General features: G+C 71.8%; 99 protein-coding genes and 1 pseudogene (1 of these 100 cut by a window edge). 63 read left to right on the forward strand and 37 right to left on the reverse strand.

Annotated elements, in window-relative coordinates; all coding sequences use genetic code 11:
• Positions 1 to 790, reverse strand: a 790-nt coding sequence (locus ACZ561_RS02875; RefSeq protein ID WP_470988827.1) for an SH3 domain-containing protein, incomplete at its 3' end; no start/stop codon positions are given.
• Positions 791 to 809: 19 nt separating this feature from the next.
• Complete coding sequence (locus ACZ561_RS02880) at positions 810 to 3566, reverse strand: FHA domain-containing protein (protein ID WP_470988830.1); 2757 nt, start codon at positions 3564 to 3566, stop codon at positions 810 to 812.
• Between the two features lie 111 nt (positions 3567 to 3677).
• Here ACZ561_RS02880 and ACZ561_RS02885 point away from each other — a divergent pair, with 111 nt between their 5' ends.
• Positions 3678 to 4367 (forward strand): TetR/AcrR family transcriptional regulator, encoded by a 690-nt coding sequence (locus ACZ561_RS02885; protein ID WP_470988833.1) that lies wholly within the window; start codon positions 3678 to 3680, stop codon positions 4365 to 4367.
• Here ACZ561_RS02885 and ACZ561_RS02890 read toward each other — a convergent pair.
• Positions 4336 to 5142 carry a class II aldolase/adducin family protein gene (locus tag ACZ561_RS02890; protein WP_470988835.1) on the reverse strand — a complete coding sequence of 269 codons (807 nt, stop codon included), beginning with the start codon at positions 5140 to 5142 and terminating at the stop codon, positions 4336 to 4338. The genes ACZ561_RS02885 and ACZ561_RS02890 overlap by 32 nt on opposite strands.
• A 155-nt stretch (positions 5143 to 5297) precedes the next feature.
• Between ACZ561_RS02890 and ACZ561_RS02895 the strand changes: the two genes are divergently transcribed.
• Entirely contained in the window at positions 5298 to 5993 is a 696-nt protein-coding gene (locus ACZ561_RS02895; protein ID WP_470988837.1) for a ThuA domain-containing protein, read from the forward strand.
• A gap of 819 nt (positions 5994 to 6812) precedes the next feature.
• On the forward strand, positions 6813 to 8204 hold the full coding sequence (locus ACZ561_RS02900; RefSeq protein ID WP_470988840.1) for an NADP-dependent succinic semialdehyde dehydrogenase: 1392 nt from the start codon (positions 6813 to 6815) through the stop codon (positions 8202 to 8204).
• A 34-nt stretch (positions 8205 to 8238) separates the two neighbouring features.
• On the opposite strand, the gene ACZ561_RS02905 is transcribed toward ACZ561_RS02900, so the two are convergent.
• Both ACZ561_RS02905 and ACZ561_RS02910 read right to left on the reverse strand, forming a co-directional pair.
• A complete protein-coding gene (locus ACZ561_RS02905) occupies positions 8239 to 9252 on the reverse strand; it encodes a PHP domain-containing protein (RefSeq protein WP_470988842.1) in 1014 nt (337 codons plus the stop codon).
• 9 nt (positions 9253 to 9261) lie between these two features.
• Entirely contained in the window at positions 9262 to 11349 is a 2088-nt protein-coding gene (locus tag ACZ561_RS02910) for a SpoIIE family protein phosphatase (protein WP_470988845.1), read from the reverse strand.
• Positions 11350 to 11439: 90 nt separating this feature from the next.
• On the opposite strand from ACZ561_RS02910, the gene ACZ561_RS02915 reads away from it, so the two are divergent.
• Entirely contained in the window at positions 11440 to 14844 is a 3405-nt protein-coding gene (locus ACZ561_RS02915; protein ID WP_470988848.1) for an ATP-binding protein, read from the forward strand.
• A 41-nt stretch (positions 14845 to 14885) separates the two neighbouring features.
• Here ACZ561_RS02915 and ACZ561_RS02920 read toward each other — a convergent pair whose 3' ends face one another.
• Positions 14886 to 15767 (reverse strand): siderophore-interacting protein, encoded by an 882-nt coding sequence (locus tag ACZ561_RS02920; protein ID WP_470988851.1) that lies wholly within the window; start codon positions 15765 to 15767, stop codon positions 14886 to 14888.
• Positions 15768 to 15931: 164 nt separating this feature from the next.
• Between ACZ561_RS02920 and ACZ561_RS02925 the strand changes: the two genes are divergently transcribed.
• Both ACZ561_RS02925 and ACZ561_RS02930 read left to right on the forward strand, forming a co-directional pair.
• Positions 15932 to 16132: a hypothetical protein gene (locus ACZ561_RS02925; RefSeq protein WP_147981931.1), complete on the forward strand. Its 201-nt coding sequence runs from the start codon at positions 15932 to 15934 to the stop codon at positions 16130 to 16132.
• 211 nt (positions 16133 to 16343) lie between these two features.
• Positions 16344 to 17522, forward strand: a complete 1179-nt coding sequence (locus ACZ561_RS02930; RefSeq protein ID WP_470988853.1) for an acyl-CoA dehydrogenase family protein — start codon at positions 16344 to 16346, stop codon at positions 17520 to 17522.
• Positions 17523 to 17807: 285 nt separating this feature from the next.
• On the opposite strand, the gene ACZ561_RS02935 is transcribed toward ACZ561_RS02930, so the two are convergent.
• From ACZ561_RS02935 to ACZ561_RS02950, 4 genes are all read right to left on the reverse strand, one after another.
• Positions 17808 to 18434, reverse strand: a complete 627-nt coding sequence (locus tag ACZ561_RS02935) for a hypothetical protein (protein ID WP_470988855.1) — start codon at positions 18432 to 18434, stop codon at positions 17808 to 17810.
• 164 nt (positions 18435 to 18598) lie between these two features.
• Entirely contained in the window at positions 18599 to 19837 is a 1239-nt protein-coding gene (locus ACZ561_RS02940) for a cytochrome P450 (RefSeq protein ID WP_470988858.1), read from the reverse strand.
• 53 nt (positions 19838 to 19890) lie between these two features.
• Positions 19891 to 21285 (reverse strand): NAD(P)/FAD-dependent oxidoreductase, encoded by a 1395-nt coding sequence (locus tag ACZ561_RS02945; protein ID WP_470988859.1) that lies wholly within the window; start codon positions 21283 to 21285, stop codon positions 19891 to 19893.
• Positions 21275 to 21556 carry a ferredoxin gene (locus ACZ561_RS02950; RefSeq protein ID WP_470988862.1) on the reverse strand — a complete coding sequence of 94 codons (282 nt, stop codon included), beginning with the start codon at positions 21554 to 21556 and terminating at the stop codon, positions 21275 to 21277. Before ACZ561_RS02950 ends, ACZ561_RS02945 begins: the two co-directional genes overlap by 11 nt.
• Positions 21557 to 21838: 282 nt before the next feature.
• On the opposite strand from ACZ561_RS02950, the gene ACZ561_RS02955 reads away from it, so the two are divergent.
• The 10 genes from ACZ561_RS02955 to ACZ561_RS03000 all read left to right on the forward strand — a co-directional run bounded on the left by ACZ561_RS02955 (position 21839) and on the right by ACZ561_RS03000 (position 34093).
• A complete protein-coding gene (locus ACZ561_RS02955; RefSeq protein WP_470988864.1) occupies positions 21839 to 22906 on the forward strand; it encodes a GNAT family N-acetyltransferase in 1068 nt (355 codons plus the stop codon).
• Between the two features lie 98 nt (positions 22907 to 23004).
• On the forward strand, positions 23005 to 24273 hold the full coding sequence (locus tag ACZ561_RS02960) for a phage baseplate protein (RefSeq protein ID WP_470988867.1): 1269 nt from the start codon (positions 23005 to 23007) through the stop codon (positions 24271 to 24273).
• Between the two features lie 53 nt (positions 24274 to 24326).
• Complete coding sequence (locus ACZ561_RS02965) at positions 24327 to 24779, forward strand: hypothetical protein (protein ID WP_470988870.1); 453 nt, start codon at positions 24327 to 24329, stop codon at positions 24777 to 24779.
• Between the two features lie 40 nt (positions 24780 to 24819).
• A complete protein-coding gene (locus tag ACZ561_RS02970) occupies positions 24820 to 25716 on the forward strand; it encodes an oxygenase MpaB family protein (protein WP_470988873.1) in 897 nt (298 codons plus the stop codon).
• Positions 25698 to 27962 carry a serine/threonine-protein kinase gene (locus ACZ561_RS02975; RefSeq protein ID WP_470988875.1) on the forward strand — a complete coding sequence of 755 codons (2265 nt, stop codon included), beginning with the start codon at positions 25698 to 25700 and terminating at the stop codon, positions 27960 to 27962. The genes ACZ561_RS02970 and ACZ561_RS02975 overlap by 19 nt, the downstream gene beginning before the upstream one ends.
• 42 nt (positions 27963 to 28004) lie before the next feature.
• Complete coding sequence (locus ACZ561_RS02980) at positions 28005 to 29543, forward strand: phytoene desaturase family protein (RefSeq protein WP_470988878.1); 1539 nt, start codon at positions 28005 to 28007, stop codon at positions 29541 to 29543.
• A gap of 176 nt (positions 29544 to 29719) precedes the next feature.
• Entirely contained in the window at positions 29720 to 30754 is a 1035-nt protein-coding gene (tdh, locus tag ACZ561_RS02985) for an L-threonine 3-dehydrogenase (protein WP_470988880.1), read from the forward strand.
• 2 nt (positions 30755 to 30756) lie between these two features.
• Positions 30757 to 31956, forward strand: coding sequence for a glycine C-acetyltransferase (locus tag ACZ561_RS02990; protein WP_470988883.1), 1200 nt, complete (start codon positions 30757 to 30759; stop codon positions 31954 to 31956).
• A 25-nt stretch (positions 31957 to 31981) separates the two neighbouring features.
• A complete protein-coding gene (locus ACZ561_RS02995) occupies positions 31982 to 32890 on the forward strand; it encodes a LysR family transcriptional regulator (protein WP_470988886.1) in 909 nt (302 codons plus the stop codon).
• Positions 32891 to 33184: 294 nt separating this feature from the next.
• Positions 33185 to 34093, forward strand: a complete 909-nt coding sequence (locus ACZ561_RS03000; RefSeq protein ID WP_470988888.1) for a proline iminopeptidase-family hydrolase — start codon at positions 33185 to 33187, stop codon at positions 34091 to 34093.
• A 16-nt stretch (positions 34094 to 34109) separates the two neighbouring features.
• Here ACZ561_RS03000 and ACZ561_RS03005 read toward each other — a convergent pair whose 3' ends face one another.
• Positions 34110 to 35948 carry a serine hydrolase domain-containing protein gene (locus ACZ561_RS03005; RefSeq protein ID WP_470988891.1) on the reverse strand — a complete coding sequence of 613 codons (1839 nt, stop codon included), beginning with the start codon at positions 35946 to 35948 and terminating at the stop codon, positions 34110 to 34112.
• A gap of 170 nt (positions 35949 to 36118) precedes the next feature.
• On the opposite strand from ACZ561_RS03005, the gene ACZ561_RS03010 reads away from it, so the two are divergent.
• From ACZ561_RS03010 to ACZ561_RS03030, 5 genes are all read left to right on the forward strand, one after another.
• The gene (locus ACZ561_RS03010; RefSeq protein ID WP_470988893.1) at positions 36119 to 37225 is read left to right on the forward strand and encodes an NAD(P)H-dependent flavin oxidoreductase; all 1107 of its coding nucleotides are present in this window, start codon (positions 36119 to 36121) and stop codon (positions 37223 to 37225) included.
• Positions 37225 to 38775 carry an acyl-CoA synthetase gene (locus ACZ561_RS03015; RefSeq protein WP_470988895.1) on the forward strand — a complete coding sequence of 517 codons (1551 nt, stop codon included), beginning with the start codon at positions 37225 to 37227 and terminating at the stop codon, positions 38773 to 38775. The genes ACZ561_RS03010 and ACZ561_RS03015 overlap by 1 nt, the downstream gene beginning before the upstream one ends.
• A gap of 70 nt (positions 38776 to 38845) precedes the next feature.
• Positions 38846 to 39871: an aldo/keto reductase gene (locus tag ACZ561_RS03020; RefSeq protein WP_470988897.1), complete on the forward strand. Its 1026-nt coding sequence runs from the start codon at positions 38846 to 38848 to the stop codon at positions 39869 to 39871.
• Between the two features lie 111 nt (positions 39872 to 39982).
• Positions 39983 to 41077 (forward strand): calcium:cation antiporter, encoded by a 1095-nt coding sequence (locus tag ACZ561_RS03025; protein WP_376430414.1) that lies wholly within the window; start codon positions 39983 to 39985, stop codon positions 41075 to 41077.
• Positions 41078 to 41181: 104 nt separating this feature from the next.
• A complete protein-coding gene (locus ACZ561_RS03030) occupies positions 41182 to 42681 on the forward strand; it encodes a fatty acyl-CoA synthetase (protein ID WP_470988899.1) in 1500 nt (499 codons plus the stop codon).
• Positions 42682 to 42761: 80 nt separating this feature from the next.
• Here the strand turns inward: ACZ561_RS03030 and paaK are convergent, their stop codons facing one another.
• The gene (gene paaK, locus ACZ561_RS03035; RefSeq protein WP_470988902.1) at positions 42762 to 44051 is read right to left on the reverse strand and encodes a phenylacetate--CoA ligase PaaK; all 1290 of its coding nucleotides are present in this window, start codon (positions 44049 to 44051) and stop codon (positions 42762 to 42764) included.
• Positions 44052 to 44212: 161 nt separating this feature from the next.
• Between paaK and ACZ561_RS03040 the strand changes: the two genes are divergently transcribed.
• The 4 genes from ACZ561_RS03040 (at position 44213) to ACZ561_RS03055 (ending at position 48393) form a co-directional block, all read left to right on the forward strand.
• A complete protein-coding gene (locus tag ACZ561_RS03040) occupies positions 44213 to 45028 on the forward strand; it encodes a bestrophin-like domain (protein WP_470988904.1) in 816 nt (271 codons plus the stop codon).
• Between the two features lie 158 nt (positions 45029 to 45186).
• Positions 45187 to 46620 carry a family 2B encapsulin nanocompartment shell protein gene (locus ACZ561_RS03045; protein WP_470988906.1) on the forward strand — a complete coding sequence of 478 codons (1434 nt, stop codon included), beginning with the start codon at positions 45187 to 45189 and terminating at the stop codon, positions 46618 to 46620.
• 61 nt (positions 46621 to 46681) lie between these two features.
• Positions 46682 to 47539, forward strand: coding sequence for a geranyl diphosphate 2-C-methyltransferase (locus ACZ561_RS03050; protein ID WP_470988908.1), 858 nt, complete (start codon positions 46682 to 46684; stop codon positions 47537 to 47539).
• A 68-nt stretch (positions 47540 to 47607) separates the two neighbouring features.
• Entirely contained in the window at positions 47608 to 48393 is a 786-nt protein-coding gene (locus ACZ561_RS03055; protein ID WP_470988911.1) for a GNAT family N-acetyltransferase, read from the forward strand.
• 191 nt (positions 48394 to 48584) lie between these two features.
• Here ACZ561_RS03055 and ACZ561_RS03060 read toward each other — a convergent pair whose 3' ends face one another.
• Complete coding sequence (locus ACZ561_RS03060) at positions 48585 to 49391, reverse strand: pentapeptide repeat-containing protein (RefSeq protein ID WP_470988914.1); 807 nt, start codon at positions 49389 to 49391, stop codon at positions 48585 to 48587.
• Between the two features lie 98 nt (positions 49392 to 49489).
• Between ACZ561_RS03060 and ACZ561_RS03065 the strand changes: the two genes are divergently transcribed.
• A complete protein-coding gene (locus ACZ561_RS03065; RefSeq protein ID WP_470988917.1) occupies positions 49490 to 51073 on the forward strand; it encodes an alpha/beta fold hydrolase in 1584 nt (527 codons plus the stop codon).
• Positions 51074 to 51177: 104 nt separating this feature from the next.
• Here ACZ561_RS03065 and ACZ561_RS03070 read toward each other — a convergent pair whose 3' ends face one another.
• Positions 51178 to 52803, reverse strand: a complete 1626-nt coding sequence (locus ACZ561_RS03070) for an acyl-CoA synthetase (protein ID WP_470988919.1) — start codon at positions 52801 to 52803, stop codon at positions 51178 to 51180.
• Positions 52804 to 52981: 178 nt separating this feature from the next.
• On the opposite strand from ACZ561_RS03070, the gene ACZ561_RS03075 reads away from it, so the two are divergent.
• The 9 genes from ACZ561_RS03075 (at position 52982) to ACZ561_RS03115 (ending at position 62532) form a co-directional block, all read left to right on the forward strand.
• On the forward strand, positions 52982 to 53782 hold the full coding sequence (locus ACZ561_RS03075) for a crotonase/enoyl-CoA hydratase family protein (protein WP_470988921.1): 801 nt from the start codon (positions 52982 to 52984) through the stop codon (positions 53780 to 53782).
• 330 nt (positions 53783 to 54112) lie between these two features.
• Positions 54113 to 55075 carry a Zn-ribbon domain-containing OB-fold protein gene (locus tag ACZ561_RS03080; protein WP_470990038.1) on the forward strand — a complete coding sequence of 321 codons (963 nt, stop codon included), beginning with the start codon at positions 54113 to 54115 and terminating at the stop codon, positions 55073 to 55075.
• A complete protein-coding gene (locus tag ACZ561_RS03085) occupies positions 55072 to 56130 on the forward strand; it encodes a thiolase domain-containing protein (protein ID WP_470988924.1) in 1059 nt (352 codons plus the stop codon). The genes ACZ561_RS03080 and ACZ561_RS03085 overlap by 4 nt, the downstream gene beginning before the upstream one ends.
• Positions 56123 to 57289, forward strand: a complete 1167-nt coding sequence (locus ACZ561_RS03090) for a thiolase domain-containing protein (protein ID WP_470988927.1) — start codon at positions 56123 to 56125, stop codon at positions 57287 to 57289. Before ACZ561_RS03085 ends, ACZ561_RS03090 begins: the two co-directional genes overlap by 8 nt.
• Positions 57290 to 57367: 78 nt before the next feature.
• A complete protein-coding gene (locus ACZ561_RS03095) occupies positions 57368 to 57610 on the forward strand; it encodes a DUF397 domain-containing protein (RefSeq protein ID WP_361859653.1) in 243 nt (80 codons plus the stop codon).
• Between the two features lie 48 nt (positions 57611 to 57658).
• Positions 57659 to 58069, forward strand: coding sequence for an ACT domain-containing protein (locus tag ACZ561_RS03100; RefSeq protein WP_470988929.1), 411 nt, complete (start codon positions 57659 to 57661; stop codon positions 58067 to 58069).
• 487 nt (positions 58070 to 58556) lie between these two features.
• Complete coding sequence (locus ACZ561_RS03105) at positions 58557 to 61340, forward strand: ATP-binding protein (RefSeq protein WP_470990041.1); 2784 nt, start codon at positions 58557 to 58559, stop codon at positions 61338 to 61340.
• Positions 61341 to 61649: 309 nt separating this feature from the next.
• On the forward strand, positions 61650 to 62150 hold the full coding sequence (locus ACZ561_RS03110) for a hypothetical protein (protein WP_376430397.1): 501 nt from the start codon (positions 61650 to 61652) through the stop codon (positions 62148 to 62150).
• Positions 62151 to 62166: 16 nt separating this feature from the next.
• Positions 62167 to 62532 (forward strand): RNA-binding S4 domain-containing protein, encoded by a 366-nt coding sequence (locus ACZ561_RS03115; protein ID WP_329124204.1) that lies wholly within the window; start codon positions 62167 to 62169, stop codon positions 62530 to 62532.
• Between the two features lie 29 nt (positions 62533 to 62561).
• On the opposite strand, the gene ACZ561_RS03120 is transcribed toward ACZ561_RS03115, so the two are convergent.
• The 3 genes from ACZ561_RS03120 to ACZ561_RS03130 all read right to left on the reverse strand — a co-directional run bounded on the left by ACZ561_RS03120 (position 62562) and on the right by ACZ561_RS03130 (position 68277).
• The gene (locus tag ACZ561_RS03120; protein ID WP_470988932.1) at positions 62562 to 64751 is read right to left on the reverse strand and encodes a terpene synthase family protein; all 2190 of its coding nucleotides are present in this window, start codon (positions 64749 to 64751) and stop codon (positions 62562 to 62564) included.
• 158 nt (positions 64752 to 64909) lie between these two features.
• Positions 64910 to 66823: an N-acetylmuramoyl-L-alanine amidase gene (locus tag ACZ561_RS03125; protein ID WP_470988935.1), complete on the reverse strand. Its 1914-nt coding sequence runs from the start codon at positions 66821 to 66823 to the stop codon at positions 64910 to 64912.
• Positions 66824 to 67152: 329 nt separating this feature from the next.
• Entirely contained in the window at positions 67153 to 68277 is a 1125-nt protein-coding gene (locus tag ACZ561_RS03130; RefSeq protein ID WP_470988937.1) for an aminoglycoside phosphotransferase family protein, read from the reverse strand.
• Positions 68278 to 68511: 234 nt separating this feature from the next.
• On the opposite strand from ACZ561_RS03130, the gene ACZ561_RS03135 reads away from it, so the two are divergent.
• A complete protein-coding gene (locus ACZ561_RS03135) occupies positions 68512 to 70008 on the forward strand; it encodes a DNA-binding protein NsdB (protein ID WP_470988940.1) in 1497 nt (498 codons plus the stop codon).
• A gap of 187 nt (positions 70009 to 70195) precedes the next feature.
• Here ACZ561_RS03135 and ACZ561_RS03140 read toward each other — a convergent pair whose 3' ends face one another.
• Positions 70196 to 71662 carry a PP2C family protein-serine/threonine phosphatase gene (locus tag ACZ561_RS03140; protein ID WP_470988942.1) on the reverse strand — a complete coding sequence of 489 codons (1467 nt, stop codon included), beginning with the start codon at positions 71660 to 71662 and terminating at the stop codon, positions 70196 to 70198.
• A gap of 198 nt (positions 71663 to 71860) precedes the next feature.
• Here ACZ561_RS03140 and ACZ561_RS03145 point away from each other — a divergent pair, with 198 nt between their 5' ends.
• Both ACZ561_RS03145 and ACZ561_RS03150 read left to right on the forward strand, forming a co-directional pair.
• Positions 71861 to 73561: a hypothetical protein gene (locus tag ACZ561_RS03145; RefSeq protein ID WP_470988945.1), complete on the forward strand. Its 1701-nt coding sequence runs from the start codon at positions 71861 to 71863 to the stop codon at positions 73559 to 73561.
• 13 nt (positions 73562 to 73574) lie between these two features.
• The gene (locus ACZ561_RS03150) at positions 73575 to 74075 is read left to right on the forward strand and encodes a GNAT family N-acetyltransferase (RefSeq protein ID WP_376441252.1); all 501 of its coding nucleotides are present in this window, start codon (positions 73575 to 73577) and stop codon (positions 74073 to 74075) included.
• A 4-nt stretch (positions 74076 to 74079) separates the two neighbouring features.
• Here the strand turns inward: ACZ561_RS03150 and ACZ561_RS03155 are convergent, their stop codons facing one another.
• The 4 genes from ACZ561_RS03155 to ACZ561_RS03170 all read right to left on the reverse strand — a co-directional run bounded on the left by ACZ561_RS03155 (position 74080) and on the right by ACZ561_RS03170 (position 77240).
• Positions 74080 to 74658, reverse strand: a complete 579-nt coding sequence (locus ACZ561_RS03155) for a YdeI/OmpD-associated family protein (RefSeq protein WP_376441249.1) — start codon at positions 74656 to 74658, stop codon at positions 74080 to 74082.
• A 144-nt stretch (positions 74659 to 74802) separates the two neighbouring features.
• Positions 74803 to 76095 carry an ATP-binding protein gene (locus ACZ561_RS03160; protein ID WP_470988949.1) on the reverse strand — a complete coding sequence of 431 codons (1293 nt, stop codon included), beginning with the start codon at positions 76093 to 76095 and terminating at the stop codon, positions 74803 to 74805.
• A 188-nt stretch (positions 76096 to 76283) separates the two neighbouring features.
• Positions 76284 to 76643: a DUF805 domain-containing protein gene (locus ACZ561_RS03165; RefSeq protein WP_470988951.1), complete on the reverse strand. Its 360-nt coding sequence runs from the start codon at positions 76641 to 76643 to the stop codon at positions 76284 to 76286.
• A 210-nt stretch (positions 76644 to 76853) separates the two neighbouring features.
• Positions 76854 to 77240, reverse strand: a complete 387-nt coding sequence (locus tag ACZ561_RS03170; RefSeq protein WP_376441242.1) for an SPW repeat protein — start codon at positions 77238 to 77240, stop codon at positions 76854 to 76856.
• A 568-nt stretch (positions 77241 to 77808) separates the two neighbouring features.
• Between ACZ561_RS03170 and ACZ561_RS03175 the strand changes: the two genes are divergently transcribed.
• The 4 genes from ACZ561_RS03175 to ACZ561_RS03190 all read left to right on the forward strand — a co-directional run bounded on the left by ACZ561_RS03175 (position 77809) and on the right by ACZ561_RS03190 (position 79791).
• Positions 77809 to 78174 (forward strand): cupin domain-containing protein, encoded by a 366-nt coding sequence (locus ACZ561_RS03175; RefSeq protein WP_470988954.1) that lies wholly within the window; start codon positions 77809 to 77811, stop codon positions 78172 to 78174.
• Positions 78175 to 78279: 105 nt separating this feature from the next.
• Positions 78280 to 78795, forward strand: a complete 516-nt coding sequence (locus ACZ561_RS03180) for a DinB family protein (protein ID WP_470988956.1) — start codon at positions 78280 to 78282, stop codon at positions 78793 to 78795.
• A 67-nt stretch (positions 78796 to 78862) separates the two neighbouring features.
• The gene (locus ACZ561_RS03185; protein WP_470988959.1) at positions 78863 to 79393 is read left to right on the forward strand and encodes a GNAT family N-acetyltransferase; all 531 of its coding nucleotides are present in this window, start codon (positions 78863 to 78865) and stop codon (positions 79391 to 79393) included.
• Positions 79390 to 79791: a nuclear transport factor 2 family protein gene (locus ACZ561_RS03190; RefSeq protein WP_470988962.1), complete on the forward strand. Its 402-nt coding sequence runs from the start codon at positions 79390 to 79392 to the stop codon at positions 79789 to 79791. Before ACZ561_RS03185 ends, ACZ561_RS03190 begins: the two co-directional genes overlap by 4 nt.
• A gap of 103 nt (positions 79792 to 79894) precedes the next feature.
• Here ACZ561_RS03190 and ACZ561_RS03195 read toward each other — a convergent pair whose 3' ends face one another.
• Positions 79895 to 80254 carry a hypothetical protein gene (locus ACZ561_RS03195; RefSeq protein WP_470988964.1) on the reverse strand — a complete coding sequence of 120 codons (360 nt, stop codon included), beginning with the start codon at positions 80252 to 80254 and terminating at the stop codon, positions 79895 to 79897.
• 234 nt (positions 80255 to 80488) lie between these two features.
• Here ACZ561_RS03195 and ACZ561_RS03200 point away from each other — a divergent pair, with 234 nt between their 5' ends.
• Positions 80489 to 81943, forward strand: a complete 1455-nt coding sequence (locus ACZ561_RS03200) for a carboxylesterase/lipase family protein (protein ID WP_470988967.1) — start codon at positions 80489 to 80491, stop codon at positions 81941 to 81943.
• 69 nt (positions 81944 to 82012) lie between these two features.
• On the opposite strand, the gene ACZ561_RS03205 is transcribed toward ACZ561_RS03200, so the two are convergent.
• Together ACZ561_RS03205 and ACZ561_RS03210 are read right to left on the reverse strand one after the other, a co-directional pair.
• Positions 82013 to 82576, reverse strand: a complete 564-nt coding sequence (locus ACZ561_RS03205; RefSeq protein WP_470988969.1) for a DJ-1/PfpI/YhbO family deglycase/protease — start codon at positions 82574 to 82576, stop codon at positions 82013 to 82015.
• 90 nt (positions 82577 to 82666) lie between these two features.
• Positions 82667 to 83428: a metallophosphoesterase gene (locus tag ACZ561_RS03210; protein ID WP_470988972.1), complete on the reverse strand. Its 762-nt coding sequence runs from the start codon at positions 83426 to 83428 to the stop codon at positions 82667 to 82669.
• 257 nt (positions 83429 to 83685) lie between these two features.
• Between ACZ561_RS03210 and ACZ561_RS03215 the strand changes: the two genes are divergently transcribed.
• Positions 83686 to 84378, forward strand: a complete 693-nt coding sequence (locus tag ACZ561_RS03215) for an RraA family protein (RefSeq protein ID WP_470988975.1) — start codon at positions 83686 to 83688, stop codon at positions 84376 to 84378.
• 15 nt (positions 84379 to 84393) lie between these two features.
• Here the strand turns inward: ACZ561_RS03215 and ACZ561_RS03220 are convergent, their stop codons facing one another.
• Positions 84394 to 84834 (reverse strand): OsmC family protein, encoded by a 441-nt coding sequence (locus ACZ561_RS03220; RefSeq protein WP_470988978.1) that lies wholly within the window; start codon positions 84832 to 84834, stop codon positions 84394 to 84396.
• Between the two features lie 100 nt (positions 84835 to 84934).
• Positions 84935 to 85684 (reverse strand): type 1 glutamine amidotransferase, encoded by a 750-nt coding sequence (locus ACZ561_RS03225; RefSeq protein WP_470988981.1) that lies wholly within the window; start codon positions 85682 to 85684, stop codon positions 84935 to 84937.
• Positions 85685 to 85847: 163 nt separating this feature from the next.
• On the opposite strand from ACZ561_RS03225, the gene ACZ561_RS03230 reads away from it, so the two are divergent.
• The gene (locus ACZ561_RS03230; protein ID WP_470988983.1) at positions 85848 to 86237 is read left to right on the forward strand and encodes a hypothetical protein; all 390 of its coding nucleotides are present in this window, start codon (positions 85848 to 85850) and stop codon (positions 86235 to 86237) included.
• A 102-nt stretch (positions 86238 to 86339) separates the two neighbouring features.
• Complete coding sequence (locus tag ACZ561_RS03235) at positions 86340 to 87335, forward strand: glutamate ABC transporter substrate-binding protein (protein WP_470988986.1); 996 nt, start codon at positions 86340 to 86342, stop codon at positions 87333 to 87335.
• A 135-nt stretch (positions 87336 to 87470) separates the two neighbouring features.
• On the opposite strand, the gene ACZ561_RS03240 is transcribed toward ACZ561_RS03235, so the two are convergent.
• The 3 genes from ACZ561_RS03240 to ACZ561_RS03250 form a co-directional block, all read right to left on the reverse strand.
• The gene (locus ACZ561_RS03240; RefSeq protein ID WP_470988989.1) at positions 87471 to 88634 is read right to left on the reverse strand and encodes a PQQ-dependent sugar dehydrogenase; all 1164 of its coding nucleotides are present in this window, start codon (positions 88632 to 88634) and stop codon (positions 87471 to 87473) included.
• Between the two features lie 212 nt (positions 88635 to 88846).
• On the reverse strand, positions 88847 to 89668 hold the full coding sequence (locus ACZ561_RS03245) for a class I SAM-dependent methyltransferase (protein ID WP_470988992.1): 822 nt from the start codon (positions 89666 to 89668) through the stop codon (positions 88847 to 88849).
• A gap of 109 nt (positions 89669 to 89777) precedes the next feature.
• Positions 89778 to 90473: an NADPH-dependent F420 reductase gene (locus tag ACZ561_RS03250; protein ID WP_470988995.1), complete on the reverse strand. Its 696-nt coding sequence runs from the start codon at positions 90471 to 90473 to the stop codon at positions 89778 to 89780.
• Positions 90474 to 90637: 164 nt separating this feature from the next.
• On the opposite strand from ACZ561_RS03250, the gene ACZ561_RS03255 reads away from it, so the two are divergent.
• The 9 genes and pseudogenes from ACZ561_RS03255 to ACZ561_RS03295 all read left to right on the forward strand — a co-directional run bounded on the left by ACZ561_RS03255 (position 90638) and on the right by ACZ561_RS03295 (position 100207).
• Entirely contained in the window at positions 90638 to 92992 is a 2355-nt protein-coding gene (locus tag ACZ561_RS03255; protein WP_470988998.1) for a molybdopterin cofactor-binding domain-containing protein, read from the forward strand.
• 14 nt (positions 92993 to 93006) lie between these two features.
• Complete coding sequence (locus tag ACZ561_RS03260) at positions 93007 to 93486, forward strand: (2Fe-2S)-binding protein (RefSeq protein WP_470989001.1); 480 nt, start codon at positions 93007 to 93009, stop codon at positions 93484 to 93486.
• A 35-nt stretch (positions 93487 to 93521) separates the two neighbouring features.
• A complete protein-coding gene (locus ACZ561_RS03265; RefSeq protein ID WP_470989004.1) occupies positions 93522 to 94091 on the forward strand; it encodes a dihydrofolate reductase family protein in 570 nt (189 codons plus the stop codon).
• Positions 94092 to 94228: 137 nt separating this feature from the next.
• Complete coding sequence (locus ACZ561_RS03270; protein ID WP_470989006.1) at positions 94229 to 95503, forward strand: YncE family protein; 1275 nt, start codon at positions 94229 to 94231, stop codon at positions 95501 to 95503.
• Between the two features lie 135 nt (positions 95504 to 95638).
• A pseudogene (locus ACZ561_RS03275) lies at positions 95639 to 95986 on the forward strand (MFS transporter); the annotation flags it as partial.
• Positions 95987 to 96099: 113 nt separating this feature from the next.
• Positions 96100 to 97050: an alpha/beta hydrolase gene (locus ACZ561_RS03280; protein WP_470989009.1), complete on the forward strand. Its 951-nt coding sequence runs from the start codon at positions 96100 to 96102 to the stop codon at positions 97048 to 97050.
• On the forward strand, positions 97043 to 98209 hold the full coding sequence (locus ACZ561_RS03285) for an acyltransferase family protein (protein WP_470989012.1): 1167 nt from the start codon (positions 97043 to 97045) through the stop codon (positions 98207 to 98209). Before ACZ561_RS03280 ends, ACZ561_RS03285 begins: the two co-directional genes overlap by 8 nt.
• 28 nt (positions 98210 to 98237) lie before the next feature.
• Positions 98238 to 99533 (forward strand): sensor histidine kinase, encoded by a 1296-nt coding sequence (locus tag ACZ561_RS03290; protein ID WP_470989015.1) that lies wholly within the window; start codon positions 98238 to 98240, stop codon positions 99531 to 99533.
• Positions 99530 to 100207, forward strand: coding sequence for a response regulator (locus ACZ561_RS03295; protein WP_470989018.1), 678 nt, complete (start codon positions 99530 to 99532; stop codon positions 100205 to 100207). Before ACZ561_RS03290 ends, ACZ561_RS03295 begins: the two co-directional genes overlap by 4 nt.
• A 130-nt stretch (positions 100208 to 100337) precedes the next feature.
• Here the strand turns inward: ACZ561_RS03295 and ACZ561_RS03300 are convergent, their stop codons facing one another.
• The 6 genes from ACZ561_RS03300 to ACZ561_RS03325 form a co-directional block, all read right to left on the reverse strand.
• A complete protein-coding gene (locus tag ACZ561_RS03300; RefSeq protein WP_470989020.1) occupies positions 100338 to 101159 on the reverse strand; it encodes a hypothetical protein in 822 nt (273 codons plus the stop codon).
• Entirely contained in the window at positions 101159 to 102433 is a 1275-nt protein-coding gene (locus tag ACZ561_RS03305) for a VWA domain-containing protein (RefSeq protein WP_470989022.1), read from the reverse strand. The genes ACZ561_RS03300 and ACZ561_RS03305 overlap by 1 nt, the downstream gene beginning before the upstream one ends.
• A 125-nt stretch (positions 102434 to 102558) precedes the next feature.
• Positions 102559 to 103275, reverse strand: a complete 717-nt coding sequence (locus ACZ561_RS03310; protein WP_470989024.1) for a flavodoxin family protein — start codon at positions 103273 to 103275, stop codon at positions 102559 to 102561.
• 168 nt (positions 103276 to 103443) lie between these two features.
• A complete protein-coding gene (locus ACZ561_RS03315) occupies positions 103444 to 104379 on the reverse strand; it encodes an endonuclease/exonuclease/phosphatase family protein (RefSeq protein WP_470989025.1) in 936 nt (311 codons plus the stop codon).
• Between the two features lie 151 nt (positions 104380 to 104530).
• A complete protein-coding gene (locus ACZ561_RS03320) occupies positions 104531 to 105709 on the reverse strand; it encodes a YncE family protein (protein WP_470989027.1) in 1179 nt (392 codons plus the stop codon).
• Positions 105706 to 106329, reverse strand: coding sequence for an ankyrin repeat domain-containing protein (locus tag ACZ561_RS03325; RefSeq protein ID WP_470989030.1), 624 nt, complete (start codon positions 106327 to 106329; stop codon positions 105706 to 105708). Before ACZ561_RS03325 ends, ACZ561_RS03320 begins: the two co-directional genes overlap by 4 nt.
• A gap of 241 nt (positions 106330 to 106570) precedes the next feature.
• Between ACZ561_RS03325 and ACZ561_RS03330 the strand changes: the two genes are divergently transcribed.
• The 3 genes from ACZ561_RS03330 to ACZ561_RS03340 all read left to right on the forward strand — a co-directional run bounded on the left by ACZ561_RS03330 (position 106571) and on the right by ACZ561_RS03340 (position 109330).
• Positions 106571 to 107035: a hypothetical protein gene (locus tag ACZ561_RS03330; protein WP_376441160.1), complete on the forward strand. Its 465-nt coding sequence runs from the start codon at positions 106571 to 106573 to the stop codon at positions 107033 to 107035.
• 154 nt (positions 107036 to 107189) lie between these two features.
• Positions 107190 to 108410 (forward strand): T4 RnlA family RNA ligase, encoded by a 1221-nt coding sequence (locus ACZ561_RS03335; RefSeq protein WP_470989032.1) that lies wholly within the window; start codon positions 107190 to 107192, stop codon positions 108408 to 108410.
• A gap of 2 nt (positions 108411 to 108412) precedes the next feature.
• On the forward strand, positions 108413 to 109330 hold the full coding sequence (locus tag ACZ561_RS03340) for a phosphatase domain-containing protein (RefSeq protein WP_470989035.1): 918 nt from the start codon (positions 108413 to 108415) through the stop codon (positions 109328 to 109330).
• 72 nt (positions 109331 to 109402) lie between these two features.
• On the opposite strand, the gene ACZ561_RS03345 is transcribed toward ACZ561_RS03340, so the two are convergent.
• A complete protein-coding gene (locus tag ACZ561_RS03345; RefSeq protein WP_470989038.1) occupies positions 109403 to 110101 on the reverse strand; it encodes an alpha/beta fold hydrolase in 699 nt (232 codons plus the stop codon).
• 190 nt (positions 110102 to 110291) lie between these two features.
• Here ACZ561_RS03345 and ACZ561_RS03350 point away from each other — a divergent pair, with 190 nt between their 5' ends.
• The 5 genes from ACZ561_RS03350 to ACZ561_RS03370 form a co-directional block, all read left to right on the forward strand.
• Entirely contained in the window at positions 110292 to 111491 is a 1200-nt protein-coding gene (locus tag ACZ561_RS03350; RefSeq protein ID WP_470990044.1) for a serine hydrolase domain-containing protein, read from the forward strand.
• A gap of 75 nt (positions 111492 to 111566) precedes the next feature.
• On the forward strand, positions 111567 to 112322 hold the full coding sequence (locus tag ACZ561_RS03355) for a (Fe-S)-binding protein (protein ID WP_470989041.1): 756 nt from the start codon (positions 111567 to 111569) through the stop codon (positions 112320 to 112322).
• The gene (locus tag ACZ561_RS03360) at positions 112319 to 113803 is read left to right on the forward strand and encodes a lactate utilization protein B (RefSeq protein ID WP_470989043.1); all 1485 of its coding nucleotides are present in this window, start codon (positions 112319 to 112321) and stop codon (positions 113801 to 113803) included. Before ACZ561_RS03355 ends, ACZ561_RS03360 begins: the two co-directional genes overlap by 4 nt.
• Complete coding sequence (locus tag ACZ561_RS03365; RefSeq protein WP_470989045.1) at positions 113800 to 114456, forward strand: LutC/YkgG family protein; 657 nt, start codon at positions 113800 to 113802, stop codon at positions 114454 to 114456. The genes ACZ561_RS03360 and ACZ561_RS03365 overlap by 4 nt, the downstream gene beginning before the upstream one ends.
• Positions 114457 to 114496: 40 nt before the next feature.
• Positions 114497 to 115343, forward strand: the 5' portion of a protein-coding gene (locus ACZ561_RS03370; protein WP_470989048.1) for a CapA family protein. Its footprint extends 266 nt past the window's final position; 847 of the gene's 1113 nt are visible here — the first part of the coding sequence; the start codon lies at positions 114497 to 114499; its stop codon lies beyond the right edge, outside the window.

Below are 115343 nucleotides of genomic sequence, written 5' to 3' on the forward strand. Positions count from 1 at the left end.
CGTCCGGCGGTTTCCGGTGGTCCTCCTCATCCGGCGGGTTCGACGTGTCCATGGCCTGGGTGGGCGGCGGGCCGTCCGGCGGTTTCCGGTGGTCCTCCTCATCCGGCGGGTTCGACGTGTCCATGGCCTGGGTGGGCGGCGGGCCGTCCGGCGGTTTCCGGTGGTCCTCCGCCGTGCCTTGCTCGCCTTCGTCGCTCTCATCGAGCTGCGGCACCACGCGCGTCGGCTGGTGATCGGCGCCGGTCTCCTCGCCCGCGGGTACGGCGGCCGCCGTGGACGGCGCGGACGAGGCGGCGTACGTACTGAGCCCGGTCCCGTCGCAGTACACCCAGCGCTCGTGCTCCCCGTCGTACAGCCACAGCGACTCGCCGTCGACCACCATCCCGACCCGCAGCCCGAACGTGCGCCGCCGGAAGGTGTCCCGGTCCGCCCGGCCCGCCGACAACTCCTCCGCGGCCCGCCGGAAGCGACCCAGCGACTCCTCCGCCCGGGCGATCAGAGGGCGTGGGTCGGCGGTTCTGGCGAGCGGCTTACGGGCCTCCGGCGGGTCTACGGGCACGGAGACGAGGAGCCGGGCGTCGACCCAGGCGGCCCAGCCGTTGGAGCAGAGGATCTGCCCCCAGTCGCCGACCCGCTGCAGGAGCTCCACGGGCAGGAAAGCGTCGAGCGGCACGGTGGGCAGCCCCGGATCGGGGGCTTCCCAGGCGGGCAGCCCTTCGCGCGGCACGACATGCGTCGGCCGGAAGTCCGGTACGTACTCCGGCACCGAGGGAGTGGCCGGGACACCCATGAACCGCCTGCCTCTCTGCTCACTTGCGCATGATCACCGGCTCTTGCCGCCGCAACAGCCGCGCGATGACGAAGCCGAGGACGAGACAGAGCACGACCAGCATCCCCATGTCGAACAGCCAGGCTTCCAGGGTGTGGTCCATGAGCGGATCTGTCGTCTTGTCGCTCGGCGCGGTCGTCCCGATGTCGATGGTCGCGCCCATCGCCGCGAACGCCCACCGCGAGGGCACCAGCCACGCCAGCTGTTCGAGGACCGGTGTCCCGGTGACCTTCAGCAGCGCCCCGCAGAACACCACCTGGACGATGGCGAGGAGGACGAGCAACGGCATGGTCATCTCCTCCTTGCGCACCAGGGCGGAGACGAACAGACCGAGCATCATCGCCGTGAAGGACAGCAGCGCGACCGCGAGCGTGAGTTCCACGAGCGGCGGGAGGAGCACGCCTTTGCCGTCCGGCACGTTCAGGGGCACGCCGATCAGCGCGACCAGGGTCAGGACCACCGCCTGGACGACCGTGATCAGACCGAGCACCACGACCTTCGACATGAGATACGCGGAGCGTGACAGGCCGACGGCTCTCTCCCGTCGGTAGATCGTGCGCTCCTTCACCAGCTCGCGCACCGCGTTGGCGGCACCCGTCAGAACGCCGCCGACACAGAGGATGAGCAGGACGTTCAGCGTCGACTCGGGGTTGAGGCTGCCCTCCGAAAGGGCCCGGGCCATCGCACCCATCACGAACGGTAGGGCGATCATGATGGCCAGGAACATCCGGTCGGCGGCCAGGGCGGCGACGTAGCGGCGCACCAGCGTGCGGAGCTGGGAGCCCCAGCTCTGCGCCTTGGGCGGCGCTCCGATCTCCGGTGCCGCACCGGAAGTCGGCAGGCTCGTCCGGTCCATCGCGTCTGCGATGTACCGCCGGTGGAAGCGGGAGGAACGGTACTGGCCCGCCCAGTCGCGGCCGCGCTCCTTCTCGAAGGCCTCGAACGCCTCCGGCCACTGCGCGAACCCGAAGAACTCCAGTGTGTCGTCCGGCGGCCCGTAGTACGCCACCCGGCCGCCGGGCGCGAGCACGAGCAGCCGGTCGCAGACGTCCAGGCTCAGCACGCTGTGAGTGACGACGATGACCGTACGGCCGTCGTCGGCGAGCCCGCGCAGCATGTGCATCACCGAGCGGTCCATCCCCGGGTCGAGGCCGGAGGTCGGCTCGTCCAGGAAGAGCAGCGACGGCTTCGTGAGCAGCTCCAGGGCCACGCTGACCCGCTTGCGCTGACCGCCGGAGAGACTGTGGATGGGCTGTTCCGCCCGTTCACCGAGGCCGAGTTCACCGATGACCTCGTCGACCCGGGCCCGGCGCTCGTCCGCCGCGGTGTCCTCGGGGAAGCGCAGCTCGGCGGCGTATCCGAGGGCCCGCCGTACGGTGAGCTGGAGGTGCAGGATGTCGTCCTGCGGGACGAGCCCGATGCGCTGGCGCAGCTCCGCGTAGTCCCGGTAGAGGTCCCGCCCGTCGTACAGCACCGTGCCGCGGTCGGCGGGGCGCTGGCCGGTGAGCGCGCCGAGCAGGGTGGACTTGCCGGCGCCGGACGGCCCGACGACGGCGAGGAGACACTTCTGGCCGACGGGGAAGGAGACGTCTTCGAGGAGGGTCTTCCGGCCGCGGTCGACGGTGACCGCCAGATCCTGCACGTCGAGCGAGACCTCGCCGGTGTCGGTGTACTCGACGAGCTGCCCACCGATGAGGCAGAACGCGGAGTGGCCGATGCCGACGATGTCGTCCGGGGTCACACGGGCGCTGTCCACGGGATGGCCGTTGAGGAAGGTGCCGTTGTGACTGCCGAGATCGTGGATCCAGTACGTGCCGTCCGGCTGGGCCAGCAGTTCGGCATGGCGCCGTGAGACCACGAGGTCGTCGACGACCAGATCGTTGTCGGGATCCCGGCCGATGCGCACGGTTCGGGTGGGCAGCGGCCTTACGGAGGTGGGCTGCCGGAAGGTGCCGGTGGCGGCCGGATGGGACACGGAGGAGGGCCGTGGCGGGGTCCGCGGCGGCGCGGGGGCGGGCGGTTCCGGGGTCGGTACGGGGGGAGGCGCGGGCTTCGGCGGCTCGGGGGCCGGTACGGGCGGTGGCGCCGGGGTGGAGGGGCCGGGCTCGTGCGGGGGTGTCGGGGCGGGGGCGGAAGGCGCGGGGGCCGGCGGGGGTGTCGGGGCGGGGGCCGGCGCGGGGGCCGGGGGTATGGGCCGGTGCAGCTGCGTCGCCGCGGAGTCGGGCTCGTGCGGGGGCGCCGGTTCGGTGCCGGGTTCGTGTACGGCCGTGGGCTCGGTGCCGGGTTCGTGTACGGCCGTGGATTCGGTGCCGGGTTCGTGCGGGGACGCCGGTTCGGTGCCGGGTTCGTGTACGGCCGTGGGCTCGGCACCGGGGGCGGGTTTGGGTTCGGCGCCGGGCTCGTGTTCGGCCGGTGGCGCGGTTCCGGAGAGTACGGCGCACGGGCCGTCCCCCGGATGCCCGAACCGTATGACCGTACCCGTGCCGACCTCGCGCACCGCGACACGGTGGCTGTCCGCGTAGGTGCCGTTCGTGCTGCCCTCGTCCTCGAGCGTCCAGTGCCCCGCGACGGCCCGCAGGACCGCGTGGTGCCAGGACGTCCGGTCGTCCACGAGGACGATGTCGCTGGTGGGGTCGCGCCCGATGCGGTAGACCCGGCTCGGACTCAATACGGTCGCGTCCCCATTGATCTCGAGGACGAGCTCGGGTGCGGCAGGCGCGACGGGCCGCTCTCCCATGCGTGAATTTTATCTTCTAGGGCGGATCCGTGCCTGCGAGAGACGCCGGTATCGTGGTCGCCCGGTCGTGGACGAGGGGTGCCCCGATCGTGGACGAAGGAGGGCCCACCCGTGCCGAAAGGTGTCACCAAGCGTCGGCCCCGGACCCGGGCCGCCCTGCTGAAGGCCGCTCTGGAGACCTTCGCGGAGCACGGTTTCCACGCCACCTCGATCGAGCAGATCTGTGAGCGGGCGGGCTACACACGAGGCGCGTACTACTCCAACTTCGCCAGCAAGGAAGAGCTGTTCCTCGCGCTCTTCGACGAGCACAGTGAGCGGACCGTGCGCCGACTGGCGGAGGCGATCGACGCGTTGACCGCCGAGGAGTACACGCTGGAGCGGCTGGCCGAGTTGGCCTCCCGTGTGGAGCCGGACGAGCGGGACTGGTACCTCGTCACCACCGAGTTCACCCTGCACGCCATCCGCGACCCGCAGGCGGCGTGGGTGCTCGCCCGGCACGACGCCCGGCTGCGGGCTGAGATCGCCCGCGGGCTGACGTCCGTACTGCGCCGCGCGGGACGGGAACTCACCGTGGACGCCGACCGGTTCGCCCGGATGCTGATCGCCCTGCGAGAGGGTGGACTCGCGCAGAGCTACGTCGAACCCGCGGAGCTCCGGCCCGGCAGCCTCGAACGGGAGTTCCTCGTGCCGCTGTTGGCGGCGTCGACGCGTGAGATCGCGCCGGGGGACGGGCGTGAGATCGCGCGGGGTGACGCGCCGGAGGCGTCGGTCAGTCGAACAGATCCGGGTCCGAAGCGGTGATCTGATCCCACAGTGGGCGGGCCTGGAACCAGCCGGCGAGGTGGGTGCCGACCTGCCCGCGGGTGATCAGTGCCGTCTCGCGGTCGATGAACTGGGGTGTGCCCGCGGCCATCGCCAACAGCTGGGCCTGGCAGGAGCGTTCCATGGTGATGAACCACCAGACGGCCTCGGCCACGGAGTGCCCGACGGTGAGCAGGCCGTGGTTCTTGAGGATGACCGCCTTGTGCTCGCCGAGCGCCTTCGCGACGCGCTCGCCCTCGTCGAGTTCGTTGACCACGCCCCGGTAGTCGTCGTAGATGCCGTGGTCCTCGAAGAAGGCGCAGGCGTCCTGGGTGATCGGATCCAGGGGGATGCCGAGGCTGGAGAACGCCTTGCCGTGCAGCGAGTGCGAGTGCGCGGCGGCGACCGCGTCGGGGCGGGCGGCGTGGACCTGCGAGTGGATGACGAACGCGGCCCGGTTCACGGGACGGTTGCCGGAGAGCAGGGTGCCGTCCCGGTCCACGAGGATCAGGTCGGAGGCCTTGATCTGACTGAAGCTCATCCCGAACGGGTTGACCCAGAAGGCGTGCGGGTTCTCGGGGTCGCGGACGGTGATGTGCCCGGCGACGCCCTCGGAGAACCCGAACTTCCCGAAGAGCCGGAAGCCGGCGGCGAGTTGCTCCTTGCGGTACCGACGTTCCTCCTCGACGGTGTCGAAGGTGGGCGGCAGGGGGATGGTGACGCCCTCGGGCATGGGGCCTACGGCGGCGGCCAGGGCGGGCGGGAGAGTGCTCATGGGTGCTCCTCACGGCGGGCGGGACCTGGTGCCCGCCAAAAGATACAGAGATGTATCCGATGCGCCAATGGATCGAGCGGAACGGTCTTGCGGGAGCGGGTGGAGGATGGCTACGGTCGCGCGGTGAAAGCGCTTACCCCCAGGGAGCTGACCTCGTGCCGAAGCCGGATGTCCTGATCTACACCCGCACCGCGGGCTTCCGCCACGACTCGATTCCGGCGGGAGCGGCGGCGCTCGTGGAGCTCGCGGGGGCGATGGGGTTCGCGGCCGAGACGACCGAGGACCCGGCGGAGTTCACGGCCGAGAGGCTGGGGCGGTGCGGGGCGGTGGTCTTCCTGTCGACGACCGGTACGGTCCTGACGCCGTCGGGACGGGCCGCTTTCGAGGCGTACGTCCGTGGGGGCGGGGGCTTTCTCGCGATCCATGCGGCGGCCAACGCGGAGCCCGACTGGCCCTTCTACGGGGGCCTCCTCGGCACCCGCTTCGACGGCCACCCGGAGATCCAGCCGGGCGTCGTGTGCGTGGACGCCCACGACCACCCGGGGACGGCGCCGCTGCCGGGGCGGTGGGAGTGGACGGACGAGTGGTACAACTTCACGTCGAACCCGAGGGGGACCGGGGTGCGCGTGCTGGCCCGCGCGGACGAGTCGACGTACCGGGGCGGGACACTGGGCCCGGACCACCCTCTGGTGTGGTGCCGCGAGGCGGACGGGGGCCGGGTCTTCTTCACGGCGCTGGGCCACGCGGAGTCGGCCTACCGGGACGCCACGTTCCGGGCGCACCTGACGGGGGCGCTCCGCTGGGTCGCGGGCGGGGAATCTCCCCCACCCCGCCCCTCCCCGAAACTCTGACGAGACCCCGGCTCCGCCCCGCGACGAGGGCGAGCCGCTCGAGGCCCACCCTCGGGCGCCACCCCCCGACCGGGAGGCCGGAACCCTGCGGCGCCCGGCTGCCCGAGTCCTGCTGCCCCCGCCGAGGTGCTTGAGGCCTGCCGCTCCCGGCCGGGTACTGGAAGCCGCCGGTTGTCTCCGCGCGCATCCCGCCTCCGACGACCGGCCCCCGGGTCCGCCCCGGTCGGGTCGAAGCGGGCCGGTCAGGTCCGCACGTATCCCGCCCCCGGCTAACCGTCCGTGCCGTGCCTCCTGGAACCGTCGCCTCGCCCCGCCGCCGGGTCCACCCCTGGCCGGGTGCTCGGCGCCGGTCGTCTCGGCGCGCACCCGCCCCCCCCGGCGACCCGCTCGTGCCCTTGCCCCGCCGCCGGGTCCGCCCCCCGGCCGGCGTTCGAAGCCGGCGCGACGCCACGGTCGATGCCACGCCCACCCCCGCCCCCCCGGCGACCCGCTCGTGCCCTTGCCCCGCCGCCGGGTCCGCCCCCCGGCCGGCGTTCGAAGCCGGCGCGACGCCGCGGTCGACGCCACGCCCACCCCCGCCCCCCGGCGACCTGCCCGTGCCCTCGCCCCACCCCGCCGGGCCGCGTCTGGGTTCATCCCTCCCTCATCGGGCTTCCATGCTTCCGGCCCCCGGCCCCCGGCCACGTCGGCGATGCCGTCGCCCCCGGCCCCACCCCGCCGGCCGCCCGAGGCCACGTCACTCCCGCGCCCCCTCCCCGATTGCGGGCACGGGTAGGGCGCGGGAGGGTGCCTGTGGGGCGGATGCGTAGAGGAGATGACATGGGTATCGCCACAGTGAACCCCGCGACCGGTGAGACGCTGCGGACCTACGACGCCCACGGGCACGACGAGGTCGAGCGGCGGATCGCCGCCGCGCACGAGACCTTCCGGCAGTACCGCACCACCTCCTTCGCCGAGCGCGCCCGCCTCCTGCGGCGGGCCGCCGACCTGCTCGACGAGGACGCAGAGGACATCGCCCACACGATGACCACCGAGATGGGCAAGCCGATCATCGCCGCCCGCGCAGAGGCCGCCAAGTGCGCCAAGGCCATGCGCTGGTACGCCGATCATGCCGAGGCCCTGCTCGCCGACGAGCAGCCCGCCCAGGCCGACGTCCATGACTCCGGGGCCGACACCGCCCGCGTCCACTACCGCCCCCTCGGCCCCATCCTCGCCGTCATGCCCTGGAACTTCCCGCTCTGGCAGGTCGTCCGGTTCGCCGCGCCCGCCCTCATGGCCGGCAACACCGGGCTCCTCAAGCACGCCTCCAACGTGCCCAGGACCGCCCTCTACCTCGGCGATCTCTTCCGCCGTGCCGGGTTCCCCGAAGGCTGTTTCCAGACCCTCCTCATCGGCTCCTCGGCCGTCGAGGCCGTGCTGCGCGACAGCCGGATCGTCGCCGCCACGCTCACCGGCAGCGAGCCCGCCGGGCGCTCGGTCGCCGCCATCGCGGGCGACGAGGTCAAGAAGACGGTCCTGGAGCTCGGCGGCAGCGACCCGTACATCGTCATGCCCTCCGCCGATCTCCCACGGGCCGTCAAGACCGCCGTCACGGCACGGGTCCAGAACAACGGTCAGTCCTGCATCGCGGCCAAGCGATTCATCATCCACAACGACGTCTACGACGACTTCGCCGAACGGTTCACCGCCGCCATGAACGCGCTGACCGTCGGAGACCCCCTCGACGAATCCACCGACGTCGGCCCCCTCGCCACCGAGCAGGGCCGTACCGACCTCGAGGAGCTGGTCGACGACGCCGTACAGAAGGGCGCGACCGTCCTGTGCGGCGGAGGCCGCCCCGAGAACCGGTCCCGCGGCTGGTTCTACAAGGTCACCGTGCTCACCGGCATCACCCCCCAGATGCGCATCCATCAGGAAGAGGCGTTCGGCCCGGTCGCCACCCTCTACCCGGTGTCCGACATCGAGGAGGCCGTGGCCGTCGCCAACGACTCGCCCTTCGGCCTCAGTTCGAACGTCTGGACCCGCAACGACGAGGACATCGCCTTCTTCGTACGGGACTTGGAGGCCGGCGGCGTCTTCGTCAACGGAATGACCGCATCCCACCCGGCTCTCCCGTTCGGGGGCGTGAAGCGGTCCGGCTACGGCCGCGAACTCTCCGGCCACGGCATCCGTGAGTTCTGCAATGCGACGACGGTCTGGCAGCGCGCCTGACCTGCCGCTGATCCGGAAACCGATACCGGCACAGCTATCGCTCCCGCGTCCAGCGCAGCAGCTCCTCCGCCGACCACGCGTTGATCACCCGCTCCACCGGCACCCCGCACTCCTCCGCCCGCGCGCAGCCGAAGATCTGCCACTCCAGCTGCCCCGGCGCGTGCGCGTCCGTGTCCACGGCGAACCACACCCCGGCCTCCACCGCCTGCCGCAGCAGCCGCCGTGGCGGATCGAGCCGCTCCGGGCGGCTGTTGATCTCCACCGCCGTCCCTGACTCGACGCACGCCGCGAACACCCGGTCCGCGTCGAAGGTCGACTCCGGCCGCAGCCGCCCCCCGCTCACCAGCCGCCCCGTGCAGTGCCCGAGGACGTCCATCAGGGGGTTGCGTACCGCCTTCTCCATCCGCCGCGTCATCGCCGGCGCGTCCATCCGCAGCTTCGAATGCACCGAGCCGACCACCACGTCCAGCCGGTGGAGCAGCTCCGGCTCCTGGTCCAGCGAACCGTCCTCCAGGATGTCGCACTCGATCCCGGTCAGCAGCCGGAACGGCGCCCACTCCTCGTTCAGCCGTGCCACCACGTCCAGTTGCTCACGCAGCCGATCCGGCGAAAGCCCGCGCGCGACCTTCAGGCTCGGTGAGTGGTCCGTCAGGACCGCCCAGTCGTGGCCGATCCGCGCCGCCGTGCGGCCCATGTCCTCGATCGTGCTCCCGCCGTCCGACCACTCGGAGTGCAGATGGCAGTCCCCGCGCAAGGCCGCTCGCAGCGTCTCGCCGCCGCTGACCTCCGGCACGGGGATCTCGGCCTCCAGGCGCTCCAGATACTCCGGAACCCGGCCCTCGAGCGCCTCCCGGATCACCGCCGCCGTCTTCGGTCCGATGCCCTTGACCGACTCGAGCGTGCCGGCCGTCGCCCGCCGCTCCGCCTCGCCGTCAGCCATCGCCGCGACCGCCGCGGAGGCGGTACGGAACGCCCTGACCCGGTACGTCGGTGCCTGGGACCGTTCGAGCAGGAAGGCGATCCGGTCCAGCGCCGCCACGGGATCCATCGCCGCACCTCACCCTCGGCCCGGTGACTCGGCCGCGGCCGGCACCTGCGTCGGGCCGATCTCGCACCACACGGCCTTGCCCTCGCCGCGCGGCTCCACACCCCAACGCGACGCCAGCGCGTCCAGGAGCAGCAGCCCGCGCCCCGAGGTCGCCGCCTCGCCCGGTGTACGCCGACGGGGCCACGCACTCGAACGGTCCTGCACCGAGAGCCGTACCCGCCGCACCGGCTCCGGCAGCACCTCCAGCGTGAGCACCGCGCCACCCTCGGTGTGCAGCAGTACGTTCACCAGCAGCTCGCCCGTCAACAGCTCCGCGTCGTCGGCCAGTTCGGGCATGCTCCAGTCCCGTAGCGCCTGACCCACCGCCGCCCGCGCGTCCGAGAGTCCCTGCGGATCAGCCTGGTGGATGTACTGATGGATGCGCGGCGCCCGTGGCGTCCCCGGGTCCGGGCTGCGCCGCAGCACCAGCAGAGCCACGTCGTCACCCGCGCCCCACCGCTCCCACAGCTGTTCCGACAGATGGTCCGCGAGCGCCTCCGCCTGCGGCGGGCCGCTGCTCATCGCCGCCGACAGAGCCTCCAGGCCCGACTCGATGTCCGAGCCCGGCTGTTCGACCAGGCCGTCCGTGCACAGCACCAGCGTCTCGCCCGGAACCAGGTCGAGCCGCGTCTCCGGGAACTCCTCGTCCCCGAACACGGTCGCCAGGCCGAGAGGAAGCCCGCCGCGGAGCTTCGGCTGTCCGACGCGGCCGTCGGTGTGCCGGATCAGCGGCCCCAGATGCCCGGCGCGCACCGCGCGCACCGCGCCCGTGCCCAGGTCCACCTGGGCGTAGGTGCAGGTGGCGAAGCGGTTCGTGTCGAGCTCGGCGAGGAAGCGCGAGGCCCGGGCCAGCACGGTCGAGGGCGCGTGGCCCTCACCCGCGTACGCCCTGAGCGCGATCCTCAACTGGCCCATGATCGCGGCCGCGTGGGTGTCATGGCCCTGGACGTCGCCGACCACGACCCCGACGCGGCCGCGGGGCAGCGGGATCACGTCGTACCAGTCACCGCCGACCTGCCGCCCGCTCCACGCCGCGTGGTAGCGCACGGCGATCTCCCCGCCGGAGATCGCCGGAATCCGGCGGGGAAGCATCGTCTCCTGCAGTCCGGTGGCGAGCTCTCGTTCCTCGTCGAAGAGGAGGGCGCGCTGGAGGGACTGCGCGACGATCGCGGCGAGGCCGAGCAGCAGGTTGCGTTCGTCGGCGTTGAAGGACGAACGGCGTCGGTAGAACAGAGCCATACCGCCGAGCGAGCGGGCCTGCGCGACCAGGGGCAGATAGCAGGCGGACTTGAACCTCAGCCGATCGATGTACGGAGCGAGTTCCGGGAAGTCCCGGCCGAGCGTGGTGAACGCGGGCACGAACCGGGGCCGCCCGCTCAGCACCGTCTCGGCGAGCGGCAGGCCCCGGTCCAGACGGCGCGAACGGAAGTCGTTCAGGGCGTCCAGGGACTCGCCGCTCAGCGCGATGATGTTGAGCGAGCCGTTCTCCACCAGACCGAGCGCGAGACCGTCCGCGCCGAGCCGGGCGAGCCCGCCCGGGCCCGTCATCGCGGCCGTCACGTCGTCGACCGTCACGGCCCGCGACAGCGCGTGCGTGGTCCGCTCGACGATGCTGGTCTGCACCTCGCGGCGCTTCTCCAGCTCCAGGACGATCTCGGAGTGCGCGACCTCGGTGGTGGTGTCCCGGACGATCCCGACGATCCGGTGGGCCATGCCGTCGGGCGTCCGCAGAATTCGTGCCTGGACATGCGTCCACTGGGGTGTACCGTCCTCGTCCTCCGTCCGGAAGTGCGCGGAGTACGAGGTCTCGCCACTGGTGATCGCCTGGTGGATCACCGTGTCGAGCCGGGCCCGCTCCTCTGGGTCGAGGCGTTGGATCAGCGACGTCGGGCGCCCGTCGAACCCGCCCGATTCCAGCCCGAAGACCAGCAGCCCGGCCTCGTCGACGTCGATGGTGCCCGTGTCGAGGTCCCAGTCGAAGCTGCCGGTCCGATTCATGGCGAGCCGCTCGGTGGGCCCGATCTCGCCAGTGTGCGTGCCCCGGTCGTCATCGGTCATCGTCACCATTGTCGAACCCGCACCCCTTCAACGCCATGGCGGCGACACGCGGCGTACTGGAGTTGTGACCGACCGGGGGAGAATGGGCCGATGATCCTCCGCTATCGCGTCCTCGGCCCGAGCCGTGCCCTCCGGGCCGACGGCGGCCCGGTCGCGCTCAGCGGCGCCCGGCTCCGGGCCCTGCTGGCCGCCCTGGCCGCCACCGGCGGGCGCGAGGTCGCAGTGGCCGAGCTGATCGACCTGATCTGGGAGGACGAGCCGCCCGAGGAGCCCACCGCGGCCCTTCAGGCGCTGGTGGGGCGGCTGCGGCGGGCGCTCGGCAGGGAGGCCGTCGCCTCCACGGCCGGCGGGTACCGGCTCGCCGCCGGACCCGATGACATCGACCTCCATGTGTTCGAGCGGCTGGCCGCCGAGGGGTCCGGCGCACTCGCGGCGGGGGACCCGGCACGAGCCGCCCGGCTCCTCGACGAGGCGCTCGGGCTGTGGAGCGGGCCCGCCCTCGCCGACCTCCCGGGCCGGGACGCCGACCCCCTCGTCGTACGGGCCGACCGACGCCACGCACAGGCCCACCGGGACCGCCTCGCCGCCGACGTGTCCCTGGGGCGGGCGGCGACCGCGCTCGCCCCGCTCGCGGCCCTGGCCGCCGAGCAGCCGCTGGACGAGCCGCTCCAGGCCCTCCGCATCCGGGCCCTGCGAGCAGCGGGCCGGCCCGCCGAGGCACTGCAGGTGTACGCCGAGGTCCGCGCCGTCCTCGCGAACCGCCTCGGCGCGGATCCGGGGCCTGAACTGAGGCAACTGTACGCCGAGTTGCTGGCGGGTGACACCCCCGCGCCGGAACGCCCCCGCGTCCCCGCACGGCTCACGTCCTTCGTCGGGCGCGAGACCGAATTGGACTCCCTCGTCGCCGAGTTGGGGGAACGGCGTCTCGTCACCCTGCTCGGCACCGGCGGGGTCGGCAAGACGCGGCTGGCTCTGGAGGCCGCCGAACGCGGTGCGCCGCGCCGGCAGGAAGGCGTGCGGGTCGCCGAACTCGCCTCCGTACGCTCGGAGTCCGACGTTCCGTCCGCCGTACTCACCGCGCTCGGCGCCCGGGAGACGCAGCTGTGGAGCGGGGCCACGGTCGTCGAGCCGAGCGCGCGGGACACGCTCACCCGGCTCGTGGAGCACTGCGCCTCGCGCCGTCTGCTGCTGGTCCTCGACAACTGCGAGCACGTGGTGGGCGCGGCGGCGGAGCTGGTGGAGCGGCTGCTCGTCCGCTGTCCGGGTGTCACCGTGCTCGCCACGAGCCGTGAGCCGCTGGGGGTGCCCGGAGAGTTCGTACACCTGGTGGAGCCGCTGCCGCCGGACGGCGCGCTGCGGCTGCTGGCGGAGCGCGGGGCGGCCGCGCGGGCCGGCTTCGACCCGGTGGACGACCCCGAGGCGTGCGCGGAGATCTGCCGCCGCCTCGACGGTCTGCCGCTGGCGATCGAGCTGGCGGCGGCGCGTCTGAGGCTGCTCGCCCCGCGTCAGATCGCCGACCGGCTCGACGACCGCTTCCCGTTGCTGACCACCGGGGCCCGGACGGTGCTGCCCCGGCAGCAGACGCTCCGCGCGGTCGTGGACTGGTCCTGGGACCTTCTGGACGGGAGCGAACGGACCGTTCTGCGTCGACTGTCGGTCTTCTCGGGTGGCTGCGACCTGGCGGCGGCGGAAGCGGTCTGCGCGACGGCTGTCGAGAGCGGCGGTGCGGGCCGGGACGGGGCGGCTGTGGCCGGTGCGGGCCGGACCGGAGCGGCTGTGGCCGGTGCAGGCGGGGACGGGGCGGCAGCTGTGGCCGGTGCAGGCGGGGACGTGACCGTGGCCGTGCCGGCCGCTCACGTCCTCGGCCTCCTCGGCGCGCTTGTCGACAAGTCGCTCGTCGTCGCCGTCCCGGCCCACGACGGCGCGGCCATGCGCTACCGCCTCCTCGAGACCGTCGCCGAGTACGCCGCCGAACGTCTCGACGAGAGCGGGGACCGCGTCGCCGCCGAGCGGCGTCACCTCGTCCACTACAGGGAACTCGCCCGCGCCGGAGAAGCCGCGCTCCGGGGGCCCGAACAGGACATGTGGCTGCGTCGTTTCGAGAGCGAGCACGACAACGTGACGGCGGCGCTGCGGACCGCCGTCGACCGCGGCGAGGAGCAGGAGGCGCTCTGCCTCGTCCTGTCCATGAGCTGGTTCTGGCAGCTCCGCGCCCGCCAGGCCGACGCCCGCGCATGGTCCCTGGCGGCGGCCGCCCTCGGCCCCGACCCGTTCGAGTCGCCCGTTCGGCGCGCCGTGCCGTCGGCCGCGCCTTGCACCGACACGCCGCCGCCGTGGAGCGAGGAGCAGCTGTGGGAGGCCCGGCGTGGCTGCCGCATGCTGGTCCTCGCTGCGGAAGGCGGCGATGGCGCGACGGCCATGGAGCGGCCCGAGACCCGCGCCCGGCTGGCCGCCATCGTCTCCGCGTACCACCCCGGCATGCCGCAGAACTGTCGCCAGCCCGGCTTGATGTGGTACTTCGCCCGGCTGATGACCGGCGAGTTCCACAGCCTCGACGACACACTGGCGGCCGTCGTCTCCGCCTGCCGCGCACACGGCGCCCGCTGGGATCTCGCCTTCACCCTCCTCCTGAGGGCCAAGCTCCTCGGCGACCGCCTCGACGACGCCGAGCGGGCGCTCGCGCTCTTCGAGGAGGAGCGGGACCCATGGGCCGTCGCCGAGTCCCTCTGCGCGCGGGGAGAGGCGTACGAGCGGGCAGGCCGTCTCTCCGAGGCAGCCGTCGACTTCGAGCGCGCCGCGCAGGCCTCGGCCCGCCTCGGTGCCCGCTCCCAGGTCCCGGTCTTCACGGCCCGCCTCGCCGCCGTACGACTACGCCTCCCGGCCGCCGACACGACGGCACGGAAGGAGGCCGAACGCCTGCTGGTCGAAGCCGCCGAGGAGACCGGCGCGCCGACCGGCGAGCCCGTCGGCACGGCCCGACTCCTGCTCGCCCAGCACTACGCGCACACCGGGCGCACGGCTCTGGCTCGGGAGCAACTCCATCGCATCGAGGATGAGTTCCCAGGCAGCGCGCCCGATCTGTTCGCCGGTCTGACGGGCGGACTGCGGGGCTGGCTGGACTGTCTCGACGGGGCGTACGACGAGGCCGTCGCGCACCTGGCCGGTGCCGTTCGGGACGTCGAGACCCTCGCGTACCTCGTGGCGCCGTACCTGGTCGTCTGCCAGTTCGTGACGGCGGCCTGGGCGAGGGCGGGGCGGGACTCGCGGGGCGATGCCGAGGACGGTGCCCGGCTCCTGGGCGCGTACGACACGCACCGAGCGGACGCCGGAGGCGCGGGCTTCCGCCCGTTCACGGGACAGACCGAGGCGTCGGTACGGGAGCAGGCGGAGCGTGTGCTCCGGGCGGTCCTGACGCCGGAGGCGTACACACGGAGCTACGAGGAGGGCGGCACGCTGACGGTGAGGGAGGCGGCGGCCCTCGTACGGGGGGCCTGAGCCCCTCGGACCCGGGTGCGGGACTCCCGCAGGCCGGGGCTTCAGTCCCCGGCGCTCCCACCCGCCTCCTCCAACCGCTCCCGGGCCTCCGCCAGGTCCTCCGGCGTGGGCGCGTCGTCCTGGGTGAGGCGGCGGCGCCAGTAGCCGGCGAAGTCGACCGCGCGGCGGTCGTACCCGCGGTCCTCGACCAGGTGTCGCCGCAGCGCCCGTACGGCCCCGGCCTCGCCGCCGAGCCACGCGTACGGTGCGCCGGAGGGGAGCGTGGACTCCCGCACGGCGTCCACGACTGACGCGTTCCCGTGCAGCCAGTGCACGGTCAGGTCGCCCGCCGTCTCCAGCGGCTGCTCCTCCGCCGCGTCGGGGACCTGGACGAAGGCGAGGGCGCGGTGGCCCGGCGGCAGCGCCTCGACGACGGTCGAGAGCGCCGGGAGGGAGCACCCGTCGGCGACCAGCAGTGTCCAGTCCGCCGCCCCGAGGACGACCGGCTTCGCGAAGTACGCCGAGGGCCCGAACATCCCCAGCGTGTCGCCGGGCCGCGCGCGCAGCGCCCAGCGTGTCGCGGGCCCGTACGGGCCACCTTCGCCGGCCTCGCCGTGGACGAAGAAGTCGATGTCCACCGTGGCAGCGGCGGGATCATGGGCCCGAAGGGTGTAGCTCCGCATCCACGGACGCTCGGCCTCCGGAATGTCGCCGTACGCCGCGTACCAGCGCATCACGTCACCGTCCGGGTCCGGCGCGGGCAGCACGGGCTCGGACCGGCCGTACGGCCGGGGAAAGTACAGCTTCACCTGCTGGTCGGGCCCCGCGAGCAGGAGTCCGGAGAGGTCCTCGCCACCGAAGGTGATCCTGATCATGCGCGGGGTGACCCGCCGGACGGCGGCGACCCGGATTCGGCGGAGGGGAAAGTGCTGGGGCTGCGGCATCGAGGGCTCCTGTGTGTCGTGGCTCGGCCCTCCACCCTCGCCGTTCCCGCCGACACGCCGCCGATACGGAACCGACACGGCGGCCGCGCCCGGTCCGGCCCGGATGCGGGACCGGGAGCCGGACACGAGAATGGCCAGTGCCGGAAGAACTAGTAGGAGGCGGCATGAACGCTGAGTCCGACAAGACATCTCCGGGGGAGAGCCCGACGCCCGACCGCCTCTTGCATGCCGGGTCGGAGGGCGAATACACGGCGGAGGACCTGGTCCTCGCCTCAGGTCGTGACGTGAATCCGAAGAGCCTCGCGTGGGCGGAGCGCCGAATGGCGGAGAAGGGACGCGCTTCCCTGGACGAGCTCCTGCCCTGAACCGCGCAGGCAGGCCGTGGTCCCTAGGGTTCCCGGAACCCACCGGACCCCGGCTCGCGCCATCACCGCCTCGGTCCGGCCACTCGGCCGGGCCGGGGCGGTCCGTGCTCGTGGGCCGGGCCTGTCATGGGGCTTCCCCATTTGTGGAACACGTTCTACCGTGGCCGCCGTCGCGCGCACGGTACGAAGGACGCTGCCACGGGAGGCCCCCATGCACCTCGAGTACACCCCCGCCCAGCACCGCCTGCGCGCGGAACTGCGCGCGTACTTCGCCGAGCTCGTCCCCGAGCACGTACACGCCCGGTATGCCGACCCCGCCGCCCAGAAGCGGTTCTACCGCGAGACCGTGCGCAGGCTCGGCACCGACGGCTGGCTCGGGGTGGGGTGGCCGACCGAGTACGGCGGGCGCGGGCTGAGCCCGATGGAGCAGTTCATCTTCTTCGACGAGGCCGCCCAGGCCGGCGTCCCGCTGCCGCTGATGGCCCTGAACACCGTCGGTCCCACGATCATGCAGTTCGGCACCGACGAGCAGAAGGCGTACTTCCTGCCGAAGATCCTGTCCGGCGAGATCGACTTCGCCATCGGCTACAGCGAGCCCGACGCGGGCACCGACCTCGCCGCCCTCAAGACCCGCGCGGTCAGGGACGGCGACGCGTACGTCGTGAACGGGCAGAAGATCTGGACGACCAACGGCGACACCGCCGACTGGGTCTGGCTCGCCGTCCGCACGGACCCCGACGCCCCCGCCCACAAGGGCATCACGATGCTGCTCGTCCCGACGAGCGACCCCGGCTACTCCTGCACGCTCATCAACACCCTCGCCTCGCACGACACCACCGCGAGCTACTACGACAACGTCCGCGTCCCTGTCTCCCACCGCGTGGGCGAGGAGAACAAGGGCTGGCGGCTGATCACCAACCAGCTCAACCACGAGCGCGTGACCCTCGCGGCCCACGGCACGATGGCGATCCGAGCCCTGCACGACGTCCAGCGCTGGGCCTCGGACACCAAGCTCGCCGACGGCCGTCGCGTGATCGACCTCGGCTGGGTGCGCCGCAGCCTCGCCCGTACGCACACCAGGCTCGACGCGATGAAGCTCCTCAACTGGCAGATGGTGAACGCCGTCCAGCAGGGCACCCTCACGCCCCAGGACGCCTCCGCGGTCAAGGTCTACGGCTCCGAGGCCCGCCGCGACGCCTACGCCTGGCTCATGGAGATCGTCGGCGCGGCCGGCGCCCTCAAGGAAGGCTCCGCCGGCACGGTCCTCCACGGCGAACTCGAACGCGGCTACCGCTCCGCCGTCATCTTCACCTTCGGCGGCGGCAACAACGAGATCCAGCGAGAGATCATCTCCTGGATCGGCCTGGGAATGCCCCGCGTCCGACGCTGACACCTTGTGACAGCCGCTACACCGGACGCCTGGACCTGGGATACATCCGCCGCGGGCCCGCCTCTGCCGTCGCCTACTTCGCCGAGGGCGGCTTGTACGGCTGTTTCTGGGGTCTGCCCGACTGAGAGCCCGCTGCTCTCCGTCCTGAGTTCAGAGCGTCCCCGTGTCAGGCCAAGCCCGCGGGTACGGCACGCGCAGCGTCTCGGCCGCCACGGGAGTGTGGTCCGCGGCGGCGTCAAGCCGTCGCTCGCACTGCGAAGTCCCTCAGGATCGTGCTCCGGCGGATCAGACGTGCGGCAGTTCACCGACGGCCGGCCGACTGCCCCCGTAGGAGGCGACCAACGCGTCCGCCACGATCGCCGCGTCCGCGTCGGCCACGTCCGCCGGGTACTCCGGCAGCAAGTCGTCCCAGATGACCATCCACGAACCGTACAGTTGGGCTTGCCCCTCGGGGCGGGCGAAGAACCAGATGTGCAGATGGGCGCCACCGTCTCCGATGCGATACACATGGGCCCGCGCGATGTGCGGCAGTGCTTGTACATGGCGGGAGATGTGAGTGGTGAGCACCCCCAATTCGGCTGCCAGTTCGTCGGGCAGGTCCGCCAGGTCGAAGTGATCGCGTGGATGCAGCATCAGCACCAGCGGCACGCCGACTCCCGTGATCCGGGTGAGCCGCCAACGGTCATTGAGCCAGATGCCTTCGCCCCGGCTACGGCACGCGTCGCAGTCCGACGGGTCCTCGCCGTGTCGCCCAGGTTCGGGCAGCACCGGCGGGCGCAGCGGCGCGACGCGCAGGCCGTCCGGTTCGAACGGACTGATCTCCCACCCCGTCATACGGGACAGCGGGAGCCGTCGCTCACCATCCGCAGCGGTACGTGCGTGGGCGTAGAACTCGTCAGGTCGCAGGGCCATGGCCGAAGACTACTGTCGTTCGACGGCAACCAGTGCGCCGGCATATGGTGCGTCACCACCCGTCGCCTGCAGACGACTTCGCACCGCTCACCTGCGAAGTCCCGCCCGCAGCATGCGGCGATGCCGTCAGGTCCGACCCCCTGGTGGCACGATCCGGTGCCGGTTCAGGGACGTACTCCGTCGATGCCGATGCGCAGATGGCGCGGGCCGCGCAGCACCGCGTTGTGTCGGTACGGCGGTGGGTCCTCCAGCAGTCGCGGGTTGTCGAGGCGGCGGGCCAGCGTGGACAGCGCGAGCTGGGCCTCCAGTCGGGCCAACGGAGCGCCGAAACAGGAGTGGATGCCGCTGCCCAGGCCAAGGTGCTGGATGTCCTTGCGGTCCGGGTCGAAGCGGTCGGGCTCCGAGAAGCGCTCCGGATCCCTGTTCCCCGAGGCGAGCACGAGCCAGATCGTCGAACCCTTCGGAATCGTGACCCCGCGCAGCTCGATGTCCGCGATACAGGTGCGCTGGGGCACCAGTTGCACCGGCGGCTCGTAACGCAGCAGCTCCTCCACGATGTTGACGGCAAGCCCCGGGTCGTCGCGCAGCCTGTCGAGGACGTCCGGGTGGCGGAGCAGCGTGAGCATGCCGTTGGTGATGAGGTTGACCGTCGTCTCGTGGCCCGCGATCAGCAGGAGGACCGCGGTGCTGAGCACCTCCATCGTCGTCATGGGACCGTCGCCGCCCCGGCTCGTCACCAGCTCGGACAGCATGTCCTCGCGAGGCTCCTTGCTGCGCTGCTCGACCAACCCGGCGAGGTACATGCCCAGTTGCAGCCGTGCCTCCTGCGCCTCCTGCCGTCGCTCCGTGTTGTCATCGCCCGCGTCCGGATCGAGAGCGGCCACGATCGGGTCGACCCAGGAACGGAATCGCGGCTCGTCCTCGCGCGGTACCCCGAGCAGCCGGCAGATCACGGTCACGGGAAACGGGTAGGCGAACTGGTCGACCAGGTCGATCTCTCCGGCGTCCCCGAGGCCGTCGACCAGCCCGGAGACGATCTCGGCCAGTTCGTCACGCATGGAGTCGATCCGGTCGGGGCTGTGCGGCGGCCCGAAGGGGCGGTTGGTGATCCGTCGCAGTCGGTCGTGCTCGGGCGGGTCGAGCCGGATGAAGCTCGGCGGCAGCCCCGTCTGCTCCGCACCGCCCATGCCGTCGGCGCTCGGCGCGGCGAGGTTGGCGGCGTCCGAGCTGATCCGTGGGTCGTGGAGCAGCTGGAGGATGTCGTAGTAGGAACTGACGACAAAGGGTCCGCCCTCCTCCTCCTGCAGCACCGGGGTCTCGCGGAGCTTCTCGTAGAGGGGGTAGGGGTTCGGGCGATTGGCGTAATCGGTGATCTGGCGCAGGAGCGGGGTGGCGTGCGTCATGAGGTGTCCTTCTGCGGGGCCCGTGGGGGTGGAGGGGGCGGCAGGGGCGTCGGTCAGCGATGGGCCGGGGTGAAGACCAGTTGCTGGTCGGTCGGCGAGTAGCCGCTCAGGGTCACCGTCGGGCCGTGGGTCGGCAGGGATGGGTCGGGGAACTCGGCCGGGACCGGCTTGCGGCCCTCGGGCCGCCGGTCCACCGTCGGGAAGTCCAGGGGGAAGGGCGCGCCCGTCTCGATCAGCCGCCGATAGAAGTCCAGCCACCGCGAGTTGTCGAAGCTGACGGCCGCGATGACGCGGCCCTGATGGCCGTACACCCCGATGAAGCGCCGCTCGTCCGGTGAGCCCTGGGTGATCATGATCTCGTCGCCCATCGAGGGCACGCCGACCGACTTGATGTTCACCCCGAACTGGGAGGACCAGAAGGAGGGCACCCCCATGTGGGGGCGGCGCTCCGCGCTGACGCTGATCATGTTGTGCGCGGCGATCTCCGCCTGTGCCACGGCGTTGCCCCAGTGCTCCAAGGACAGGAACTGGTAGTTGAACAGGGCATTCGGGGAACGCGCGACGTCACCGGCGGCGTAGATGTCGTCCGTGACGATGCCACGGATGTCGAAGGCCCGGCAGCCCGCGTCGCAGGCGATACCGCGGGGGCCGGCGCCGAGCCCGGAGCCTGCCAGCCACTCGGTGTTACGGATCGCTCCGAGGGAGACGACCACGACGTCCGCCTCGACGACGCTGCCGTCGGAGAGATGGGCCGACCGAACCCGGCCCGCCGCGTCGCCCTCCAGCGCGGTGACCGTGACGCCCGTACGCAGATCCACGCCGCTCTCGCGGTGCATCTCCGCCGCGACCGTGCCGATCACGCCGCCGAGCGCGCCCACCAGCGGAGCGTCGGCGCGCTCCGTCACGGTGACCTCGATACCCCGGTCACGGCAGGCCGAGGCGATCTCCGAACCGGTGAACCCGGCGCCGATGACCAGGACCCGACGGGGTGAGGCCTCCATCCGCCGGTGCAGCCGCACCGCGTCGTCACGGGTCCGCAGCGCGAAGACTCCGTCCAGCTGGGCTTCCGCCTCGACCGGCCAGGGCCGGGCGCGCACGCCGGTCGCGATCAGCAGCCGGTCGTACTCCACCGCGTCCCCGTCCGCCAGGAGCACCCGCTTGGCCGCCATGTCCAGACCGCTCGCGGCGACGCCGAGCCGCCAGGTGGCGTCGATCTCCCGCCGCCGGGGCAGCTCGGTGTGGACCGGCGAGGCCTTGCGCAGCAGGACCGCCTTGGACAGCGGGGGCCGGTCGTACGGCTCGTACGGCTCGTCTCCGATCAGGGTGAGCGAACCGGCGAAGCCCTCGGCTCGCAGGGTCTCCGCCGCCCGCAGCCCCGCCAGCGACGCCCCCACGATCACGATCCGGCCCTCGCGCCTCAGCCACTCGTGGAAATCCTCAACGGACATCGGACGGCTCCTGCCCGGACTGAACGCCCTGAGCGGAGCGAGCGGACCCCCCGGGCTGCCCGGGGGCGTGGTCCGCTTCGCCCAGGCCCTCCGCCATGATGGCCTGCACGGGGCAGGCCGCGACCGCGCGCGCCACCTTCTCCCGGTGCTCGTCCTCGGCATGTGGGTCGTATACGAGGGACTCGTCACCGTGCATCGTGAACACTTCGGGCGCGAGGAAGGCGCACTGCGCGTATCCCTGGCATCTGTTGAGATCGACGACAAGCCTCATCCGTGCTCCGGTCTTCCGCGGCCAGGTCCCAGGAAGCCTGGGTTCGACGGCGGCCTCGGACAGCGGTCATCTCCCCCTGACCAGCATGGGAGCCGCAGCGGGTTCCGCGCCCGCCGAGGGCCGCCGAAGGAGTGGCCCACCGTGCGACGAGCGGTGGGCGCACGGGCCGAGGCCATGCAGCGGTGACGGCTCCACGTCTGCGTCGGGGCCGACAGAACCTGGTCGCTTCGGCGCGCCGCGGCACGGCACACTGTGCGGGTCCATCGCGCGAACGGAGACTCGATGTCCGGCCCGAACGACCCGAACGACCCGAACGACCTGACCGATCCGACCGATCCGGCAGGTACCGACGCCCCGACGCATCCGGAGTACCCGGTCCGGACGAAGCGGCTGAGGCTGCGGCCCGTGCGCAAGGACGACCTCGAAGCCATCCACGCCCACCGCTCGTTGCCCGAGGTCGCGCTCTACCTGCCGCACGAGCCGCACACCCGCGAGGCGACCGCCGAGATGATCGAACGCGTCATGGCGGGGGAGGCGCTCGCCAACCCCGGCGATTGGCTCAACCTGGCCGTGGAGAACGAGGAGGGCCGGGTCGTGGGTGAGGTGCTGCTCCGGCGTGAGCCCGACGAACCGGAAACCGGCCAGGTGGGCTTCGCCTTCCACCCGGACGTACACGGCACCGGCATCCCCTCCGAGGCCGTCGCCGCCGCGCTCGACATCGCCTTCGAATCCTTCGGCTGGCACCGTGTGATCGGGATCTGCGACATCCGTAATCAGGCGTCCGCCGCCCTGATGCGCCGCATAGGCATGCGCCACGAATCCGTCCTCCGCGACAGCACCTTCTTCAAGAACGCCTGGTGCAGCGACTCGGTGTTCGCGGTCCTCGCCCACGAGTGGCGCAGGACCCCGCCTCGTTCCACGGACGAACGGGCCGTCGACACGGCGGTCTCCGTCTTCCTCGCCGCGTTCACCCGCCGCGCCGGCGAGCCGGTCAGCCTGGACGCGGCCAAGGCCGTTCTCGCGCCCGAGGCGGTGATCGAGTACGCGGCGCAGGACGGGCAGGTGACCCGGATGGACGTCGACGAGTTCCTGGTGCCACGTCAGGCCTACCTGAACGGACCCGAGTTGACCGACTTCGAGGAGTTCGAGGTCAGCTTCTCCACCGTCGTCGGCGCGGGACGCGCGCTGCGGTCCTCGCTCTACCACAAGCACGGCATCCGCGACGGCAAGCCCTTCGCCGGATGGGGGCGCCAGCACTTCGAGCTCGCCGCCGACGCATCAGGGGACTGGCGCATCCGGTCCCTCACCTGGACCGACGATCCCGAACAGCGCGACGACGCCCGGGCGTGACCCCGGTCGCGGAAACCCCCGGCCGACGCACAGCCGGTCGCGGGGCTTTGGCACACTGACGCCGATCCGATCTCGGTCACGACAAGGAGCGGCACACGTTGAGCGTCAGCGTCGCAGGACAGATAGACATCGCGGGACCGGTGGGCAAGCTGCTCCACCGGCGCCCGCTCAAGAACGCCACGGTCATGCAGTCGTTCGGCATCGAACCCGTGTCCGGTGACATCTTCGCGCTCCAGCTCATGGAGGGCGCACTTCAGCTCCCCGGCGAGGCCTCGGCGATCAACGGGGCCACACGGTCCGAACGGGGAGACCTGTGCCTCACCCGGCTCTCCCCGTCCGGCTCGATCACCGGGTACATGTACCTGCGTGGCTTCGGACATGGAGTGAACCTCGGTGTGGAGAACCGTAACGGGGACATCTGGCTGTGGACCGAGACGGACTCCACCCCGAACTCGGCGAATCCGCCCGAGGGCTTCGGCAAGGCTGTGACCAGCTTCGAGTTCCGTACCGGCACCGTCCTCGACCACGGCTCCTCGCTGCACACCCCGCCGTACACCCCCGACCCGGCCGCCCGCTTCATCACCCCCACCATCGACCGCAGCGCCAACGAGCTCGTCCTGCGCTTCTCCCTCAACGGCGGCACGCACTACGAGCGGTACGACCTGGCCAAGGCGGCAGCAGGTGACTGGGAGCCCCGCCAGCGGCTCACCCCGGCGCTTCCGGCGGGAACCTTCCAGGGGTTCGCCTCCCACGACGGCGTCCTCTACACCTGGCAGGGCTGGGGGCTGAACAAGGTCGCGTGGCCGGGTGACAACTACCTCACCGCGTTCGAGTGGGCCACCGGCACCATGCTGGACCGGCAACACATCACCGCCGGCCCCGGTCTGGATCACCGCGAGCCCGAGGGCATCACCGTCTCCGTACGCAACAGCGTGCCGCACCTGCACTTCGGCTACGCCTGCGATCCCGGCCCGCGCACCTGCACGATCATGTCGCTCTCCGCAGCGCCCGAGACCGACGGCGTGAAGGTGCTCACCGACTGGCAGCCGATCACGCTCGCCTCGGGAGTCACCGCCGACCAGAACGCCCCCAAGGGGCGGCTCATCAGCATCGCCGGTACGACCACGCTGCAGCTCAGCGGCGGGGTCAAGGGCAGCTTCGACGGCGACACCGTCATCGGCACCCTGCCCGACGCGCTCACCCCGAGCATGCCGATCCGCGCGAACGTGGCGCGGAACAACAACGGAGGCTACTGCGTCGCCCGCGTCGAGGCGGACACCGACCGCCAGCTGCGGCTCTACGGTGGCCGCACCACCAACGTCATCACCTGGGCGCAGCTGGACAGCTTCAGCGCCGTCTGGCGCTGACCTCCCTCGTTCTTCCCCTCGTTCAACTCTTCTGGCCAAGGAGCCGATCCGCCATGTCCAAGACCCCCAACCGCCGCAGCATTCTCGGCGCCGCCCTCGCCGTGCCCGCCGCCGCGGCCGCCGGCAACCTGATCGCCGCCACCCCGGCCGCCGCGGCCGGCGTCGTGGCCGACGCCTGGACCGACCTCGTCCTGGAGCCCGGCGTCACCGCCCAGGCCGGTGCCACCCCGCAGGTCCGCCTGATCACCATCGCCGACACCACGTTCCTCCAGGCGCGCGGCGCGATCACCTGCAACCTGGCCGCCGACGCCAAGATCGCCACCATGCCGGCCGGCCTCAAGCCCACCTGGTACGTGCGTGCCGCGACGACCCGCAACAACAGCCAGGGCATCAACGCCTGCCGCTTCGAGGTCAACACCGCCGGATCCGTAAGCGTCTACGGCGCCAACGCCGGAAACCCCATCACCTGGGTCCAGTTCGACTCGGTCCAGACGATCTGGCGCTGAGCCGGTGCCCCGGGGCCGGCCTCCGCGTAGCCTGAAGCGCATGAGGCAGGACGCCGACCCCGGGCTCTTCGGTCCCGATTCCGTCACCTGGCAGCTGCACGGCGACCCGGTGATGTGGATCGCCGGCGTCCGTGCCCTGTATCTGCAGGCGCTGCACCCTGTCGCCGTGCGCGGCGTGATGATCAACAGCGACTTCAGGAAGGACGCCTGGGGCAGGCTCCTGCGCACGGCGAACTTCGTCGGAACGATCAGCTACGGCACCACCGAAGCCGCCGAGGCGGCAGGCGCCCGCGTGCGGAAGATCCACCGGCTGCTCGGCGTCGACGACCCCGAACTCCTGCTCTGGGTGCACTGCGCCGAGGTCGACTCGTACCTCTCCGTCGTCCGCCGCTCCGGCATCCCCCTCACCGACGCGCAGGCCGACCGCTACATCGACGAACACCGCACGTCCGCCCGGCTCGTCGGGCTCGACCCGCGCGAGGTGCCCGCCACGGCCGACGAGCTCGCCGGCTACTTCGACGCCGTACGGCCGCGGCTCGCCGCCGGGGAGGACGCGCGGACCGTCGACGCGTTCCTGCGCCGCCCCCCGGTCAAACCCGCCCTGCGTCCGGCGCGCGAGATCGTCTGGCGGCGCGTGGCCGCACTCGCCTACGACGCGCTGCCTCCCTACGCCCACGCGCTGTACGGACGGCCCGCACCGCCGCCCGACACCGTCACGTACCGGCTCACCGTGGCGGCCAATCTGCTGCGCTGCATCCCCGCCCGGCTGCGCTGGCGGCTGCCGCCAGGTCACATCTTGAACGCGATGGCCCGTCTGGGCCCCGCCACGCGCCCCGCCCCGTACAAACTCCGCAGCCAGACGGCCATACTGGACGAGCCGGGGAGGGCGCAGCGAATCGACGGGGGCGACAGCACGCGATGGCGGAAACCAGGCTGATCCAGGGCCGGTACCGGCTGCACGACGTGATCGGACGCGGGGGCATGGGCGAGGTGTGGCGTGCCACCGACGAATCGCTCGGGCGGCGCGTCGCGGTCAAGTGCCTCAAGCCGCTGGGACCGCAGCAGGACGCGAACTTCGTGACGGTGCTGCGCGAACGCTTCCGCCGCGAGGCACGCGTCGCCGCCTCGCTCCAGCACCGCGGGGTCACCGTCGTCCACGACTTCGGCGAGTCCGACGGTGTCCTCTTCCTCGTCATGGAGCTCCTGGAGGGCCACAACCTCAGCCAACTCCTGGAGGAGAACAAGCAGCACCCGCTGCCGGTGCCGGACGTCGTCGACATCGCCGAGCAGGTCGCCGACGCCCTCGCCTACACCCACCGGCAGGGGATCGTGCACCGCGACCTCAAGCCGGCCAACATCATGCGGCTCGGCGACGGCGCCGTGAAGATCTGCGACTTCGGGATCGCGCGACTGGGCGCCGACATCGGCTTCACCTCCCGCCTCACCGGCACCGGCATCGCCATGGGCACCCCGCACTACATGTCGCCCGAGCAGATCAGCGGCGGTGAGGTCGACCACCGCAGCGACCTGTACTCGCTGGGATGCGTCCTGTACGAGATCGCCACCGGCGCCCCGCCCTTCGACCTCGACGACGCCTGGGCCGTCCTCGTCGGCCATCGCGACACCCCACCCGAGCCGCTGCGCACGCACCGCGCCGAACTCCCCGACTACCTGGACCGGATCGTTCTCGATCTCCTCGCCAAGACGCCGGAGGGGCGGCCCACCGACGCGACCGACCTGCGTCGTCGGATCGTCTCGGCACGGACCGGACCGCAGCGGATCCCCGCGGAGGTACGGGTGCCGGAGGCGGCCGCGCCCCGACTCCCCTCCTGGGCCGGCCGGATGACCCACGGCCACCGGGCCACGGGCGCCTCCCGCGCGCTGCGGACCGTGCCCTTCGACCCGGCCGCCGGGCTCACGGGGGAGTGGACGAGCGCCTCCCGCGCCCTCCCCGCGCCGGACCGGGGCGTCCCGGGGCCCGTCCCGTCCCTCGAATCGCCCGCGCGGGGCGTCGTGCCGAGGTCCACCCCGTCCCCCGAACTGCTCGCCGTACTCGCCAGCCGGCACAAGGCCGGGCTCAGTCTCGGCCGGCTCGGCCGCTGGGAGGAGGCGGAGGACGTGCACCGGTCCGTCGCCGAGGACCGCGAACGGGTCCTCGGACCCGACCACCCGGAGACCCTCACCAGCCGGTACGAGCTCGGCTTCACGCTCAGTCGGCTCTCCCGCCCCGCCGACGCCCTGCGCGCCTTCGCCCGGGTCGCCGAGGCCCGCGAGCGCGTCCTCGGACCCGACCACGCCGACACCCTGGCCGCCCGCCAGGAGACGGCGTACGTGCTCGGGCGCCTCGGGCGGCATTTCGAGGCGCACCAGGTGTACGCGGCGGTGCTCGCCTCCCGCGAGCGCACCATGGGCCCTGACCACCCCGACACCCTGCGCTGCCGCCACAACCTGGCGTTCAACCTGGGGCGGCTCGGGCGCCTGGACGAGTCGTACCGGATGGCCCGCGAGGTGGCCGAGGCGCGTACCCGGCTGCTCGGCGACGAGCACCCCGACACGCTGGTGACCCGCTACGAAGTGGCGTACACCCTCGGGCAGTTGGAGCGCTGGCCGGAGGCGCTCGCGACGTACCGGGACGTCGCCTCCGCGCGTGGTTCCGTGCTCGGTCCCGACCACCCCGACACCCTCGCGGCCCGCTACGAGGTCGGCATCAGTCTGGGCCGGCTCGGCCGGAGCGCCGAGGCCCTGGAGCTCTACCGCGACCTGGTCGACGCGCGCACCCGTGTGCACGGCCCGGACGACCCCGAGACACTGCGCGCCCGCCATGGTCTCGGCGTCAACCTCGGCCGGCTCTCCCGCTGGGAGGAGGCCGTCGAGGAGGCCCGGGAGGTGTGCGCGATCCGCGAGCGGGTCCTCGGCGCAGATCATCCCGACACGCTCGTCAGCCGCCGCGAGATCGCCGTCGGTCTCGGCTGGCTGGCCGACTGGGCCGCCGCCCTCTCGGTCTACCGCCAGGTCGCCGACGCCCGTGAGCGCGTTCTCGGTGCCGACCATGCCGACACCCTGGCCAGCCGCCATGACGAGGCCCACTGCCTGGAACAGCTCGGCCGCCACGCGGAAGCCGTCGACCTCTACCGGCGCGTCGCCGCACTCCGCCGGACGGACGGAGAGCGGAACACGTCCTAGACGCGGGGTTCCGCGGGCGATCTTCGCGTGTTAGCAAGAGGCATGACCCCACAGCGCTCGTACGACGCCGTCATCGTCGGCGGTGGCCACAACGGACTGGTCGCCGCCGCCTACCTGGCCCGCGCCGGACGCACCGTCCTCGTCCTGGAACGCCTCGGCTCCACCGGTGGCGCGGCCGTCTCCACTCGGCCCTTCGACGGGGTCGACGCCCGGCTCTCCCGGTACTCGTACCTCGTCTCGCTCCTGCCACCGAAGATCGTGCGCGAGCTGGGGCTGAAGTTCGCCGTGCGCAAGCGGTCCATTTCCTCGTACACCCCGAAGGGCGACAGCGGGCTGCTCGTCGGCGGTGGCCCCGACCGCACCCGCGCCTCCTTCGCCGCGCTCACCGGCTCCGACCGGGAGTACGAGGCGTGGCAGGCGTTCTACGGCCGTACGGGACAGGTCGCCGAGCGCGTCTTCCCCACGCTCACGGAGCCGCTGCCGACCCGCGAGGAGTTGCGCGCCCGGGTGGCCGACGAGACCGCCTGGCGGATGCTCTTCGAGCAGCCCATCGGCGTCGGTGTCGAGGAGAACTTCACCGACGACCTCGTCCGCGGTGTCGTCCTCACCGACGCGCTCATCGGCACCTTCGCCGACGCCCACGACCCCTCGCTGCTCCAGAACCGCTGCTTCCTCTACCACGTCATCGGCGGCGGTACGGGCGACTGGGACGTCCCCGTCGGCGGCATGGGAGCACTCACCGACGCCCTCGCGGACGCCGCCCGCGCCGCCGGCGCGGAGATCCGCACCGGTCACGAGGTCACGCGGATCGAGACCGACGGCACCCGCGCCGAGATCACCTACCGCACGGCGGAGGGCGAAGGCGTGGTCGCGGCGGAGCACGCACTGGTGAACGCCTCTCCGCAGGCGCTCGCCGCCCTGCTCGGCGAGACGCCCCCGCCGCCCGCCGAAGGGGCCCAGCTCAAGGTCAACATGCTGCTCACCCGGCTTCCGAAGCTCCGGGACCGGTCCGTCGACCCGCGCGAGGCCTTCGCGGGCACCTTCCACATCGCCGAGGGGTACGGGCAGTTGGCCACGGCGTACGCCGAAGCCGCCGCCGGCCGGCTGCCGAGCGCACCGCCCTCCGAGATCTACTGCCATTCGCTGACCGATCCGAGCATCCTCGGCCCGGAGCTCGCCGAGCGCGGCTACCAGACCCTCACGCTCTTCGGTCTGCACACCCCCGCCCGGCTGTTCGCCGCCGACAACGACACCGCGCGCTCCACGCTCCTCAAGGCGACACTCGCCGAACTCGACGCCGTACTCGACGAGCCGCTCGCCGACTGCCTCGCCGTCGACGCGGAGGGCCGACCCTGTATCGAGGCGAAGACCCCGCTCGACCTCGAACGCGACCTGCGGCTGCCCGGCGGCCACATCTTCCACCGGGACCTCTCCTTCCCCTACGGGGAGGAAGGCACCGGCCGCTGGGGCGTCGAGACCGCGCACGCCAACGTCCTCCTCTGCGGCGCGGGTGCCGTCAGGGGCGGCGGAGTGAGCGGCATCCCCGGCCACAACGCGGCGATGGCGGCGCTGGGACGATGAGAGGGGTCGCCCGGGCCGCCCCCGACTGTGGCGTGAAGCTCACCTGTGGCCGCGCTTAAGAAAACCTCGATGGACCCCGATGCAGGACATACGGAAGATTCTCTTCGAGGATCTTGGGCGCGAACCCGTGCCCGAACCCCGTAGGTCACAGGACACGCACGTCGGGAGCCAAGGCATTGAAGGCGCTGGTCAAGCAGAAGGCGGAGCCGGGACTCTGGCTCACGGACGTACCGGAGCCGGAGATCGGCAGCGGAGACGTACTGATCAAGGTCAAGCGCACCGGAATCTGCGGTACGGACCTCCACATCCGCTCCTGGGACGGCTGGGCGCAGAAGACCATCGCCACGCCGCTGACCCTCGGCCACGAGTTCGTGGGCGAGGTCGTCGAGATCGGCCGTGACGTCGCGGACATCGTGGTCGGCGACCTGGTCAGCGGCGAGGGCCACCTCGTCTGCGGCAAGTGCCGCAACTGCCTGGCCGGCCGCCGCCACCTCTGCCGCGCCACCGTCGGCCTCGGTGTCGGCCGCGACGGCGCGTTCGCCGAGTACGTCGCCCTGCCGGCGTCCAACGTGTGGGTCCACCGCGTCCCCGTCGACCTCGACGTCGCCGCGATCTTCGACCCCTTCGGCAACGCCGTGCACACCGCGCTGTCGTTCCCGCTGGTCGGCGAGGACGTCCTCGTCACCGGCGCGGGCCCGATCGGCATCATGGCGGCGGCGGTCGCCAAGCACGCCGGCGCGCGCAACGTCGTCATCACCGACGTCAGCGAGGAGCGTCTCGCCCTCGCCCGCAAGGCGGGCGTCTCGCTCGCCCTGAACGTCGCCGAGCAGAGCATCGCCGACGGTCAGCGCACGCTGGGCCTCAAGGAGGGCTTCGACGTCGGCCTCGAGATGTCCGGCAACCCGCGCGCCATGCGCGACATGGTCGCGAACATGACCAACGGCGGCAAGATCGCCATGCTGGGCCTGCCCAGCGAGGACTTCTCCGTCGACTGGGCGAAGATCGTCACCTCCATGATCACCATCAAGGGCATCTACGGCCGCGAGATGTTCGAGACCTGGTACGCCATGTCCGTGCTCCTGGAGGGCGGGCTCGACCTCGCCCCGGTGATCACCGGCCGCTACGCGTACACCGACTTCGAGGCCGCCTTCGACGACGCCGCGTCCGGCAAGGGCGGCAAGATCATCCTCGACTGGACCACTGGAGCCTGAACATGTTCGATTCCGTACGCGACGACCTCCGCACCACCCTCGACGAGATCCGCGCCGCCGGACTGCACAAGCCCGAGCGCGTCATCGGCACGCCCCAGTCCGCCACCGTCGCCGTCACCGCCGGGGGACAGCCCGGTGAGGTGCTCAACTTCTGCGCCAACAACTACCTCGGCCTCGCCGACCACCCCGAGGTGATCGCCTCCGCCCACGAGGCGCTCGACCGCTGGGGCTACGGCATGGCGTCCGTCCGCTTCATCTGCGGTACGCAGGAGGTGCACAAGGAGCTGGAGGCGCGACTGTCCTCGTTCCTCGGCCAGGAGGACACGATCCTCTACTCCTCCTGCTTCGACGCCAACGGCGGTGTCTTCGAGACGCTCCTCGGCCCCGAGGACGCCGTCATCTCCGACGCCCTCAACCACGCCTCCATCATCGACGGCATCCGCCTCTCCAAGGCCCGCCGCTTCCGGTACGCCAACCGCGACATGGCCGACCTGGAGCAGCAGCTCAAGGAGGCCACGGAGGGCGGCGCCCGCCGCAAGCTGGTCGTCACCGACGGCGTGTTCTCCATGGACGGCTACGTCGCCCCGCTCGAGGAGATCTGCGACCTCGCCGAGCGCTACGACGCCATGGTCATGGTCGACGACTCGCACGCCGTCGGCTTCGTCGGCCCCGGTGGCCGCGGCACGCCCGAGCTGCACGACGTCATGGACCGCGTCGACATCATCACCGGCACCCTCGGCAAGGCCCTCGGCGGCGCCTCCGGCGGATACGTCGCCGCCCGCGCCGAGATCGTCGCCCTGCTGCGCCAGCGCTCCCGCCCGTACCTGTTCTCGAACACCCTCGCCCCGGTCATCGCCGCCGCCTCCCTCAAGGTCCTCGACCTGCTGGAGTCGGCCGGTGACCTGCGCGACCGGCTGCGCGCCAACACCGAGCTGTTCCGTACCCGGATGACCGCGGAAGGCTTCGACATCCTCCCCGGCGACCACGCCATCGCGCCCGTCATGATCGGCGACGCGTCCGAGGCGGGCCGGATGGCGGAGCTGCTCCTGGAGCGCGGGGTGTACGTGATCGGCTTCTCGTACCCCGTCGTTCCGCAGGGCCAGGCCCGCATCCGCGTCCAGCTCTCGGCGGCCCACTCCACCGAGGACGTGAACCGCGCGGTGGACGCCTTCGTCGACGCCCGCGCAGCCCTGCGGAGCTAGTCGCGCAGCCTGCGACACTAGGGGCATGATCGAAGCGCGGCGGCTGCACATCCTCCGTGCGGTGGCCGACCACCGCACGGTCACGGCGGCTGCCGCCGCGCTCTATCTCACCCCCTCCGCGGTCTCCCAGCAGCTCGCGGCCCTGGAACAGGAGACCGGCCACCGGCTCGTCGAGCGCAACGCCCGCGGGGCGCGGCTCACCCCGGCCGGCGAGATCCTGCTCAGCCACGCCAACGCCGTCCTCGCCCAGCTGGAGCGCGCCGAGTCCGAGCTCGCCGCCTACGGCTCCGGTGAGGCCGGCACGGTCACGGTGGCGGCCTTCGCCACCGGCATCGGCCTGGTCGTCGCGCCGGCGATCACCGGCCTCGCCCGCACCTCGCCCGGCATCCGGGTACGGGTACGGGACGCCGAGGGCGACGAGAGCCTGCTGATGGTCCTGGACCGGCAGGTCGACGTGGCCGTCGCGGTCGAGTACCGGGGTGCGCCCGGCGAGGACGACGCCCGGCTCACCCGCGTGCCGCTGTACGCGGAACCCTTCGACGCCGTCCTGCCCCCGGGACACCCGCTGGCGGCGGGCGACCGGGTCGCGCTCGCCGACCTCGCCAAGGACGCCTGGATCGGGCAGTCCGCCGGCAACCCCTGCCACGACGTGACCGTCCTGGCCTGTGAGTACGCGGGCTTCGCACCGCGCCTCGAGCACTCCTCCGACGACTTCCGGGCCGTGGTCGCCCTCGCCTCCGCGGGGGCGGGCGTGGCGCTCGTACCGCGCTCGGCGCTGAGCGGTATCGCACCCGACGCGGCGGTGATCCGGGCGGTCGACGGCGTCGCCCCCACCCGCCGTGTCTTCGCGGCGGTACGGCGAGGGGCCGAGGACCACCCCCTGATCAGCCCGGTGCTCGACGCCCTGCGCGCAGCCGCGGAACCGGCCGGCTGACCGGCGCACCCGGGCGGCCGCTCACGTCGGGGGCCGACACCACTGGGGCGGCCCGCACGCGTCGGGGGCCGACACCACCGGGGCGGCCCGCACGCGTCGGGGGCCGACACCACCGGGGCGGCCCGCACGCGTCGGGGACCGACGACACCCGGGCGGCCCGCCACGTCGGGGACCGACACCACCGGGGCGGCCCGCACGCGTCGGGGCCGACGCCGGGCGGCGCCCCATCGCGTGGCGCATCCTCCCGGGCCTGCCCATCATGGGAGGGAACGCCGGATCTCCCCAGGAGGCGCCATGGCCGTCACCGAAGGCACCGTGCCGTTCCGCGGCTTCCACACCTGGTACCGGGTCGTCGGCAGGCTGCCCGCTCCTGACGGGAAGCTGCCGCTCCTCGTCGTGCACGGCGGCCCCGGCCTGCCGCACGACTACCTGGAGGATCTCGCGGCGCTCGCCGACGGCGACGGGCGTGCCGTCGTCTTCTACGACCAGCTCGGGTGCGGCAGGTCCCACCAGGCCGAGGATCCGGCCCTCTGGACGCTGGAGACGTTCGTGGCGGAGATCGACGCCCTTCGGAAGGAGCTGGGGCTCGACCGCGTCCATCTGCTCGGCCACTCCTGGGGCACCCAGGTGGCGCTCACGTACATGCTCGGCAAGCCGTCCGGCGTGGCAGGCCTCGTCCTGGCGGGCGTCGTCGCCGACGCACCGTCCTACGCCGCCGAAGCGCGCAGGCTGAAGGACTCCCTGCCCGCCGAGGAGCGCGAGGTCATCGACCGCTGCGAGGCGGAGGGGACGACCGACGACGATGCCTACCTGGGCGCCACCATGGCCTTCTACCAGCGGTGGCTCTGCCGCCTGGACCCCTGGCCCGAACATCTCGTGCGCTCCGTGCTCACCATGCGGGAGGACGTGAACGCGGCGCTGTGGGGCCCGGAGTGGAACGTCACGGGCAGTCTGAAGGACTGGAGCGTCACCGACCGCCTCGGGGAGATCGACCTGCCCGTTCTGGTGACCTCGGGCCGCTTCGACATGGTGACCCCCGACGTGGTCCGTCCCGTGGTGGAGGCTATTCCGGGCGCCGAATGGGCGCTCTTCGAGAAGAGCGCCCACATGGCCTCCGTCGAGGAGCCGGACCACTACCGCCAGGTGGTGGAGGACTTCCTCTCCCGGGTGGAGGGGGTGCGGCCGGAGGCGTCCGAGAGGTGACGGTCCCGCGGGCGGGTCAGTCCGCCGACCTGGTCCAGCCCACGGCCTCGATACGGGACCCGTCGGCCGGCCGCGCCTCGTCGAACACCCGGCGCCCGGAGGGGCCCAGGACCCGTAGACCGTCCACATACACCCCGCGCCCGACGTAGAGCCTGTCCGTCGTGTACCGCCAGCGCAGGCGCACGGCGGCGGACCCCCAGGCCGTCAGGTCGGCGACGGCCTCGTGCCAGACGCGCCCGGACCAGCCGCTCACCGAGCCCGCCGGACGCTCCTGCGGCTGCTGCCCCTTCCGTACGGTGGTGAAAGGCACCGGGCTCCAGGTCGCACCGTCGTCCGTCGACGCCTCCAGGAAGGCGGCGTCCGGGCCCGGTTCGGTGTCCCACCACAGGGCGCACTCCAGTCGGCCCGTGCCGCTGAGCGGAGGCAGCGTCAGCGTGGCGGTCGTCGTGCTCGCCATGCCCGAGAACCATGGGAGTCCCCCCTGCCCATGCGAGGCCGAGAGCTCGGGTGAGGTCCGCCCGCCCGGCGCCCGGACCGGGACCGCGCGGGCCAGGTTGTTCGCCGCGGCGACACGGGGTGCGGAGCCGGAGCGCCAGGTCCTGACGGGGTGGACGGAGTTGCCGAGGACGACGAGGAACGCGTCCGTCGTCGGGTCCAGGACCAGACTCGTGCCCGTGAATCCGGTGTGACCCGCCGTGCGCGGGGTGGCCATCGCGCCCATGTACCAGTGCTGGTAGAGCTCGAAGCCGAGGCCGTGCTCGTCGCCGGGGAAGGCCGTGTTGAAGTCGGTGAACATCAGCTCCACGGACTCGGCGGAGAGGATGCGGGCGTGGCCGTACGCCCCGCCGTTGAGGAGGGTGCGGGCGAGTACGGCGAGGTCCCAGGCGCAGGAGAAGACCCCGGCGTGGCCGGCGATCCCGCCGAGGCTGTACGCGTTCTCGTCATGGACCTCGCCCCACACCATGCCCCGGTCGAGGCCGGACCAGGGGAGCCGGGAGTCCTCCGTCGCCGCGATCTTCGGTTTCCAGGAGAGCGGCGGATTGAAACGTGTGCGGTGCATCCCGAGTGGAGCGGTGATCTCGGTTCGGAGCAGTACATCCAGAGTGTGACCGGTGATCTCCTCCAGGATCAGTTGAAGGGAGATCAGATTCAGATCGGAGTAGAGGTACTTGGTTCCGGGCGGACTCGGCAGGGTCTCGTTCCACAGCAGCCGCAGCTTCCCCTCCCGCGTCGGCTCCTTGTACAGCGGGATCCAGGCCCGGAACCCCGAGGTGTGCGTGAGCAGCTGACGTACCGTGACGTCCTGCTTCCCGCCGCCCCCGAACTCCGGCAGGTACGCGGTGACCTTCGCCTCCAGATCCAGGGCTCCGCGCTCGATCTGCTGCACGGCCAGGATCGAGGTGAACAGCTTCGAGACGGACGCGAGGTCGAAGACGGTGTCCTCCGCCATCGCGATCTGCTGCTCCGCGGGCAGCTCGATCCCGCTGTCCGTCGTCTCGTCGTAGCCCGCGTACCGCACCGCCGTCCCGATCGGCCGGTGCAGCGCGACCGTTCCGCCCCGCCCGGCCAGCAGCACGGCGCCCGCGTACCACGGGTGCTTCGGGGAGGGCCCGAGGAACGCCTCGGCGTCGGCGACAAGCCGGTCGAGGTGGGCGGGCAGCAGCCCGGCCCGCTCGGCGGACCCGTGCCGCAGGGTCGTCCGCCCGCCCCGGGGCGCGGCGGCCGCGGCAGCCCCCGGAATCGAGCCGACCATCACCGCACCTCCCAGGGCGAGAAGCCCGCCGCCGAAAGCCCGGCGGCTGAGTCCCCGGCCCGCCGTGTTCCGAGCCGGAACACCTGCCGATTCCTCCGTCATCCCTACCCTCTCCCACACCTCTGAAAGAATCCTTCGGCCACACGCGCAACGCCTGAAACTTTCTTACCGGGGTGAGGGCGAGTCAAGGAAGCGGGTGACAGGGCAAAGAATCTGACACTGCATCAGAAAATCTCTTCCCTCGGGCGTTCCGCTACGGCATCCTGCCGCCCATGAAGACGGAGCTGAGCCAAAAACTGGGGATCGAGCACGCCATCTTCGGCTTCACGCCCTTCCCCGCGGTGGCCGCCGCCATCACCAGAGCCGGCGGATTCGGCGTCCTCGGCGCGGTGCGCTACACCGCCCCCGACGACCTCGCGCGCGACCTCGACTGGATGCAGGAGCACACCGACGGCCTGCCGTACGGCCTCGACGTCGTCATGCCCGCGAAGAAGGTCGAGGGGGTGAGCGAGGCCGACGTGGAGGCGATGATCCCCGAAGGGCACCGGGAGTTCGTCCGTACGACCCTCGCCAAGCACGGCGTCCCCGAGCTCGCCGAGGGCGAGGCCTCCGGCTGGCGCATCACCGGCTGGATGGAACAGGTCGCCCGCAACCAGCTGGACGTCGCCTTCGACTACCCCATCAAGCTCCTCGCCAACGCCCTCGGCTCGCCGCCCGTCGACGTCGTCCGGCGGGCCCACGACCACGACGTCCTCGTCGCGGCCCTCGCCGGCAGCGCACGGCACGCCCGGCACCACGCCGAGGCCGGCATCGACGTCGTCGTCGCGCAGGGCTACGAGGCAGGCGGCCACACCGGTGAGATCGCCTCCATGGTCCTGACGCCCGAAGTCGTCGACGCCGTCTCCCCGCTGCCCGTCCTCGCCGCGGGCGGCATCGGCAGCGGCGAACAGATCGCCGCCGGGCTCGCGCTCGGCGCCCAGGGCGTCTGGCTCGGCTCCCTCTGGCTCACCACCACCGAGGCCGACATGCACTCCCGTGCCCTGACCGCGAAACTCCTCGCCGCCGGCTCCGGCGACACGGTCCGCTCCCGCGCGCTGACCGGCAAGCCCGCCCGTCAGTTGCGCACCGAGTGGACCGACGCCTGGGACGACCCGGACGGCCCCGGCACCCTTCCGATGCCGCTGCAGGGGCTGCTGGTCGCCGAGGCCGTCTCCCGTATCCAGAAGTACGAGGTCGAGCCGCTGCTCGGCACACCCGTCGGGCAGATCGTCGGCCGGATGAACTCCGAGCGCAGCGTGCAGCAGGTCTTCGACGAGCTCACCAGCGGGTTCGAGAAGGCCATCGACCGCATCAACCGCATCGCCGGACGGAGCCAGTGATGAGCGAGCCGACCAACGGTTTCTGGTCCCAGGCCACCGCCGACCCCTCCCGTACGGTGCTCATCGCGCCGGACGGCGAGGAGTGGACGGCCGGACGGCTCCACGCCGACGTGAACCGGCTGGTCCACGGGCTGCGCGCGGCCGGTCTTGAGCGGGGCGACGTCTTCGCCGTCGTCCTGCCCAACGGGGTCGAGTTCCTCACCGCCTATCTCGCCGCCTCCCAGGCCGGGTTCTATCTCGTCCCCGTCAACCACCACCTCGTCGGGCCGGAGATCGCCTGGATCGTCGCCGACTCGGGCGCCAAGGTGCTCATCGCCCACGAGCGGTTCGGGCCCGCGGCGACCGCCGCCGCCGACGAGGCGGGCCTGCCCGCGACCCACCGCTATGCCGTGGGCTCCGTGCCGGGCTTCCGCCCCTACGCCGAACTCCTCGACGGGCGCCCGGAGTCCGCCCCTGAGGACCGCACCCTCGGCTGGGTCATGAACTACACCTCCGGCACCACAGGCCGACCGCGCGGCATCCGCCGCCCGCTGCCGGGCAAGCTCCCCGAGGAGACGTATCTCGGCGGCTTCCTCGGCATCTTCGGGATCCGGCCCTTCGACGGCAACGTGCACCTCGTCTGCTCGCCGCTCTACCACACGGCCGTTCTGCAGTTCGCCGGCGCCGCCCTGCACATCGGCCACCCGCTCGTCCTCATGGACAAGTGGACCCCCGAGGAGATGCTGCGGCTCATCGACGCGCACGACTGCACCCACACGCACATGGTCCCGACCCAGTTCCACCGGCTGCTCGCGCTGCCCGAGGAGGTACGGAGCCGGTACGACGTCTCGTCCATGCGCCACGCCATCCACGGCGCCGCCCCCTGCCCCGACCACGTCAAGCGGGCGATGATCGACTGGTGGGGGAGCTGTGTGGAGGAGTACTACGCGGCGAGCGAGGGCGGCGGCGCCTTCGCCACCGCCGAGGACTGGCTGAAGAAGCCGGGAACGGTCGGCAAGGCGTGGCCCATCAGCGAGCTCGCCGTCTTCGACGACGACGGCAACCTCCTCCCGCCCGGCGAACTCGGCACCGTCTACATGAAGATGACCACCGGCGGCTTCTCGTACCACAAGGACGAGGCGAAGACCGCGAAGAACCGCATCGGCGACTTCTTCACCGTCGGCGACCTGGGCGTCCTCGACGAGGACGGATACCTCTTCCTCCGTGACCGCAAGATCGACATGATCATCTCGGGCGGCGTCAACATCTACCCCGCCGAGATCGAGTCGGCGCTCCTCACCCACCCCGCCGTCGCCGATGCAGCCGCCTTCGGCATCCCGCACGCAGACTGGGGCGAGCAGGTCAAGGCCGTCGTCGAAGCTGCCGAGGGCCACGAGCCGGGCGAAGCCCTCGCCGCCGACATCCTGGCGCACTGCGAGGAGCGACTCGCCGGCTACAAGCGCCCCAAGTCGGTCGACTTCATCACCACCATGCCCCGCGACCCCAACGGCAAGCTGTACAAGCGCCGGCTGCGCGAACCGTACTGGGAGGGGTACGAGCGCCCGCTCTAGCCGGCCTCCGTCCCGGGTCACGTAGGGTCGAAGTGTCGTGAGTCCCGATCCTGGAAGGCGTGTTCCCGCTGTGCGCTATCGACTCTTCGGCCGTACCGGCCTGCGCGTCTCCGAACTGATGCTGGGTGCCATGACCTTCGGCGAGGAGGCCGGGGCCGGGGTCTCGCCCGAGGAGTCACGCCGGATCGTCGATCTGTACGCCGACGCCGGCGGCAACGCCATCGACACCGCGGTCAACTACCGGGGCGGCGAGAGCGAGACGATCCTCGGCGAGGCTCTCGCCAGCCGCCGTGACCGGTTCGTCCTGGCGACCAAGTACACCGTCACCCGCGACGCCACCGACCCCAACGCCGGCGGCAACCACCGCAAGAACCTCGTCCTCTCCCTGGAGACCAGCCTCAAGCGGCTGCGCACCGACTACATCGACATCTACTGGGTCCACATCTGGGACCAGCACACGCCGATCGAGGAGACGATGAGCGCCCTCGACGCCGCCGTCCGTTCAGGGAAGGTCCTCTACGTCGGCATCTCCGACGCCCCCGCCTGGGTCGTCTCCCGCGCCAACACGCTGGCGGAGTGGCGCGGCTGGCAGCCCTTCGCGGGCCTCCAGGTGCCCTACAGCCTGCTCCAGCGCGACATCGAGCGCGAACTGCTGCCGATGGCGGAGTCGTTCGGTATGAGCGTCACCGCCTGGAGCCCGCTCGCAGGCGGCGTCCTCTCCGGCAAGTACACCCGACCGGGCGGGCCGGGCGCGACCGCGCGGCTCTCCGCCGACTCGCTCTCCGACCGGGACCGCGCCGTGGCGCGCGCCGTGCAGGACGCCGCCGACGACCTGGGTGTGACGCCCTCGCAGGTGGCACTCGCCTGGGTCCGCTCCCGCTCCCGGGCCGTTCTTCCGATCGTCGGCGTCCGCTCGGCGGACCAGCTCAAGGACAACCTCGGCGCACTCGACGTGACGCTGCCCCAGGAGATCGTCGAGCGTCTGGAGGCGGCTACCGACTTCACCCGCGGCTTTCCCCACGACTTCATCGACGGGACCAGCCCGTGGGTGTTCGGCGACAGCTTCCCGAAGCTCGACGGGCGGCAGCTCGGCTGACCGCAAGGCCGCTGCCCGCTCCCCCGCTGCCGTGTGCCGGACGGCCGGGTCGCCCAGCGGCCCCATAGGCCGCACATGGGTGAATGTCTCCTATATGGCAGGATGCAGGGCATGAGTTCGAGCGCGGGACTGACACGGCAGTGGACGACATGGGGACCGGTCGTGGCGGCCGTGGTCCTCGGGCTTGCGTGGGGACGTGGTCTGCCCGGCTTCGTCGTCGGGCTCATCGCCGCCTGTCTGTTCGCCGCCGTCCTGGCCGCCGTCCACCACGCCGAGGTCGTCGCCCACCGCGTCGGCGAGCCCTTCGGCTCGCTCGTCCTCGCCGTCGCCGTCACGGTCATCGAGGTCGGACTGATCGTCACCCTGATGGCGGGCGGCGGCGAGAAGACCTCCACCTACGCCCGGGACACCGTCTTCGCCGCCGTCATGATCACCTGCAACGGCATCGTCGGACTCTCGCTCCTCGTCGGCGCCCTGCGCAATCGCGTCGCCGTCTTCAACGCCGAGGGCTCCGGCGGCGCCGTCGCCACCGTCTGCACCCTCGCGACGATGACCCTGGTCCTGCCGACCTTCACGACCAGCCATGCCGGCCCCGAGTTCTCCGGCGCCCAGCTGGTTTTCGCCGCCGTCGCCTCCATCTGTCTGTACGGAGTGTTCGTGGCCGTCCAGACCTTCCGGCACCGCGACTACTTCCTTCCCGTCGCGCGCCCGGGCCATGAGTCCGAGGACGACCACGCCGATCCGCCGACCGACCGGGAGACCTGGGCGAGCCTCGCCCTCCTCGTTCTGGCGCTCGTCGCCGTCGTGGGACTGGCCAAGATCATCTCGCCCACCATCGAGGACGGTGTCGAGTCGGCCGGTCTGCCCAAGGCCGTCGTCGGTGTGATCATCGCCCTGATGGTGCTGCTCCCCGAGACGCTCGCCGCCGTGCGCGCCGCGCGCCGGGATCGGATGCAGACCAGCCTCAACCTCGCCTACGGCTCCGCGATCGCGAGTATCGGCCTGACCATCCCGGCGATCGCGCTCGCCTCGATCTGGCTGTCCGGGCCCCTGGTCCTGGGCGTCGGGGCGGTCCACATGGTCCTGCTCGTGCTCACCGCCGTCGTGAGCGCCCTGACCGTGGTGCCCGGACGGGCCACCCTGCTCCAGGGCGGCGTCCATCTCTCGATCTTCGCCGCCTTCGTCTTCCTGTCGTTCAGCCCGTGAGGTCGGCCGGCCCCTGAGGTGGCATGCTCCGGGGGCGTGGGCCCAAGGCGCCGGGCCCGCCCCGGTACTTGACCCGCCCCTCCGGGCCCACCGAGGATCCAGCCATGGAACGACTCCTCACCCGGACCGTCGACGGCGTTCTGCGCATGAGCGCGCAGCGCACCCCCGAGCGGATCGCCGTGCGGTACGGCGACCGCTCCTGGACCTACGCGGAGCTGGACGCGGCCGTGACCACCGCGGCCGCCGTGCTGCGGGAGCGGTACGGGCTGGTGGAGCGGGCCCGCGTCGCGACCTACGCCCACAACTCCGACGCCTATCTGATCGCCTTCCTCGCCTGCTCCCGCGCGGACCTGATCCACGTCCCGGTCAACCACCACCTCACCGGCGAGGACCTCGACTACATCCTGCGCCAGTCCGGCAGTTCGCTCGTCCTCGCCGACCCCGCGCTCGCCGACCGGGTCCCTGCCGACCTGACCGTACGGGCGCTGCGGGACACCGAGGACTCGTTCCTCACGGCGCTCGCCGAACCGGACACGTACGACACCGACCGCGACGCGCGCGAGTACGTCCAACTTCTCTACACCTCCGGGACGACCGCGCTGCCCAAGGGCGCCCGGATGACCCACCAGGCCCTGGTCCACGAGTACGCCAGCGCCATCGAGGCGCTCGACCTGCACGAGGACGACAAGCCGGTCCACTCGCTGCCGCTCTATCACTCCGCGCAGATGCACGTCTTCCTTCTGCCCTACCTGGCCGTGGGCGCCGAGAACACCATCGTCGACGGGCCCGATCCGAAGGTGCTCTTCGACCTGATCGAGGCGGGCCGCGCCGACAGCTTCTTCGCGCCGCCGACCGTCTGGATCGGCCTCTCCAACCACCCCGAGTTCGCGAGCCGCGACCTCTCCGCCCTGCGCAAGGCGTACTACGGCGCCTCGATCATGCCCGTGCCGGTCCTGGAGCGGCTGCGCGGCCGACTGCCGGGGCTGCGCTTCTACAACTGCTTCGGGCAGAGCGAGATCGGTCCCCTCGCCACCGTCCTCGGCCCCGACGAGCACGAGGGCCGGATGGACTCCTGCGGGAAGCCGGTCCGCTTCGTGGAGGCCAAGGTCGTCGACGAGGACGGCGAGGAGGTCCCGGACGGCACCCCCGGCGAAATCGTCTACCGCTCACCGCAGTTGTGCGACGGCTACTGGGAGAAGCACGACGAGACCAGGGAGGCGTTCCGCGGAGAGTGGTTCCGCTCCGGCGATCTCGCGGTGCGCGACGCGGAGGGCTACTACACGGTCGTGGACCGGGTGAAGGACGTCATCAACTCCGGGGGAGTCCTGGTCGCCTCCCGACAGGTCGAGGACGCCCTCTACACCCATCCGGGAGTCGCCGAGGTGGCCGTCGTGGGTCTGCCCGACGAGCGCTGGATCGAGGCGGTCACCGCCGTCGTCGTCCCCAGGAGCGAGGTCACCGAGGCCGAACTGCTCGCCCACGCACGCGAGAAGCTCGCCCACTTCAAGGCCCCGAAGAAGGTCCTGTTCGTGGACGAGCTGCCGCGCAACGCCAGCGGGAAGATCCTCAAGCGGGAGCTGCGCGACCGCTTCGCCGCCTCTTAGAGTCGTGCCCCGTACGCACCACGTCCCGGCCATCTCCGGGGGGAGCCGGCCGCACGGCACGGCTCCCCCCGGAGATGTGCTCAGTGCTCGCCGCGCAGGTCCACGATCCGCTTGATCTTGCCCACGGACCGTTCCAGCGTCTCGGGGTCGACCACCTCGACCCCGACCGAGACGCCGATCCCGTCCTTGACCGCCTGCGCGATCGCACGGGCCGCCTCCGCGCGCTGGTCGGGGGTGGCGTCGGGCCGCGCCTCGGCCCGTACCGTCAGTGCGTCGAGCCGTCCCTCCCGGGTCAGCTTCAGCTGGAAGTGCGGGGCGACCGCCGGCGTGCGCAGCACGATCTCCTCGATCTGGGTGGGGAAGAGGTTCACCCCGCGCAGGATCACCATGTCGTCACTGCGGCCGGTGACCTTCTCCATCCGCCGGAACACCCGTGCCGTGCCCGGCAGCAGCCGCGTCAGGTCCCGGGTGCGGTAGCGGATGACGGGCATGGCCTCCTTGGTGAGCGAGGTGAAGACCAGTTCGCCCTCCTCGCCGTCCGGCAGCACCTCGCCCGTGAACGGGTCCACGATCTCCGGGTAGAAGTGGTCCTCCCAGATGTGCAGCCCGTCCTTGGTTTCCACGCACTCCTGCGCGACGCCCGGCCCCATCACCTCCGAGAGCCCGTATATGTCGACGGCGTCGAGGGCGAACCGCTCCTCGATCTCCCGCCGCATCGCCTCCGTCCACGGCTCCGCGCCGAAGACGCCGACCTTGAGCGAGGTGGTCCGTGGATCGATGCCCTGCCGCTCGAACTCGTCGAGCAGCGTGAGCATGTACGAGGGCGTCACCATGATGACTTCCGGCTTGAAGTCCTGGATCAACTGGACCTGGCGGGCCGTCATGCCGCCGGATGCCGGGATGACCGTACAGCCGAGCCGCTCCGCGCCGTAGTGCGCGCCGAGTCCGCCGGTGAAGAGGCCGTAACCATAGGCCACATGGACCTTGTGGCCGGGCCGCACGCCGGCCGCGCGCAGAGAGCGGGCGACCACGTCGGCCCAGGTGTCCAGATCGCGTTCGGTGTAGCCCACCACGGTCGGCCGGCCGGTCGTGCCGCTGGAGGCGTGGATGCGCCGGACCTCGGACTGGTCGACGGCGAACATGCCGAAGGGGTAGTGGTCCCGCAGATCCGTCTTGGCGGTGAACGGGAAGCGGGCGAGGTCGGCGAGCGAGCGGCAGTCGTCGGGGTGGATGCCCGCCTTGTCGAAGGACTGCCGGTAGAAGCCGACGTTCTCGTACGCGTGGTGCAGGGTGGCCCGCAGGCGTTCCAGCTGGAGCGCCTCCAGCTCCGCGCGTCCGAGCCGTTCGCCGCTGTCCAGCAGATCCGTCATGTGCCGCCCACTCCCGTCCGTACGCCCTGAACATCCGAAATCGGACTACCGATCATTCGGTAGATCCGTTCGAGGCCAGTAAATCCGGCCGGACCCCGGCCCTGGCAAGGGGGTGGCACCGATTTTCCGATCCCGTGATCGCCCCGCTACGGTCGGTGACCGTGACACTCTGGCTGCTCAACCACCTCGGCACCCTCACCCTCGCCCTCGTGATCGTCGGCGGCACCGTCGTCGCGGCACTCGCCGGGAGCGTGCTGCTGCGCCGCAGGCATCCCCGGCTCGCCGACGGCGAGCACAACGACATGGTGGGTGTCGTCCTCGGAATGTTCGGCGCCATCTACGGGATCATCCTCGCCTTCGTGATCGTCACCCTGTGGACCCAGATGGAGAACACGCAGAACGTCGTCGCGGCCGAGGCCACCGGCATCGCGCTCATCGTGCAGGACGCCCGGGCGTTTCCGTCCGTCGACGAGGCCCGGGTGAACGCGGCGGCCGACGGCTATGTGCACGCCGTCGTCGAGGTGCAGTGGCCGCTCATGCGGGAGGGGGCCGCGGACTACTCCGTCACCGGCGCCAAGCTGGAGGCGCTGTACGACGCCCTGCAGGCGTACGAACCCGTCACCGAGTCGCAGAAGGTCTTCTACGCGCAGGCCGCCACCAAGCTCGACGACGTGGCGGGACAGCGCCGGGCGCGGCTCACGATGGCCGGTCAGCAGCTGCCGCCGCTCCTTCAGGTCCTCGCCGTCGGCGGCGCCCTGGTCATCATCCCGCTCACCTTCCTCTACGGAATGCGCAGCCGGCGCATGCAACTGCTCTTCGTCGGGGCGGTGGCGGCGCTCATCGGCTTCAGCCTCCTGCTGGTCGTCGTGCTCGACCGGCCCTTCGCGGGGGAGCTGAGCGTGAGCCCCGCGCCGTACCAGGAGGGCGCGCTCGCGCAGTTCTGGGACTCCACCAGGGAGGCGTCCGCCGTGCGGTGACGCCCGGACGGCGGAGCGCGCACGGGCGCTCGGGGGGCGCCCCTCGCGGACGTGTGCTGCGGCACGGCCCGGCGCATGCATATGACGTCGGCAACAATCCGTTACATCTGAATGCGGAGAGTGACGAACGTAGAGATTTCCAGGAACGGAGTCGGACCATGTCGGTCGACACAGCGCAGACGGCGCCCGCCGCAACCCCCGGCCCCTCGGCCGAGGTGCGCCAGATCCAGCTCAGCCTCAGCACGGCCGCGGCGCGCAACCTCGCGACCACCACCAAGTCCGAACCCCAGATGCAGGGCATCAGCTCCCGCTGGCTGCTGCGCAAGCTGCCCTGGGCCCACACACCCGGCGGCACGTACCGCGTCAACCGGCGCCTTTCGTACGTGGTCGGCGACGGCCGGGTGACGTTCATCAAGAACGGCTCCAAGGTCGAGGTCGTCCCGGCCGAGCTGGCCGAACTGCCCTTGCTGCGAGGATTCGACGACCCGACGGTGCTCGGCGCGCTCGCCGACCGGTTCGTGCAGAAGGAGTACGAGCCCGGCCAGGTCATCGTGCACTCCGGCAAGAAGGCCGACCACGTCTATCTGATCGCGCACGGCAAGGTCGAGAAGGTCGGCGTCGGCAAGTACGGAGACGAGACCCTGCTCGGCCGGCTCGGTGACGGCGACACCTTCGGCGGCCATGTCCTTGCCGGCGACGGCAAGTGGGAGTTCACGGCGAAGGCCACGACCGCCGTGACGCTCCTGGCGCTGCCCCAGTCGGCGTACAAGGCCGTTGCGGACCAGTACGAGCACCTGGGCGCCCATGTCCGGGGCATCGGCTCCAACGGCCGGCGCCGACCCCTCAACAAGGCGGGCGAGGCGGCCATCGAGCTCAGCGCCGGCCACGTCGGCGAGGCGCTGCTGCCCGGCGCCTTCGCGGACTACGAACTCAGGCCGCGCGAGTACGAGTTGAGCGTCGCCCAGACCGTCCTGAAGGTGCACAGCCGGGTCGCCGACCTCTACAACCAGCCGATGAACCAGACGCAGCAGCAGCTGCGCCTGACCATCCAGGAGCTGCGCGAACGCCAGGAGTACGAGCTCGTCAACAACCCGGAGTTCGGGCTACTCAACAACACGGACTTCGACCAGCGCATCCAGACCCACGCGGGCCCGCCCACGCCGGACGACCTCGACGACCTGCTGAGCCTGCGCCGCGGCACCGAGTTCCTCTTCGCCCACCCCCGGGCCATCGCCGCCTTCGGCAAGGAGTGCAACAAGCGCGGCCTGATGCTCAACTCCGTCGACATGGACGGGCACGCCATCCCGGCCTGGCGAGGGGTTCCGATCCTGCCCTGCGGCAAGATCGGCGTCAGCGAGCACCAGACCTCCTCGATCATCGCGATGCGGACCGGGGAGAACAACGAGGGCGTCATCGGGCTGTACCAGACCGGGATCCCCGACGAGATCGAGCCCGGCCTCAACTGCCGCTTCATGGGGATCGACGAGAAGGCGATCATCTCCTACCTCGTCTCCACCTACTACTCGGCCGCCGTCCTCGTCCCGGACGCCATCGGCATCCTGGAGAACGTCGAGGTGCGTCCGCGTGCCTGAGCCCCGCTCGTTCCTCCGGTCGCTTCAGTCCCGCACGAGAACCACGTAAGGACCTCCACGCATGACCACGTCCCCGCAATCCGCCGTGCTGCGTACGCCCTATCAGGAGTCCGTGGCCCGCTACTGGAACACCAACCAGCAGGACCCGGTGAACCTGCGGCTCGGCGAGATCGACGGGCTCTACCACCACCACTACGGCATCGGCGACTACGACCCCGCCGTCCTCGCCGGCCCCGAGAACACCCGTGACGCCCGGATCATCCAGGAGCTGCACCGCCTGGAGACCGCCCAGGCCGACCTGCTCCTCGACCACCTGGGCGCCCGCACGCCCGACGACCTGCTCCTCGACGCGGGCTCGGGCCGCGGTGGCACCGGCTTCATGGCCGAGCAGCGCTTCGGCTGCCGAGTCGACGGCGTCTCGATCTCCGAGTACCAGGTCGACTTCGCCAACGCGCAGGCGGAGAAGCGCGGGGTCGCCGACCGCGTGAGGTTCCACTTCCGCAACATGCTGGACACCGGCTTCACCGCCGGCTCACGCCAGGCGATCTGGACCAACGAGACCACGATGTACGTGGACCTCTTCGAGCTCTTCGACGAGTTCTCCCGTCTCCTGGAGCACGGCGGCCGCTACGTCTGCATCACCGGCTGCTCCAACGACGTGACCGGTCTGCGTTCCAAGGCCGTCAGCCGGATCGACGAGCACTACACCTGCAACATCCACCCGCGCAGCGCGTACTTCCGCGCGCTCGCCGAGAGCAATCTCGTCCCGATCGAGGTCGCCGACCTGACGGCGGCGACGATGCCGTACTGGGAGCTGCGGTCCATGTGCTCGGTGGCCACCGGCATCGAGGACCCCTTCCTCACGGCGTACAAGGAAGGCAGCTTCCACTACCTGATGATCGTCGCCGATCGGATCTGATCCCGGCGCGTCGTCGGAGCGCGGATATCCGGTTGCCGCGCTCCGACGGCCGGTGCTGGAGTGGCCGCATGGACCATGAAGAGATACGCGCCCTGTACGACCTGCAGATGAGGCTGGGCGCGCGCCCCGACGGGCCCGGCTCGCGGGTGGAGCGGGACGGTGCGGTGGTCCGGCTGTCCGGCCCCGAGCATGCCTGGAACGCGGTGCTGTGGTCCGGCCTCGACGAGACCGACGCCGACGAGGTCATCGCCGAACAGGTGCGTCACTTCACCGCGTTGGGGCGGCCCTTCGAATGGAAGGCGTACGGGCACGACCGCCCGGCCGACCTCCCGGGCCGGCTCCTCGCCGCCGGATTCATCGCCGAGGACCAGGAGACGCTGATGGTCGCCGAGGCGGCCGCGCTCCCCACGACCGTGACGCTGCCCGAGGGCGTCGAGCTGGTCGCGGTCACCGACGAGGCCGGGGTGAAGCTCGTGACCGAAGTCCACGACCGGGCCTTCGGTGGCACCAGCTCCCACATCGGCCGTCAGCTGCTCGACCAGCTGGCCGCGACCCCCGACGCCGTCGCCGCCGTCGTCGCCATGGCAGGCGACGAGCCGGTGAGCGCCGCGCGGCTGGAGCTGTACCCCGGCACGGACTTCGCCGGCCTCTGGGGCGGCGGCACGGTCGAACCCTGGCGGGGCAAGGGCCTCTACCGGGCCCTGGTCGCGTTCCGGACCCGGATCGCCGTCGAGCGCGGCCACCGCTTCGTCCAGGTCGACGCGGCCGACACCAGCCGCCCGATCCTCCAGCGCCTAGGCTTCGCCGCGCTGACGACGACCACGCCGTACGTGTACGACCCCGAAGGCGCCTAGGGCGTCCGGCGGATCAGGCCCGGGTCCGCGGCGCCCGGCACGGCGCCTCGCCGCGTTACCGAAACGCCCGAATCGCTCCGCTATTGGAGCGCTTCGGCGCCTTGCGATGCGTCCCCCAGGCCCTGCGGGCCTGGGGAGACCCCATGCACCGGACGCCGCGGCCTGACCGGCCCTGATCCGCCGGAAACGCCCTACCGCGCCGCCCAGTGGGCCGGGCGCTCGAAGCCGTTCGGCAGGCGGGTCGAGGCGTCGCCGCGGGCCGCGTTCAGCTGCGGCTGGGTGAGGAACAGCGCGCCGGTGAGGTCCGCACCGGAGAGATCGGCGTCGCGGAGGTCGGCGCCGATCAGGTCGGTCAGGGACAGATCCGCGCCCGTCAGGTCGGCGGCGATCAGCAGCGATCCGCGCAGGTCGGCGCCCCGCAGCTTCGCCCCGCGCAGCCGGGCCCCGATCAGATCGGCGCCCCGGCGGCTCTTGGCCTTGCCGCCCGCCGTCGCGCGGACCAGCGCGCTGGTCTTCAGCAGGAGCGGATTGACCTCGCCGCGTACGGCGGACACGTCCAGCTTCTCCAGCTCCCCCGCCGTGCCCTCCGTCAGGGCCTCCACCCGGTTCAGGGACCGGCGCAGCTCGCCGTGGAGCGGGCGGGCCGCGCCGAGGGCGAGCGCTTCGGTGAGATAGCGCAGCAGCTCGTGGAGCTGGCGCATCACGGGGAACACCTCGTACATCTGCCGCGAGCTCTCGGGGGCCTCGCGCCACGAGACCCCGCCGAAGGTGACCTGCGAGACCTTCTGACCGGCACCGAAGCAGTCGTACACCGTGCAGCCCGAGAACCCGCTCGGCCGCAGCTTGGTGTGGATGCCGCAGCGGAAGTCCTCCTGGAGGTTCCGGCACGGCTCGCCGGACGCCTTGTTCACCGCGAAGTCCGCGGACCTCGCGAAGGGCAGGGCGACACAGCACAGCCCGAAGCAGTTGGCGCAGTCGCCTCGGAGGGTCTCGGGCATGGGTGAGCTGTTCCTTCGTGGGTGGGGGATTCCCACCGTATCGCGCTGTCGGCGAAATTGCTTGCGAAGATCATCCGGAGCCGCCGACGATCGATGGCATGCCCAAGTTCACGACGTACGACGGAACCGAACTCGCCTACGACGTACGTGGGGAGGGCGAGGCGCTCATCTGTCTGCCCGGCGGCCCCATGCGCGACGCCGCCTATCTCGGCGACCTCGGCGGCCTCGCCGCCCACCGCCGTCTGATCGTGCTCGACCTGCGCGGCACGGGCGCCAGTGCGGAGCCCGTGGACCCCGCTTCGTACCGCTGCGACCGTCAGGTGGCCGACGTGGAGGCGCTCCGGAGCCACCTCGGTCTGGAGCGGATCGACCTGCTCGGCCACTCGGCCACCGGAAACCTGGCCACGCTGTACGCCGCGGCTCACCCCGACCGAGTGCGCTCCCTCGTCCTGGTCACCCCGGGCACGCAGGCCGTGGGCATCGAGATCACGGACGAGGAGTGGAACAAGGCCACCGAGGTCTTCGCCGACAAGCCCTGGTACGCGGAGGCGCGCGCCGCCCTGGCGACGATCGGCGCCGACACCCCCATGGCACGGATCATGGAGCTCATCTCTCCCTTCGTCTACGGACGGTGGGACGAGGCGGCCCGGGCGCACGCGGCCGCCGTCAGCGACGAGGCGCACTGGGAGGCCGCGGGGGCGTACTACGCGGCCGGTGCGTTCGACCCCGAGACGACCCGGGTGGCGCTGGCCGCCGTCACCGCCCCCGTGCTGATCCTGGCGGGGGAGTACGACGGAGGGCCGTCCCCGGCGCGGGCGGCCGAGCTCGCCGAGCTCTTCCCGCACGCCGAGCTCGTGGTCCAGCGCGGCGCCGGGCACTTCCCGTGGGTGGACGACGCGGGCGCGTTCGTCCGTCCGCTCGCCGCTTTCCTCGACCCCGAGGTCCGTACGGTCACCGTGGGCGGCGTCCGGCTCGCGTACCGGGTGTGGGGCGAGGCCGACGCCGCGCCCGTGGTCCTGGTCCACGGCCGGGGCGGGAGCAGCACCGACTGGACACGGATCGCGGAGGAGCTGGCCACCGACCGTCGGGTGTACGCCGTCGACCTGCGCGGGCACGGCCTGAGCGACTGGACCGGCCCGTACGGCTTCGACGTGTTCCGCGACGACCTGCGCGGATTCCTGAAGGAGCTGGACCTGGTCGGCGCCGATGTGGTCGGCCACTCGATGGGAGGGGCCGCGTCGTACCTCCTCGCCATGGACGAACCGGGTCTGATCGGCCGACTGGTCCTGGAGGAGGCGCCCGTCTTCTTCCCGCTGGACCCGCCGCGCGGCCATGCCGCGCGCCCCGAGGGGCCTCTCGGTCTGGACTGGGACGTCGTACTCGCGACCAACGCCCAGCTGAACGAGCCGGATCCCGCCTGGCGCGAGGGCCTCGCGGCGCTCACGTCCCCGACCTTGATCCTGGCCGGCGGCGAGGACAGCCACCTCGTCCAGGAGCGGCTGTCCTGGATGGCGGACCGGATCCCGGACGGCCGACTCGTCACGATCGAGACGGGCCATGAGATCCACACATCCCGGCCTGCCGAGTTCCTCGCCGCTCTCCGCGAGTTCGGGATCCAGGGTCCGTCTTCGAACGGACCTTGTCGGAGCGGGAATGACGCGAGTGTGACCGCCGCTTCGTAGATGAGGCGATCTTCTCGTGTCGGTGTCAGCGGTCGCCGCGGCACCTGCGCCGGGCGAACAGCAGCCCCCTCCGGTGAGGAGGAGGGCCGCGCCGAGGTCGGTCCCTAGGCCCCAGCGTCCTCGGCCGCCGCCACCGTGCGGGCCCAGCGGTAGTCCGCCTTGCCGCTCGGGGAGCGCTCGATGTGCTCGGTGATCACCAGCTGGCGGGGGATCTTGTAGCCGGCGAGCCGGGTCCGGCAGTGGGTCTGGACGGTCTCCAGGTCGAGCGCGGGCGCCCCGGCGCGCAGCTGGACCACGGCCGCCACATGGTTGCCCCACTTCGCGTCCGGGACCCCGGCCACCAGCGCGTCGTACACGTCCGGATGGGACTTGAGCGCCTGCTCGACCTCCTCCGGATACACCTTCTCGCCGCCGGTGTTGATGCACTGGGAGCCGCGCCCGAGGACGGTGACGATGCCGTCCTCGTCGACGGTGGCCATGTCGCCGAGGAGCACCCAGCGCTCGTCGCCCTTCTGGAAGAAGGTCTCGGCCGTCTTCGCCGGGTCGTTGTAGTAGCCGAGCGGCACATGGCCACGCTGGGCGAGGCGCCCCACTTCGCCGACCGCGACCTCCGCGTACGTCGCCGGGTCCACCACCCGCGTCCGCTCGTTGACCTCCAGGCGGAAGCCCTTCTCCGGGCCCGAGTCGTCCGTCGCCTTGCCGTTGGACCCGGATTCGGAGGAGCCGAAGTTGTTCAGGAGCAGCACGTTCGGGACGAGCGCCTGGAACTGCGCGCGTACGGTCTCCGACATGATCGCCCCGGAGGAGGAGACGCTGAACAGGGAGGAGAGGTCCGTGCCCTTGAGCGGGCCGTGGAGCGCGTCGATCAGCGGCCTCAGCATGGCGTCGCCCACGAGCGACACGCTGGAGACCTTCTCCTTCTCGATCGTGCGGAGCACCTCCTCGGGCGCGTACTTGCGGTGGATGACCACCCGCTGCCCGTAGTTGAAGGCGATGAACGAGGTCAGCGTCGAGGTCCCGTGCATCAGCGGGGGAGCGGGGAAGAAGGTGATCCCCGAACCGCCCGCCGCGACCCGCTCGGCCAGCTCCTCGGGCCGCTTGACCGGCTCGCCCGCCGGGTCGCCGCCGAAGAGCCCGGCGAAGAAGAGGTCCTCCTGACGCCACATGACGCCCTTCGGCATCCCCGTCGTACCGCCCGTGTAGATGATGAAGAGGTCGTCCGCCGAACGCGGACCGAAGCCGCGGTCCGGCGAGCCCCCGGCCTCGGCGTCCCCGAACGCGGCGCAGGCGAGCTCCGGGGAGGCCTCGGGCGGGGTCCCCACCCGCACGAGGTGCCGCAGCTTCTCCGTCTGCGGCAGTGCCGCCGCGACCCGTCCGGTGAACTCGGCGTCGAAGACGAGCGCGGCCAGATCGGCGTCCCGGTAGAGGTAGACCAGCTCCTCCTCCACGTAGCGGTAGTTCACGTTGACCGGGACGATCCGAGCCTTCAGGCAGGCCAGGACGGTCTGCAGATACTCGATGCCGTTGTACAGGTGCAGGCCCAGATGTTCGCCCGGCCGGATGCCGGAGTCGATCAGATGGTGGGCGAGCCGGTTGGCTGCGGCGTCGAGCTCCGCGTACGTGAGCCGGCGCTCGGCGCCCGTACCCGGGTGGTCGACGTACACGAGCGCCTCGCGGTCCGGGACCACGTCGACGACCGACTCGAACAGGTCGGCAAGGTTGTACTCCACCGTTCCTCCTGACTCCGCTGGTCGTCCTGGCCTGCACCGGCCGAGGCGGTCATTAGAGCGCCGACGGGCGATGGTGGGAAGGGGGCGTGCAGAAGAATCTGACTGAGTGTCAGAAAACTATTGAACTGGACGCGCACCTACTGCAACCTGTTCCAGGTCTGGAGACGGGAGGACGTCCATGGGTGGGACCGAACACCTCACCGTGCAGCGCGAAGGCGCCACACTCGTGCTCACACTCAACCGGCCGGAGGCCAAGAACGCGCTCTCGCTGCCCATGCTGGTGGGGCTCTACGACGGCTGGCTGGAGGCCGATGCCGACGACACGATCCGCTCCGTCGTCCTGACCGGGGCGGGCGGCTCCTTCTGCGCCGGGATGGACCTCAAGGCCCTGGCGGGCAAGGGAATGGAGGGCGAGCAGTACCGCGACCGCATGACGGCCGACCCCGATCTGCACTGGAAGGCGATGCTGCGCCACCACCGGCCGCGCAAGCCGGTCATCGCGGCCGTCGAGGGCTACTGCGTCGCCGGTGGCACCGAGATCCTCCAGGGCACCGACATCAGGATCGCGGGCTCCTCCGCCACGTTCGGGCTCTTCGAGGTGAAGCGCGGACTCTTCCCGATCGGAGGCTCGACCGTCCGGCTGCCTCGGCAGATCGCCCGGACCCATGCCCTCGAAATGCTGCTGACCGGGCGCCCGTACAGCGCCGAGGAGGCAGCCCGCATCGGACTCGTCGGCCGGGTCGTCCCCGACGGCACGACGCTGGAGGCGGCCCTCGCCGTCGCCGAACAGATCAACGCCTGCGGGCCGTTGGCGGTCGAGGCGGTGAAGGCGTCGGTGTACGAGACCGCCGAGATGACCGAGACGGAAGGGCTGGCGGCTGAACTGAAGCGCGGCTGGCCGATCTTCGGAACGGCGGACGCGAAGGAGGGCGCGCGCGCCTTCGCGGAGAAGCGGAAGCCGGTGTACCGCCGGGAATGACCCTTCCTCACCCTGCCCCTTCCCGAACCGGGGGCTCCGCCCCGGCCCCCGCGCCTCGAACGCCCCCACACCCTGAAGGCGTGGGGCCTCCAGCGGAGCCGGATGTCGCCCACCGGGCGGAATCTCGGATCCGTCCGACGGCTGAGGACACGCCACACGCCGTACGGGGGCGGGGGATTGCCCCCGGTTCGGGAAGTAGGGATCCCCCACGCCGCCAGGCGGAGGGGGAGGGGTGGGGAGATGGCCCCGCGCAGCGGCCTCCGGGCCTCCGCCCGCATCGACCCGCACGACGGCACCGACCCGTACCGACCCCGGACCAAGGAGCCCCCATTGCCCCCCGCCTCCGCGCCGGAGACACTCCGCGCACCGCTCGTCGTCGAGTTTCCCTTCACCCGGTCCCTCGGGCCCGTGCAGTCCGCGTTTCTGACCGGGCTGCGCGAGCGGACCGTGCTCGGGGTAAGGACCGGGGACGGGCGCGTGCTCGTGCCGCCCGTCGAGTACGACCCCGAGACCGCCGCCGAACTCCGCGAACTCGTCGAGATCGGCGCCACCGGCACCGTCACCACCTGGGCCTGGAACCCCGAGCCCCGCCCCGGGCAGCCGCTCTCCACCCCGTTCGCCTGGGTCCTCGTCCGGCTCGACGGCGCCGACACCGCACTCCTGCACGCCCTCGACGCGCCCGGACCCGACGCCGTCCGCACCGGGATGCGGGTCCGGATCCGCTGGGCAGCCGAACGGGCCGGCACCATCACCGACATCGCCTGCTTCGAACCCTCCGAGAGCGACGAGCCCGTCGACGACGTGCGCGACCACGACGGCGCCTTCGACGACCCCGTGACCGGCATCGTCGCCGCCGCCCGGCTCGACTACACGTACAGCCCCGGCCGTGCCCAGACCCGCTATCTCCGGGCGCTCGCCGACAACAGGACCGTCGGGGAGCGCTGCCCGTCCTGTACGAAGGTCTACGTGCCGCCCCGCGGCGCCTGCCCCACCTGTGGCGTCGCCACGACCGAACAGGTCGAGGTCGGCCCACGCGGCACCGTGACCACCTTCTGCATCGTCAACATCAAGGCCCGCGGCCTCGACATCGAAGTCCCGTACGTCTACGCCCACATCGCCCTCGACGGCGCCGGGCTCGCCCTCCACGGCCGGATCGGCGGCATCCCGTACGACCAGGTCCGCATGGGGCTGCGCGTCGAACCCGTATGGAGCGAGGACGGCCGCTACCCCGACCACTACCGGCCCTGCGGCGAGCCCGACGCCGACTACGACACGTACAAGGAGCTGCTGTGACGCCGGACCGAGAGGTGGCGATCGTCGCCTTCGCCCAGACCGACCATCTCCGGACCACGGACGAGTTCTCCGAGGTCGAGATGGTCATGCCCGTCCTCCACGAGGTGCTGCGGCAGACCGGCCTGAAGACCTCCGACATCGGCTTCACCTGCTCGGGCTCCTCCGACTACCTCGCCGGGCGGGCGTTCTCCTTCACCATGGCCCTCGACGGCGTCGGCGCCTGGCCCCCGATCTCCGAGTCCCACGTCGAGACGGACGGCGCCTGGGCCCTCTACGAGGCCTGGGTGAAGCTGCTGACCGGCGAGGCCGACACCGCGCTCGTCTACTCCTACGGGAAGTCCTCGCCGGGCTCCGTGCGCGACGTCCTCACCCGGCAGCTGGACCCCTACTACCTCGCTCCGCTCTGGCCCGACTCCGTCGCTCTCGCCGCACTCCAGGCGCAGGCGCTCATCGACGCGGGCCACACCGACGAGCCGGCCCTGGCCGCCATCGCCACCCGCAGCCGCGAGGACGCGAGCGACAACCCGCACGCCCAGCTTCCAGGCGCCCGCCCCCAGGGCGAGTACGTCGTCGGTCCCCTGCGCACCGGTGACTGCCCGCCGGTCGGGGACGGCGCAGCCGCCGTGATCCTCGCCGTCGGGGACAAGGCCCGGGAGCTGTGCGACCGGCCCGCCTGGATCCGCGGCATGGACCACCGGATCGAGCCCCACGCCCTCGGGGTCCGCGACCTCACCGACTCGCCCTCCACCCGGCTCGCCGCCGAACGCGCCGGCGCCTTCGAGCGGCCGGTCGACACGGCCGAACTGCACGCGCCCTTCAGCTCCCAGGAGGTCGTGCTCCGACGAGCCCTCGACCTCGACGACAGGGTGAGGGTCAACCCGTCCGGCGGAGCGCTCGCCGCCAACCCCATGATGGCCGCCGGCCTCATCCGGCTCGGCGAGGCTGCCGCCCGCATCCACCGGGGCGCCTCCGACCGCGCCCTCGCCCATGCCACCTCCGGCCCCTGCCTGCAGCAGAACCTGGTCGCCGTCCTGGAAGGGGAGAACCGTGCCTAAGGAGCCAGTCGCCGTCGTCGGGATCGGCCAGACCAAGCACGTCGCCGCCCGGCACGACGTCTCCATCGCCGGACTCGTCCGCGAGGCCGCCCTGCGCGCGCTGGAGGACGCCGAGCTGACGTGGGCGGACATCGACGCCGTCGTCATCGGCAAGGCGCCCGACTTCTTCGAGGGCGTGATGATGCCGGAGCTGTACCTCGCCGACGCCCTCGGCGCGGTCGGCAAACCGATGCTCCGCGTCCACACCGCAGGCTCCGTCGGCGGCTCCACGGCGCTGGTCGCCGCGAACCTGGTCGCCGCCCGCGTCCATCGCACCGTCCTCACCCTCGCCTTCGAGAAGCAGTCCGAATCGAACGCCATGTGGGGCCTGTCCCTGCCCGTCCCGTTCCAGCAGCCGCTCCTCGCCGGGGCCGGCGGCTTCTTCGCCCCGCACGTCCGCGCCTACATGCGCCGCACCGGAGCCCCCGACACCGTCGGCTCCCTGGTCGCGTACAAGGACCGGCGCAACGCGCTGAAGAACCCCTACGCCCACCTCCACGAGCACGACATCACCCTGGAGAAGGTCCAGGCGTCGCCGATGCTCTGGGACCCGATCCGCTACTCGGAGACCTGCCCGTCCTCCGACGGCGCCTGCGCCATGGTCCTCACCGACCGTGCGGGCGCCGAGCGTTCGCCCCGGCCGCCCGCATGGGTGCACGGCGGCGCGATGCGCAGCGAGCCCACGCTCTTCGCGGGCAAGGACTTCGTCTCGCCTCAGGCCGGCAAGGACTGCGCAGCCGACGTCTACCGGCAGGCCGGCGTCACCGACCCGCGCCGCGAGATCGACGCCGTCGAGATGTACGTGCCGTTCTCCTGGTACGAGCCGATGTGGCTGGAGAACCTGGGCTTCGCCGAGGAGGGCGAGGGCTGGAAACTCACCGAGGCCGGGGTCACCGAACTCGACGGCGACCTGCCGGTGAATCCCTCCGGCGGCGTGCTCTCCACCAACCCCATCGGCGCCTCCGGAATGATCCGCTTCGCGGAGGCCGCGCTCCAGGTGCGCGGGCAGGCCGGCGAACACCAGGTGGACGGGGCGCGAAGGGCGCTCGGACACGCGTACGGAGGGGGCGCGCAGTTCTTCTCCATGTGGCTCGTGGGGGACCGGCCACCGGCGGCCTGAGGTCTGTCGGCACCCGGTGCCGCTCGCTACCCTGAGCCCTCGGACGACGATGTTGCGGGATGCGGGAGGAGCACGGACGTGGCGGAGAGCACCACCACCCAGCACGCCTTCGCGGGCTGGGACAAGCCGGAACTCGACCTCAGCGAGGCCGACTGGCGGTCGAGCAGCCAGGGAGCGGGAGACGTCCAGATCGCCTTCGTGGAGGGCTTCATCGCGATGCGCAACGGAGGACGGCCCGAAGCGCCGTCACTGATCTTCACCCCGGCCGAGTGGCGGGCGTTCGTGGTCAACGCCCGCGAAGGTGAGTTCGACCTGACCTGACGCGCTGTCATCGCTGTCGGTGGTCCCGCCCGCCCTAGGGTGGTGATCATGAGTGCAGAGCGTGATCTGACCCGGCTCGTCGCCGGGATGCGGCCGGAGCTGAACCCCGGCCGCTATGTCTTCGTCACCGTGGACGGCCCCGCTCCGGCGGGCGTCGTCCCGGTCGCCACCATCGCCGAGCGCGAGGGGCTCACCCTGGTCGTACGCCAGGAGGAGGCGGACGCGGCCTCCCTGGCGTACGACTATGTGGCCGGCTGGATCACGCTGCGGGTCCACTCCGCGCTCGACGCCGTCGGACTCACCGCCGCGGTCGCCCGCGAACTCGCCGACGCCGGGCTGAGCTGCAACGTCGTGGCCGGATTCCACCACGACCACCTCTTCGTCGAACAGGCGCGCGCAGAAGAGGCGTTGGCCGTTCTGCACCGCCTCGCGGAGCGGGCCACCCGGTCTTCCGTCTAAGGGTCACAGGCGGCCCCGACCGGCGTACGCTGGGATCTTCGCGGGGCCTCGGCCCGGCCGCACTCATCCGCGCGCCGGGTGTGCGCCCCCGGCGTGGGGGTGGAACGTGACAGTACGGAGCGACAGGACGGGCCGCCGGGGCTTCGGTCTCTTCGAGCGCGAGGCCGAACTCGCGGCGGCGGAAGAGGCGTTGAACCTGCTGGCGGGTCTCGGCGACGACGACACCTGGCCGGCTCGGCCCGACTCGGCCGATCGGGTCCCGCTCCCGCGCGAGGAAACGGAGCAGGCCGCACCGGAGGGGCACCGGCTGCGCCTGCTGAGGGGCGCGGCCCAGCACACCGACGCGCCGCGCGAGGATCACGACGCCGTCGCACGGCGGGCGGCGCCGGTGGGTCCGGAGGCCGGGCCGCAGCGTGAGGGCTCGGACGCCTCCGCACGGCCGGTGGCGCCGGCAGACCCGGTCGCAGAGGCGCCGTACCCGCGGGGGATCCGTACCCCTCGCGGCGGGGTGCTCACCTACGCCGCGCCCGCCGGGCTGGGAAAGACCACCCTGCTCGCCGAGATCCGGCGGCGCGCCGCAGGCAAGGGCTGTGCCGTGCTCTCCGCCCGGGGCGGGGACCAGGAGCAGCAGGTGGCGTTCCATGTCGCCCGGCAACTGCTGCAGCCCCAGCTCGCCACCGCCTCCGACACCGAACTCCGTACGCAGCTCGGCAGTTGGTACGACATCGTCGGCCCCGCCCTCGGACTGTGCACCGCCGGTGAGGGCGCGCCCCCCGACCCCCAGGGACTGCGCGACGGACTCGACTGGGTCCTGACCCACCTCGCCGTCCGGCGTGCGCCGCTCGTCGTCGTCCTCGACGACGCCCACTGGGCCGACCCCGAGTCCCTCGGCTGGCTCTCCGCCTTCGCGCCCCGCGCCGAAGAGCTGCCGATGCTCCTCGTCGTCGCCTACCGCCCCGACGAACTCCCGGACACAGGAGAGGAGTTCACCGGTCGGCGGTCGGGGCAGCGGCCCCTCGGACTCGAACCGCTCACCTCCTCCGCCATCGCCCGCCTGGTGCGCGACCGGGTCGGCGCCCATGCCGACGACACCTTCTGTCAGGAGTGCTGGGCGGTCACCTCCGGCAACCCCTTCGAAGCCGTCGAACTCGCCGCCAAGGTCCGCGACCGCGGACTCGAACCCACCGCGGCGGGCGCCCACGAGCTCCGCGACCTCGCCGCGGCCGCCAAGGGGAGCGGACTCGCCGCGCGCCTCGAACGCCTCGGCACCGCCACCGTCCGCCTTGCCTGGGCATGCGCCGTCCTCGGCACCGAGATCTCCCCGCAGCTCGCCGGCGCGGTCGCCGGACTCGGCGGAGAGGCCGTCGCCGACTGCGCCGAGCGCCTGCGCGACGCCCGCATCCTCGCCGGCACCGAGACCCTCGAGTTCGTCCACCCGCTGATCGCCACCGCCGTCTACAAGGCGATCCCCGCCGCCACCCGCGTCGCGCTGCACGGCCAGGCCGCCTGGTGCGTCATCGACGCGGGGCTCGGCGCCGGCGCCGCCGCGCGGCACCTCCTGGAGACCCATCCCGAGGGCGACCCCTGGGTCGTCGAACAGCTGCGCGCCGCCGCCTACGAGAACCTGCGTGCCGGCGCCCCCGACGCCGCCCGCCGCTTCCTCGCCCGTGCCCTGCGCGAACCGCCCGCCGACGACGACCGCGCCGCCGTCCTCTTCGAGCTCGGCAGCGCCTCCCTGCTCACCGAGCCCGCCACCACCGTCAACCATCTGCGCGCCGCGCTGGCGGAGCCGATCTCCGACCCGGCCCTGCGCCACGGCATCGTCTACCGGCTCTCCCAGGTCCTCGCCCACAGCGACCGGCTCGTGGAGGCCTCCGAGCTCCTCGGCCGGGAGTCCCGGCTCACCACCGACGCCCGCAGCCGGCTCCGTATGCAGGCCGAGAAGTTCATGTGGGACGCCTTCCGCGCCGACGAACCCGACTCGCCCGCCCGCTCCCGCCGGCTGTCCCGGCTCGCCGACCGGCTCACCGGCCGCGACCTCACCGAGCGGTACGTCATCGGTCTGCGCGCCTGGGACGCCACCTTGCGCGCCGAACCGTCCGCCGTCGCCGTCGGCCATGCCGAGCGCGCGTTGGAGGGGGGTCTGAGCTGGGCCGACGAGAGCCGTGGCTTCGAGGTGCCGGTCCTTGTGGCCCTCACCTTCCTCTACGCCGACCGGCCCGGCCGCGCCGAGGAGCTCTTCGCGGCCGGCACGGCAGAGTTCGAGCGCCAGGGCTGGCGCGGCGCGCACCTCTCCTTCGCGTACACGCTCCTCGGCTACATCCGCTACCGGCGCGGCCGGCTCGTCGAGGCCGAGGACTTCGTCCGCGCGGGACTGCGGCTCGCCGAGCGCGTCGGCCCCCGCACCCCCGCCCAGTGGTACGCCGTCGGCGTCATGATCGAGGTGCTGCTCGCCCGCGGGCGGGTCGAGGAGGCCGACCGGATCGCCCGGACCCACGACTTCGGCGAGCCGTTCCCCGCCGCCGTCACCTTTCCCGACTCCCAGACCGTGTACGCCGAACTGCTCCTCGCCCGGGGACACGTCGAGGAGGCCGCGGCCGAGCTGGCCGCCGTCGGCCGCCGCCTCGACCCGCGGGGGATGAGGAACCCCGCCTGGTGCCCCTGGCAGCTCCACCTCGCCCTCGCCGAGGCGAGCGAGACCCCCGAGCGGGGGCACGAGACCGCCCTGGAGGCGGTCGCCCGCGCCCGCCAGTACGGCGCGCCGTCCGCGATCGGCCAGGCGCTGCGCGTGACCGCGGAGGTCGTCGTCGGCGACGAGCGGGTGAAGCTTCTGGAGGAGTCCGTCGACTGGCTGGAGCGGTCACCCGCCGCGTACGAGCTGGCGCGTTCCCTTGTCGCCCTCGGCGCAGCCCTGCGCCGCACCGGCCGGACGGACGAGGCCGCCGACTACCTCTACCGAGGTCTGGAGGCGGCCCAGACCTGCGGCGCGGACGGCCTGGGGGAGGAGGCCCGCGCCGAGCTCACCGCCGCCGGCCTCCGGCCCAGGACGCTCCACTCGGCCGGCACGGACACGCTCACGGCGCGTGAGCGTGCAGCCGCCGAGCTCACGGTCCGTGGCGGGGACGCGGCGGCCGCCCTGCACGCCGACGCGGCCGCCGTGACGCAGCTGCTCTCCGCCGTCTACCGCAAACTCGGCACCGACCGCGAGGGCCTGGCCCAGGCCCTCCGCAAGACCGGCCGCGAGCCCCAGGTGACCGGCCGGCCAGGCTGAGCCCGGGGACGACCGCCGGTCCTGCCCGACGCGACTGTCCGGCCCGGTCACCGCACCCGCGCGGCGAGGGCCAGGGGACGTACGGTCCCGTCGTCGACCCGCTGTCGGGGTCCGGCTCGGGGTGTGGTCCCGGCCTGTCCTCGCACCCGCGCGCCGGGCCCGTGCACGGACGTGCGGACCCGCCGTCGGGCCCGTTCCGTACGTCGGTCCCCGCCCGTCCTCGAACCCACGCGGTGGGCCCGTGTCGGCCTTGTCGCGAGACCCGCCCCGGCGCGTCGCAACGTGCTCCGGGACACGTACCATGGCCCTATGTCCTTCCTCCGCCGCCGCAGCGCCGCCACACCCGCGGGCCCGGACTTCGACGTCCTGGCCATGGACCCGGGGGACTGGCCCGGCAACCTCGGCGCCGGTCTGCTGCCCGCCCCCGACGGCAGCTGTCAGGGTGTCTTCCTGCGCTACGACCTGTTCGGCGGCCGCGGCCCCGCGATGATCATCGGCAATCTGCCGGAAGGCTCCCCGGCCCGCGAGCTCGCCGACGGCCAGATCCCCTTCGAGGTCGCGCAGCTCCTCGCGGCACTGGAGAACGACGAGCCGGTGGAGGTCGTCGACACCGAGGACATGCCCGTGATGCAGGGCGACAACCTGCTGATCGTGCGCCGCATCAAGCTCTCCGAGAGCCGGATCTCCTGCGTGCAGTTCGACCGCAGCGACAACGTCCTGGTGACGATCGCGAGTTGGGACCGGCCCATCACCGACGACCTGTACGCGCTCCTCAAGCCGCTGCCCGCCGAGCTCTTCCAGCAGGGCTGACGGGAGGCGGGGGCCGATGAGCGCACGCGTCGACAGCTGGATCTGGGCGGTCCGCCTCACCAAGACCCGCTCCCAGGCCGCAGCCGCCTGCCGGGCCGGACACGTCAAGGTGAACGGCGAGCGCGCCAAGCCCGCCCAGCCCGTGAAGCCCGGCGACGAGGTGCGGCTCTTCCACGGCGGCCGGGAACGGATCGTCGAGGTCAAGCAGCTCCTGACCAAGCGGGTCGGCCCGCCGGTCGCCGCCGAGGCCTACGTCGACAACAGTCCGCCGCCGCCCCCGCGCGAGCACGTGGCCCTCGCCGGCGTCCGCGAGCGCGGCGCCGGTCGCCCCACGAAGCGCGAGCGCCGCGAACTGGACGAGCTGCGCGGCCGCTCCTCCTGAGAGAGCGTCCCCGGCGCGCCGTCACGGAGTCACGGACCGAACAGCGCACCCACCCGCGCCGCCGACGTCCCGAGCCCCGTAGGCCCCATCCGTGCCAGCGCCGTACCGCTGCCGCAGCGCACATCGCCGGCGCCGTAACGGCGCACGCTCCGATGCCAGTTGAGGATGCCGACCAGCCAGTCCTCCAACTCCCGTACGTACGCCTCGAAGGCCGCACGTCCTTCGGCGTCCAGCGCGAAGTCCTCGTACAGCATGGGCAGTTCATGCCGCTTCACATGCTCGAACTGTCGCAGACGGCCACGCATCAGGTCGTCGACCATCGACACGGCCGTCGGATAGTCGCAGTCGAAGAACGTCTGCAGCACGAGCACGCCGTTGTGGACCTCGCCCTCGACCTCGATCTCCTTCTGGTACGAGAAGAGGTCGTTGACCAGCGCCGCGTAGTCCGAAGCCGAGCTCTCCAGAGTACGGACCGTGCCCGTACGGTAGATCTCGGGCGGCAGCACGTCGGAGCGGCGCAGTCGGCAGAGCAGCATCGTCAGCTCGGAACCGAACGTCGTGCGACGCATCTCGATGTAGTCCACCGGGTCGGGCACCCGGTGCTGAGCCTGGTTGTGCAGCTCCCACATCCAGCTGTCCAGCATCACATGGAGCGCGGTCCGCAGCTCCTCCCTGGCCTCCGTCGCCATCGGAGCCGTCGTGCGGGCCCACAGATCGGCGAGCGACCGCTCGATCGGACCGACCGCGGACGCCTGCCCCGCGGCCGGATCGTCCACCGACGTCAGGGACTTGAGACGCTCGGTGCACTCCTTCGCGCCGAGCAGGTTACGGGGCCGACCGAAGACGAACGGGTAGTAGTCGTCCACGTACGTGCCCCAGGTCAGCCACTCGGCGTTCAGCCGAAGCTCCTCCGGGGTGGCGTCCGGGTCGAGGCCCGCTGAGCAGAGCGCGAAATCGAAGCCCTCCAGCATCGGCCGGTCCCAGATGTCGTCCAGCAGCCCCATCCGCTCCGCCCAGTCCACGGAGAGCCGCAGCACCTCCTGATGGTGCGGGCTCAGCGACAGAGCGTAGGGCAGGTCGAATTCGGGGAGCAGCGACGGCCCCACCTTCTGGTGCGGCACATGCCCGAGGGTGCGCAGCCGCGAGGCGGCGGGGCGGCCGAAGAGTGTGCGGATGTCGAGCGCGGACGTGCCGAGCACCCCGTCCAGCCGTGAAGGCCCGGTGTCCAGGCCCTCGTTCATGTAGCGGCTGGACCGCAGATGCCACTCGTGCCCGCCGGACTGCCAGTCCTGCAGCCCTTTCGCGTACGCGGCGACGGCCGCGCACTCCTCGGGGCTCAGTCCCTTCTCCAGGCAGAGCCCCGGGACTTCGGTGATGGCCGTGTTCTCGAACTGCTGCAGCCGTGAGGTCAGCAGGTCGTTGACGGCCTCCGCCGCCTCCTGGGTCGTGCATCCGAGGAACTTCTCCAGGACCAGCACGCCATTGCTGTTCTCGCCCTCGTCCTCGACCTCCCGCTGGTACGAGAACAGGTCGTTGCGCAGATGTACCGCGTCGGAGAACGCGTCCCGCAGCACGCGCAGCGGACGGGAGTGCGCCACCTGCTGGGGGACCTCGGCGCCCGCCGCGTATTCGACGAGCCCCGCCGACCAGGGCGCACCGCCCACCTTACGGCGCATCTCGATGTACTCGACGGGGTTGGCGATCCGTCCCTCGTTGATGTTGTCGAGCTCCCACAGCGACTCGTACAGCAGCGCCTCGGTGGCCTCCGAGAACCGCGTGCGCCAGGCCGGGGACATGGCGGGTACCGTCCGCGTCCACAGATCCGCGAGCCCGGCCTCCACCGGGTTGGCCGGCTCGGGCATCGTCGACGAGGGGGCCATCGGCATGAAGAGCGGCAGCCGGTCCAGATAGGCCTTGCCGCCCGGCCGGTCCTGGGTGCGCTTGAAGACCTCCAGGAAGTGGTCGTCGAAGAAGAACACCCAGGTGTACCAATCGGTCACCAGCGACAGCGTCTCGGCATCGCAGTCGGGATGGGTGTACGAGCACAGCAGCGCGTAGTCGTGGGACTCGAGGTCGTGCTCCTCCCAGATGCCGGAGCCCTCCAGCATCCCCAACGCCCGCGCCCACTCCCGGGTGTGCGTGCGGGCGGCCTCCACATGGGGGTTGAGCCGCGCCGGATACGGGACATAGAAATCCGGCAGAACGAAGGGCTGAGCCATGCGTGCGGGGCCTTCCGGTGAGCGTGGGCGATGTCCGGCCGAGCCTTACCCCGTCCCCGTACGGCCCACGCGGCACCCGAGTTAGTCGTATGAACGCGAGCGGTGTCGACGCGCTCCCCGCGCGCCGACACCCGCGCACGCCCCTTCGGGCGCTCCGCTCAGGCGCGGGAAACCCGCACGTCGGAGACCTTCACAAACGCCACCCGGTGGCCGAACTGAATCTCGTAGTACTCCTCCTGGCCCCGGACGACCGTGTGTCCCGCGGTATCGAACACCGGAGCGAAGTAGTACTCGCCCGGGGTCCGATCGCCCACGACGTACGACTGGCCCGCGAGCAGCTTGTACGGCAGCGGCGACACCGCCTGGACCGGCACACCGGCCGGATACGCCGAGGCCTCCGGATAGGCGCGCCCGTACACCGGGACCTCCGTCACGCCCTCCTTCGGGGTCAGCACAAGCCCCCGGGAGTTCACCGCCGTCGGCCGCTTCTTCGGGTTGTGGAACCACGCCTTCTGCCCCAGGTACCAGATCGCCGTCCAGTCGCCGCTGCGCCCCGCCACCGCGAACTGCTGGCCCGTCGAGGCCCGCGCCCCGGTGTCGTTGACCCCGGTCGTCGAGTCCTCACCGCCCGGCCGCAGACCGATGTCCTTCACCAACGGGGCGTCGGCGCTCGGAGCCGTGTGCAGGCGGACGGCGCCGCTGCCGTGCGGCGCGCACGCCTCTCCCGCCTTCACGCACCCGGTGTACACCGGGTGGTGGGCGGTGTACGCGGGCCGGATCGTGACCACGCCCGCGTTCGGGCCGGCGGACGGCGTGAACGGCCGGCCGAGCAGCCGGAAGTAGTGGGCCCAGTCCCAGTACGGACCCGGGTCGGTGTGCATCCCGCGGATCGTCGAGGTGACCGTGCCGGGCACGTTGTCGTGGCCGAGGATGTGCTGCCGGTCGAGCGGGATGTCGTACCGCTGCGCCAGGTACCGCACCAGGCGCGCCGAGGTCCGGTACATCGCCTCCGTGTACCAGCTGTCCGGGGCCGTCAGGAAGCCCTCGTGTTCCAGGCCCACCGACTTGGCGTTCACGAACCAGTTGCCCGCGTGCCAGCCGACGTCCTTCAGCGGCAGATGCTGGGCGATGTGCCCGTCGGAGGAGCGCAATGAGTACTGCCACGACACATACGTGGGGTCCTGCACCAGCTTGAGGGTGACGTCCCAGGTCGCCTCGGTGTCATGGACGACGATGTACTCGATCGACTGGGAGGCGGGCCGGTTCCCCTTGTCGTGGTTGCCGTAGTCGCCGTCCCCGAACTCCTCGTACGGCGCCGGGATCCACTCGCACGCCACGGTGCGCGGGCACTCCGTCGGTCCGGTGCTCGGCTTCCGCAGCCCCAGGGACTCCACCTGACCGGTCGCGGGAGCGACATCGGGGTCGGCCGCGAGCCTCACGACCTGCCCGCTGTCGGTCGTACGGGCCTCCCCGCCGCGGATCACGTCGTACACGTCGTCGGCGTACGTCCTCGCGGTCGCGGTGTCGTCGGCGCCGGAGTAGCGCGCCACCGCCCCGTACCAGTCGGCCGGGTCGGAGCTCAGCGGCCGGCCCGACGCGCGCTGGGCTGCGGCGAGCAGCGCGGCACCGCCCTCGATGTTCGCCGCGGTGCTGGTCCGCAGCTCCTCCGCCGGGATCCCGGACAGCTCCGCGGCCCGGTCCAGCGTCTCGAGGCGGTCCGGCAGTTCGTCCGCCGTCGGCAGCGCGGCCGTCTCCTCGGCCCCGTGGCGCGGTGCGCGGGAACCGTCGCCCCGGGCGTCCTCCTCGCCGTGCGAGTGGTGCGGGGCCTCGGCGAGCGCTGTCACGGCATCCGTGAGATGCATCGGGCCGTAGCCACCGGTCACGCTCGGCGCCCCACCGTGCCCGTCCCACCGCGACTGGAGGTACGACACGGCGAGCAGCACGCTCTGCGGAACACCCTGGCGCTCGGCGGCGGCGGCGAACTGTCGCTGGAGCGAGCCGGATTCGAGCGAGTCGGCGGTGGCCGACGGTGCGGCCGAGAGCAGCGGGAACAGTAGAGCGGCGGACGCCACGGCGCCCGCCGTTCGGGCGACCCGTCTGTGCGACGCGGAACGGTGCAAGGCAGCCTCCGGATACGTGGGGTGACGAGGGGGCGTGCGGGGCCGAACCCGTACAGGGGTATCGGCTCCCGGACGATCCGTCAATCAGCCTCCGCCACACGGAATTTCCCATGTCAGGCGGCGTATCGCGGAGTTTCGCCGCGGAGGCGCGCGGGCCTGCGGCGCGTCAGTGGAGTGGACCAATGAGGCACGCAGGAGCAGGCGCATACGAACACCGCGCGCCCGGTGTGTCGGCACCGGGTGCGCGGTGTATCACCCCCGCGAGAGCGGCCGGCGCGAATTCACCGCGTACCGACCGCGGCGCGCACGGCCCGCCGTGCCATGGCGCAGTCGTCGTGCAGCCGCCGCAACAGCAACCGCTGTTCCTCGCCGGGCGAGACCGCGCCGGAGGGAACGGGGACCGAACCGGCGGGCGGTGCCTCCTTGATGGTGCGCTGCACCGCCGTCTCGTACGTACGGATCTCCCGTGTCAGCACGATCATCAGGTTCACCAGGAAGGCGTCCCTGGACGCCGCCCCCGCCTGCTGGGCGAGCTGACTGATCTGTCGCCGCGCCAGGGGCGCGTCACCGAGCACCGACCACAGCGTCGCCAGGTCGTAGCCGGGCAGGTACCAGCCCGCGTGCTCCCAGTCCACCAGGACCGGGCCGGCGGGGGAGAGCAGGATGTTGGAGAGCAGGGCGTCGCCATGACAGAACTGGCCCATGCCCTGGCGTCCACCGGCCTGCGCCAGACCGTGCAGCAGCTTCTGCAGATCGTCCCGGTCCCGGTCGGTGAACAGACCCAGCTCGTGGTACCGCGCGATCCGCGAACCATAGTCGAGCGGGGCGTCGAAGGTCCCGGCCGGCGGCCGCCAGGCGTTCAGCCGGGCGATCGCCCCGAGCGCCGCGCGCAGATCCGCGCGGGGCGGGGCCTCCACGGGGTGGCGCGTCAGCGCCGCCGCCCGTCCGGGCATCCGCTCGATCACCAGGGTGCAGTTGTCGGGATCCGCGGCGATGAGCCGCGGTGCACGCACCGGTGGGCGGTGTCGGACGAACGAGCGGTAAGCAGCTATTTCGTGCTGGAACCGCTCGACCCACGCGGGGGAGTGGTCCAGTAAACACTTCGCGACCGCGGTGGTCCGTCCGGTCGTCCCGACGATCAGTACGGAACGGCCGCTGCGCCGCAGCACCTGCACCGGGTTGAACTCGGGGCAGATCCGGTGGACGGAAGCGATCGCCATCCGCACCTGGGCCCCCTGGGGGCCCGACAGGTCGATTCTTCCGCTGGGAGCCTGAGCGGTACTGCCCGCCCAGCGCCTCGCGCGGCCCGCCGGGGGGACGGGGGCGAGATACGGTCCGCTGCCGGCCGGCACGGAACGGTGCTGCGGCCGGGGCGGGGCGGACACGGAGGACGATGCTGTGTACATGGAGGAGACAGATCCCTTCGTGTGCCGACGAGTTGCATGCGTCGCCCCGCCCGGCCTCCGGTCCGCACCCTGGGGAATGAGGGCCGGTTACCGGGGCGGGGTGGCGCGTTCCTACCTGACACCCGGGCGCGGGTGGCGGAACATCGGGCGCACCCTGGCGAAGCCTGGCGAATAGTCGCCAGCCCTATGACAGGGGGTTACTGTCAACTCAGCCGAGAACCTGGGGGCTTAGACGTGACCGGACAGACCAACACCCGCCTGGCAGACCTCTTCGGCCTCGCCGGCTGGTCCAAGGGAGAGCTCGCGAGGCTCGTCAACCGGCAGGCGGCGGCCATGGGCCACCCGCAACTGTCGACCGACACCTCACGGGTGAGGCGATGGATCGACATGGGGGAGACCCCGCGCGACCCCGTACCCCGGGTGCTGGCAGCTCTGTTCACCGAGCGACTCGGCCGTGTCGTGACCATCGAGGACCTCGGGTTCGTACGACACGGGCGCGCCGGGAAACGGCAGAACGTCAGGAACGACGACAACCCTGACGGGCTGCCCTGGGCGCCCGAGCGTACGGCAGCGGTCCTCACCGAATTCACGGGAATGGACCTCATGCTCAACCGACGCGGCCTGATGGGCGCGGGCGCCGTGCTCGCCGCCGGCTCCGCACTCACCAGCGCCATGCACGACTGGCTCCACACCGACCCCGCACGCGCCGCCGCGCAAGCCCCCCGCGCCAACGATCCCCTCCACGCCGACCCCGCTGGGTTCGACCGCTACGAGGCCGCCCCCATCGGGTCGGAGGAGATCGAGGCGCTGGAGCGCTCGGTGGAGGTGTTCCGCGCATGGGACGCCTCCCGTGGCGGCGGACTCCAACGCAAGGCCGTGGTGGGCCAGTTGAACGAAGTGGGCGGAATGCTCGCCTACCACCACCCCGACCATCTCCAGCGACGTCTGTGGGGCGTGGCCGCCAACTTGGCTGTCCTCGCCGGATGGATGTCCCACGACGTGGGTCTCGAACCCACCGCCCAGAAGTACTTCGTGATCGCGGCCCACGCGGCCCGCGAGGGCGGCGACCGGCCGCGCGCCGGCGAGGCCCTGTCCCGAGCCGCGCGCCAGATGGTCCACCTCGGCCGGCCGGACGACGCCCTCGACCTCATGAAGCTCGCCAAGTCCGGCTCGGGCGAGGAGGTTCTGCCGCGCACCCAGGCCATGCTGCACACCATCGAGGCCTGGGCCCAGGCGTCCATGGGCAAGGGCCAGGCCATGCGCCGCACCCTGGGCGAGGCCGAGGACCTCTTCGTCTCCGACCGTTCGGACGTGCCTCCGCCGAGCTGGATGCAGAACTTCGACGACGCCGACATGCACGGGATGCAGGCGCTCGCCTTCCGTACCCTCGCCGAGCACGACCCCTCGGCCGCCGTCCCTGCGCAGCGCCACGCCAAGCTGGCGCTCGAACTGCGCCGCAACGGACACAACCGCTCCAAGCTCTTCGACTACATCTCCCTCGCCTCGGCCTGCTTCATCGCCGACGACCCGGAGCAGGCCGACCGGTACGCCAGGCTCGCCCTGGTCTCCATGGGCGAGACCTCCTCGCACCGGACCTGGGACCGGTTGCGCGAGATGTACCGGCTGACCGGGCAGTACGCGGGCTACGCCAAGATCGAGGACCTGCGCGAGGAGATCGAGCTCGCGCTGCCCAAGCCCGCCGCGAAGCGGCCGAGGTCCGGGTCGATCTGAGGCGGTCCGGCGCGGCCGGCCCTCGGCAGCATCCGCCACCTCACCCGTACGTACTCACCCCGCCACTCCACCCGTACGTACGAGAAAGGGCACGCCGGCTCTGCCGGTATGCCCTCCTGAGCGGCGCAGTCGCTTTCGCCTGCCTCGCTCGTCCTGTCCCTGAGTTCCGTCCTGCCGGGCTCCCCGCCTACCGACCGACCCGGACCACCATCACGCAGGCGTCGTCCTCACGCGGTGCCTGGCCGAACTCCTCGACCACGGACCGCACGCAGTCCTGCGCGTCCCGTGCCCCGGCCAGGCGTGGCGCCAGCGCGAGCAGGCGCTGGGTGCCCGTGTCGTCCATGCCGCCGCGCCGGGTGAGCCCGTCCGTGTGCAGCATCAGCAGGTCGCCGGGGAGCAGCCGGATCTCCGACTCCTCGTACGCGGCCGCGGCCGTCGCTCCCAGGAGCACGCCGTCGGGTCGCTTCAGCGCGCGCCCCGTTCCGTTGCGGAAGAGCAGCGGGGCGGGGTGACCTGCCTGCGCCCAGGAGAGCGTCTGGCTCGCGGGGTCGTAACGGCAGCACATCGCGCTGCCCAGGGCCGGCTGGACCGAGGTCTCGAGCAGTTGGTTCAGGTGGCCCATCAGGGCTCCGGGGCGAATTCCGGCCACGGCCATCCCGCGCAGCGCGCCGAGGAGCATGGCCATCGAAGAGGTGGCGGATACACCGTGTCCGGTGAGGTCACCGACCGTCAGCAGCGCGTCCCCGTCGGGGAGCGCGAGCGCGTCGTACCAGTCGCCGCCGATCAGGCCGGTCGTCGCGGCCGGTAGATAGTGGCCCGCGACGTCGAGCGGGGCGCCCGGGCCGCCATGGGCGAAGCTCAGGGAACCGCGCCAGGGAGGCAGCACAGCCTCCTGCAACTCGACGGCGACCCGGCGTTCGGTGCGCTCGACGTGGCGGCGGCGCTGCAGGCTGTCACGGGACTCGCGGACCGCCCGCTCGCTGCGGCGCAGTTCGCTGACATCCCGTAAAACGGCCCACATGGAAGCGGTGCAGCCGTCGGCGTCGAGGACCGGCTCGCCCATCATGTGGAGCGTGCGGACCCGGCCGTCGGTGCGGACGATCCGGAACTCGCCGTCGATCGGCTTTCCGTCGATCAGACAGTCCGTCACCATCGCCTGGAGCACGGACTGGTCCTCGGCGAACACCATCGAGGGGAGCTCGTCGAGCGACATGGGGCCGCTCTCCGGGGTCCGGCCGAAGATCTGGTACAGCTCCTCCGACCAACTGACCTCGTCGGTGAGGAGATTCCACTCGGCGCTGCCGACACGGCTCAGCAGGGAGCCGGTGCGAGCGGGGGCGGGGCCGCCGTAGGCGGCGCCGGGGTCCGACGCGGCCTCGGCCTCGATCGTGTCGGCGCCGGGGGCGACGGGGAGCTCGTCCGGGATGCCGGCCTTGAGCTGACCCAAGTGGGCACCCAGGTCGTCGAGTTGGTGCACGGCGAGATCGCACAGGGCGCGCTGCCAGCGGTTCTTCGGGTCGTCCTCGTCCAGCACCGCGTCCCGGCGTACGGCGTCCACGTCACCGCGCAGACGCCGGGTCTGCGAGATCAACGCGTCCACCATGCCGGGCTCCGGCGGCTGAGCGGGACGGTCCGCGAACAGATGGGACGGCATGTCGTACTCCGATACAGGCGCGGCGCGGGCGATCTGTGGAACTAGGCCCGGATACGACTGTTGCACAGGCAAGGACTGCCCGTAAGGGATTTGGCAACACTCGATACGGTGGTGCTTCTGACATATGCCAAAGGCCCGCCGATTATCGGCCATCGGGGTGATAACGAGAAGGGGCGGTGGGAAGGTTACGGTGCTGGTGTGGTGAACGACGAGGTGGACACGGTGGGTACGGCGGTGCTGCTGGCGGCGGCGCCGGCGGGGCGGGGACGAGCGGTGGACGCGGCGTCGGTGCTGCCCGCGTTGGCGGCGGTGCCACCGAGCGCGCTGACCGGCACGCCGGTGGCGACGGTCGTCGAACTGGCCGACCCCCTGGACCCGCAGACCGTACTGACGCGCCTGCGGGCGGCCGCGGCCACGGCCGGGCCCCTGGCGGTCTACCTCGCGGGCCAGCTCCAACTGGACCGGCGCCAGCACCTGCCGCACCTGGCGCTCGCGCGCAGCACGCCGACGACGCTGCGGTACACGGGGCTGCCATGGCACTGGCTCGCTGCGGAACTCGCGACCCGGCGGCCGGGGACGACGACGGTGGTGGCGGACCTGGTCGCGGACCCGGAGCTGTGGCAACGCCTGCGCACCACCCCCGCCCTCCTCTCCCTGGGCCCGGGCCCGCTCCTGTACGGCCGGGTCGCCCCGGCCCCGCGCCGGGGCGACCCGGCGACCCCGGAGTACCTTCGCCACTTCGCCACGGTCTGGCGCACGGGCGCCCGCCCGTCCCTGCCCCACCTCCACGCGGAGGCGGCGACCCAGCAGGGCGGGTTGGAGTGCCTGCTTCTGACCCCGGCGGTCGGCGCCGACGCGTCCGGCGGGCTGCCGCTGCCGGGGCCCGGCCCGGCGCCGGCCTTCGCCGGCATGCCGCATGGGGCGAGGCCGGGTGGCGGCGTGGCGGCGGACACGCCGGTACCGGGTTTCCAGGGTGGCCCGATGCCGGTCGCGGCGTCGGCTCCACACGGGGCGTCCGCGCCCGCCGGGGCGACGGCTTCGCACGGGGCGCCCACGCCCGTCGCGGTGCCCGGCCCCGGGCCGGTCCCGGTGGCCGCTCCGCACGGGGCTTCCGCCCCCGTCGCCGTGCCCGTTGCCCAGAGTGGCCTCCGGCCGGTTCCGGAGTCCGCTCCGCATGGGTCTCCAGTGACCGTCCCAGGCAACGCCTCTCATCGGGCATCGGGGCCGGTCGCGGTGCCCGTGCCCCTCGCGGGCCCGGCGCCCGTCCCGGTGCCGGGCCTTCGCGGAGCGCCCGCCCCCGCCCCCGCCCCGGTGCCTGTTCCCGGCGCGGCACCCGTGCTCGTACCGCAGTCAGCTCCTCAGGGAGCACCCGTACACGTCCCGGCCGCTTCGCCCGTCGGGGCTCCGGCCCGCCCCGGGAGCCCCCCTGCCCGGGCGACGCCCGCGCCCGTCCCCGTCGGCGTGCCCGATCCGCACCCCGCCATCCTCGCCGCCGCGCAGGCCGGGCGGCATGGGGAGGCCGTGGCCGTGGCCGTCGCGTGGGAGCAGGAGGCCTTGCGGCGGCATGGGCCCCGGTCGCAGCAGGCCGTGCACTGGATGGAGGTGCGGGCCGATCTTGCGCGGCTCGCCGGGGAGCCCGCCCGCAGCTGCGAATTGTGGATCGCGGCCGCCCAGGCCCGGCTCGGGCTGAGGCAGGAGCCCGGGGAGCCCGATGTCGAGGGCGCCGTCGACCGGGCGCACCACCAGTGGGAGCAGATCGAGGACCCCGCTCGGGCCCGCGAGCTGGGACCCGCGCTCGTCACGCTGCGGGAGCGCGTCCCGGGCCGCAAGGCCGGCGCCCTGGCCGCCGTACAGCGCCGGATGCGCCCCGGACCCGCCCGTACGGCCGGGTCGAGCTGAGATGATCGTACGTATGAACACGTCTTCCGCCCCGCCCGCCGACGTCGCCCTCGCCACCGAGCGACTGCTGCTGCGCCCGGTGCGGGCGCGTGACGTGCCGGCCGTCACGCGGCTGTGGACCGACCCCGACGTCCGGTTCCACCTGGGCGGTCCGGTCATCGACCAGGTCGTACGGATCCGGCAGCAACGGATCGTCGGAGCGCCCGGCGTCCACGCGGTCGTCCGGGCCTCCGACGGGACGCTGCTCGGCCTCGTCACCGTGGAGCCGGCGTCGCGGGACGGGGAGACGGAGGTCTCTTACCAGTTCCTGCCCGAGCACTGGGGGCAGGGCTACGCGCGCGAAGCCGTCGCAGCGGCCGTCGACCGTGCGCTGGAGAGCACCCGGAGTGTGGTCGCGGTGACCCAGGAGGCGAACGAACGGTCGCGACGGCTCCTGGAGGCCATCGGGATGGTCCACGCGGCCTCCTTCGTGGAGTTCGAGGCCCCCCAGGTGCTCTACCGCCGGACGGCGTGACCGGTCAGGTGACCTTCTCGCCGGCCGCCAGCTTCGCCATCATCCGCTCGAGCCGCTCGCCCCGGTTCTTGGGCGTGCGCGCTTGCCACAGCCGCAGGATCACCATGTACTGATCGGTCTTCCCGAGCTGCTCGTAGAAGGTCCGCGCCTTCTCGTCGGCCGCCAGCGCCGCCGCCAGGTCGTCGGGCACGGTCGCCTCCGCCTGGGAGGGGTACGCGGACTCCCACCGGCCGTCCGCCTGCGCCGCCCGCACCTCGGCGAGTCCCGGCTCGCGCATCCGGCCCGCGGCCACCAGCGCGTCGACCTTGCGGACGTTCACCAGCGACCAGAGGCTGCGCGCCCGGCGCGGGGTGTACTTCTGGAAGTAGTACGCCCCGTCCCCGCCCTTGCGCTGCCCGTCGATCCAGCCGAAACAGAGCATGCAGTCGAGCACCTCCGGAATCGTCAGCGACTCGCCCCCCTTGCCCTTCTTGGCGATTCTCAGCCAGATCCCGGGAGTGTCGGCATGGTGCTGTTCCAGCCAGGACTCCAGCTCCTCGGTCTTCGTGACGGTCATGAGCTCGAGCCCCTCGTACTGCTCCATGGGACCAGTCCCCCTCTGTTGGTCTGTCGTCGCGGAATCCGCTCGTGACCACGATATTCGGGCCGTGATCGACATGGTCGGATACCGGCCGAACGCCGGCACCCGACCGGGAGGGACGGCGCACCGCCCGGAGGCGAAACCCCGTCAGAACCGGGCGTGCGTGGTGATGTCCGACTCGAACTGGGTGATCATCTCCGAGGTCACTGTCGGACGGCACTGGCCGATCGCCTTCAGATAGTCCGCCGTACTCGCTCCCGGCAGCCGTTCCTCGGCGGCCGTCCGTCCACCGACGGCGACCAGATCCCGCTCGAAGGAGTTCTGGGCGGCGATCCGGGCCGCGTGCTCGACGTCGGCGGGCGTGAACAGATCGCTCGCCGCCACCAGTTCGTCGATGTCCACGTCCGGCCGGCCGTCGGTGTAGCGCGCCCAGATCGCGGCCCGGGCCGCCTTGTCCGGCGTACCGATCGGAATGAGGTAGTCGAAACGGCCGGGGCGGAGGAAGGCCGGGTCGAGGGAGCGGATCGAGTTCGTCGCACAGACCAGGAGCCGCTCGTCCCGCTCCCGGAACCCCGGTATCAGCTTGAGCAGTTCGTTCGTCACCCCGTGCATCCCGCCGGGCTGCGCCGGTTCCTGACGGACCGGGGCGATCTCCTCGACCTCGTCGATGAAGACCAGGACCCGTTCCAACTCCGCGATCCGGGCGAACGCCGAGCGCAGCGCCGCCGCCAGATTGCCCTCGTCCGCGAGCCGGGAGGGCAGGATCTCCACGAACGGCCAGCCGAGCCGCGAGGCGATTCCACGGGCGAACGTCGTCTTTCCGGTACCCGGCGGGCCGAACAGGCCCACGGCGCGCGGCGGTCGGACACCGTGCCGCGCCGCGCGCTCCGGCTCGGCGAGCGGCAGCACGACCCGTCGTTCGATCAGATCCTTCTCGCGCTCCATGCCGGCGACCTTCGCCCACAGGTCCCCGGGCAGCAGTCTGCCGCCGAGGTCGTCGAGGAGGTTGGCGGCGGGTCCGTGCAGCGGCTCGACCTTCTCGAAGTAGGCGACGGCCGGCTGGCGCGTGTAACCCGCGTTGAGAAGTCCTTCGCCGAGCAGGTCCTCCTCGGGCAGGACGTACGCGATCCGGCCGACCCGGGCCGCGACCAGGCGTCGCTCCAGCTCGACCAGAAGCGCACTGGCGAGTCCGCGGCCCCGCCAGGCGGAGGCGATCGCGATCCGCATCACCCAGGCCCGCTCCCCGGCCACACAGGCGAGCGCCGTTCCGATGGGCACGCCCTGGTGCACGGCGACGACCGCCGGCTGGCGGGAGGTCAGGGCGCCGATGCATTCGGCCAGGGAGAAGACGGATTCCTGGCCGAGCTCGGCCGTGGTGTCGATCAGGTGGACCACTGCGGCGAGATCGCTCTCGCGGTAGTCGTGGATGAGCCAGTTCATCGGTACCGCCCCTCGTTCGTTCATTGCGCGCCGCTGCGGCGAGGCTAGGGGCGGGCGAGGAGGCGGGTCGTGCTCCATCGTGCACAAGGCGCGGGCGGCCAATGCTACGAACCGTCACTGGGCGTACGGCGTCGGACATGCGCGAAGCCCCCGGAAGGGAGCCTTCCGGGGGCTTCGGGCGGTACTGCTTAGTACGCGGCGATGGCCTTCGGGTTGTCGCCGTAGGCGTTCGGCTGGCCCTCACCCTCGAGGACGGTGAACACGAAGAGGATGATGCCGCCGACGAGCGGGACGAAGGCGATCAGGTACCACCAGCCCGAGCGGCCCGTGTCGTGCAGGCGTCGCACCGTGACGGCCAGCGTCGGGAGCAGCACGCCGAGCATGTAGACGGCGGTCAGCGCGGGGTAGACACCCAGGACCGCGTTGTCGACGATCGCGAGGACAACTACCGCGATGACGTTGAACAGCGTGAACATCCAGTATTCCTGGCGTCGCGCGCGACCGCTGAATGTGGCGTACTTCTTGAGAACGTCGAGGTACCAGTTCACTTAGTCCCCCCAAGGACTGGGAATGCGAGCGGGAGCCTGTCCCTGTGGAGCAAGCTTACGCAGAACTTATGTGGCCGAAACGCCGTCGGTCAATTCGTTACCTGGCGGAGGGCGTTGGGGGGTGATGTGTCTGGTTTGCCCAGGGGGACGGCGACGGCGCCGCATCCCGATGAAGGGATGTGACGCCGCTTTGGGGGGAGGATCAGAACTTCATCCCGTTTTCCTCGTCTTGCTCATCAGGAGTCCTCCCGCCGTGAGCGCGAAGAGGCAGACGCATGCGCCGGTGATGACGTTGCTCACGATCGCGCCAGTGTCTGCGTTCCGTGCGACTACCCACGGGGAGATGATCAGCCACACGCCACCTGCCAGGGCGACGAAGTTGAGGTCCGCCGACCGCTCCGGTGCCATCGACATGCAGAGCCCGAGACCGGCGAGAGCGATGCCGACGATCAGGTTGCTGAGGGCGAGGTCCGGGTGGGTTCCCGCGAAGTGGACCGTGTAAGCGGACACGGCGGCCCAGATGCCGGCCAGGATGACCAGTTCCTCGACCGCGGCGACACCACGGGTCTGGAGCATTCGGGAGTAGCGGTCACGCATTTCCGGTGCGTCCGGGTGGCCCCTGATATCACCGGGACGGTGAGAGACGTCAGACATACGACTCGCCTCCTTCTGGCGTCTTGCACGTCTGATCGTGCTTGCGGCGTGATGCCGCGGTTTCATTGTGCTCTTATCTAGCCTTTATGTGTAGATCTGTCCGATAAGGGATCTGTACAGAAATTGCGTGACGGATTAGCGGGGAACCGCCAAAGAAGGTGACCGTTCAATGAATGGTCGGTGAAAGGCCAAGCGCAGACGCGTATCGATATCCGCCGGCCCGCCGGTGCTGTCGCGAGCCTTTCTCGTGCGCCAGCCCGTGCTGAGTGGGCGCCCCTGCCGCCGAAGAGGTGGTTGACCCGCCTGGGCTCCTCGAGTTTCGTACGACGGAGGCGCGTGTGGCGGATCCGTACGCGGGGAGGCCCGTGGACGTCGAAGGCGGCCGACGCGGCCCGTCCCGCGGCGGTGCTGGGGCCGCCCGCGGCAACAGGACGCCCCGCGCGGGCCCTTCGGCGTAACCTGGAAGAGGACTCGGGGGCTGGCACGTCTCACCGCCTGGAGGCGGACGAACATGACCGGAATCGCGTCCCGGAGCTTCGACTCCGCAGATGAGACCCGTCCCTTCGAGGGCGGCAAGGGCAGGCTGGACCTGGTCAACACGGATCGCGGCGCGGTCGGCCGGGCCGTCTTCGAGCCGGGCTGGCAGTGGTCCAAGCACATCAAGCCCATCGCCGGTACGGACAGCTGCCAGGCGGACCACGTCGGCTATGTCGTCAGCGGCAGGATGAAGATCGTCATGGACGACGGCGAATCGCTCGAGGTGGGCCCCGGCGACTTCTTCACCGTCTCACCGGGGCACGACGCCTGGGTTCTCGGCGACGAGCCCTGCGTGGCCCTGGACTGGGTCGGCTTCGGTAACTACGCCCAACGCGCCTGAGGAGGCCGCGGCCGCGTTCGGCCGACGTCCCGTGAGGAAGGCCGCTTCGGCGAACCCCGGGGACATGCGGGGACCGCCGCTGGTGCGCTCCGGCACGATGACCCGATGAACGAAGATCGCCGCACGCCACCGCCCCGTACCGCCGACGAGCGCGCCACCCTCACCGCGATGCTCCAGTTCCAGCGCGACACCCTGGAGATGAAGTGCGCGGGGCTGACGGTGGAGCAGCTCAAGCGGCGCGCGATCGCGCCCTCGGGACTCTCCCTCGTCGGCCTGGTACGACATGCGGCCGAGGTCGAACGCGGCTGGTTCCGGAATGTGGTCAACGGTGAGCGGAGCCGCAGCCCTTGGACCCCGCCCGGCTCGACGCAGTGGGCGGACTTCGATGTCGACGACCTCGACGAGGCCGGGGTCGCCGAGGCGTTCGCGGTGTGGCGGGACGAGTGCGTCCGGGCCCGCGCCGTCGTGGCCGCGGCGGACTCCCTCGACGACCGCGGACACCTGGGCGAGGAGGTGTACTCCCTGCGCTATGTCCTGGCCCACATGATCGAGGAGTACGCCCGTCACAACGGCCACGCGGACCTGCTCCGCGAACGCGTCGACGGGCTCACCGGCGAGTAGTGCGGTCGCCCGACAGGCGCCGCGAATGCCCTGCTCCAGGGGCCCGTTGGCCTGTATGGTCCCCCCTATGCCCGAACTGGTCGCCCCCACCTCGCGTCTTCACTCCTCCTGGCTCGAAGCGCATGCCGAGTGGAGCCCCGGTGCCCACCAGGACGGCGCCGGGATGAGGTTGGCGGAAGGGGACGCCCTCGCCCATCCGGAGGTCTTCGCCGCCTGGGTGGGGCGACTGCGTGCGCAGTCCGACGCGACACGCCCGCTCGCGGAGGGCTGGGTGCACGCCACGCACTGGTGGATCGTCGAGGACGGCGCGTACGCGGGCGCGATCGACCTGCGTCACGACCTCAACGACTTCCTCCTGAGGGCCGGCGGGCACGTCGGCTACAGCATCCGGCCCTCCGCGCGCCGGCGCGGTCTCGCCACCTGGGCGCTGGGCGCGGTCCTCCCCGAGGCCCGCATCCTCGGCCTCGACCGAGTCCTTGTGACCTGCGACGAGGACAACATCGCCTCGGCGCGCACGATCGAGCGCAACGGCGGTGTCCTGGAGGACACCCGCGAGACGGAACTCGGCCGCAAGCGGCGCTACTGGATCGCCCTGTGAGCGCGCCGGACGAGGCCGCCTCGGCCGCCGACATCACCGAAGCCGTCGCGGCGGAACTTCGGCTGATGGAGCCCTCCGTGCGTACGTCCCGTGCGCTCGCCCGGGACCTGCTCGACCCCGACTTCGTCGAGGTCGGCGCCTCAGGCCGCCGCTGGACGTACGACCGGATGCTCGCCGCACTGCCCGATCTCCCCGGCGGCACGGACGACGGCCCGCGCTACGAACCTTCGGCGATGTCCGGCACGCTCCTGGCCCCCGGCCTGGTCCACCTGACCTACGAAACGGTCATCGACGGCCTGCGCGCCCGCCGCAGCTCCCTCTGGCGCCGGGCCGGCGACGGCGCGGGCTGGCGCATGTACTACCACCAGGCGACACCGGTCCCGCCGGAAGTGGAGTAGGGGCGGGCAGATGGGCATCGCCGAACTCGAGGCCGTCGTCCCGGGCGCGCCGCACATGTGACGCGTGCCCGCGCGCCCCGCAGCCGTCCCAGGCTGCCGCGCGTCAGCCGAACGCGTCGGTGACGCAGTCCGTCGCGCAGGCGGCGCGCTCGTACTGGAGACGGAGGGCCGCCGCCGCTTGCTCGCGGGGGACGTCGGTGCGGCCGAAGCGTTCGACCGTCAGGCGCATCACGTCCTCGACCGTGACGATGGCCGGCTCGCCGTGGCCTGCCGCGTCGCGTGCCGATGCGATCGCCATCCCCGCCGCGCGCAGCAGGACACGGAAGTCCGCGCGCTCCGCGGCGGCCCGTGCCCGGGCCGGGCGCAGCGGACGGACCGCCCGCCCCTTCCGGACGGCACCCGTCGCCATCAGAGCCGCCCCGCTGGCCACCACCAGGACCCCGACCACCGTCGACGCGTCCACGCCGCCTCCCCCTGCCGCCACGCCGTCCGTCACGGGTTCTACCCGTGCTCGGGAGGGCGACACCATGGACGGATCGTCAAGAGGATTGTCCCGTACGAGAGTCATCGCGCCGTCCGTCGGTGACGTCGGAGTGGCGTCGCGGTGACATCGCTGGGTGACGCGTGATGGTGACACGTGTTACCTTCCTCTCGTCCTCATCGGCGCGCCCGCGTCACGTGACCCCCAGGAGCCCCCATGACGCCCACCGCCGCGCCCCTCGTGACCACCACCCGCGGTCCCGTCCGCGGCGGGCGGCGCGCCGACGGCAGCGTCCGCTTCCTCGGCATCCCCTATGCGCAGCCGCCCGTCGGCGACCTCCGCTTCGCCGCGCCGGTGCCGCCGGAGCCCTGGACCGAGCCCCTCGACGCCACCGCGTACGGGCCGACCGCCCAGCGGCGCCCCTTCGCCGAGGTCACCACCATCCCCGAGCCCTCCCTCCCCGGCACTGGAGTGCTCAACCTCAACGTCTTCACGCCCGAGCCCGACCCCGAGGCGGGCCTGCCCGTCCTGGTCTGGATCCACGGCGGCGGTTACGTCGCCGGATCGGCGGCCAGCCCCTGGTACGACGGCTCGGCCTTCAACCGCGACGGCGTCGTCCTGGTCTCCCTCGGCTACCGGCTCGGCATCGAGGGCTTCCTGCACCTGGACGACGCGCCCGACAACCGTGGCGTCATGGACTGGATCGCCGCCCTGGAATGGGTCCGCGACAACATCGCCCGCTTCGGCGGCGACCCGGCCAAGGTCACCGTCGCCGGCCAGTCGGCGGGCGGCGGCGCCGTCCAGACCCTGCTCGCGGTCCCCGCCGCCCGCGACCTGTTCCGTGGTGCGCTCTCCGTCTCCGGGGCGGTCATGCGTCCGGACGGACCCGAGGTCGCCCGCGCCGCCGCCCGCCTCTTCGCTGCCCGCACCGGCGTCCCCGCCACCGCCGCCGCACTGCGCGACCTGCACGACGACGCGCTGCTCGACCTCCAGGACCGGCTCGGCGAGCCCGGCCCCGACCGCGAGGGGCTGCCTCCGATGCTCTCGCTCGCACCCTTCGCGGACGGCAAGCTGATCCCGGAACCGGTCCTCGACGCGCTGACGGACGGCGACGCGGGCGCCGACGTCCCGCTGATGCTGGGCTTCACGGCGCACGAGTTCAACGCCATCCCCGCCCCGGGACCCGACGGCCCGCCCGTGTCCGTCCTCCTCGGCGCCGTCGGCCTGGCGCCGGACCGGGTGGAGGCCTTCACCGCCGCCTACGCCGCGGACGGCCCCGAGCGCCTCTTCGGGCAGGCACTGACCGACGCCACCTTCCGCGCACCGTCCCTGGCCGTGGCCGACGCCCGCGCCGCGCGCGAACGACCCACCTGGCTCTACGAGTTCGTGTGGGAGTCGCCGGTCAATTCGATGGCCTTCCACTGCCTCGACCTGCCCTACGCCTTCGACCTCCTCGACGCAGAGGGCGTCACGGCGGCGGCGGGCGACGCGCCGCCGCGCGCCCTCGCCGACGCGATGCACCGCGCCTGGGTCTCCTTCGTACGGGACCAGGACCCCGGCGAGTCCTGGCCGCGCTACACGGCCGCCGGCCGCGCCACGATGGTCTGGGACACCGAGCCGCGCGTCGAGCGGGACCCGCTGCGCCACGTCCGCGAGATCTGGCTCACCTGACCCGGCACCGCGCGGCCGCCCGACCTCGGACCGCGCCGTCCCGGGCGCCACGCGGCCGAGAGCGCCGCCTCACGGCGGCGGGGCCCCGCCGAGGGCTTCGAGGATCGCCTCCGAGAAGCGCCGGGCGTCGGCGGGCCTGCGCGAGGTGATCAACCGGAATCCGCCGGACCTGTCGACCACGACCTCTCGGTCCACCCACGTCCCGCCCGCGTTCACCAGATCCGTACGGATCGAGGGGTACGAGGTCACTTCCTTGCCCGGTACGAGCCCGCACTCGACGAGCAGCCACGGACCGTGGCAGATCGCGGCCACGGTCTTCCCGGTCTTGGCGAACGCCAACAGCAGCTGTTGGGCCGCCGGGTCGACCCGCAGACGGTCGGCGTTGACGGTGCCGCCCGGCACGACCACCGCGTCGAAGCCGTCCGCCGACAGCTCGCCGTACGTCGCATCGGGCTGTACGACGTCACCCGGCCGCCGGTCCGAAACCAGCGTGTGGACGGGCTCGGCCTTCCGCGCCGCCACGGTCACCCGGGCGCCCGCCTCGCGCAGGGCCGCCACGGGCTTCTTCAGCTCGTCCTGCTCCGTGCCGTAGTTCGTCGTGAGGACGAGGACGTGCTTTCCGTCGAGGGACACGGCAGCCTCCTGCTTGTGGGCCGCACACAGGCCACACTCCCGCGAGTCTCCGCGCACCGCGCCGCTAAACGGGGACGCGATACGGGGAGGCTAGACGGGGACGCTCCGGTAGTGGGTGGTGATACCGCCCGCCTCGTCCAGGACGTGGAAGGCGAGCGACGGTGCCATCTCGTCCCGGTACACATGAACACCGGGGCCGGACGACTCCCAGGGAAGCTTCGACGTCGAGATCACCCCCGGCGCGACAAGCAGGGGGAGCCCCGCGAAGGTGGTCGCAGCCGCCGTGTGGGCGTGCCCGCACAGGAAGGCGACGATGCCGGGCCGCCGGTCGGCCAGCTCGGCGAGCCGGTGCTCCCCGAACTGGCGGATGCCGTCCACGAACGGGATGTGCAGCGCGGTCGGCGGGTGATGGAACCCGACCAGGACGGGCACGTCCTCCGGCGTCTCGTCCAGTACGGACTCCAGCCAGGCGAGGGTCTCCTCCTCCAGGAACCCCTCGTCCTTCCCCGGCACCGACGAGTCGGCGAGCGCCAGCACGAAACCGGCCCCGCGCAGCACCTGGTTCACCGGGGCGCCGGCCCGTGTCACGGGCTCGCCGAGGAGCACGCGCCGGAACTCGTCCCGCACGTCGTGGTTTCCCGGACAGACGAGCAGGGGGTGCCGGGTCCGCAGCAACTCCCGTACACGGAGGTACTCCGACTCCAGACCGTGGTCGGCGATGTCACCGGTCACCACGACCACGTCGAGGTCGACGCCGAGCGATTCCAGATAGGCCATCACGGACCTGGTGCGCTCCGCGCTGCGCGGTGAGCTGTCGATGTGGATGTCGCTGAGATGCGCGATCACGATCACGGCGGTGAACCCCTCTCCGGCTCGAGGCCGCGAGGACCGCGCACGGCCTCCGCGTCCCCGGCAACCACGGGACGGCCTCCGCGTCCCCGCCGTGAAACTACTGCCGCGCGCCCGACCGCCGCGCGGGCCACATCGGCACAAGTGGCCCGGGACCGCGCCGTATCGCGGCGCATAGCATCGGGCGACAGCCGCCGTCGGCGACACCCGCACCCCCGGTCGTCGGGCGCGGGCACCACGTCAGAGAACGGACACCACCGATGCTGAAGGACTTCGCCGAGCTCTCCACGCCCCTGATCGCCGACGCCTGCGTCCGGCTCGGCGAACCCCTGCGCGCCGCTCCCGCCGGAATCGCTCCCGTCGTGCCGGGGCAGCGCCTCGCCGGACGCGTGCTGCCCGCCCGGCACTACGGAAGCGTCGACGTCTTCCTGGAGGCCTTCGGTGCGGCCGAGCCCGGGGACGTACTCGTCGTCGACAACGCGGGGCGCCGCGACGAGGCCTGCGTCGGGGACCTCGCCGTGCTGGAGGCCGAGGCGGCCGGCGTCGCGGGTCTCGTCGTCTGGGGGCTGCACCGCGACACGCCCGATCTCGTCGAGATCGGACTGCCCGTCTTCTCCTACGGCCCTCATGCACCCGGACCCGTCCGCGTGGACGCACGGGAGCCGGAAGCCCTGCGCACCGCGCGGTGCGGCGAGCACCTGGTGAGCGCCGCCGACATCGTCTTCGGCGACGACGACGGTGTGCTGTTCGTGGCCGCCGACCGGGTCGACGCCGTCCTCGAGACCGCCCGCGGCATCCACCGCACCGAGCGCGAACAGGCGCGCGGGATCAGGGCCGGCGAGACGCTGCGCGCGCAGACGCGGTTCGCGGAGTATCTCGCGCAACGGGAGGCGGACCCGTCGTACACCTTCCGGCACCATCTGCGCCGGATCGGCGGCGCCATCGAGGAGTAGGTCCCGCGGCGTGGATCAGTCGGCCCGGAAGCCGATCGTGCCGTCCGGCAGCACCGCCTCCACCGTCGCGCCGTGCTCGACCGTCCGGCTCACCGTGCAGAACTTTTCGTGCGTCAGCCGCACCCCGCGGGCGAAGACCTCCGCCGCCTTCGGGTTGCTCTCCGGCAGCTCGAACTCGTAACTGACCCTGATCCGGCCCAGCCGGCCGTCGTCCTCCGGCCCCGACACCGACTCGACCACGATCCGCAGATCGTCGTGGTCCACGGCCCGGGCCGTCCGGTCCACCACCATGCCGCCGCAGCCCCCCATGGCCGCGAGCAGCAGTTCGACCGGGGTGAACGAGGGCTGTGCGTCCGCGTCGTCGGCCGCGCCGATCCGCACCTCCGCGCCCCGGTCGTTGCGGGCGATCCAGGTGCGGTAGCCGGTGCGGACGGTCTCGATGCGGTAGTCGGCCATGGTTTCGTGGACTCCTCGGTGTGAGTACGGGGCGGTCGACGGCCCACGCAACCCCACGGGGACCGGCCCGCCAAGCGGACGCGCCGGGACACACCGGAGGTCAGGAAGCGGTCCGTGTGCGGGCGCGGACGAGGGCGCCCCACGCGTCGGCCATCGTCCCCCAGACTGTACGGAGTTCGGACTCCGCCGCGCGCACGGAGGCGACGGCGGCCTCCGGATCGGCACCGGCCGACCGGGCCTCCGCACCGTCGGTGAGGGCCCACTCGGCGAGGGAGCCGGCGAGCGCCTCGGGGTGGAACTGCACACCCCAGGCCGCCGATCCGACCCGGAACGCCTGGATCGGGCAGTCGTCCCCGGTGAGCAACGGCACCGCCTCCGGCGGCAGTCGCACCACGTCGTCCCAGTGCCACTGCGCCGCCGACGCGCCCTCGGGGACCGCGCCGAGAACGGGGTCCGCGTCGGCGGCGGGCAGTCGGCGCAGGGGGACGACACCGATCTCCGGGCCCTGGGGGCGTGGGGCGACGGCGCCACCGAGCACGTGGGCGAGGACCTGGCCGCCGAGACAGATGGCGAGCAGCGGGATCTCGTCGGCCACCGCCGCCCGGATCAATTCACGGACCCGTGGCAGCCACGGCATGGCCGTGACGTCCTCGCAGTTCGCGGAGCCGCCGAGGACGACGAGGCCCGCGTGCCCGTGCGGCGAGCCGGGCAGCGGGTCGCCGTGCCAGGGATGGACGACATCGAGGTGGAGTCCGGTCCGCCGGAGACGATCGCCGACGAGACCGGGTCCCGTGCCGTCCTCGTGCTGGACCACGAGCACGGACGGTGCCGCGCCGGGTATGGGGGTCACAGTCGTCGCGCCTCCGCTGTCCGATGCCCGCTGTCCGATGCCCGATCGCCAGGGTGCATCCCCAGGACGGCGGCCGACAACCCCCGGACTGAGTATGTGCGTACGGCCGGACTGAGTACGTCGGCCGATACAGGGGACCTGCCTCCGCTGGTCGAATACGGTCATGACCTCGGACGACCGGCGCAGCCGCCGCATGCAGCACGTCACCACCACCGGCTCGGCGCTGGCCGTGGCGCTGCTTCCGCTCGCTGTCGGCATGTTGCTGGCGCGGAGCGTGGGCGCCGACCCGATGACATCGGTGAACGCGCTGATCGCGAGTGGCGGCCAGCGCGCCCGACTGTCGCGCTGCCAGCTCCGCGCGGTGCGACCGATGCGGGACGGCCGTGGCGTGCGGGTGGGCGGGCGTGCCCAGAGGGGCCGGGGCGCCTCGGAGGGGCGAGGCACGTCGGAGGGCCGGCGGGTCGCGGAGGGTCTGAGCGCCCGGGTCGGTGGACTTGCGCAGAGGGGCCGGAAGCTCGCGCTGCCGTCGCTGCCTGCCCTGCGTGGAAGGTGAAGGCTGTCCCAACATACGGTCAACTCTCCGATCCAGCCCGCGTGTTGATGCTCGGCTGCGTAGCCTTGTGCCTCCGGAGTCGGCTGCGCGGGGGTGGGGCTTGTGACTGCTGGATCCGAGTCGGTACGCCGGGGGAGGTGGCCGCTGGGCCGCCGCTCCGCACTGTGGCTGTTGCTCACGGCGATGGTTCTGGCCGCGGCTCCGGCCGCCGCCGTGACGCCAGGACCGTCCGCCGCCCTCCGTGCGACCGCCGGAACCGCGGCCGCGTCGCCCGCCCGTGCCCCGGCGTGCGATCCACGGCGGGCGAGCCCGCGGCCCTCACGCGTGGACGGCCCGGCCGTGCGGCGGATCCGCGAGCGGGGCCATCTCGTCGCGGGGGTGGACCTGAACAGCTACCTCTGGGGTTCACTGGACGCACGGACCCGCGAACCGGTCGGCTTCGACATCGACCTCGTCCGGGCGATCGCCCGTGACATCCTCGGCCCGAAGGCCACGGTCCGCTTCGTCAGTATGCCCCCGAGCCAGCGGATCTCCCGGCTCCAGGCCCGCCAAGTGGACGTCGTCGTCCGTACGATGAGCATCACCTGCGAGCGGCTGACCGAAATCGCCTTCTCCAGCGTCTACTTCGAGACCGGCCATCAACTGCTCGTACCCGAAGGCTCCGAGATCACGGGCTTCGACCCGAAGCTGCGAGGCCGGCGCGTCTGCCTCAGCAAGGGAAGCTCGGCCGCCGATCTGCTGAGCGGCTCCAGGACCGGCGCCGTCGCCGTGGAGACGGCGAGCCACCTGGACTGCCTCGTCGAGCTCCAGCAGGGGAACGTCGACGCGATCCTCACCCACGCGACCCTGGCCGCCGGGCTCGTCGCACAGGACCCCAACCTCCAGCTCGTCGGCCCGCGTCTGGACACCTCCCTGTACGGGGTGGCCATGAACAAGGACGACGCGGATCTGGTGCGCCGGGTCAACGCGGTCCTGGAGGACTACCGCAGGGGCGGTGCCGCCAGCCCCTGGATGACCTCGTACAACCAGTGGCTCGCACCGTCCCTGGGCGCCCATCCCCAGGGCCCGCCACCGGCCGCATACGCCCCGGGATCGTAGGGCCTGGTGTGAACGTGGCGGGTGGGGCCGTCCGGCATGCCCCCGTCACCGCCCTGGCGACGACCGCGATGCCGGGGCAAGGGTGGGACGAGGGCGCGACGGGCGGCGGGAGCCGGAGGGTACGGCGCCCGTCGGCTACGCCGGATCGATACGGGCGATGTTTCCGCCCAACGCGAGGACATACAGCTCGCCCGCCCGTCCCTCCACGAACGAGATCACCTCGCCGCCGTTGACGACGAGGTCGTTCACGCCGGTCACCTTGCCGTCCTTCAGCGAGAGGGAACGGATGGTGCCGTCGCAGTAGTCACTGAACACGTACTGACCCCTGAGGGCGGGGATCGCGTTCCCCCGGTAGACGAACCCGCCGGTCACCGCGCAGCCGAGGCCGGTGCGGGCGTACTCGTGGATCGGGCGCACGTGGTTCGCCGGCTCGGTGCCGCCCCGGAAGGGGTGGTTGCCCTCCATCCGGGACCAGCCGTAGTTCTCCCCGCCCCTGCTCCTTGCGGGGGCCCGGTCGATCTCCTCCCAGTCGTTCTGGCCGACGTCCCCGATCAGCAGATCCCCCGTGCGCGAGTCGAAGGAGAACCGCCACGGGTTGCGCAGCCCGTACGCCCAGATCTCGTCCTTCGCGTTCGGGTCGTCGACGAAGGGGTTGTCCGCGGGAATCGCGTAGGGCTTGCCACCGCGCGGGTCGATCCGCAGAAGCTTGCCGAGCAACGTGTCGAGCTTCTGCCCGTTGCCGTGCGGGTCGCCGCCCGCGCCTCCGTCCCCGAACGCGATGTAGAGATATCCGTCGGGCCCGAACTTGATGTCGCCGCCGTTGTGGTTCGCGTACGGCTGCGTCTGGGTGAGGACGGTGCGCCGGGTCTCCGGACGGAGCCTGCCCTTCCGCACGGCGAACTCGTCGATGGTGCTGGTGCCTTCGAGATTCGTGTACGAGATGTAGAGGTGAGCGCGTGCGTGGTCGAACGCGATGCCGAGGAGGCCGCGTTCACCGTCGGTCGTGGTCTCGGCGGAGATGTCGAGCACCGGCTCGCCGAGCCCCTGGGCGCCCAGGATCCGTACCGTCCCGGCCCGTTCGGCGATCCAGACCGCGCCGCCGGGGCCCACGGCACCCGCGGTCGGATTGCGCGCCGTGGCGACGTCGGTGAGCGCGATCTTCGCGACCTTCGTGACCTCGGCGGCCTCCACGACCGGCTGCGGAGCGTCACGGTCCTCCGCGGAGGCAGTGGTCAGGGCGAGGGAGGCGACGAGACCGAGGGTGCAGATGATCGCCGAGCTTCTCGTGCGAACGTTCACCGTGATCCTCCTGGAGGCGGCGAATGGGGGAATCCGGCTGCTCGGGGCCGTGTGTGGGGTCGGTGGCGCCCGCGCCGGCACGCAACCGGGGTGGGGGAATGGGGTGTGCCGCCGGCCACGGAGGAGACTACGGGGACTCGAGCGATTGGTATAGGCCAAATGCGCCTCGCGTGGGCGGCGAGGGTGCGCGACGGCGGATCCGGGTCCGGGGATCAGGCCTGCGGGCGGGTGGCCGTGACGACGTAGTAGTCGAGAATGCCCTGCTCGTACGCCCTCAGGAAGTTCCGCGGCCACGTGCCCGGCTTCCACTGGTCCGACAGCCAGCGGTCCCATCCCTGCCACACGTCCGGCCCGATGGACGCGGCCTGCGCGTCCGTCAGGCCCGCCCTGGCGAACGCATCGGTCACGTGCGTGACGGGACGCGCGATGTCCAGCCCGTCGGCGAACGACTCCAGGTACGACGCGAGCCGGGCTCCGCCGTCCGGGGCGTCGTCCGGGGTGAAGAAGCTCGCGACGACCACCCGCCCCCCGGGCCGCAGCACGCGGGCCGTCTCCCGGGTGAAGGCGATCACGTCGTCGAAGTGCTGAGCGGCCTCGACGCTGTAGACGCAGTCGAACTCGCCGTCGTCGAAGGGCATTTCCTCTGCCGCGCCGCGGACGAACCGGATCCCCGACGGCGTGGTCCTCAGCAGATCCGCGTTGGTCCGGCGGGCGCGGTCCAGCTGTTGCGGATGGATGTCCATACCGGTCACCTGCTCGGGTTCGTACTCGCGCAGGGCGAGCGCACAGCCGACACCGAGCCCGCAGCCGACCTCGGCGATCCGCCGACCGGCGAGCGGTCCGGCGGCGTCGAGCACATGCCGGTACATGTCCTCCTGGCTGCGGACCCGGTCGTCGACCGTGAGCGGTCCGGCCAGGTCGATCGTGCGCCAGTACCCGAAGTTGATGAACCCTCCGGCGAACACCGGGACCGAACTGAGGTCGGCCGGACCGTACGTCTTGCGCACCGCGGCCCGCATGTCCTTCGATTTCACCACCCGCGTCACCTCCGCGAGCAGTCTGACGGCCGGATCCACCCCTGTCGACGGCGCCCCGCCCCACTCGGCCGAAAGGGCACACGTACCGCGCACGGTCCCCGCGGCATCAGCCCCGGAACGACGCCGGGCGTTCGGGTGAGGCCTCGGTGAGGGCCTTGGTGACGGCCGCGACTCCGTCCCGGAGGCCGTAGACGGGGGTGTCGGGCTGCTGGCGCCAGGAGTCGTCGATGCCACCCGCGTCGACGGAGTCGAAGCCCAGCTGGTCGATGAGGGCGCGGACCGTCTTCTTGGCGACCTCGTCGTCGCCCGCGACGGGCAGCGCGATGCGCTCGGGGTCGCCGGCCGGAAGAGGCCTGTCCAGGATGTCCTGGGCGTAGGTGCCGTTGAAGGCCTTGATCACCGGGTGGCCGAGGTGCTGCTCGGTCCAGCGGCTCTCGGTGAGACCATCCTCGATGGCCGCGATCCGGCCGTCGCGCTGCTGCGGGTAGTAGTTGCCGGTGTCGATCACGGCGAAGCCCTCCGCCGCGCCGTCGAAGAGCCCTGCGGGCAGGTCCGGCACCGCCTTCAGCGGGACGGTCACCACGACGATCTCGGCACCGCGCGCCGCCTCGCCGACCGTCACCGGCTTCGCGCCGGTCTCCTCGGCGAGCGCGGTGAGGGTCTCCGGGCCGCGGGAGTTGGCCACGGACACGTCGTGGCCGAGGGCCGTGAGACGGCGGGTGAGGTTGCCGCCGATGTTTCCTGCGCCGATGATGCCGATCTTCATGGAGCTTCCTTCCGAGCCGGTGCGGCCATGTGCCACGTGCGCTCACAACCGTCCGCCTCGGGTGCGCTATTCCCCGCTGCCGCCCGCAGTGTCGTGAGGGCTTGGCGAGCCCCGAGTGAAAGCTGTGCCTTTCCGGTGCGCCCACGGCGCCGCGTGCGCGATGATCCGTCGGACTTCCTGGTTCGTCGAGAGGGCAGCCGATGACAGCGCGCGACGATGCGCAGCAGCACCCGAGGGAGGAGTCCGCGAGTGGCCCGGACCGGCGACGGTTCCTCGGCTACGTGCTCGCGGCGCCGACCCTGACCGTGGCCGCACAGCTGGGCGAGGCTGTCCTCGCGCCCGCCCCTGCCGCCGCCGCGGCGCCCTCCGTGGTGCCGTCCCTGCCCGGGCCGTCAGAGATCTACGACCTCAACGACATGCTCACCCATGCCGCCCTGCCGACCGCGAACCTGATCACCGTCCGGATCGACCCGGACGGCACCGCCTCGTTCGCCCTGCCCCGGGCCGAGGTCGGCCAGGGCATCACCACCTCCTCCGCGATGCTGCTCGCCGAGGAGCTCGATCTGCCGCTGGAGAAGGTGCGGGTCACCCTCGCCGACGCCCGCCCCGAGCTGCTGTTCAACCAGCTCACCGGCGGCTCCAACACCACCATCTCCACCTTCACGCCCATCCGCGTCGCCGCCGCCGTCGCCCGGGGCCGGCTGCTGCGCGCCGCCGCGCTGGAGCTCGGGGAGCTGGTGGGCTCGCTCACGGCGAAGGCCGGGGCGATCGTCTCCTCGACGACCGGCCGAAGCCTGTCCTACGGCGAACTCGCCGTGAAGGCCGCCTCCTTCACCGACACCGCGGTCGGCGTCGCCCTCAAGAAGCCTTCCGAGTTCAAGGTCATCGGCACCGCGCAGCGGCGGATCGACGCCCTGGCGGCCGTGACGGGGCGCAAGAAGTTCGCGATGGACGTCCAGGTGCCCGACGCGCTGCCCACGATGGTCTGCCGGCCGCCGACGATCAACGGCACGGTCCGCTCGGTGGAGAACCCGGACGAGGTCCGGTCCATGCCCGGCATCACCGACGTCGTACGGATCTCCACCGGCGTCGCCGTCCGCGGCCGCACCTTCGGCCAGTGCATCGACGCCGTCCGCGCCCTGAGGGTCACCTGGGGCCCCGGTACCGCCGAGGGCGCCTCGGACGCGACCGTCCTGAAGAAGCTCCGAGCCGCCGAACTCCCTCTCGTCGTACCCCCGTTGCCGCTCCTGACCAAGGCCGTCGACGCCCGCTTCACCTTCCACTTCGCCAGCAACAGTGCCCTGGAGACCAACTGCGCCATCGCCGACGTGCGTGCGGACTCGGCCGAGATCTGGGCGAGCCTGAAGTCGCCGATCGTCGCCCAGGAGCAGATCGCCCTGCGGCTCGGCCTCCCGATCACCGCCGTCAAGGTCCATGTCACCGAGGGCGGCGGATCGTTCGGCCGCAAGCTCTTCCACGACGCCGCCGGCGAGGCCGCCGAGATCTCCCGGGCCATGGGCAAGCCCGTGAAGCTGATGTGGCACAGGACCGACGACTTCCGCCAGGGCCGTACGCATCCCATGTCGACCTCCCGGGTCCGGGCCACGTACAGCCTCGGCGAGGTGCTGACGTACGAGCAGCGCCATACCTCCGTCGCCACGGACTTCGGACATGGCCTCGGCGAGATCATCACCTCCGCCGCCGCCCAACTGCCCGTCGGCGATCTCACCTTCTCCGAGACGATCTTCCAGCTGACCCAGCAGAGCCCGTACCACTTCGGGGTCACCACACAGCTGCTGAGCGAGACCGACAAGGGCTTCAACACGGGCTCCATGCGCAACATCTACTCGCCCAACGTCCGGTGCGCGCAGGAGCTCGTCGTGGACGAGCTGGCACGGCGGATGGGCAAGGACGCCTACGACTTCCGCCGCCGTCACCTCAAGGACGAGCGCGCGCGGGCCGTCCTGGACAAGGTCGCGGAGGTGGGGGAGTGGGGGCGCTCACTTCCCGCCGGCATGGCCCAGGGGATCGCGGTCCATCCCGAGTACCACGCCTTCGTCGCCGTCCTCGCGGAGATCGACTGCCGGCCCGAGACCACCGGACGTAAGATCGAGGACGCGTACACGGGACCTCGCGTCACCAAGGTCGTCTGCGCCGTCGACGTCGGCCTCGCGGTCAACCCGCGCGGCCTCCAGGCCCAGATGATGGGCGGCATCATCGACGGCATCGCCGTCACCCTCACCTCGGGACTGCACCTCCGCAACGGGCATTTCCAGGAGGGGAGTTGGGACAACTACTTCTACACCCGGCAGTGGAACACCCCGCCCGAGCTGGAGATCGTCGTGATGCCGCCGACCTCGGACCGGCCGGGCGGCGCGGGTGAGCTGGCCGTCGCGGGCGCGATGGCCGCGGTCGCCTGCGCGTACGGCCGGGCCACCGGCGCGATGCCGACGACCTTCCCGGTCAACCACGCCGAGCCGCTCGGATTCGAGCCGCTGCCCACCACCCCGCCGATCCCCGCCTCGCCGGTCGACGGCCTCGACCGCGCCTTCTAGGAGCAGGAGCCACCGTGCCGCAACACACCTTCATCCTCAACGGCAAGGCCGTCACGGCCGACGTCGAGGACGACGTCCGGCTGCTGTGGGTGCTCCGGGACGTCCTGGGCGTCACCGGACCCAAGTACGGCTGCGGGCTCGGCGTCTGCCAGGCGTGCACCAGCCATATCAACGGCAAGGCGTTCAACCCCTGCTCCGTCCCGGTCAAGGACATCGCGGCCACCGACGAGATCACCACCATCGAGGGCCTGCCCGCGACCGTCGGACAGGAGCTCCACCCGATGCAGGAGGCCTGGCTCGAGCTCGACGTGGCCCAGTGCGGCTACTGCCAGCCCGGGCAGATCATGACGGCGGTCGCCAAGGTCCGAAGGGCCCGTGAGGCCGGACGGGAGATCGACGAGGCCGACCTCGACGAAATCCGCAACATCTGCCGCTGCGGCACATATAACCGGATCCGTGAGGCGATCGTGGCGGGAGCCCGCCGCATGGTCTGACACCCACAGCGACCCAGGACGAGGGAGACCGGACCATGGCAAGGAAGATCGTCCTGATGATGTCGATCTCCCTCGACGGCTACATCGAGGGCCCGGACCGCTCGATCGAATGGCACATGGTCGACGAGGAGCTCCACCGGTACTTCAACGAGAAGATCGCCGCGATGGGGGGCATCCTCAGCGGCCGTGTCACCCATGAGCTGATGGCCGAATTCTGGCCGACGGCGGACGCCGACCCGTCGAGCACCCCGGAGATGGTGGAGTTTGCCGCGATCTGGCGCGACATCCCGAAGACCGTCTATTCCACGACGCTGGAGCGCGCCGACTGGAACACCACCATCGCCCGCCGCGTCGACGTGGCCGAGGTCCGGGCCCTCAAGGAGCAGCCCGGGGGAGATCTGGCCCTCGGCGGGGCCGACCTCGCCGCCGCGTTCATGGAGCACGACCTGATCGACGCGTTCCACATCCTGGTCCACCCCGTCCTCATCGGCCAGGGCAAGGCGCTCTTCCGGTCCCGCGACGCACTGACACCGCTCGACCGCGTCGGGACCCGCACCTTCGGCAACGGAGTGGTGCTCCTGCAGTACGAGCGCGCCAGTCGCTGAGCGGGCGTGGGCGGTTCCGCGTCGCCGCGACTTCTGCGCGCCGACGTCTTGTCGTGGGCGCGACAACTCCTTACCGTCGGGTAAGTTGCCCCGACCGGCGGGGTGTTCGATGTCGCACGTCTCCCGGAAGGACCCCCATGCCTGCTGCCCGGACGCGTGGTGCGCGCCGTCTCCTGCTCGGCTCCCTCGCTGCCGCCCTCGCCCTCACCGTCACAGGCGGCGGCACCGTCGCCGCCTCCTCCGCCGAGTCCGCGCGACCCGCCGGGCTGCGCGAGGTGATGTTCGTGGGGAACAACTGGGACGGCACCGCCGACGTCATCGAGTCCACCGGCGACTTCGCCCGCATCGGCCGCATCAACGTCATCCCCGACCGTGAAGCACGGATGTGGGAGATCGGGCTCAACCCGGTCAAGCTGGCCTTCTTCCTGGGCATCCGGCAAGGCCCGGGCGAGGGCCACGACCAGTTCGTCGACGACATGTACGCCACCCCGGACGGCTCGGCGATGGTGGTGTCCCGGCCGAGCTTCGCCGACGTCGTCTCGATCGACCTGCGCACGGGCCGGCTCAACTGGCGCTTCCCCGTCTCCGGTTTCCGCTCCGACCACATGGCCGTCTCGCCCGACGGCACCCGGGTCGCCGTCTCGGCCTCCACCTCCAACACGGTGCACGTCCTCGACATCACGACGGGTCGGCAGATCGGATCCTTCGCCACCGGTGACAAGCCGCACGAGAACGTCTTCTCGGCAGACGGCCGCCACCTCTGGAACATGGCCATCGGCGAGGTCACCACCGCCCTCGACGACCCGTTCTGGGACTGGACCAAGGGCGACCGCCGCATCACCGTCGTCGACGCCCGCACCTTCGAACAGGTCCGTGTCATCGACATGCGTGCCCGGCTCGACGCCTTCGGCCGCAAGGACCTCTCCGACGCCGTGCGCCCCGTCGCGTTCACCCCCGACGAGTCGAAGCTCTATTTCCAGGTCTCGTTCTTCAACGGCTTCCTCGAGTACGACATCGCCACCGACCGGATCACCCGCGTGAAGACGCTCCCCCAGAACCCGGCGACCGATCCGGACCGCACCACCTGGGTCAACGACTCCCGCCACCACGGCATGTCCATGAGCCCCGACGGCAAGCGGCTCTGCGTCGCCGCCACGATGGACGACTACGCCACCGTCGTCGACCGCGAGACCCTGAAGGAGGGTCCGCTGGTGGAGGCGTCCAAGCCGTACTGGGCGACGGTCAGCGGCGACGGCCGTTCCTGCGTCATCTCGGAGAGCGGCACGGACCGTGTGACGGCGATCGACTTCGCCACCGGCCGCCGCGTCGCCTCGGTGGCCGTCGGCGACCACCCGCAGCGGGTCCGCCTCGCGCATGTGCCCGCCGACTGGACCGGCCCGGCGGCGCGCTGAGGGCGCGCACCGGACGCCCCTCGCCGTCAGTCCACCGCGACAGACCCGGTCGCCAAGTTCTCGCGCACCGCGTCGAACCCGCGCCTGGAGCGTGCTCACGGTCCCCGACCATCCCGGCCGGCCCCAGGGGCGGCCACCGACAGCGCCGCCCTCGTCTACGCCGCCGCCACGCTGTGGGGGCTCGGCCGGGGCGGCGCACCGACCCTGCTGCAGACCGCCGTGGGCGACGCCGGCGGTGAGGCGGCGGACACCGCGCAGGCCATGCTCGTCAGCCTCTGGAACGCCGCCATGGCGGGAGGAGGCGTCGTCGGCGGACTCCTCCTCGATCGGCTCGACGCCGCCTCACTGCCCTGGAGCGTCCTGCTGCTCCTCGTCCCCGTCCTGATCGTCGTGGCAGTCGCCCGTACCCACGGATTCCCCGCCCGCCGAGGCCCCTCCGGCGCACGAGCGCCGCCGCCTCGAGGCCCACACCCCTACCCGTAGTACTTCAGAGCTACCCGCCGACTGTCCCCTCCGGCGGGACGCCGACTACAGGGCGTGATCCATACGTTCGGCACCGGAACGAAGCACCTCGTCCGGTACGGAAGGACCACACCATGGCGTCCCGCCAGCGCAGCCGCCTGCGCCGCACGCTGCTCGCCGCACTCGTCGCCGCATCGGTGGCGGTGCCGACGGCGGGCGCCGCCCGCCCGGCCGCCGTCCCGGCGCCCGCACCGCCCGAACTCGGCCCTCTCGTCCGGGTCACGGCCGCAGACCTCGACGCGCGGTACGCCGCCAACCGCGACGCCGTCCGCGCCGCCGAACGGACCGCCGCCGACTACGGCGACCGGAAGCGGGCCGCCGCCCTGCGTGCCATGGCGGGCCCGAACCGCCACTTTCTCTCCTTCGACGGCCGCGAAGGCGGCCGCAGCGTCGAGGTCGTCGGCGACCTCGCGCGCGCCGAACACATCGCCGTCCTCGTCCCCGGCTCCGACACGGCGCTCGGCAGCGAGCGCTTCCGGGACGGCGCCGTCGCCCTCCAGCACCGGCTCGGCGAGCGAGCCGCCGTCCTCGCCTGGCTCGGTTACCCCACCCCCGCCACCGCGAGCGCAGCCGCGATCACCTCCGGGCGGGCCGAGGAGGCGGCCCCCGGACTGCGGGACTTCGTCGGGGAGTTGAGGGCCGCCAAGCCCGCCGCCAGCCTCACCCTCCTCTGCCACTCCTACGGCTCCGTCGTCTGCGCCAAGGCGGCGCCCGGGCTCCCCGTCGCCGGCATCGTCCTCTACGGAAGCCCGGGCACCGGCGCCGACAGCGCCGCGGACCTGCGGACCACGGCCACCGTCTGGGCCGGGCGCGGGGGGTCCGACTGGATCGCCTGCGTGCCCCACCTCCGCGTTCCCCTGCCCTCCGGAGAGCTGGGGTTCGGCACGGACCCCCTCGCACCGGAGTTCGGCGCCCGAGTCTTCGACGCCGGCGACGGCGGACACAGCGACTACCTCGTCCCCGGCTCCGTACCGCTGAAGCGGCTTGCGAGCATCGTCATGGGACGGGAGCCGGCCGATGCGTGAACTCGTCCGCCGGATCGAGGCCGCCACCCCACCGGGCCGCGACCGCGCCCTCGACGCCCTGCGAGGCCTCGCCATCCTCGGAGTGGTCCTCGGCCACTGGCTCGTCACCGCCCTGATCGCCGACAGCGGCACGGTACGCGTCGCCAGCCCCTTGCAGGAACTGCCCGAATTCACCCCCGTCTCCTGGGTGTTCCAGACCCTCGCCGTCTTCTTCCTGGTCGGCGGGCAGGTGGCCGCCAGGAGCCATGCAGCCTCCCGCGCCCGGCAGGAAGGCTACGTCCGCTGGCTCGTGGCCCGGCTGGGGCGACTCTTCCGGCCCGTCGCCGCCGTGCTCGCGGTGTGGATCCTCGTGGCGCTGACCATGCTCGCCACCGGTGTGCCGTGGCCGACCGTGTACGCCCTGGGCAAGCTCGTGCTCTCCCCGCTCTGGTTCCTCCTCGTCTTCGCCGCGCTCACGGCGGCGACCCCGCTCGTCGCCCGCGTCCATCCGCTCTGGCCCCTCGCCGTCGTCCTCCACGTCGACGTGATCCGCTTCGGCCTCGACGGACCGGCCTGGCTCGGCTGGATCAACGTGGCCGCCGGCTGGCTCGTCCCGTACTGCCTGGGCACCGCCTGGTCACGGCACGGGCTCAAGGGCCGGACGACCGGCTGGGTCCTGCTGCTCGGCGGAGCCGCGGCGACCGCCCTCCTCGTCCTCTGCGCCGGATACCCCGGCTCCATGGTCGGCGTGCCCGGCGCGCCGATATCCAACCTCAACCCGCCCACGCTCGCCGCCGTCACCTTCGGCTTCGCCCAGTGCGGCGGAGCCCTGCTGCTGCTCGGCCCACTGCGCCGGGCCCTGCGCCGGCCCGCCGCCTGGGCCGCGGTGGCACTGCTCAATCTCAGTGCGATGACCGTCTTCCTCTGGCACCAGACCGCGATGATCGCCGTCACCGCCACCGGGCTGATGGCCGGCGAACTCCTCGGCCACGGACCGCTCCTCGGCCTCCACAGCGTGCCCGACGGGTACGGCTGGGTCCTGGCCCGACTCGGCTGGCTGCCGCTCTTCGCGCTCGCGCTGCTGGTGTGCGTCGCCGCGTTCCGTACGTACGAAGAGGGGGGCCGTCGCCCCGCCCGCAAAGGGCGACCCGAGGCGAGAAAGGAGATCCGACGTGCCTAGGGTGGACGCAGCGGACAAGGGGGAACGAGTGGGGGACGATCATGGGCGGTCGCTGATCGCCGCCCTGGGCCGGGTGCCGCGCGCCCTGCGCGAGGACCTCTGGACGATGGCCCGCGATCCGCTGCCCCGCCAGACATGGTTCGGCTGGCTGCCGCACGGGCACCTCATGCTGCTCGCCCTCGTCGCGGGCCTGGGCAAGATGGCCGAGTACAGCAGCGCGATACCGGTCCTCACGGGGCCCGTGCAGCTGCTCATCGTTCTCCAGGCCGCGGCCCTGGTCCTCGCCCTGAGCCGCCCCGTGCCGGCCTGGTGGCTCTCCACGGTCACCCTGTTCCTGACTGCGGAGATCTCCGAATCGACCGTCGGACCCGACCTGGTCTGGCCCTGGAGCGTCTGGGGCATCGTGGTCCACACCTTCGTCGTGCTGCTGCTCGCATTGCGGGTCCCGCTCCGCGTCACGGTCGTCACCCTCGTGATCACCGTGCTGTCGGGAGTGGTCAACACCGTCGTTCCCACGGGCTTTCCCCATAACGAGGACCTCGGCGGCGGCGCGATCGCGTTCGCGACCGCGGCGGTGGTGGGAGCCTCGCTGCGGATGAGCCGAGTGGCGCGGACGCAGCTCGTCGCCCAGGAGGTCATCACCGCCGAGGAACGGTCCCGGCGCACCCTCCTGGAGGAGCGCGGCCGGATCGCCCGCGAGCTGCACGACGTCGTCGCCCACCACATGTCGGTCATCTCCATCCAGGCCCAGGTCGCCCCCCACCTGGTCGAGAACCCCTCCGACGAGCTGCGGGAGAACCTCGCCGGCATCCGCCAGAACGCCGTCGAGGCGCTGACCGAACTACGTCGCGTCCTCGGTGTCCTCAGGGCGGAGGACCCGGCCGCCGACGGTGTACGGCACGCCCCCCAGCCCACCCTGGACCGGCTCGACGAGCTCCTCGACAACGTCCGTGCCGCCGGGCTCGCCGTCGACGCGACCACCACGGGAGAACGCCGTCCGCTCTCGCCGGGCGTCGAACTCTCCGCGTACCGCATCGTCCAGGAGGCGCTGAGCAACGCGATGCGGCACGCACCGGGGGCGCGGGTGCGAGTGGAGACCGGCTATCTCGCTGCCGGGCTCTCCCTCCGGGTCACCAACACCCCACCGGACCGACCCGTCGATCCCTCCTCGGCCCCGCTCTCGCCGGGACTGGGGCACGGGCTGCTCGGCATGCGCGAGCGCACCACCATGCTGGGCGGCGAACTGACCACCGGTCCCACCCCGGACGGCGGCTACGAGGTGGCTGCCGCCCTCCCCATCGAACCCTGCAAGGACGGAACATGACGAGCAGTACGATCCGGGTCCTCATCGTCGACGACCAGATGATGGTCCGTCAGGGCTTCACCGTGCTGCTCAATGCCGAGCCCGGCATCGAGGTCGTCGGACAGGCCGTGGACGGCGAGGACGCAGTCACCAAGGTCGCCGAACTCGCCCCCGACGTCGTCCTGATGGACATCCGGATGCCCGGCATCGGCGGCATCGAGGCCACCCGCCTCATCACCGGGCCCGCCGACGCCACCGTGAAGGTGCTCGTCCTGACCACCTTCGACCTCGACGAGTATGTCTACGAGGCCCTGCGCGCCGGCGCTTCCGGGTTCCTCCTCAAAGACGCATCGGCCGACGAACTCGCCCACGCGGTACGGGTGGTGGCCGGCGGCGAGGCGCTGCTCGCCCCCAATGTCACCAAGCGGCTCATCGCCGAGTTCTCCCGGCTCAGCGCCTCGCCCCGCACCCCGCACCTGGACCGCGTCGGTGGTCTGACGGAACGCGAGACCGAGGTCCTCAGCCTGATCGCCCATGGTCTGTCCAACGCCGAGATAGCCTCCCGCCTGGTCGTCGCCGAGCAGACCGTCAAGACACATGTGAGCCGCATCCTGATCAAGCTCGGCCTGCGCGACCGCACCCAGGCGGCGGTGTACGCCTACGACACCGGACTTGTCCGTCCGGCCGGCCACTGACACGCGCTGCGCTGACCTCGCCGGCGTCCGGCTGGGACCGCAAGGGCGAGCAGCCGCCGCCGGCGCGACGCTCCGGAACGGGGAGCGGCCGCGACCGTCGAGGACAGTCGCGGCCGCTCGTATCGAGTTGTCAGACGGCCGGCGGTACCCGTGACGGGCGCCCGGAGCCGCGCGTCAGGGAGTAGCCCCCGATGCCGGCGAGCGCGCCGAGGACTCCGCCGACGACGGTCCAGACCCAGCGGTCGGACCACCAGCCCGAGGACCAGCCGTCCTCGGGAGCCGCCGCCTCGACCGCCGACGGCGCGTCGCCCGCGGCCGCGTCCTCCGTCGTGGCACCCGGCACCAGCGGAGCGGCGAGCGTGCCGTCGCCCGCGTACGCGCCGCCCTGGTCTGCGGAGACCGCACCCACCCGGGCCGTGAACGGCTGGCCGAGGTCGTCCTCGGGGATCCCGGTGACCGTCAGCCGGACGTAGTAGCTGCCGGGCAGCGGATCGTTGTCCCAGGTCTCGGCCCAGGGGCGGACCGTGCGCAGAGTGCAGGACAGCTCCACGGAGGTGGCGTCCTTCCCCGCGGCCCGGGACTGCATCCCGTACATGCACGGCTGCCGGCGGCGCAGTCCGTCGTAGACGTCGATCCGCCAGGTCGAGGCACCGTGCCGGGCGGCGGCCTCGGGGAGCGCGACCGAGGCGGTCACGGTGGGCCGCTGCCCGGTGTCCGCGGGGAATACCCAGTAGAGGTAGTCACCCGCGGAAGCCTCGGCCGTGGCCTGCTGGCCCTGCTTGAAAGCGGCGGCGGTACGGAAGGTGGTGCCCGCCTCCGTCGGCCCTGCCGTCGCGGCGGCGCTCGCGCTGCCGCTCGGGGACGGGGTGTCCGCGAGGGCGGGCGCGACGGCCGGACCGAGGAGCCCGGCTCCCGCGAGGAGGACGGTGGTCAGCGTGCGTACGGTACGCATCAGTTGGTCCTCCAGACGGCGACGCGCCAGCGGGACAGCCAGCCCCACAGCAGACCGCCCACGAATCCGGCCAGTACCAGCACGCCGAGCAGCCACCAGCCACGGCCGAGGCCGAAGGCGGCCACGTCGGCCGCCTGGTCCGGCGCGTCGACCAGGTCGACGGTCAGCTCGATCGGCATACCGGGGGTCGTCTTCACCGACGGCGGCGCGGAGAACGAGTTGCTGACCTGGAGGCAGACGGTCTCCGCCGCAGGCTTGCTGTCCGCGTCGACGTCGTCGAGCGGCGGCTTGGGATAGCGCAGACCGGTCGAGATGACGTCCGTACGTCCGTCGCCCGCCTCGGAGCCCCGCACGACCTCACGGCCGTGCACGGTCACCGCGCGCAGCAGGACGCCGTAGTCGTCGTTGACGGCGCGGTCGGCGGCCACGCTCACCGAGGCGCGCAGCTCCTGCCCGGGCAGCACGTCCACCCGGTACCAGCGGTGGCGGCCGAAGACCTGACGGTCGGTGTAGAGCCCGGCCTTGAGCTGCGGGGCGTCCGCACAGCGCTCGGCACCCTCCGTGGCCACCGGGGTGACCACCGGGTCCGCGGCACGGTCGACCAGCTGGCGGACCCGCTTGGAGAGTTCCTCGGTGTGCCGGACCGAGGTGTACGTGCCACCGGTCGCCTCGGCGATGCAGGTGAGCTGCTGCCGGATCTTGGCGTTCGGCACCAGACCCAGGGTGTCGATGGTCAGGTGGATGCCCTTGGCGGCGATGTCGCGCGCCACCTCGCACGGGTCGAGCGGGGCGCAGGTGTCCTCCCCGTCCGTGATGAGCACGATCCGGCGGGTGGCCTCACCGCCCTTGAGGTCCTCGGCCGCCCCGAGCAGGGCGGGGCCGATCGGCGTCCACCCGGTGGGGGCCAGCGTGGCCACCGCCGTCTTCGCCTCGGTCCGGTCGAGGGGGCCGACGGGGTAGAGCTGCTTGGTGTCCTCGCAGCCCTTCTTCCGGTCCGGCCCCGGATAGTTGGCGCCGAGGGTGCGTATGCCGAGCTGCACCTCCTCGGGTACCGCGTCGAGCACCTCGTTGAAGGCCTGCTTGGCAGCGGCCATCCGGGACTGGCCGTCGATGTCGCGGGCCCGCATCGAGCCGCTGACGTCGAGGACCAGCTCGACCTTGGGGGGTTCCTTCGCCGCCGGTTCGTCGGCGGCGGCGCCGGTCGGGACGAGCCCGACGGCCAGGGCGGCGAGCAGCGCGCAGGCTCCGGTCGCCAGCCGTTTTCTCGTGATCATCTGCCGGATCGTAGGGATGATCGTCCGACAATCCAAAACGACACCGTGCGCGGACTCCTGAGGGGTGTCCGCGCACGGGCGGCCTGCCTGTTCCGATCGCGCTCAGTGCCTCGGCGCCGGCGGCGCTAGCGGTGCTCGGGGTTCGGGAAGTCCGCCCGGCAGCCGGCGTCCCAGGCAGTGCGCTGGTTGCCGTGCGCCGGGATGCCGCCGGCGCGCTTGAGCATCGAGGCCAGGTGCATCAGATTCCACGCCATGAACGAGGTGTTGCGATTGGTGAAGTCGTTCTCGGGGCCGCCCGAGCCCGGGTCCAGATACGACGGCCCGGGGCCCGCCTCACCGATCCAGCCGGCGTCCGCCTGCGGCGGGATCACATAGCCCAGATGCTGGAGGCTGTAGAGCACGTTCATCGCGCAGTGCTTGACCCCGTCCTCGTTCCCCGTGATCAGACAGCCGCCCACTCGGCCGTAATAGGCGTACTGGCCCTCGCTGTTGAGGAGGCTGGAGCAGGCGTACAGGCGCTCGATCACCTGCTTCATCACCGAGCTGTTGTCTCCGAGCCAGATCGGACCGCACAGCACGAGGATGTCCGCCCGCATGACCCGTTCGTACAGCGCGGGCCAGGCGTCCGACTCCCATCCGTGCTCGGTCATGTCGGGCCACACCCCGGTCGCGATGTCGTGGTCGACAGCCCGCACGAGGTCGGTCGCCACGCCCTGCCGCTCCATCACGGCCCTGCTGCGGTCGATCAGCCCCTCGGTGTTGCTGACCTCCGGGGAGCGCTTGAGCGTGCAGTTGACGTACAGGGCGCGCAGATCGTCGTAGCGGTACGGAGTCGCGGACATCGGCCGTCTCCTCGCGGGGCGTGAGGCTGAGGGGCACCGCTGTGGCGCGACACCCTCACCAGCCTCTCCACCCGGGGCAGGACCGGCCATCCCGGGGCGGCCGACCGGATGACGGATGAGGCCGGCGCAGGTCCGTCACCGTCGTCCCCGTGGAAGACGGGCCGGGCGTCAGAACCGCACGCGTGCGGCGACCGGCAGATGGTCGCTGCCGGTGTCGGGCAGTGTCCAGGTCGTGGTGACCTCGGCGCCCCTGGCCAGCACGTGATCGATCCGCGCGAGGGGCACGGCGGCGGGCCAGCTGAAGGCGAACTCGCCGCGGCTGCCCCGCACCTGGTCCATGACCGGGCCGAGTCCCCGGTCGGCGGTGGTGCCGTTGAGGTCGCCGAGGACCAGCACCGCGGCGGCCCGCTCCGAGGCGAGCGCGCGGCCGAGCCGCCCCGCGCTCTCGTCGCGCCACGCCGTCGCGTATCCCTCGGTGGGCCGCACCCTGACGGACGGCAGGTGGGCCACGTACGTCGCCACCTTCCCGTGCGGGCCGTTCACGACGGCGCGGAGTCCGCGGTCCCAACCGTCGCCCACCTCACGCGGTTTGATGTCGACCCGGGCGATGTCCGTCAGCGGGTACTTCGACCACAGCCCGACCGTCCCCACGCTCGCGTGATGCGGATGCGTCCGGCCGAGGGCGATGCGGTACGCGGGGAGGCCGGTCTCCGTCAGCTCCTCGAGCGCGATGACATCGGGGTCCGGGCCGAGCAGGATCCGCGCGACGCGGGACGGGCTGGTGTTCTCGTCGCTCACGTTGTGCTGGACGACGGTCATGTCGTGGGCGCCGACCGCCGATGCCGGCGGCAGCGCCGACCGGAAGACGACCAGCCAGACGGCGGCGACCACCAGGGACGCCACCGCCGCGACGACCGACCGGCGGACGACGGCCACGACCAGCCCGACCGGCACGGCCAGGCCCAGCCAGGGAAGGAAGGTCTCCACCAGGCTCATCACGTTCCCCGGCAGGCGGGGCACGGAGGAGGCGAACAGCAGCAGTCCGCCGACGACGGCCAGCACCGCACCGGTGACCAGCCCCCGCGTCCTTCTGGTCTCTTCCATCACATGCCTCCCGGGGTGAGGACGTGGTTCGGGCGGAACCAGTTCCCGTGCCGGGGGCATTGTCCGTGGTCAGGGACCGTGCGCGAGGCGGGGCCGGGGAAGGCGCGCGCGTCGCGGGGACGCGTGCCATGACGGCGGGGCGGCTTCTCTGTCAGGGACCTGCGGACGGCCCGCCCGGCCGCAGGACCGCGATGCCGAGCGGCCGCTCCCCGACGGCGAGGCGCCGGGTGTCCCCGGTCTCCAGGTCGACCACGGTGATCCCGTTCCAGTAGCCGTCCCGGGTGAAGCCGCCCGTGACGTACGCGGTACGGCCGTCCTCCGACACGGTGACGTCCTCGTGGGGGCCGTCGAGCGGGTGGACCTTCTCGGTTCCGTCGGGAGACCGGGCCGTGAGCGAGGGGCCCTCGTCCTCGTCGGGGTCGATGGGGCCCGTGCCGACGACGAGGAGGGTGCCGTCGGGGGTGATCGCGGCGCCGTGCTGATGGGTGTCGGCGGTCATCGTCTCGATCTCCGTGCGGCCGGTCCGCGGGTCGACCACCGCGAGCCGCTCGCCCTCGAAGGGGAGCAGCAGTCTGCCGTCCGAGGGGCGTACGGCGGTGTAGTGCGGTTTGAGCCAGGAGCCGAGACCGCCTTCCGTGCCGTACGGGGCGACCTCGATGCGGCGCGGGTCCAGCGTGTCCGCACGGACGACCGTCACATCGAACGAGTCGTGGTTCGTCGCGTACACCTCGGAGCCGTCCCGCGCGACGTCGACGTCGAAGGCCCGCCGGCCGACGGGGACGGTGGCGGTCACCTCGCGGCTCGCCGTGTCGATGACCTCCAGGGTGCCGTTCCCGCCCGGGACGTTGACGCCGACGTAGACGCGCCTGCCGTCGGGGGAGAGCGCGATGCCCATTCCACCGCCGCGGTACTCGCCGGTGGTGACGGGGCCGGTGTCGGTCTCGTACGGGATGAGGGCGAGCCGTTCGCGGGTGCGGGTGTCGACGACGGCGACGCCCTCGGCGGTGGCCACCCACGCGCGTCCGTCCGCGCCGACGGCCAGGCCGTACGGCGCGGTCCCCACCTCGACGGAGCCGAGCGAGCCGCGCTTCGGGTCGACGAAGGTGACGGTGTCGGAGCCGAAGTCGGCGACGAGGAGGGTGCCGGCGGGGGTGGGTGTGGGAGCCACCCCGGGAGGCGTCGTGGGTGAGGAGGCGGAGGAGGTGGGGGCCGGGGTGCCACCGGCCGGGGCGTCGGCACCCTGGCTCGGTGCGCAGCCGGCCAGGACGGCCGCGACCGCGGCGGCGGGTACGAGGGCGCGCGCGGCGCGCCGCGGCCGGAGGCGGCTCATCGGGTGGCCTTCCGTCCGGCGCGCGCCGACGCCGCCTCGAGGAGGCCGCTGATGCCGTCGAAACCGCGCCGCCGCGCGTGTGCGAGCGGAGTCGTACCGTCGTGGTCCGCAAGCAGGGGGTCCGCCCCGGCGGTGATCAGCAGCTCGACGATCTCCTCGTGCCGGCGACCGCCGTCGCCGAGGATGACCGCCTCCAGCAGGGCGGTCCAACCGAGCCGGTTGACGTGGTCGACGTCCATCTCGGTCTCGCGCAGGACGGCCCGCACGTACGCGACATGGCCGCACTCCGCGGCGGGGATGAGCGAGGTCCCGCCGAAGCGGTTGGTGAGCGTCAGATCGGGGTTCGCGCGGAGCAGTACGCGCATCATCGCCACGCTGCCCGTCACCCCGGTGACCAGCCACGGTGTGTCCGCCCGGCTGTCGGGCGCGTCGGGATCGGCGCCCGCCTCGACCAGCAGCGAGGCGACGTCGACCCGGTCCGCCCGCGCGGCCAGCAGCAAGGGGGTGCGGCGCTCCGCGTCACGGCACTCGACGTCCGCTCCGGCACCGAGCGCGGCAGCCACCCCGGCGATGTCCCCGCGGTGGGCGGCCGCGAGCAGCAGCCGGTCGTTCGGATCCATGGACGTTCTCCTTCTCTCGGCTGTCGGCAGCACGGGCGTCGTCCCTTCCCGGTGGACGGCGGAGGCGGGTCGGTCCGCTCTCCTCACCATCGTGCGTCCGCCGACACCCACCGCCGGTCGACCCGGTGGATCTCTGTGGGGAACCGTCCGGTGGACGGCGGGGTCATCCGATCGGACGACCCCTTATGTGGCGCTAAAGTGATCACCTACGACCAACTCGGTTCATTGTTTTGGGGGATTCGTGCGTTTCAAGCACACTGTGGCTGCCGCCTGTGCGACGGCCGTGGCCGCCCTGATCGTGCCGCTCGCCGCCACGCCCGCAGCGGCCGCCGTCCCGACCACCGGGGACTCCGTGGAGGCGGGGGACTTCTCGTTCTCCGGAAGCTTCGAGATCGGCTGGCGGGCGGACAAGCTGGACCCCGTCAAGATCACACTTCGGGACCAGCGGACCGACGGCTACGCGGTCGGCGCGCGGCTCGTCACCGGCGGCGCGAACGGCAAGATCACGTGGCGGATGCGGACCATCCCGTCCGGCCAGGACACCGCCTCGTGGACGACCTACGCGGCCCCCGGCGGCTGGATCAGCTACGCCTACTTCGAGGTCTGCAAGGTCAAGGTGAGCAACGGCGCCGTCTCGTACTGCCACACCACGCGCGTGATGAACAACCCGATCTCGGACGAGGACAACGTTCCTTTCCCGGGCTGACCCCGGCGGCTCGTACGAGCCGAGAGTTCGCATGAGTGGAGGGGAGGGGCGCCCGGGGAAGGGCACCCCTCCCCTCCCGCACCGCCCACGAAAAGCAGTGTCCGGCCAGGTTCTTCGCAGGTGAGAATGGACCATCACCGACCAGGAGGAACCCATGAGCCAGGCATACCTGACTCTCCAGGAGCTGCTGCCGCCGCAGGAGTTGACCGCGGCCATCGACGCCGGGCACGTCACCCGCAAGGCACATCCCGAGCTGCCGCTGTCGATCTACACCTACACCCGCGCCTGCCAGTACGAGCGCATCTGGAACCGGGTGACCACGCGCTGCCGTGGACTGGTCGCCGACGACACCACGGGCGAGATCGTCGCACTGCCCCTGCCGAAGTTCTTCAACATCGGTGAGCACGAGACCGGTCAGCCCTACGCGCCCGCACTGCCCGACGAGCCCTTCGACGTCTACGACAAGGTCGACGGCAGCCTCGCGGTGATCTTCCACTACGCGGGCCGTTGGCACGTGGCCTCCAAGGGCTCCTTCATCAGCACCCAGGCGACCTGGGCGCAGCGCCGGCTCGACGCCCGGGACACGGGCGCGCTGACTCCCGGAGTCACGTACCTCGCCGAGATCCTCTACCCGCAGAACCGGATCGTCGTGGACTACGGCGACCGCCGGGACCTGGTCCTCCTCGCCGCCTTCGGCCCCGACGGCAGCGAGGTGCCCCTGACCGAGGCCGCGACCGCGTGGACCGAGATCGGAACGGTCGTACGGACCTGGCCCGCGATGTCCCTCACCGAACTGATCGCGCTCACCGAGTCGAACACGCTGCCCGGCGGCCACGCCGCCACCGGCACCGACGCCGAGGGCTTCGTCCTGCGGTACGCCTCGGGCGTACGGGCCAAGGCCAAGCTGAGCGAGTACGTACGGCTCCACAAGGTACTGACCGGGGTCACCGAGCGGGACATCTGGCGCAGCCACGGCATCCAGCGCTTCGCCGGAATGTCCGTCAAGCGGCTGGCGTCGGGCCTGGGGTGCTCGGTCGCCGAACTCGGCGGCATCAGAGCCACGGGCGGCCGGCCGCTGGACGCCCTGCTGGAACAGGTGCCGGACGAGTTCGACACCTGGGTGCGCGGCGTCATCGCCCGGCTCGAGGACGAGGCGGCGGCCCGCGAGCACGCCATCGACGAGGCGTACAAGCGCGTCACCCACCTGGCTGCCGACCGGGGCGCCTTCGCCCGGGCGGTCAAGGAGCTGCCGGTCGCCCCGGAGATCCGCTCGGCCATGTTCCTGCGCCTCGACGGACGACCGACCGACCTGGTCGTCTGGCGCTCCGTCAGGCCGGAGGCCGCCGACCCGTTCACGACCGACGAGGAGAACTGACCGTGCCCGTAGTACACGTCATGACGGGACTCCCCGCCTCGGGGAAGACCACGGCCGCCCGGCGGCTGCAGTCGGAGTCCGAGGGCCGGATGCGCCGCGTCAACCTCGACGACCTGCGCACGATGCTCGACATCCCGGCCCCCGAGCGCGGGCGCTCGCACGCGCACGAGCGGACCGTCCTCGACATCCAGGACGCCGCGGTCCGCTCGGCCGTCGAGGGCGGCTTCGACGTGGTCGTCGACAACACGCACCTGACCCCGCACATCCCCAAGCGGCTCATCGCGGCCGTCACCGGCCTCGACGCCGACTTCGTCGTGCACGACTTCACCGACGTGCCCGTGGAGGAGTGCGTACGACGCGACGCCGCGCGCGAGCGATCCGTCGGCGAGGAGATCATCCGCATTCTGGCCGACAAGCACGCCAAGGCCACCCGCGGCGGCTGGCGGCTGACCGCCGAGTGGCTGGGCAAGCGACCCTCGGCCGCGCCCTACGTCCCCGACCCGGCGCTGCCGTCGGCGGTGATGTGCGACATCGACGGCACGCTCGCGCTGCGCGGTGACCGAGGTCCGTACGACTTCTCGCGCTGCGACCTCGACCTCGTCAACGCCTCGGTACGGCAGGCCCTGCGGGCCTTCCGCAGCGCGGAGAACGACACGATCGTCCTGGTCTCGGGCCGCAGCGAGGACCACCGGCCGATGACCGAGGCATGGCTCGCCCAGCACGGAGTCCCCTACGACGAGTTGTGGATGCGAGCCTCGGACGACGGCCGCAGCGACGACATCGTGAAGGCCGAACTCTTCGACGCACATGTGCGCCACCGATACGCCGTACGGGTCTCGCTGGACGACCGTGACCGCGTGGTCGCCCTCTGGCGCCACATGGGCCTGCCGACCTGGCAGGTCAACTACGGCAACTTCTAGGACCCGGCCGGTCGGTCACCGTGATCGTTCGTCCCGTAGGGCCCCGGAGGGCTACGGCGATCTCCGGGACCGCTACTTCCGGGCCGCGTCGAGGAGGATCCGGGCCAGCTCGTGGGGCTGGGAGAACATGGGCCAGTGGCCCGTGTCCATCCGCACGAGCTCCCAGCGCTCGCTCTGCAGCAACGCCGCGACGTCGTCGTTCGGCTCGGAGCCGTCCAGCAGGCACTTGATGTACGTCGCCGACAGCTCGCCGAGCGGGCGGGCCAGTTCGGCCGGTTCGGTGAGCGAGGCGCCCGGGTGTGGCGTCGAGCCGCCGACGATCCGGGCGATCTGGGCGTCGTCCAGACCCTGCCCCGCATAGTCGGCCGCGCCGAGCGGCGCCCAGAAGCCGCCGTTCTCGGCGATCGAACTCTCCACCATCGCCCGACCGTCCGGCCACGCGGAGACGAACGACCCGCCGTCGGCCGGCACGTTGGAGTCCACGAAGACCACCCGGGCCAGCCGGTCCCCGATCCGCTCGGCGGCCTGCCCGACCGGGATGCCGGCGTAGCTGTGCCCCACCAGGACGACGTCACGCAGATCGAGCCGGTCGACCACGTCGACGATGTCCGCCACATGCGTTTGCTGCCCCGCGGCGACGCCCTGCCGCTCGGCGACCCCGGACAGCGTCACCGCATGGGCACCATGACCGCCCGCCCGCAACTCGGGCACCACCGCATCCCACGCCCACGCTCCGAGCCATGTCCCTGCCACCAGCACGTATGCGCTCATGGCGGCAACGTAGCGGAGGGGTCCGACAATCGGGCCGACGGCACTCGCCGTGCACGGTCTGCACGTGCGGCCTAGCCTGAATGCGGGGGTTCCCTCGTGTGGCAGGAGGCCTGCCGTGAGGTACTCGCAAGCGCACTCGCCCTCGCGGGCGCGGTGGCGCCGGGTCTGCGTGGTTCTCGCCGCGACCGGCATGCTGGCCGTCCCCGCCTCGGCAGGGGCGGCGACGTTCTCCGTGGAAGCCCCCACCGCCGCCTACAGCGCCGCGGAACTCGCTCCTTCCGCCTCGAACGGCGAGTTCGTCGAGCTCACCCCGGCCGTGGCGGCCCGCCTGGACACCGCGATCCAGGAGGTCATGCGCGAGGCTCAGGTGCCGGGCGTGATGGTCTCGCTCTCCGCTCCCGGCAAGGGAACCTACGTCAAGTCCTTCGGCGTCGCCGACAAGGACACGAGGGCTCCCATGAATCCGGACCTGTACATGCGGATCGGCAGCGTGACCAAGACGTTCACCGTGACCGCGATGCTCGAACTGGTCGACCAGGGCGAGGTCGGCCTGGACGACACGATCGACAAGTACGTCGACGGCGTACCGAACGGCGACGAGATCACACTGCGCCAACTCGCCGAAATGCGCAGCGGGTTGTTCAACTACTCCGCCGACGAGGGGTTCTACAAGACCCTGACGTCCAACCCCGACCGGCCCTGGACACCGCAGGAACTGCTCGACATCGCCTTCAAACACCCCGTGAACTTCCAGCCGGGCGCGGAGTTCGAGTACTGCAACACCAATCTGATCCTGCTCGGTCTCGTCGTGGAGAAGGCCGGCGGACAGCCCCTGAACGAGTACATCCAGGAGAACGTCATCGAGCCGGCCGGACTGCGCCACACCCTCTTCCCGACAGGCGCCGAGTTCCCGAGCCCGCACGCCCAGGGCTACACGAACCAGACGGCGACCGGGCAGGTCGAGGAGTCCACGGACTGGAACCCCTCCTGGGGCTGGGCGGCGGGAGCGATGATCTCCCAGCTCGGAGACCTGCGTACCTGGGCACGCGTTCTCGCCACCGGTACCCTGCTCACCCCCGAGACCCAGGCGCAACGCCTCGACGTCGTCCCGACCGGCCTGGCCGGCGTGCGATACGGGCTGGGCATCTTCGACGTCGACGGCTGGATCGGCCACAACGGCTCACTGCCCGGTTACGAGTCACTGGTGGTCTACCTGCCCGAAGCGAAGGCCACGATGGTCGTGATGCTGAACACGGACATCGATCACGACGGACAGGAACCGAGCACGCTCTTCGGTCAGGCGATCACCCGCATCGTGAGCCCGGAGCATGTGTTCACCATTCCGGTGATCCAGCCGCCCCCGACGTCGAAGCCACCGTCCACGTCCTGAGCGGCAGTTCCGCATCCGACCGCCGGTGCGGTATGAACCTCGGACGAGGCCGTCCGACCCATACGAAGGAGCCCGATGCGTGTCGCACTGTTCCTGACCTGCGTGAACGACACGCTCTATCCGGACACCGGACGGGCGGTGGTGAGGCTTCTGGGTAGGCTCGGCGTGGATGTGGACTTTCCGATGGGCCAGACGTGTTGTGGTCAGGCGCACTACAACACGGGCTATCGGCGTCAGGCGGAGCCGTTGGCTCGGCGGTTCGCGGAGGTGTTCGGCGGTTACGACGCCATCGTGACGCCGTCGGGGTCGTGTGGGGCGATGGTGCGGGAACTGTATCCGCGGATGGGTGAGCGGGCGCGGGCGGAGGGCCGGGGTGACTCGCTCACGGCCACGGTGGCGCCGGTGGTGCCGAAGACGTACGAGCTGACGGAGTTCCTGGTGGATGTGCTGGGGGTGACGGACGTCGGCGCGTACTACCCGCACAAGGCCACGTACCACCCGACGTGCCACGGCCTGCGGAGTCTCGGACTCGGCGACCGGCCCCTGCGGCTGCTGACGGCGGTGAAGGGGCTGGAGCTGGTGGAGCTGCCGGGCGCGGAGGAGTGCTGCGGTTTCGGTGGCACTTTCGCGGTGAAGAACGCGGACGTTTCGGCGGCGATGGGGGCCGACAAGGTGCGGAACGCGGTGTCGACCGGGGCTGAGGTGCTCTGTGCGGCGGACAACTCGTGTCTGATGCACATCGGCGGGACCATGACCCGCCTCGAGGTGGGGATGCGACCGGTTCACATCGCCGAGATCCTGGCGAGCACGGAATCGGAGCCGGTGGCATGAGCGGGACGTTCATGGGGATGCCGTCTTTTCCGAAGGCCGCACACGACGCCGTACGGAACGCCACTCTGCGGGCGAATCTGCGGCACGCCACGCACACGATCCGCGAGCGGCGGAGCAAGGCGGTCGCCGAGCTGGGTGACTGGGCGGAGCTGCGGGAGGCCGGGAAGCAGATCAAGGACCACACGCTCCGTCATCTGGACACGTACCTGGTCCAGTTGGAGGAGTCCGTCACGGCGGCGGGTGGGACGGTGCACTGGGCGGCTGATGCCGCGGAGGCGAACCGGATCGTGGTCGGCCTGGTGAATGCGACGGGCGAGAGTGAGGTCGTCAAGGTGAAGTCCATGGCGACCCAGGAGATCGGCCTCAACGAGGCTCTGGAGGCGGAAGGGATCGCCGCGTACGAGACGGATCTCGCCGAGCTGATCGTGCAGTTGGGTGAGGACCGGCCGTCCCACATCCTGGTGCCGGCGATTCATCGCAACCGGGGGGAGATCCGCGACATCTTCCGCTCGGAGATGGGTCGTTGGGGGCGTCCGGCGCCGGAGGGTCTGACCGACACACCCGCCGAGTTGGCGGAGGCGGCCCGGCTCCACCTGCGGGAGAAGTTCCTGCGTGCGAAGGTCGGGGTCTCGGGTGCCAACTTCATGGTTGCCGAGACCGGGACCCTTGTGGTGGTCGAGTCCGAGGGCAACGGCCGTATGTGTCTGACGCTGCCCGAGACGCTGATCTCGGTGGTGGGCATCGAGAAGGTCGTGCCGACCTGGCGTGATCTGGAGGTGTTCCTGCAGACGCTGCCGCGTTCCTCGACGGCCGAGCGGATGAACCCGTACACCTCGATGTGGACCGGCACCACCGACGGCGACGGTCCGCAGGCCTTCCATCTGGTCCTGCTCGACAACGGCCGCACCGACACCCTCGCCGACGACGTCGGCCGTCAGGCACTGCGCTGCATCCGCTGCTCGGCCTGTCTCAATGTCTGCCCGGTCTACGAGAGGGCCGGAGGTCACGCCTACGGCTCTGTCTACCCCGGTCCGATCGGTGCGATCCTCAGCCCTCAACTCCGCGGCACCGCGAGCGAGATCGACGCCTCACTCCCGTACGCCTCGACCCTGTGCGGCGCCTGCTACGACGTCTGTCCCGTCGCCATCGACATCCCGGAAGTCCTGGTCCATCTGCGCGAGCGAATCGTCCAGGGAGGCGCGGTCACCCGCGACGGCAGCAGGGTCACCCTCGAACCCGCCAAGGGACACGCGGCCGAGCGTGCCGCCATGCGCGCGGCGCAGTGGGCGTTCCGCCACCCCGCAGCGCTCGCCACCGGCCAACGCCTGGCCGCACGCACCCGCCGCTTCCACCCCCGTACGGTGCCGGGTCCGGGCCGTGCCTGGACGGCGACGAGGGACCTGCCGACCCTGCCGCCCGAACCGTTCCGCGACTGGTGGCATCGCACGCACGGCGCGGCAGCGAAGGAGACCGGCCGATGAGCGGCAGGGACGTCATTCTGGGGCGGATCCGGCGCGCGCTCGGCCCGCACGAGGGCCCCGGCACGTACGAGCACGCTGTCGAGCAGGCCGTCGACCGCGACTATCTGCGCGAGCAGGGGTCACGGACGACGGAACAGATGGTCGAGCTGTTGGCCGAGAACCTCGCCGACTACCGGGCGATCGTGCACCGCACGGACGCCGAGGAGCTTCCGTATCTGATCATGAGACTGCTCGCCGCACGGGGGCCGCGGTACGTCCTCGTGCCTCCCGGGCTGCCGCCCGAGTGGATGTCGGCCGCGGATCCCACCCGGGTCCACGACCGGGCCGCGAGCACCTCGCACGAGCTCGACCAGGTGGAGAGCGTCGTCACCGGCTGTGCGATCGCCGTCGCCGAGACGGGCACGATCGTCCTGGATGGCAGCCCTGACCAGGGCCGCCGCCGCATCACCCTCGTACCCGACCACCACATCTGCGTCGTACGGGTCCCCGACCAGGTTGTTTCCTCCGTCCCCCAAGCCCTCGAACGCCTCGACCCGACCCGCCCGCTCACCTGGATCTCCGGCCCCTCCGCGACCAGCGACATCGAACTCGACCGAGTGGAAGGAGTGCACGGCCCGCGCACGCTGGAGGTCGTACTGGTGGGCGGGGCCTGATCCCCGGCCGCCCCCGCCCCACCGCGTCTACCCTGGGTGTATGGGCAGTGACCTGGTCGGACTGTTCCTCTGCGGCGATGTGATGCTCGGCCGCGGAGTCGACCAGATCCTTCCCCATCCCGGCGATCCGGCTCTCCGCGAGCGGTATGTGCATGATGCACGGTCCTATGTGGCGCTCGCGGAGGCGGTGAACGGACCGATTCCCCACCGCGTGGACTTCGCCTATCCCTGGGGTGTCGCGCTCGGCGCCCTCGACGATGCCGCGCCCGACGTCCGGATCACCAACCTGGAGACGGCCGTCACCACGAACGGCGAGTTCGCCCCCGGGAAGGCGGTCCACTACCGGATGCACCCGGAGAACCTGCCGAGCCTGGCGGCCGTCCGCCCCGATGTCTGTGTGCTGGCCAACAACCATGTCCTGGACTACGGCCGGGTCGGTCTCGACGACACCCTCGGCGCGCTCTCCGCGAGCGGGCTGCGCACGGTGGGCGCAGGCCGGAACACCGAGGAGGCCGGTCGGCCCGCAGTCGTGGACCTTCCCGGTGGCGGTCGGCTCGTCGTCCACGCCCTGGGCATGGCCTCCAGCGGTATCCCGAGCTACTGGGCCGCCACGGCCGAGCTGGGCGGCGTCCAATTCGCCGCCGCGTCGACCGACGCCACCGCCACCCGCCTCACCACCCGGATACGGGAGACCAAGAGACCGGGCGACATCGTCGTGGTGTCGGTCCACTGGGGCTCGAACTGGGGTTACGCGCTCTCCCGTGCCGACGTCGATTTCGCGCACGCCCTGATCGACAGCGGCGCCGACATCGTGCACGGACACTCCTCGCACCACCCCCGGCCCGTGGAGGTGTACCGGGGCAGACTCGTCCTGCACGGCTGCGGCG

The organism is Streptomyces sp. NPDC039609 (assembly GCF_055596705.1).

Coding starts and splice junctions, on each gene's coding strand:
- paaK (WP_470988902.1), bottom strand. CDS start 44,051: ATGACGGATCTGCTGGACAGCGGCGAACGGCTCGGACGCGCGGAGCTG.
- ACZ561_RS02965 (WP_470988870.1), top strand. CDS start 24,327: ATGTCCAAGACCCCCAACCGCCGCAGCATTCTCGGCGCCGCCCTCGCC.
- ACZ561_RS03230 (WP_470988983.1), top strand. CDS start 85,848: ATGACCTCGGACGACCGGCGCAGCCGCCGCATGCAGCACGTCACCACC.
- ACZ561_RS02915 (WP_470988848.1), top strand. CDS start 11,440: ATGATCCTCCGCTATCGCGTCCTCGGCCCGAGCCGTGCCCTCCGGGCC.
- ACZ561_RS03075 (WP_470988921.1), top strand. CDS start 52,982: ATGGGTGGGACCGAACACCTCACCGTGCAGCGCGAAGGCGCCACACTC.
- ACZ561_RS03270 (WP_470989006.1), top strand. CDS start 94,229: ATGCCTGCTGCCCGGACGCGTGGTGCGCGCCGTCTCCTGCTCGGCTCC.
- ACZ561_RS02910 (WP_470988845.1), bottom strand. CDS start 11,349: ATGACCGATGACGACCGGGGCACGCACACTGGCGAGATCGGGCCCACC.
- ACZ561_RS03170 (WP_376441242.1), bottom strand. CDS start 77,240: ATGCGTGACCGCTACTCCCGAATGCTCCAGACCCGTGGTGTCGCCGCG.
- ACZ561_RS03010 (WP_470988893.1), top strand. CDS start 36,119: ATGAAGACGGAGCTGAGCCAAAAACTGGGGATCGAGCACGCCATCTTC.
- ACZ561_RS02975 (WP_470988875.1), top strand. CDS start 25,698: ATGGCGGAAACCAGGCTGATCCAGGGCCGGTACCGGCTGCACGACGTG.
- ACZ561_RS03310 (WP_470989024.1), bottom strand. CDS start 103,275: ATGTCCGCGACTCCGTACCGCTACGACGATCTGCGCGCCCTGTACGTC.
- ACZ561_RS02950 (WP_470988862.1), bottom strand. CDS start 21,556: ATGAGGCTTGTCGTCGATCTCAACAGATGCCAGGGATACGCGCAGTGC.
- ACZ561_RS03295 (WP_470989018.1), top strand. CDS start 99,530: ATGACGAGCAGTACGATCCGGGTCCTCATCGTCGACGACCAGATGATG.
- ACZ561_RS03120 (WP_470988932.1), bottom strand. CDS start 64,751: ATGGCTCAGCCCTTCGTTCTGCCGGATTTCTATGTCCCGTATCCGGCG.
- ACZ561_RS02980 (WP_470988878.1), top strand. CDS start 28,005: ATGACCCCACAGCGCTCGTACGACGCCGTCATCGTCGGCGGTGGCCAC.
- ACZ561_RS03150 (WP_376441252.1), top strand. CDS start 73,575: ATGAACACGTCTTCCGCCCCGCCCGCCGACGTCGCCCTCGCCACCGAG.
- ACZ561_RS02890 (WP_470988835.1), bottom strand. CDS start 5,142: ATGAGCACTCTCCCGCCCGCCCTGGCCGCCGCCGTAGGCCCCATGCCC.
- ACZ561_RS03065 (WP_470988917.1), top strand. CDS start 49,490: ATGCCCAAGTTCACGACGTACGACGGAACCGAACTCGCCTACGACGTA.
- ACZ561_RS03140 (WP_470988942.1), bottom strand. CDS start 71,662: ATGCCGTCCCATCTGTTCGCGGACCGTCCCGCTCAGCCGCCGGAGCCC.
- ACZ561_RS02990 (WP_470988883.1), top strand. CDS start 30,757: ATGTTCGATTCCGTACGCGACGACCTCCGCACCACCCTCGACGAGATC.
- ACZ561_RS03285 (WP_470989012.1), top strand. CDS start 97,043: ATGCGTGAACTCGTCCGCCGGATCGAGGCCGCCACCCCACCGGGCCGC.
- ACZ561_RS03300 (WP_470989020.1), bottom strand. CDS start 101,159: ATGCGTACCGTACGCACGCTGACCACCGTCCTCCTCGCGGGAGCCGGG.
- ACZ561_RS03130 (WP_470988937.1), bottom strand. CDS start 68,277: ATGTACACAGCATCGTCCTCCGTGTCCGCCCCGCCCCGGCCGCAGCAC.
- ACZ561_RS03045 (WP_470988906.1), top strand. CDS start 45,187: ATGTCGGTCGACACAGCGCAGACGGCGCCCGCCGCAACCCCCGGCCCC.
- ACZ561_RS03305 (WP_470989022.1), bottom strand. CDS start 102,433: ATGATCACGAGAAAACGGCTGGCGACCGGAGCCTGCGCGCTGCTCGCC.
- ACZ561_RS03255 (WP_470988998.1), top strand. CDS start 90,638: ATGACAGCGCGCGACGATGCGCAGCAGCACCCGAGGGAGGAGTCCGCG.
- ACZ561_RS02905 (WP_470988842.1), bottom strand. CDS start 9,252: ATGGATCCCGTGGCGGCGCTGGACCGGATCGCCTTCCTGCTCGAACGG.
- ACZ561_RS03315 (WP_470989025.1), bottom strand. CDS start 104,379: ATGGAAGAGACCAGAAGGACGCGGGGGCTGGTCACCGGTGCGGTGCTG.
- ACZ561_RS02900 (WP_470988840.1), top strand. CDS start 6,813: ATGGGTATCGCCACAGTGAACCCCGCGACCGGTGAGACGCTGCGGACC.
- ACZ561_RS03050 (WP_470988908.1), top strand. CDS start 46,682: ATGACCACGTCCCCGCAATCCGCCGTGCTGCGTACGCCCTATCAGGAG.
- ACZ561_RS02955 (WP_470988864.1), top strand. CDS start 21,839: ATGTCCGGCCCGAACGACCCGAACGACCCGAACGACCTGACCGATCCG.
- ACZ561_RS03215 (WP_470988975.1), top strand. CDS start 83,686: ATGCTGAAGGACTTCGCCGAGCTCTCCACGCCCCTGATCGCCGACGCC.
- ACZ561_RS02880 (WP_470988830.1), bottom strand. CDS start 3,566: ATGGGAGAGCGGCCCGTCGCGCCTGCCGCACCCGAGCTCGTCCTCGAG.
- ACZ561_RS03055 (WP_470988911.1), top strand. CDS start 47,608: ATGGACCATGAAGAGATACGCGCCCTGTACGACCTGCAGATGAGGCTG.
- ACZ561_RS03360 (WP_470989043.1), top strand. CDS start 112,319: ATGAGCGGGACGTTCATGGGGATGCCGTCTTTTCCGAAGGCCGCACAC.
- ACZ561_RS03115 (WP_329124204.1), top strand. CDS start 62,167: ATGAGCGCACGCGTCGACAGCTGGATCTGGGCGGTCCGCCTCACCAAG.
- ACZ561_RS03160 (WP_470988949.1), bottom strand. CDS start 76,095: ATGAACTGGCTCATCCACGACTACCGCGAGAGCGATCTCGCCGCAGTG.
- ACZ561_RS03345 (WP_470989038.1), bottom strand. CDS start 110,101: ATGAGCGCATACGTGCTGGTGGCAGGGACATGGCTCGGAGCGTGGGCG.
- ACZ561_RS03200 (WP_470988967.1), top strand. CDS start 80,489: ATGACGCCCACCGCCGCGCCCCTCGTGACCACCACCCGCGGTCCCGTC.
- ACZ561_RS03100 (WP_470988929.1), top strand. CDS start 57,659: ATGAGTGCAGAGCGTGATCTGACCCGGCTCGTCGCCGGGATGCGGCCG.
- ACZ561_RS03110 (WP_376430397.1), top strand. CDS start 61,650: ATGTCCTTCCTCCGCCGCCGCAGCGCCGCCACACCCGCGGGCCCGGAC.
- ACZ561_RS03175 (WP_470988954.1), top strand. CDS start 77,809: ATGACCGGAATCGCGTCCCGGAGCTTCGACTCCGCAGATGAGACCCGT.
- ACZ561_RS02945 (WP_470988859.1), bottom strand. CDS start 21,285: ATGTCCGTTGAGGATTTCCACGAGTGGCTGAGGCGCGAGGGCCGGATC.
- ACZ561_RS03335 (WP_470989032.1), top strand. CDS start 107,190: ATGAGCCAGGCATACCTGACTCTCCAGGAGCTGCTGCCGCCGCAGGAG.
- ACZ561_RS03320 (WP_470989027.1), bottom strand. CDS start 105,709: ATGAGCCGCCTCCGGCCGCGGCGCGCCGCGCGCGCCCTCGTACCCGCC.
- ACZ561_RS03185 (WP_470988959.1), top strand. CDS start 78,863: ATGCCCGAACTGGTCGCCCCCACCTCGCGTCTTCACTCCTCCTGGCTC.
- ACZ561_RS02935 (WP_470988855.1), bottom strand. CDS start 18,434: ATGGCCCTGCGACCTGACGAGTTCTACGCCCACGCACGTACCGCTGCG.
- ACZ561_RS03025 (WP_376430414.1), top strand. CDS start 39,983: ATGAGTTCGAGCGCGGGACTGACACGGCAGTGGACGACATGGGGACCG.
- ACZ561_RS02920 (WP_470988851.1), bottom strand. CDS start 15,767: ATGCCGCAGCCCCAGCACTTTCCCCTCCGCCGAATCCGGGTCGCCGCC.
- ACZ561_RS03005 (WP_470988891.1), bottom strand. CDS start 35,948: ATGACGGAGGAATCGGCAGGTGTTCCGGCTCGGAACACGGCGGGCCGG.
- ACZ561_RS03365 (WP_470989045.1), top strand. CDS start 113,800: ATGAGCGGCAGGGACGTCATTCTGGGGCGGATCCGGCGCGCGCTCGGC.
- ACZ561_RS02995 (WP_470988886.1), top strand. CDS start 31,982: ATGATCGAAGCGCGGCGGCTGCACATCCTCCGTGCGGTGGCCGACCAC.
- ACZ561_RS03155 (WP_376441249.1), bottom strand. CDS start 74,658: ATGGAGCAGTACGAGGGGCTCGAGCTCATGACCGTCACGAAGACCGAG.
- ACZ561_RS03180 (WP_470988956.1), top strand. CDS start 78,280: ATGAACGAAGATCGCCGCACGCCACCGCCCCGTACCGCCGACGAGCGC.
- ACZ561_RS03280 (WP_470989009.1), top strand. CDS start 96,100: ATGGCGTCCCGCCAGCGCAGCCGCCTGCGCCGCACGCTGCTCGCCGCA.
- ACZ561_RS03220 (WP_470988978.1), bottom strand. CDS start 84,834: ATGGCCGACTACCGCATCGAGACCGTCCGCACCGGCTACCGCACCTGG.
- ACZ561_RS03325 (WP_470989030.1), bottom strand. CDS start 106,329: ATGGATCCGAACGACCGGCTGCTGCTCGCGGCCGCCCACCGCGGGGAC.
- ACZ561_RS03000 (WP_470988888.1), top strand. CDS start 33,185: ATGGCCGTCACCGAAGGCACCGTGCCGTTCCGCGGCTTCCACACCTGG.
- ACZ561_RS02925 (WP_147981931.1), top strand. CDS start 15,932: ATGAACGCTGAGTCCGACAAGACATCTCCGGGGGAGAGCCCGACGCCC.
- ACZ561_RS03265 (WP_470989004.1), top strand. CDS start 93,522: ATGGCAAGGAAGATCGTCCTGATGATGTCGATCTCCCTCGACGGCTAC.
- ACZ561_RS03030 (WP_470988899.1), top strand. CDS start 41,182: ATGGAACGACTCCTCACCCGGACCGTCGACGGCGTTCTGCGCATGAGC.
- ACZ561_RS02940 (WP_470988858.1), bottom strand. CDS start 19,837: ATGACGCACGCCACCCCGCTCCTGCGCCAGATCACCGATTACGCCAAT.
- ACZ561_RS02970 (WP_470988873.1), top strand. CDS start 24,820: ATGAGGCAGGACGCCGACCCCGGGCTCTTCGGTCCCGATTCCGTCACC.
- ACZ561_RS03350 (WP_470990044.1), top strand. CDS start 110,292: ATGCTGGCCGTCCCCGCCTCGGCAGGGGCGGCGACGTTCTCCGTGGAA.
- ACZ561_RS03355 (WP_470989041.1), top strand. CDS start 111,567: ATGCGTGTCGCACTGTTCCTGACCTGCGTGAACGACACGCTCTATCCG.
- ACZ561_RS03015 (WP_470988895.1), top strand. CDS start 37,225: ATGAGCGAGCCGACCAACGGTTTCTGGTCCCAGGCCACCGCCGACCCC.
- ACZ561_RS03060 (WP_470988914.1), bottom strand. CDS start 49,391: ATGCCCGAGACCCTCCGAGGCGACTGCGCCAACTGCTTCGGGCTGTGC.
- ACZ561_RS02930 (WP_470988853.1), top strand. CDS start 16,344: ATGCACCTCGAGTACACCCCCGCCCAGCACCGCCTGCGCGCGGAACTG.